The sequence below is a fragment of the Duganella rhizosphaerae genome (genome assembly GCF_040364205.1).
Classification (GTDB): domain Bacteria; phylum Pseudomonadota; class Gammaproteobacteria; order Burkholderiales; family Burkholderiaceae_D; genus Rugamonas; species Rugamonas rhizosphaerae.
Genome location: NZ_BPWK01000004.1, coordinates 57,042 through 167,954 on the forward strand (window position 1 = coordinate 57,042; position 110,913 = coordinate 167,954).

The 110,913-nt window shown below is 65.1% G+C and carries 105 protein-coding genes and 9 tRNA genes (2 of these 114 running past the window's edge); 50 read left to right on the top strand and 64 right to left on the bottom strand.

The window, feature by feature from the left end; translation table 11 throughout:
* The 4 genes from RUGAMON1_RS10070 to RUGAMON1_RS10085 form a co-directional block, all read right to left on the bottom strand.
* On the bottom strand, positions 1–855 hold the 5' portion of the coding sequence (locus RUGAMON1_RS10070; protein ID WP_445230384.1) for a TOMM precursor leader peptide-binding protein. The gene continues 129 nt to the left of window position 1, outside the view; only the first 855 of its 984 coding nucleotides appear in the window; the start codon lies at positions 853–855; its stop codon lies off the left edge, out of view.
* A gap of 92 nt (positions 856–947) precedes the next feature.
* Positions 948–1,085: a hypothetical protein gene (locus RUGAMON1_RS10075; RefSeq protein ID WP_158567992.1), complete on the bottom strand. Its 138-nt coding sequence runs from the start codon at positions 1,083–1,085 to the stop codon at positions 948–950.
* A gap of 156 nt (positions 1,086–1,241) precedes the next feature.
* Complete coding sequence (locus RUGAMON1_RS10080) at positions 1,242–2,120, bottom strand: class I SAM-dependent methyltransferase (protein WP_445230385.1); 879 nt, start codon at positions 2,118–2,120, stop codon at positions 1,242–1,244.
* Positions 2,117–3,265, bottom strand: coding sequence for an alpha-hydroxy acid oxidase (locus tag RUGAMON1_RS10085; protein WP_445230386.1), 1,149 nt, complete (start codon positions 3,263–3,265; stop codon positions 2,117–2,119). The genes RUGAMON1_RS10080 and RUGAMON1_RS10085 overlap by 4 nt, the downstream gene beginning before the upstream one ends.
* An 83-nt stretch (positions 3,266–3,348) precedes the next feature.
* Between RUGAMON1_RS10085 and RUGAMON1_RS10090 the strand changes: the two genes are divergently transcribed.
* Positions 3,349–3,549, top strand: coding sequence for an entry exclusion lipoprotein TrbK (locus RUGAMON1_RS10090; protein WP_445230387.1), 201 nt, complete (start codon positions 3,349–3,351; stop codon positions 3,547–3,549).
* Positions 3,550–3,597: 48 nt separating this feature from the next.
* On the opposite strand, the gene RUGAMON1_RS10095 is transcribed toward RUGAMON1_RS10090, so the two are convergent.
* From RUGAMON1_RS10095 to RUGAMON1_RS10115, 5 genes are all read right to left on the bottom strand, one after another.
* Positions 3,598–3,674: transfer RNA gene (locus tag RUGAMON1_RS10095), tRNA-Arg, on the bottom strand.
* Between the two features lie 70 nt (positions 3,675–3,744).
* Positions 3,745–3,996, bottom strand: a complete 252-nt coding sequence (locus RUGAMON1_RS10100) for a hypothetical protein (protein WP_445230388.1) — start codon at positions 3,994–3,996, stop codon at positions 3,745–3,747.
* Positions 3,997–4,138: 142 nt separating this feature from the next.
* Positions 4,139–4,215 (bottom strand) — tRNA-Arg (locus RUGAMON1_RS10105).
* 136 nt (positions 4,216–4,351) lie between these two features.
* Positions 4,352–4,428, bottom strand: a tRNA-Arg gene (locus RUGAMON1_RS10110).
* Between the two features lie 190 nt (positions 4,429–4,618).
* Positions 4,619–4,846: a hypothetical protein gene (locus RUGAMON1_RS10115; RefSeq protein ID WP_445230389.1), complete on the bottom strand. Its 228-nt coding sequence runs from the start codon at positions 4,844–4,846 to the stop codon at positions 4,619–4,621.
* A 317-nt stretch (positions 4,847–5,163) separates the two neighbouring features.
* On the opposite strand from RUGAMON1_RS10115, the gene RUGAMON1_RS10120 reads away from it, so the two are divergent.
* From RUGAMON1_RS10120 to RUGAMON1_RS10130, 3 genes are all read left to right on the top strand, one after another.
* Entirely contained in the window at positions 5,164–5,991 is an 828-nt protein-coding gene (locus RUGAMON1_RS10120; protein WP_445230390.1) for a response regulator, read from the top strand.
* Positions 5,992–6,125: 134 nt separating this feature from the next.
* Entirely contained in the window at positions 6,126–8,357 is a 2,232-nt protein-coding gene (locus RUGAMON1_RS10125; RefSeq protein ID WP_445230391.1) for a hybrid sensor histidine kinase/response regulator, read from the top strand.
* Between the two features lie 210 nt (positions 8,358–8,567).
* The gene (locus RUGAMON1_RS10130; RefSeq protein WP_445230392.1) at positions 8,568–9,542 is read left to right on the top strand and encodes a GGDEF domain-containing response regulator; all 975 of its coding nucleotides are present in this window, start codon (positions 8,568–8,570) and stop codon (positions 9,540–9,542) included.
* 29 nt (positions 9,543–9,571) lie between these two features.
* Here RUGAMON1_RS10130 and RUGAMON1_RS10135 read toward each other — a convergent pair whose 3' ends face one another.
* Positions 9,572–9,970, bottom strand: coding sequence for a hypothetical protein (locus RUGAMON1_RS10135; RefSeq protein ID WP_445230393.1), 399 nt, complete (start codon positions 9,968–9,970; stop codon positions 9,572–9,574).
* 228 nt (positions 9,971–10,198) lie between these two features.
* Between RUGAMON1_RS10135 and RUGAMON1_RS10140 the strand changes: the two genes are divergently transcribed.
* Positions 10,199–11,821 (top strand): response regulator, encoded by a 1,623-nt coding sequence (locus RUGAMON1_RS10140; RefSeq protein ID WP_445230394.1) that lies wholly within the window; start codon positions 10,199–10,201, stop codon positions 11,819–11,821.
* 75 nt (positions 11,822–11,896) lie between these two features.
* Positions 11,897–12,625 carry a sensor histidine kinase gene (locus RUGAMON1_RS10145; RefSeq protein ID WP_445230395.1) on the top strand — a complete coding sequence of 243 codons (729 nt, stop codon included), beginning with the start codon at positions 11,897–11,899 and terminating at the stop codon, positions 12,623–12,625.
* 15 nt (positions 12,626–12,640) lie between these two features.
* On the opposite strand, the gene RUGAMON1_RS10150 is transcribed toward RUGAMON1_RS10145, so the two are convergent.
* From RUGAMON1_RS10150 to RUGAMON1_RS10160, 3 genes are all read right to left on the bottom strand, one after another.
* On the bottom strand, positions 12,641–13,945 hold the full coding sequence (locus tag RUGAMON1_RS10150; protein ID WP_445230396.1) for an NAD(P)/FAD-dependent oxidoreductase: 1,305 nt from the start codon (positions 13,943–13,945) through the stop codon (positions 12,641–12,643).
* Between the two features lie 36 nt (positions 13,946–13,981).
* Positions 13,982–14,467, bottom strand: coding sequence for a hypothetical protein (locus RUGAMON1_RS10155; RefSeq protein WP_445230397.1), 486 nt, complete (start codon positions 14,465–14,467; stop codon positions 13,982–13,984).
* A 110-nt stretch (positions 14,468–14,577) separates the two neighbouring features.
* On the bottom strand, positions 14,578–15,333 hold the full coding sequence (locus tag RUGAMON1_RS10160; protein ID WP_445230398.1) for a transporter: 756 nt from the start codon (positions 15,331–15,333) through the stop codon (positions 14,578–14,580).
* Between the two features lie 107 nt (positions 15,334–15,440).
* On the opposite strand from RUGAMON1_RS10160, the gene RUGAMON1_RS10165 reads away from it, so the two are divergent.
* From RUGAMON1_RS10165 to RUGAMON1_RS10180, 4 genes are read left to right on the top strand one after another with little or no spacing between them, the layout of a single operon-like run.
* On the top strand, positions 15,441–15,875 hold the full coding sequence (locus RUGAMON1_RS10165) for a MarR family winged helix-turn-helix transcriptional regulator (protein ID WP_445230399.1): 435 nt from the start codon (positions 15,441–15,443) through the stop codon (positions 15,873–15,875).
* A complete protein-coding gene (locus tag RUGAMON1_RS10170) occupies positions 15,872–17,389 on the top strand; it encodes an MDR family MFS transporter (protein WP_445230400.1) in 1,518 nt (505 codons plus the stop codon). Before RUGAMON1_RS10165 ends, RUGAMON1_RS10170 begins: the two co-directional genes overlap by 4 nt.
* Before the next feature lie 23 nt (positions 17,390–17,412).
* Positions 17,413–18,840, top strand: a complete 1,428-nt coding sequence (locus RUGAMON1_RS10175; RefSeq protein ID WP_445230401.1) for an efflux transporter outer membrane subunit — start codon at positions 17,413–17,415, stop codon at positions 18,838–18,840.
* Between the two features lie 14 nt (positions 18,841–18,854).
* Entirely contained in the window at positions 18,855–20,003 is a 1,149-nt protein-coding gene (locus tag RUGAMON1_RS10180) for an HlyD family secretion protein (RefSeq protein ID WP_445230402.1), read from the top strand.
* A gap of 7 nt (positions 20,004–20,010) precedes the next feature.
* Here RUGAMON1_RS10180 and RUGAMON1_RS10185 read toward each other — a convergent pair whose 3' ends face one another.
* The 3 genes from RUGAMON1_RS10185 to RUGAMON1_RS10195 form a co-directional block, all read right to left on the bottom strand.
* Complete coding sequence (locus RUGAMON1_RS10185; RefSeq protein ID WP_445230403.1) at positions 20,011–21,570, bottom strand: hypothetical protein; 1,560 nt, start codon at positions 21,568–21,570, stop codon at positions 20,011–20,013.
* 79 nt (positions 21,571–21,649) lie between these two features.
* Positions 21,650–22,075, bottom strand: a complete 426-nt coding sequence (locus tag RUGAMON1_RS10190) for a CCDC90 family protein (protein ID WP_445230404.1) — start codon at positions 22,073–22,075, stop codon at positions 21,650–21,652.
* 54 nt (positions 22,076–22,129) lie between these two features.
* Entirely contained in the window at positions 22,130–22,627 is a 498-nt protein-coding gene (locus RUGAMON1_RS10195) for an Lrp/AsnC ligand binding domain-containing protein (RefSeq protein WP_026335331.1), read from the bottom strand.
* 101 nt (positions 22,628–22,728) lie between these two features.
* Here RUGAMON1_RS10195 and RUGAMON1_RS10200 point away from each other — a divergent pair, with 101 nt between their 5' ends.
* Together RUGAMON1_RS10200 and RUGAMON1_RS10205 are read left to right on the top strand one after the other, a co-directional pair.
* The gene (locus RUGAMON1_RS10200) at positions 22,729–24,012 is read left to right on the top strand and encodes a D-amino acid dehydrogenase (protein WP_445230405.1); all 1,284 of its coding nucleotides are present in this window, start codon (positions 22,729–22,731) and stop codon (positions 24,010–24,012) included.
* Positions 24,013–24,196: 184 nt separating this feature from the next.
* Entirely contained in the window at positions 24,197–25,036 is an 840-nt protein-coding gene (locus RUGAMON1_RS10205; protein WP_445230406.1) for an HDOD domain-containing protein, read from the top strand.
* Positions 25,037–25,043: 7 nt separating this feature from the next.
* On the opposite strand, the gene RUGAMON1_RS10210 is transcribed toward RUGAMON1_RS10205, so the two are convergent.
* Positions 25,044–25,619: a cysteine dioxygenase family protein gene (locus RUGAMON1_RS10210; protein ID WP_445230407.1), complete on the bottom strand. Its 576-nt coding sequence runs from the start codon at positions 25,617–25,619 to the stop codon at positions 25,044–25,046.
* 81 nt (positions 25,620–25,700) lie between these two features.
* On the opposite strand from RUGAMON1_RS10210, the gene RUGAMON1_RS10215 reads away from it, so the two are divergent.
* The 3 genes from RUGAMON1_RS10215 to RUGAMON1_RS10225 are packed head-to-tail and all read left to right on the top strand — an operon-like array spanning position 25,701 to position 28,217.
* Positions 25,701–26,726, top strand: a complete 1,026-nt coding sequence (locus RUGAMON1_RS10215; protein WP_445230408.1) for a transporter — start codon at positions 25,701–25,703, stop codon at positions 26,724–26,726.
* Positions 26,726–27,598 carry a gluzincin family metallopeptidase gene (locus RUGAMON1_RS10220; RefSeq protein WP_445230409.1) on the top strand — a complete coding sequence of 291 codons (873 nt, stop codon included), beginning with the start codon at positions 26,726–26,728 and terminating at the stop codon, positions 27,596–27,598. Before RUGAMON1_RS10215 ends, RUGAMON1_RS10220 begins: the two co-directional genes overlap by 1 nt.
* Complete coding sequence (locus tag RUGAMON1_RS10225; protein ID WP_445230410.1) at positions 27,576–28,217, top strand: Vat family streptogramin A O-acetyltransferase; 642 nt, start codon at positions 27,576–27,578, stop codon at positions 28,215–28,217. Before RUGAMON1_RS10220 ends, RUGAMON1_RS10225 begins: the two co-directional genes overlap by 23 nt.
* Here RUGAMON1_RS10225 and RUGAMON1_RS10230 read toward each other — a convergent pair.
* A complete protein-coding gene (locus tag RUGAMON1_RS10230; RefSeq protein ID WP_445230411.1) occupies positions 28,165–28,686 on the bottom strand; it encodes a hypothetical protein in 522 nt (173 codons plus the stop codon). The two genes, RUGAMON1_RS10225 and RUGAMON1_RS10230, sit on opposite strands and share 53 nt — an antisense overlap.
* An 81-nt stretch (positions 28,687–28,767) precedes the next feature.
* Here RUGAMON1_RS10230 and RUGAMON1_RS10235 point away from each other — a divergent pair, with 81 nt between their 5' ends.
* From RUGAMON1_RS10235 to RUGAMON1_RS10250, 4 genes are all read left to right on the top strand, one after another.
* The gene (locus RUGAMON1_RS10235; protein WP_445230412.1) at positions 28,768–28,986 is read left to right on the top strand and encodes a DUF6500 family protein; all 219 of its coding nucleotides are present in this window, start codon (positions 28,768–28,770) and stop codon (positions 28,984–28,986) included.
* Between the two features lie 3 nt (positions 28,987–28,989).
* Entirely contained in the window at positions 28,990–29,658 is a 669-nt protein-coding gene (locus RUGAMON1_RS10240; RefSeq protein WP_445230413.1) for a VOC family protein, read from the top strand.
* A 76-nt stretch (positions 29,659–29,734) separates the two neighbouring features.
* Positions 29,735–30,961, top strand: coding sequence for an MFS transporter (locus RUGAMON1_RS10245; protein ID WP_445230414.1), 1,227 nt, complete (start codon positions 29,735–29,737; stop codon positions 30,959–30,961).
* Positions 30,958–31,578 carry a helix-turn-helix transcriptional regulator gene (locus RUGAMON1_RS10250; protein ID WP_445230415.1) on the top strand — a complete coding sequence of 207 codons (621 nt, stop codon included), beginning with the start codon at positions 30,958–30,960 and terminating at the stop codon, positions 31,576–31,578. Before RUGAMON1_RS10245 ends, RUGAMON1_RS10250 begins: the two co-directional genes overlap by 4 nt.
* Here the strand turns inward: RUGAMON1_RS10250 and RUGAMON1_RS10255 are convergent.
* The 4 genes from RUGAMON1_RS10255 to RUGAMON1_RS10270 all read right to left on the bottom strand — a co-directional run bounded on the left by RUGAMON1_RS10255 (position 31,565) and on the right by RUGAMON1_RS10270 (position 37,206).
* Positions 31,565–34,228 (bottom strand): bifunctional diguanylate cyclase/phosphodiesterase, encoded by a 2,664-nt coding sequence (locus tag RUGAMON1_RS10255; protein WP_445230416.1) that lies wholly within the window; start codon positions 34,226–34,228, stop codon positions 31,565–31,567. The genes RUGAMON1_RS10250 and RUGAMON1_RS10255 overlap by 14 nt on opposite strands.
* Complete coding sequence (locus RUGAMON1_RS10260; protein ID WP_445230417.1) at positions 34,225–34,650, bottom strand: type 2 periplasmic-binding domain-containing protein; 426 nt, start codon at positions 34,648–34,650, stop codon at positions 34,225–34,227. Before RUGAMON1_RS10260 ends, RUGAMON1_RS10255 begins: the two co-directional genes overlap by 4 nt.
* A 10-nt stretch (positions 34,651–34,660) precedes the next feature.
* Positions 34,661–35,899, bottom strand: a complete 1,239-nt coding sequence (locus tag RUGAMON1_RS10265; RefSeq protein ID WP_445230418.1) for a porin — start codon at positions 35,897–35,899, stop codon at positions 34,661–34,663.
* Between the two features lie 389 nt (positions 35,900–36,288).
* On the bottom strand, positions 36,289–37,206 hold the full coding sequence (locus tag RUGAMON1_RS10270) for a LysR family transcriptional regulator (protein ID WP_445230419.1): 918 nt from the start codon (positions 37,204–37,206) through the stop codon (positions 36,289–36,291).
* 125 nt (positions 37,207–37,331) lie between these two features.
* Between RUGAMON1_RS10270 and RUGAMON1_RS10275 the strand changes: the two genes are divergently transcribed.
* Positions 37,332–38,336 carry a zinc-dependent alcohol dehydrogenase family protein gene (locus RUGAMON1_RS10275; protein WP_445230420.1) on the top strand — a complete coding sequence of 335 codons (1,005 nt, stop codon included), beginning with the start codon at positions 37,332–37,334 and terminating at the stop codon, positions 38,334–38,336.
* Positions 38,337–38,388: 52 nt separating this feature from the next.
* Here RUGAMON1_RS10275 and RUGAMON1_RS10280 read toward each other — a convergent pair whose 3' ends face one another.
* Entirely contained in the window at positions 38,389–39,498 is a 1,110-nt protein-coding gene (locus tag RUGAMON1_RS10280) for an alkene reductase (protein WP_445230421.1), read from the bottom strand.
* Positions 39,499–39,622: 124 nt separating this feature from the next.
* Between RUGAMON1_RS10280 and RUGAMON1_RS10285 the strand changes: the two genes are divergently transcribed.
* Positions 39,623–40,507 (top strand): LysR family transcriptional regulator, encoded by an 885-nt coding sequence (locus tag RUGAMON1_RS10285; protein WP_445230422.1) that lies wholly within the window; start codon positions 39,623–39,625, stop codon positions 40,505–40,507.
* A 40-nt stretch (positions 40,508–40,547) separates the two neighbouring features.
* On the opposite strand, the gene RUGAMON1_RS10290 is transcribed toward RUGAMON1_RS10285, so the two are convergent.
* Genes RUGAMON1_RS10290 through RUGAMON1_RS10315 form a run of 6 tightly spaced genes read right to left on the bottom strand, consistent with a single transcriptional unit; the run spans position 40,548 to position 46,541 of the window.
* Positions 40,548–42,437 carry a hybrid sensor histidine kinase/response regulator gene (locus tag RUGAMON1_RS10290; protein WP_445230423.1) on the bottom strand — a complete coding sequence of 630 codons (1,890 nt, stop codon included), beginning with the start codon at positions 42,435–42,437 and terminating at the stop codon, positions 40,548–40,550.
* A 14-nt stretch (positions 42,438–42,451) separates the two neighbouring features.
* Entirely contained in the window at positions 42,452–43,831 is a 1,380-nt protein-coding gene (locus tag RUGAMON1_RS10295; protein ID WP_445230424.1) for an ATP-binding protein, read from the bottom strand.
* A complete protein-coding gene (locus tag RUGAMON1_RS10300) occupies positions 43,828–44,850 on the bottom strand; it encodes a SpoIIE family protein phosphatase (RefSeq protein WP_445230425.1) in 1,023 nt (340 codons plus the stop codon). The genes RUGAMON1_RS10295 and RUGAMON1_RS10300 overlap by 4 nt, the downstream gene beginning before the upstream one ends.
* Entirely contained in the window at positions 44,838–45,314 is a 477-nt protein-coding gene (locus tag RUGAMON1_RS10305) for an anti-sigma regulatory factor (protein WP_445230426.1), read from the bottom strand. Before RUGAMON1_RS10305 ends, RUGAMON1_RS10300 begins: the two co-directional genes overlap by 13 nt.
* A complete protein-coding gene (locus RUGAMON1_RS10310; protein WP_008447609.1) occupies positions 45,311–45,670 on the bottom strand; it encodes an STAS domain-containing protein in 360 nt (119 codons plus the stop codon). Before RUGAMON1_RS10310 ends, RUGAMON1_RS10305 begins: the two co-directional genes overlap by 4 nt.
* Positions 45,671–45,677: 7 nt before the next feature.
* Positions 45,678–46,541, bottom strand: a complete 864-nt coding sequence (locus RUGAMON1_RS10315) for an STAS domain-containing protein (RefSeq protein WP_445230427.1) — start codon at positions 46,539–46,541, stop codon at positions 45,678–45,680.
* A 242-nt stretch (positions 46,542–46,783) separates the two neighbouring features.
* Here RUGAMON1_RS10315 and RUGAMON1_RS10320 point away from each other — a divergent pair, with 242 nt between their 5' ends.
* Both RUGAMON1_RS10320 and RUGAMON1_RS10325 read left to right on the top strand, forming a co-directional pair.
* A complete protein-coding gene (locus tag RUGAMON1_RS10320) occupies positions 46,784–51,184 on the top strand; it encodes an Lhr family helicase (RefSeq protein WP_445230428.1) in 4,401 nt (1,466 codons plus the stop codon).
* On the top strand, positions 51,181–52,593 hold the full coding sequence (locus RUGAMON1_RS10325) for an MFS transporter (protein WP_445230429.1): 1,413 nt from the start codon (positions 51,181–51,183) through the stop codon (positions 52,591–52,593). The genes RUGAMON1_RS10320 and RUGAMON1_RS10325 overlap by 4 nt, the downstream gene beginning before the upstream one ends.
* Before the next feature lie 16 nt (positions 52,594–52,609).
* On the opposite strand, the gene RUGAMON1_RS10330 is transcribed toward RUGAMON1_RS10325, so the two are convergent.
* On the bottom strand, positions 52,610–53,221 hold the full coding sequence (locus tag RUGAMON1_RS10330; RefSeq protein ID WP_445230430.1) for a LysE family translocator: 612 nt from the start codon (positions 53,219–53,221) through the stop codon (positions 52,610–52,612).
* A gap of 114 nt (positions 53,222–53,335) precedes the next feature.
* Here RUGAMON1_RS10330 and RUGAMON1_RS10335 point away from each other — a divergent pair, with 114 nt between their 5' ends.
* The gene (locus tag RUGAMON1_RS10335) at positions 53,336–54,226 is read left to right on the top strand and encodes a LysR family transcriptional regulator (RefSeq protein WP_445230431.1); all 891 of its coding nucleotides are present in this window, start codon (positions 53,336–53,338) and stop codon (positions 54,224–54,226) included.
* An 82-nt stretch (positions 54,227–54,308) separates the two neighbouring features.
* Positions 54,309–54,875 carry a carboxymuconolactone decarboxylase family protein gene (locus RUGAMON1_RS10340; RefSeq protein WP_445230432.1) on the top strand — a complete coding sequence of 189 codons (567 nt, stop codon included), beginning with the start codon at positions 54,309–54,311 and terminating at the stop codon, positions 54,873–54,875.
* 32 nt (positions 54,876–54,907) lie between these two features.
* Here the strand turns inward: RUGAMON1_RS10340 and RUGAMON1_RS10345 are convergent, their stop codons facing one another.
* Positions 54,908–55,855 (bottom strand): TolB family protein, encoded by a 948-nt coding sequence (locus tag RUGAMON1_RS10345; RefSeq protein ID WP_445230433.1) that lies wholly within the window; start codon positions 55,853–55,855, stop codon positions 54,908–54,910.
* Between the two features lie 159 nt (positions 55,856–56,014).
* Between RUGAMON1_RS10345 and RUGAMON1_RS10350 the strand changes: the two genes are divergently transcribed.
* Genes RUGAMON1_RS10350 through RUGAMON1_RS10360 form a run of 3 tightly spaced genes read left to right on the top strand, consistent with a single transcriptional unit; the run spans position 56,015 to position 57,423 of the window.
* Positions 56,015–56,227: a ParD-like family protein gene (locus tag RUGAMON1_RS10350; RefSeq protein WP_445230434.1), complete on the top strand. Its 213-nt coding sequence runs from the start codon at positions 56,015–56,017 to the stop codon at positions 56,225–56,227.
* Entirely contained in the window at positions 56,224–56,991 is a 768-nt protein-coding gene (gene map / locus RUGAMON1_RS10355; protein WP_445230435.1) for a type I methionyl aminopeptidase, read from the top strand. Before RUGAMON1_RS10350 ends, map begins: the two co-directional genes overlap by 4 nt.
* Positions 56,992–57,048: 57 nt before the next feature.
* On the top strand, positions 57,049–57,423 hold the full coding sequence (locus tag RUGAMON1_RS10360) for a GFA family protein (RefSeq protein WP_445230436.1): 375 nt from the start codon (positions 57,049–57,051) through the stop codon (positions 57,421–57,423).
* Positions 57,424–57,442: 19 nt separating this feature from the next.
* Here the strand turns inward: RUGAMON1_RS10360 and RUGAMON1_RS10365 are convergent, their stop codons facing one another.
* The 19 genes from RUGAMON1_RS10365 to cysS form a co-directional block, all read right to left on the bottom strand.
* Positions 57,443–58,267 carry an alpha/beta hydrolase family protein gene (locus RUGAMON1_RS10365; RefSeq protein WP_445230437.1) on the bottom strand — a complete coding sequence of 275 codons (825 nt, stop codon included), beginning with the start codon at positions 58,265–58,267 and terminating at the stop codon, positions 57,443–57,445.
* An 18-nt stretch (positions 58,268–58,285) separates the two neighbouring features.
* Positions 58,286–59,617 carry a sigma-54-dependent transcriptional regulator gene (locus tag RUGAMON1_RS10370; RefSeq protein ID WP_445230438.1) on the bottom strand — a complete coding sequence of 444 codons (1,332 nt, stop codon included), beginning with the start codon at positions 59,615–59,617 and terminating at the stop codon, positions 58,286–58,288.
* Positions 59,614–61,488, bottom strand: coding sequence for a sensor histidine kinase (locus RUGAMON1_RS10375; RefSeq protein WP_445230439.1), 1,875 nt, complete (start codon positions 61,486–61,488; stop codon positions 59,614–59,616). The genes RUGAMON1_RS10370 and RUGAMON1_RS10375 overlap by 4 nt, the downstream gene beginning before the upstream one ends.
* A gap of 38 nt (positions 61,489–61,526) precedes the next feature.
* Positions 61,527–62,519, bottom strand: a complete 993-nt coding sequence (locus tag RUGAMON1_RS10380; protein WP_445230440.1) for a porin — start codon at positions 62,517–62,519, stop codon at positions 61,527–61,529.
* Positions 62,520–62,543: 24 nt separating this feature from the next.
* Positions 62,544–63,815 (bottom strand): dicarboxylate/amino acid:cation symporter, encoded by a 1,272-nt coding sequence (locus RUGAMON1_RS10385; protein ID WP_445230441.1) that lies wholly within the window; start codon positions 63,813–63,815, stop codon positions 62,544–62,546.
* Positions 63,816–64,030: 215 nt separating this feature from the next.
* Positions 64,031–65,080 carry an AI-2E family transporter gene (locus tag RUGAMON1_RS10390; RefSeq protein ID WP_445230442.1) on the bottom strand — a complete coding sequence of 350 codons (1,050 nt, stop codon included), beginning with the start codon at positions 65,078–65,080 and terminating at the stop codon, positions 64,031–64,033.
* 84 nt (positions 65,081–65,164) lie between these two features.
* Positions 65,165–66,052, bottom strand: a complete 888-nt coding sequence (locus RUGAMON1_RS10395) for a sulfurtransferase (RefSeq protein ID WP_445230443.1) — start codon at positions 66,050–66,052, stop codon at positions 65,165–65,167.
* 92 nt (positions 66,053–66,144) lie between these two features.
* Positions 66,145–66,837, bottom strand: coding sequence for a MipA/OmpV family protein (locus RUGAMON1_RS10400; RefSeq protein ID WP_445230444.1), 693 nt, complete (start codon positions 66,835–66,837; stop codon positions 66,145–66,147).
* A complete protein-coding gene (locus RUGAMON1_RS10405; protein WP_445230445.1) occupies positions 66,834–68,069 on the bottom strand; it encodes a beta-ketoacyl-[acyl-carrier-protein] synthase family protein in 1,236 nt (411 codons plus the stop codon). Before RUGAMON1_RS10405 ends, RUGAMON1_RS10400 begins: the two co-directional genes overlap by 4 nt.
* Positions 68,066–68,311, bottom strand: coding sequence for a phosphopantetheine-binding protein (locus RUGAMON1_RS10410; protein ID WP_445230446.1), 246 nt, complete (start codon positions 68,309–68,311; stop codon positions 68,066–68,068). Before RUGAMON1_RS10410 ends, RUGAMON1_RS10405 begins: the two co-directional genes overlap by 4 nt.
* 25 nt (positions 68,312–68,336) lie before the next feature.
* Positions 68,337–69,167: an alpha/beta hydrolase gene (locus tag RUGAMON1_RS10415; RefSeq protein WP_445230447.1), complete on the bottom strand. Its 831-nt coding sequence runs from the start codon at positions 69,165–69,167 to the stop codon at positions 68,337–68,339.
* A 350-nt stretch (positions 69,168–69,517) separates the two neighbouring features.
* Entirely contained in the window at positions 69,518–70,252 is a 735-nt protein-coding gene (locus RUGAMON1_RS10420; RefSeq protein ID WP_445230448.1) for a substrate-binding periplasmic protein, read from the bottom strand.
* Between the two features lie 75 nt (positions 70,253–70,327).
* Positions 70,328–70,420 (bottom strand) — tRNA-Ser (locus RUGAMON1_RS10425).
* Between the two features lie 264 nt (positions 70,421–70,684).
* A tRNA-Ser gene (locus RUGAMON1_RS10430) sits at positions 70,685–70,777 on the bottom strand.
* A 113-nt stretch (positions 70,778–70,890) separates the two neighbouring features.
* Entirely contained in the window at positions 70,891–72,138 is a 1,248-nt protein-coding gene (locus RUGAMON1_RS10435) for an aspartate kinase (protein ID WP_445230449.1), read from the bottom strand.
* A gap of 143 nt (positions 72,139–72,281) precedes the next feature.
* The gene (gene tilS / locus RUGAMON1_RS10440) at positions 72,282–73,691 is read right to left on the bottom strand and encodes a tRNA lysidine(34) synthetase TilS (RefSeq protein ID WP_445230450.1); all 1,410 of its coding nucleotides are present in this window, start codon (positions 73,689–73,691) and stop codon (positions 72,282–72,284) included.
* Positions 73,692–73,820: 129 nt separating this feature from the next.
* On the bottom strand, positions 73,821–74,795 hold the full coding sequence (locus RUGAMON1_RS10445; protein ID WP_445230451.1) for an acetyl-CoA carboxylase carboxyltransferase subunit alpha: 975 nt from the start codon (positions 74,793–74,795) through the stop codon (positions 73,821–73,823).
* 64 nt (positions 74,796–74,859) lie between these two features.
* Positions 74,860–75,519 (bottom strand): DNA-3-methyladenine glycosylase family protein, encoded by a 660-nt coding sequence (locus RUGAMON1_RS10450; protein ID WP_445230452.1) that lies wholly within the window; start codon positions 75,517–75,519, stop codon positions 74,860–74,862.
* A complete protein-coding gene (gene cysS, locus RUGAMON1_RS10455; RefSeq protein ID WP_445230453.1) occupies positions 75,519–76,910 on the bottom strand; it encodes a cysteine--tRNA ligase in 1,392 nt (463 codons plus the stop codon). Before cysS ends, RUGAMON1_RS10450 begins: the two co-directional genes overlap by 1 nt.
* A 273-nt stretch (positions 76,911–77,183) precedes the next feature.
* Between cysS and RUGAMON1_RS10460 the strand changes: the two genes are divergently transcribed.
* From RUGAMON1_RS10460 to RUGAMON1_RS10470, 3 genes are read left to right on the top strand one after another with little or no spacing between them, the layout of a single operon-like run.
* Positions 77,184–77,804 carry a peptidylprolyl isomerase gene (locus tag RUGAMON1_RS10460; RefSeq protein ID WP_445230454.1) on the top strand — a complete coding sequence of 207 codons (621 nt, stop codon included), beginning with the start codon at positions 77,184–77,186 and terminating at the stop codon, positions 77,802–77,804.
* A 57-nt stretch (positions 77,805–77,861) separates the two neighbouring features.
* Positions 77,862–78,356 (top strand): peptidylprolyl isomerase, encoded by a 495-nt coding sequence (locus RUGAMON1_RS10465; RefSeq protein WP_445230455.1) that lies wholly within the window; start codon positions 77,862–77,864, stop codon positions 78,354–78,356.
* Positions 78,357–78,359: 3 nt separating this feature from the next.
* Positions 78,360–79,136, top strand: a complete 777-nt coding sequence (locus RUGAMON1_RS10470) for a UDP-2,3-diacylglucosamine diphosphatase (protein WP_445230456.1) — start codon at positions 78,360–78,362, stop codon at positions 79,134–79,136.
* Here RUGAMON1_RS10470 and RUGAMON1_RS10475 read toward each other — a convergent pair.
* Entirely contained in the window at positions 79,123–79,731 is a 609-nt protein-coding gene (locus tag RUGAMON1_RS10475; RefSeq protein WP_445230457.1) for a transglutaminase-like domain-containing protein, read from the bottom strand. The genes RUGAMON1_RS10470 and RUGAMON1_RS10475 overlap by 14 nt on opposite strands.
* Positions 79,732–79,809: 78 nt before the next feature.
* Between RUGAMON1_RS10475 and RUGAMON1_RS10480 the strand changes: the two genes are divergently transcribed.
* On the top strand, positions 79,810–80,589 hold the full coding sequence (locus tag RUGAMON1_RS10480; protein WP_445230458.1) for a substrate-binding periplasmic protein: 780 nt from the start codon (positions 79,810–79,812) through the stop codon (positions 80,587–80,589).
* A gap of 18 nt (positions 80,590–80,607) precedes the next feature.
* Here the strand turns inward: RUGAMON1_RS10480 and RUGAMON1_RS10485 are convergent, their stop codons facing one another.
* The 3 genes from RUGAMON1_RS10485 to RUGAMON1_RS10495 form a co-directional block, all read right to left on the bottom strand.
* On the bottom strand, positions 80,608–81,615 hold the full coding sequence (locus tag RUGAMON1_RS10485) for a dienelactone hydrolase family protein (RefSeq protein WP_445230459.1): 1,008 nt from the start codon (positions 81,613–81,615) through the stop codon (positions 80,608–80,610).
* A 70-nt stretch (positions 81,616–81,685) separates the two neighbouring features.
* Positions 81,686–82,438 (bottom strand): hypothetical protein, encoded by a 753-nt coding sequence (locus tag RUGAMON1_RS10490; RefSeq protein ID WP_445230460.1) that lies wholly within the window; start codon positions 82,436–82,438, stop codon positions 81,686–81,688.
* A 79-nt stretch (positions 82,439–82,517) separates the two neighbouring features.
* Positions 82,518–83,027 (bottom strand): DUF6622 family protein, encoded by a 510-nt coding sequence (locus RUGAMON1_RS10495; RefSeq protein WP_445230461.1) that lies wholly within the window; start codon positions 83,025–83,027, stop codon positions 82,518–82,520.
* Between the two features lie 248 nt (positions 83,028–83,275).
* On the opposite strand from RUGAMON1_RS10495, the gene RUGAMON1_RS10500 reads away from it, so the two are divergent.
* Together RUGAMON1_RS10500 and RUGAMON1_RS10505 are read left to right on the top strand one after the other, a co-directional pair.
* Positions 83,276–84,808 carry a DUF1800 domain-containing protein gene (locus tag RUGAMON1_RS10500; protein ID WP_445230462.1) on the top strand — a complete coding sequence of 511 codons (1,533 nt, stop codon included), beginning with the start codon at positions 83,276–83,278 and terminating at the stop codon, positions 84,806–84,808.
* A gap of 9 nt (positions 84,809–84,817) precedes the next feature.
* A complete protein-coding gene (locus RUGAMON1_RS10505; RefSeq protein WP_445230463.1) occupies positions 84,818–86,206 on the top strand; it encodes a DUF1501 domain-containing protein in 1,389 nt (462 codons plus the stop codon).
* A 3-nt stretch (positions 86,207–86,209) separates the two neighbouring features.
* Here the strand turns inward: RUGAMON1_RS10505 and RUGAMON1_RS10510 are convergent, their stop codons facing one another.
* Positions 86,210–86,782, bottom strand: coding sequence for a DUF1439 domain-containing protein (locus RUGAMON1_RS10510; RefSeq protein ID WP_445230464.1), 573 nt, complete (start codon positions 86,780–86,782; stop codon positions 86,210–86,212).
* A 33-nt stretch (positions 86,783–86,815) separates the two neighbouring features.
* On the opposite strand from RUGAMON1_RS10510, the gene RUGAMON1_RS10515 reads away from it, so the two are divergent.
* From RUGAMON1_RS10515 to RUGAMON1_RS10535, 5 genes are all read left to right on the top strand, one after another.
* Positions 86,816–87,523 (top strand): DUF72 domain-containing protein, encoded by a 708-nt coding sequence (locus RUGAMON1_RS10515; RefSeq protein ID WP_445230465.1) that lies wholly within the window; start codon positions 86,816–86,818, stop codon positions 87,521–87,523.
* A gap of 86 nt (positions 87,524–87,609) precedes the next feature.
* A complete protein-coding gene (locus RUGAMON1_RS10520) occupies positions 87,610–87,981 on the top strand; it encodes a GntR family transcriptional regulator (RefSeq protein ID WP_332856174.1) in 372 nt (123 codons plus the stop codon).
* A complete protein-coding gene (locus RUGAMON1_RS10525) occupies positions 87,978–88,835 on the top strand; it encodes an ABC transporter ATP-binding protein (RefSeq protein ID WP_445230466.1) in 858 nt (285 codons plus the stop codon). The genes RUGAMON1_RS10520 and RUGAMON1_RS10525 overlap by 4 nt, the downstream gene beginning before the upstream one ends.
* Positions 88,832–89,785: a hypothetical protein gene (locus RUGAMON1_RS10530; protein ID WP_445230467.1), complete on the top strand. Its 954-nt coding sequence runs from the start codon at positions 88,832–88,834 to the stop codon at positions 89,783–89,785. The genes RUGAMON1_RS10525 and RUGAMON1_RS10530 overlap by 4 nt, the downstream gene beginning before the upstream one ends.
* A gap of 2 nt (positions 89,786–89,787) precedes the next feature.
* Positions 89,788–90,525: a hypothetical protein gene (locus tag RUGAMON1_RS10535; RefSeq protein ID WP_445230468.1), complete on the top strand. Its 738-nt coding sequence runs from the start codon at positions 89,788–89,790 to the stop codon at positions 90,523–90,525.
* 96 nt (positions 90,526–90,621) lie between these two features.
* Here the strand turns inward: RUGAMON1_RS10535 and RUGAMON1_RS10540 are convergent, their stop codons facing one another.
* The 4 genes from RUGAMON1_RS10540 to rnr all read right to left on the bottom strand — a co-directional run bounded on the left by RUGAMON1_RS10540 (position 90,622) and on the right by rnr (position 95,453).
* The gene (locus tag RUGAMON1_RS10540; protein WP_445230469.1) at positions 90,622–91,299 is read right to left on the bottom strand and encodes a YceH family protein; all 678 of its coding nucleotides are present in this window, start codon (positions 91,297–91,299) and stop codon (positions 90,622–90,624) included.
* 11 nt (positions 91,300–91,310) lie between these two features.
* Complete coding sequence (gene cysE, locus RUGAMON1_RS10545; RefSeq protein ID WP_445230776.1) at positions 91,311–92,057, bottom strand: serine O-acetyltransferase; 747 nt, start codon at positions 92,055–92,057, stop codon at positions 91,311–91,313.
* A 135-nt stretch (positions 92,058–92,192) separates the two neighbouring features.
* Complete coding sequence (rlmB, locus tag RUGAMON1_RS10550) at positions 92,193–92,939, bottom strand: 23S rRNA (guanosine(2251)-2'-O)-methyltransferase RlmB (RefSeq protein WP_070359161.1); 747 nt, start codon at positions 92,937–92,939, stop codon at positions 92,193–92,195.
* Entirely contained in the window at positions 92,940–95,453 is a 2,514-nt protein-coding gene (gene rnr / locus RUGAMON1_RS10555; RefSeq protein ID WP_445230470.1) for a ribonuclease R, read from the bottom strand.
* Positions 95,454–95,796: 343 nt separating this feature from the next.
* On the opposite strand from rnr, the gene RUGAMON1_RS10560 reads away from it, so the two are divergent.
* A tRNA-Leu gene (locus RUGAMON1_RS10560) sits at positions 95,797–95,881 on the top strand.
* Between the two features lie 66 nt (positions 95,882–95,947).
* On the opposite strand, the gene RUGAMON1_RS10565 is transcribed toward RUGAMON1_RS10560, so the two are convergent.
* Positions 95,948–97,057, bottom strand: coding sequence for a serine hydrolase domain-containing protein (locus tag RUGAMON1_RS10565; protein ID WP_445230471.1), 1,110 nt, complete (start codon positions 97,055–97,057; stop codon positions 95,948–95,950).
* Between the two features lie 130 nt (positions 97,058–97,187).
* The gene (locus RUGAMON1_RS10570; protein ID WP_445230472.1) at positions 97,188–98,798 is read right to left on the bottom strand and encodes an ATP-binding protein; all 1,611 of its coding nucleotides are present in this window, start codon (positions 98,796–98,798) and stop codon (positions 97,188–97,190) included.
* Positions 98,799–99,005: 207 nt separating this feature from the next.
* Here RUGAMON1_RS10570 and RUGAMON1_RS10575 point away from each other — a divergent pair.
* The 3 genes from RUGAMON1_RS10575 (at position 99,006) to RUGAMON1_RS10585 (ending at position 99,591) form a co-directional block, all read left to right on the top strand.
* Positions 99,006–99,090 (top strand) — tRNA-Leu (locus RUGAMON1_RS10575).
* A 150-nt stretch (positions 99,091–99,240) separates the two neighbouring features.
* Positions 99,241–99,325: transfer RNA gene (locus RUGAMON1_RS10580), tRNA-Leu, on the top strand.
* A gap of 181 nt (positions 99,326–99,506) precedes the next feature.
* A tRNA-Leu gene (locus RUGAMON1_RS10585) sits at positions 99,507–99,591 on the top strand.
* 77 nt (positions 99,592–99,668) lie between these two features.
* Here RUGAMON1_RS10585 and RUGAMON1_RS10590 read toward each other — a convergent pair.
* Positions 99,669–100,517 (bottom strand): NmrA family NAD(P)-binding protein, encoded by an 849-nt coding sequence (locus RUGAMON1_RS10590; RefSeq protein WP_445230473.1) that lies wholly within the window; start codon positions 100,515–100,517, stop codon positions 99,669–99,671.
* 126 nt (positions 100,518–100,643) lie between these two features.
* Here RUGAMON1_RS10590 and RUGAMON1_RS10595 point away from each other — a divergent pair, with 126 nt between their 5' ends.
* The 7 genes from RUGAMON1_RS10595 to RUGAMON1_RS10625 all read left to right on the top strand — a co-directional run bounded on the left by RUGAMON1_RS10595 (position 100,644) and on the right by RUGAMON1_RS10625 (position 109,591).
* Positions 100,644–101,063, top strand: coding sequence for a winged helix-turn-helix transcriptional regulator (locus RUGAMON1_RS10595; RefSeq protein WP_445230474.1), 420 nt, complete (start codon positions 100,644–100,646; stop codon positions 101,061–101,063).
* Between the two features lie 81 nt (positions 101,064–101,144).
* A complete protein-coding gene (locus tag RUGAMON1_RS10600) occupies positions 101,145–103,343 on the top strand; it encodes an ATP-binding protein (protein WP_445230475.1) in 2,199 nt (732 codons plus the stop codon).
* 201 nt (positions 103,344–103,544) lie between these two features.
* Positions 103,545–104,666, top strand: coding sequence for a GGDEF domain-containing protein (locus RUGAMON1_RS10605; RefSeq protein ID WP_445230476.1), 1,122 nt, complete (start codon positions 103,545–103,547; stop codon positions 104,664–104,666).
* Between the two features lie 3 nt (positions 104,667–104,669).
* Positions 104,670–104,879 (top strand): hypothetical protein, encoded by a 210-nt coding sequence (locus tag RUGAMON1_RS10610; RefSeq protein ID WP_445230477.1) that lies wholly within the window; start codon positions 104,670–104,672, stop codon positions 104,877–104,879.
* A gap of 68 nt (positions 104,880–104,947) precedes the next feature.
* On the top strand, positions 104,948–105,511 hold the full coding sequence (locus RUGAMON1_RS10615; RefSeq protein ID WP_445230478.1) for a phasin family protein: 564 nt from the start codon (positions 104,948–104,950) through the stop codon (positions 105,509–105,511).
* 121 nt (positions 105,512–105,632) lie between these two features.
* Positions 105,633–107,273 (top strand): VRR-NUC domain-containing protein, encoded by a 1,641-nt coding sequence (locus tag RUGAMON1_RS10620; protein WP_445230479.1) that lies wholly within the window; start codon positions 105,633–105,635, stop codon positions 107,271–107,273.
* Positions 107,261–109,591 (top strand): helicase C-terminal domain-containing protein, encoded by a 2,331-nt coding sequence (locus RUGAMON1_RS10625; protein ID WP_445230480.1) that lies wholly within the window; start codon positions 107,261–107,263, stop codon positions 109,589–109,591. The genes RUGAMON1_RS10620 and RUGAMON1_RS10625 overlap by 13 nt, the downstream gene beginning before the upstream one ends.
* 263 nt (positions 109,592–109,854) lie before the next feature.
* Here RUGAMON1_RS10625 and RUGAMON1_RS10630 read toward each other — a convergent pair whose 3' ends face one another.
* Positions 109,855–110,616: a LytR/AlgR family response regulator transcription factor gene (locus RUGAMON1_RS10630; protein WP_445230481.1), complete on the bottom strand. Its 762-nt coding sequence runs from the start codon at positions 110,614–110,616 to the stop codon at positions 109,855–109,857.
* A 3-nt stretch (positions 110,617–110,619) separates the two neighbouring features.
* Positions 110,620–110,913, bottom strand: partial view of a sensor histidine kinase gene (locus RUGAMON1_RS10635; protein WP_445230482.1) — the end only. Its footprint extends 786 nt past the window's final position; the window shows 294 of its 1,080 coding nt (coding positions 787–1,080); its start codon lies off the right edge, out of view; it ends in the stop codon at positions 110,620–110,622.

The window sequence follows — 110,913 nt, forward strand, 5'->3', positions numbered from 1 at the left end:
ATCGATCTCGCTGAAGACGCTGTGGTGCAGATCGTCCAGCGTGCCGCTCAGGTATTGCAGCGCCAGGCGCGAAGCCTCGGCCACGCCAAACTGGATCGCCAGTTTGCTCGGCAGCGCGTGGTACAGGATGTTTTCCGGCTGGCTGCGCACATCGAATTCGGCGACGAATTTGCGTGTGCTGCGCACCCGGTGGAAATAGCATTCGTAGCAGGCGGTCGCTTTCGGCATCACCAGCGGGCCGCACTGCACCGTGCTCCAGTCTATGCCCAGGTACAGGCTGGCCAGGCCGCGTTCGACCGCCTTGGCGTTCATCGCGCGGAAGGCCGCGAAGTCCTCGAAATCGGAGCAGACCAGCAGCAGCGCGCGTTTGTCGCCGATGGCGTCGGCCGGCGGCAGCTCGCCATCGCGGCCGATGCGCTGCAGCGGCACGCTCATCTCGGCCAGCGCCTCGGCCAGGGCGTCGGCGCAGGCGCCCTCGCCGGCCAGCACCAGCAGCCAGTTGGCGCGGTCGTAGGCGGCCAACTGGTCGCGCGGGATCAGCGCGTCGAGTTCGCGGCGGTGCTGCAGATGCTGGTGGGTGGCGTCGCCGCCGGCGCGGGCGTCGTCGCGCACCAGCACCCGGGCGTTGACCAGCGCCGTGACGGCCGCCTCGACCGCCTCGGGCGGGAAGCTGTCGGCCATCGCCTCTGTCAGCGCGGCCAGTTGCACGCCCTGCGCGGCCTGGTCCAGGATGCTCTTGAGCATACCGACCTTGTCCTCGACCGTGAAGCGGCGCCCGACCACGGACATGGCTATCTTGTCCTCGCCCAGCGTGGTGATTTCCGCCAACGGCGATACGTAAAGTGACTCATTCATTGTGAAGACCTATCGTCAGAACATTCATCCAACCTCCGGAAAGGCGGGAAGGCGGCGCCACCGGCATCGCCATCCCGCCCGCCAGCTGGCAATTAGCAGCAGCAGGAGCAGGAGCAGGTGCAGCAAGAGACGCTGACGTCAGCCAGGGCGCCGCTCATGTCGTCGTGCAGATATTCCGATTCGGTCGAATCGGTAATCGAGATGAAGGTCGTGTCGATCAGGATTTCCATTTCTTTTTCCTCATGAAGTGAATGAAAGGCACACCCCTCATGCGTTTTGCGCATAAGAGGTCGCCGAAATCGAGATTAGCATGCGACGATTGCCGCACAGAAAGGAGTGACTTTAAATACAACAGTACTAGAATATTAACTCTAATTCAAGCAAATTCATTTGACACGCGCCCGCATCAGGCGCGTGCCGCCGCCCAGCCGCAGGCCGTCGTTGCGGCTTGCAAGATAGCGCAGGCGCAGCTGGTCGGCGCCGTGGTCGGAGACGTCGCCGAAGCCGAGCGCGCGCAGTTCGCAGGCCAGCACCTCGGGCGCGAAGAAGGAAATCCAGGGTTCGCCTTCGGCCTCGTACTTCTTGGCGCAGTAGGCCATGCCCATGCGCTCCATCGGGTTGAGCAGCTCGGGCACCACGCCGTAGTCGAACACGATGCCGCTGCCGGGCGGCAGGCCGGCGACAAAGGCCAGCGTGTCGAACACCGCGTCGTTGGTCAGGTACAGGGTCACGCCCAGCCAGGAAAAGAATACCGGCTGGTCCAGGCGGCAGCCGGCGGCGGTCAGCGCCTCGGCCAGGTCGTCGCGTTCGAAATCGACCGGCACGTAGCTCATCGACGCCGGCGCGGCGACGCCGGTCTGCTCCAGCAAGCCGCGCTTCCAGCGCTGGGTGGCGGGATGATCGACCTCGAACACGCGCAGGTCGGCCACCGGATTGCGGTAGGCGTAGGTATCGAGTCCGGCGCCCAGCAGCACGTACTGGCGCACGCCGTCGCGCAGCGCCTGCGCCAGTTCATCCTCGGCGAAGCGGCTGCGCACGGCCATCGCGGCGCGCAGCACGCGCACCACGCCGGTATCGAATTTCTCCGGCGCGGCGCGCACCGTCGCTTCGTGGTCAGGGCCGATGACGGACAAGGCCAGCGGATCGTCGAACACCAGCGGCGTATCGATCAACTGGTGGGCTGCGCGCAGCATGGCCACCATCAGCGCGCTGCGGCTGGCCACGCCCTGCTGCAACAAACCCTTGCCGCCGCTGGCCTGCATCATTTGAAGCTACCCGGCAGCAGGATGTTTTTATCGACCTTGGTGACGTCGCGCAGGCCGCAAAAAGCCATGGTCAGATCCAGCTCGTTGCGGATGATGTCCAGGCATTTGCTCACGCCCTCTTCGCCCATCGCCCCCAATCCATACAGGAAGGGCCGGCCGATGTAGACGCCTTTGGCGCCCAGCGCCAGCGCCTTGATCACGTCCTGGCCGGAGCGCACGCCGCCGTCCATGTGGATTTCGATCTGCTGGCCCACCGCGTCGACGATGGCCGGTAGCGCGCCGATCGACGACTGCGCGCCGTCCAGCTGGCGGCCGCCGTGGTTGGAGACGATCAGCGCATCGGCGCCGCTTTCCACCGCCAGCCGCGCATCTTCCGCGTCCATGATGCCCTTGATAATCAGCTTGCCGCCCCAGCGCTGCTTGATCCACTCGACGTCTTTCCACGACAGGCTCAGGTCGAACTGCTGGCTGGTCCACGCCGACAGCGACGACATGTCCGACACCGACGACGCGTGGCCGACGATGTTGCCGAAGCTGCGGCGCCTGGTGCCCAGCATGCCCAGCACCCAGCGCGGCTTGGTCGCCATGTCGATCATATTGGCGATGGTCAGCTTGGGCGGCGCCGACAGGCCGTTGCGCAAGTCCTTGTGGCGCTGGCCCAGCACCTGCAAGTCCAGCGTCAGCACCAACGCCGAGCAGCGCGCGGCCTTGGCGCGGTCGATCAGGCGGTTGATGAATTCGCGGTCCTTCATCACGTACAGCTGAAACCAGAACGGCTTGCTGGTGTTGGCGGCGATGTCTTCGATCGAGCAGATGCTCATGGTGGACAAGGTGAACGGCACGCCGAATTTTTCCGCGGCCCTGGCGGCGAGGATCTCGCCGTCGGCGTGCTGCATGCCGGTCAGGCCGGTCGGCGCCAGCGCCACCGGCATCGCCACTTCCTGGCCGACCATGGTGCTTTTCAGCGTGCGGTTTTCCAGGTTGACGGCCACGCGCTGACGGAATTTGATGGTCTGGAAATCGTCGACGTTGGCGCGATAGGTTGATTCGGTCCACGAACCGGCATCAGCGTAATCGTAGAACATGCGCGGCACGCGCTTCTGGGCCAAGACACGCAGGTCTTCGACGGTGGTGATGATGGTCATGCACGCTCCTCAGGGACGATGATCGAACAATCATCGCACGGAGGCCATGTATGATGGAAGGACTATCAAATAAGGAATGATTTTTGAAATCCAAAACCAACGTCCTCATCACGCTGGCCGCAGCCGCTTTGCTCGGCGTGTTCGGCTATCGCAGCTTCACCCGGCAGGTGCGGCCGGTGGCGGTCAGCGCCGCGACCTGCACGCCGGAATATATCCGCAGCGTCGGCGACGCGATGGAGCGCTCCATCCTCTCCGCCCAGTGCGATAAAAACGCGCGCAAATAAGAAAAAAGGCCTGAAGATCACTCTTCAGGCCCTTCGTCTTACGAATTTTGGTGCGGCTGGCAGGAATCGAACCCACGACCCCTTGGTTCGTAGCCAAGTACTCTATCCAGCTGAGCTACAGCCGCGAAAGACAACATTATAGCAGGGGAAACTCAAATCCAGAAGAGCCCCGGGCATTTTTTTACTGCGCGCTTTTCAGTGGCGCACGCGGGCATATTTCGCCTCGTATTCCTGGCAGCGGATTTCGTAGGTGCCATATTCCACCGCCATCAAGACCGCCGTTTCGCGGTCGGCAAAGCCGAGGATTTGCGGCCGCTTCAGCGGCGTGGTGTCGTCGACATGTTTGAGGATGCGGTATTCAGGCAGCCACTGCCCTTCCTGGTTGTAGGCGGAAGCTTCGATCTGGCTTTCCATGAAGGTGAAGCTGGTGGCGTGTGCGGTGGTCATTTTATTCTCCTGGCTGTTTGAGACAGGATAGCGACAATTGCCGGGCTACATCGTGCGCTGCCGTACATAGACGATAGCGAAAGGCAGGCGCAAAGAAAAAAGGCCTGAAGATCACTCTTCAGGCCTTTCGTCTTACGAATTTTGGTGCGGCTGGCAGGAATCGAACCCACGACCCCTTGGTTCGTAGCCAAGTACTCTATCCAGCTGAGCTACAGCCGCGAAAAACAAGAGTATAACAGCGTTTTCTTGTTTTGCGAAGAATTCCTTGAAGAAATTTTGCAATCCGTTTCAAGGTCTTACACTAATAGCAAAAGGGCCCGAAGATCGCTCTTCAGGCCCCTCTACTTACGAATTTTGGTGCGGCTGGCAGGAATCGAACCCACGACCCCTTGGTTCGTAGCCAAGTACTCTATCCAGCTGAGCTACAGCCGCTTAAGCAACATTATAAAGCATTAATTTCGTTTTGCAAAGTTCGATATTTTCTATCGTTTAGTTGGTCAGGCGTACGAAACACCGAATCAACCACTCCGCAAACTGCTTTGCTGCATCTCCTTCAACCGGCATGCCGTTCGAAAGAAGCAGCATTATAGGGACACTCCCCCGGCTTGTCCAGCCCTCTCTGTCAGGTGCCGAATTCGGCCGCCGCCTTGGCCGACCACAACGCTTCATTGTAGGACGCGTAGGGCACGCCGTAGCAATCGACCTGGCCGCCCTCGCCGACAAACTTGATCCACCAGCCCGCGGGGTCGGTGACGATGGCGATGTCACCCTGCCGGCATTTGTCCGCTATCTGTTCGTTTTGCTCCAATACAACAATGTTGATCTTTCTGTGCCGCACCACAGTCGCCATAGCGCCTCCAAATTGCGGCACTGCGCCGCTTCAACCGCCAGTGTATATGCAGCGCGCCCGAATGCGGCAAAAAACATGGCCATTTCGCTCACAAACCCAGGCTTTTCAACGCTTGCGGGCAGCTTCATTCATGCCAGTGATCTCGCTCATCATCAGAAAAAATTTGCTTTCGTTTGCGCATTGCAGCATCATTCACCTGTCTCCTCTATTCTCCTCCAAGGAAATAGATTTAGCCCGCTCCTGTAGCGGGCTTTTTTTTTAGTGTACGATGCGGTCAGCTTTGCCTTCCAAGACAAATACAGACAGGTTGCCCCAGCATGACACCACCCACCGCCGTCGCGCCGCCCTCCCCCGACTGGTCGCGCACCGCCCTAGGCGATCCGGCCGGCTGGCCGCTGCCGCTGCGGCTGACGGTCGACATCCTGCTCAACTCCCCCACGGCCATGCTGCTGATGTGGGGGCACGAACAAATCATGGTCTACAACGACGCCTACGCGGCGCTGATCGGCTTGTCGAGCCTGCGCGCGCCCGGCGGCGGCGTGCCGTCGATCCAGCCGGCCGCGTGGAGCTGGAACAGCGCCGCGGTGCGCCAGGCCTGGGCCGGCGACAGCGCCAGCTATCGCGGCGTCAGCCTGCCGGCGTGGCGCAACAACGGCGTCGCCCAGTTGCCATTGGATCTCTACTACACCCCGGTGCGCATCGACGCCGGCCAGGTCGGCGGCGTGCTGTGCGCGCTGACGCCGGCCCAGGCCGCGCCGCCGGCCGAGGTCGCGCGCCCGCTGCACCTGCTGGTGGTCGAGGACAATGCCGACGCCCGCTACCTGGTCTGCGAAACCCTGCGCGCGCTGGGCCACGAGGTGCACGCCGCCGCCACCGGCGAGGATGCCCTGCCCGAGCTGGCGCGCCAGTGCTTCGACGTCCTGTTCACCGACGTCAGCCTGCCCGGCATGTCCGGCGTCGAGCTGGCGCGCCAGGCGCTCAAGCAGGCGCCCGCGCTGCAATTGCTGTTCGCCTCCGGCTACGGCGACGAACTGACCCGTCACCTGGAATTCCCCGCCCAGTCGCTGCAAAAACCCTACGACATCGAACAGCTGCAAGCGGCGCTGGAGCAGATCGCCCAGCGCATGGCCGCCCGCCCGGCCTGAGCTGCTGCCAACCGTGCGGAGCCACCGGGGAAGATCGGGCTACAATGAAGTCACCGTAAACGTCGCGCGTTAGCCTGGCGAGCAGACGGCCGCCGTCCGGCGGCCACAGGCAGCGCGGCAGCCCGAAGCCCCACATGATTCTTCCTCACGAGCCCACCGACGCCGTAACGCCCGAGCCCCCGACGGACGACGCCGCGCTCCCTGCATCAAGCAACGCCCAGCAGGATTTGCTGAGCGCCCAGGAAGCGCTGCGCCAGAGCCAACTGGAGCTGCGCGCGCTGGCCAACTCCATGCCGCAGCTGGCCTGGATCGCCGAGCAGGACGGCACCAGGATCTGGTACAACCAGCCGTGGTACGCCTACACCGGCACCACCCCCGAACAAATGAGCGGCGACGGCTGGCGCCAGGTCTACGCGCCCGACTGCATCGCCCCCATGCTGGAGCGCTGGGAACACTCGCGCGCCACCGGCCTGCCGTATGAGCTGGAAGTGCCGATCCGCAGCGCCAACGGCGAATTCCGCTGGTTCCTGACGCGCGCCAACCCGGTGCACGACGCCGCCGGCCGCGTGCTGCGCTGGTTCGGCACCAGCACCGACGTCGACCAGGTCAAGCGGGTGCAGGAAGCGCTGCGCGACGAGACCGCCGTGCTGGAGCTGGTCAACCGCACCGGCAACGCGCTGGCCTCGACCCGCGACCTGCATCCGCTGCTGCAGGAAGTGACCGACGCCGCCACCAGCATCAGCGGCGCCCGCTTCGGCGCCTTCTTCTACCGCGGCGTCGACGGCCACGGCCGCGCGCGCGAGCTGCACATGGTGTCGAGCGGCGCCCCGGCCGACTGCGTCGACTTCGGCCGCCCCGGCGACGGCGCCCTGTCCAGCGCCGAACTGTGCACCTACGGCACGGTGCGCAGCAACGACTGGCCGGCCGACGCCCGCTACGGCCGCGACTCGCCCTGCCACCGGCTGCCGCCCGGCCAGCCGCCGGTGCGCAGCTACCTGGCGGTGCCGGTGGCGCTGCGCTCGGGCGTGGTGATCGGCTGCCTGTTCCTCGGCCACCCGGAACCGTTCATGTTCAGCGAGCGCACCGAGCGCATCATCGGCGGCATCGCCGCCCAGGCCGCCGTCGCGATCGACAACGCGCGCCTGTACGAAGCCTCGCAGCAGGCCGCCGAGGAGCGCAAGATCCTGCTCGACAGCGAACGCCAGGCGCGCGCCGACGCCGAGCGCACCAGCCAGATGAAGGATGAATTCCTGGCCACGCTGTCGCACGAGCTGCGCACGCCGCTGACGGCCATCCTCGGCTGGGCCCAGGTGCTGCGGCGCGGCAGCCGCGACCAGGCCGACCTGCACCGCGGCCTGCAAACCATCGAGCGCAACGCCCGCGTCCAGGCGCAGCTGATCGAGGACTTGCTCGACATGAGCAGCATCGCCTCCGGCAAGGTGCGGCTGGAGATGCTGTCGCTGTCGCCGGCGGCCATCGTCGCCGCCGCCATCGACACCGTGCGCCCGGCCGCCGAGGCCAAGCAGATCCGCATCGACAAGGACTTCGCGCCCGCGCCCGGCATGGTGGCCGGCGACGCCAACCGCCTGCAGCAAATCGTCTGGAACCTGCTGACCAACGCCCTCAAGTTCACGCCGGCCGGCGGCCGCATCCAGGTGGGCGTGCACCGCGAGGGCGACCAGATCGCCATCGCGGTGCGCGACAACGGCGTCGGCATCGCCCCCGCCTTCATCGGCCATGTCTTCGAGCGTTTCCGCCAGGCCGACGCCACCACCACCCGCAAGCACGGCGGCTTGGGGCTGGGGCTGGCGATCGTCAAGCACCTGGTGGAGCAGCACGGCGGCACGGTCAGCGCCGCCAGCGAGGGCGAAGGCCGCGGCGCCTGCTTCACCGTGCGTCTGCCGCGCCGCCAGGGCGGCAACGAGCCGCTGGGCGCCGGCGGCGAGGGCGCCCAGCGCCGCGCCGCCGCCCACGACCTGTCCGGCCTGCAGGTGCTGGTGGTCGACGACGAGGACGACGCCCGCGAACTGATCAAGCGCATCCTCAACGATTGCAACGCCGACGTGCTGACCGCCGCCACCGCCGGCGAGGCGCTGACGCTGCTGCAACACGCGCGGCCGGACCTGATGCTCAGCGACCTCGGCATGCCGGAGGTGGACGGCTACGGCCTGCTGGACCGGGTCCGGGCGCTGGGGCCGGCGCGCGGCGGCGACTTGCCGGCCATCGCGCTGACCGCCTTCGCCCGTTCCGAGGACCGCATCCGGGCGCTGTCGAGCGGCTTCCTGGCGCATATTTCCAAGCCCGTCGAGCCGAACGAACTGATCGCCAAGGTGGCGGCGATGGGGGCGGCCCATCGCCACGCCTGAGCGGCGACCTACTTGCAGACGCGGCAATGTCCTACAAGCAATCTGAAGTTCAGTTGATAAACTACAAAAGTTCTAAAAAGCAGGTACAATTAGTTTCCATGTGGAAATACACCGTGCAGATGTGCGCCGCAGCACAGATGCATGCGCTAAGATCGTGGGACTATCATTTTTCCGGCCAGAATGGCCAACTTGAGACAGACAGAGACCATTATGCCGAGCCGAGACGAAATCCTGAACGCCAAGATCCTGGTGGTGGATGACAGCGCCGACAACGTCGAATTGATGTTGGAGATCCTGCGCGAAGCTGGCTATACCGATGTCGCCTCCACCATGTTGCCGGAGCAGGTATGTCCGCTGCACCGCCAGCACTGCTACGACCTGATCCTGCTGGACCTGCAGATGCCGGGCCTGAACGGCTTCCAGGTCATGAAGGGCTTGAAGGAAATCGAGCAAGGCGGCTACCTGCCGGTGCTGGCGCTGACCGCCCAGCCCAGCTTCAAGATCGCCGCGCTGGAGGCGGGCGCGCGCGATTTCATCAGCAAACCGTTCGACCTGCTGGAAGTGCACAAGCGCATCCACAACATGCTGGAAGTGCGCCTGTTGTACAAGGAGCTGGCCCAGTACAGCCGCCAGCAGCAGGAACTGGCGCTGCACGATCCGCTGACCGGCCTGCCCAACCGCCGCCTGCTGGAAGACCGCATCGCCACCGTGCTGCAACACGCCACCCGCCAGCAAAACAAGGCGGCCGTGATGTACCTGGACCTGGACGGCTTCAAGGCCATCAACGACACCCACGGCCACGCGGCCGGCGACGAGATCCTGAAAATGGTGGCGCAGCGGCTGGTCGGCTGCGCCCGCAAGGAAGACACCGTGGCCCGCGTCGGCGGCGACGAGTTCGTCATCGTGATGGGCAATATCACGCAACTGGGCGACACCCAGGAGCCGGCCAGCAAACTGATCGAGGCGGTCTCCGAGCCCTACATCATCAACGGCCTGACCCTGCAGCTGTCGACCAGCATCGGCATCGGCATCTATCCGGACGACGCCGACCAGGTGGCCTCGGTGATCGCCGCGGCCGACAGCGCGCTGTACCAGGCCAAGCGCTCCGGCAAGAACCGCTGCTGCACCGCGCAAACCATGCGCGCGCCGGCGCCGCAGCACATCATGTCGCCGACCCCGGCCTGAACGGCCTTAACGGCCGAGGTCGGCCGGCCTTACACCGGGTGTGCGGCGTCCTCTTCCATCTTGCCGGCGTGCTGGTGATCGTCATGCGCGTCGACCTTCTCCGGCGCCACTTCGATGCGGGTGATGCCGGCGTCGACCGACACCGGATCGCTGGCCGGGAAGGTCATCTCCAGGCCGCCGTCCAGCAGGGTTTCCTTGGCCTGCTCTTCCGGCGTGGCCTGCTCGTGTTCGGCCAGCGTGGTGATCGCTGCGGCCCATTTGACAAACTCCAGGTTGGCCAGCTCGCGCACCGAGTGCACGTTGAACGCCTGCGCCAGCGCCTTGGCGTCCTTGGCGCTGATGCCGCGCAGCGCGCTGGTGGGGGCCTCGGCCAGCGCGCGGAAGCTCAGGCCCAGGTATTCTTTATCCACGATCGTGTCGATATTCATGATGCATCCTTTCGGTTGGAGGTAGACCCCCACTGTCCCAGTCCGGGCTGGCGTAGTCTGTACGGCATCGAACACTGTGGCCGGCGCCCCCTCCGCCGCGTTCGATTGCCCCGGCGTTTTTGACATTCATATATGCAATTGATATCATGATTTGGCGTGTATTTCCCGCTTCTCTGGCAGCTTCAAGGCCGCGAAGATTTCGCCGTTCCAGCAGTGTGCAGAGACCCCGTGCCTAAAACAGAAAAACCCAAAATCCTGGTTGTCAACGACGATGCCAACAGCCTGTTCGCGTTGACCAGCCTGCTCACCCAGTGGGCGGAACAGGAGTCCTACGAGGTACTGGCGGCACGCTCGGGCCAGGAGGCGCTGCGCCAGGTGCTGATGCACGACTTCGCCGTGATCCTGCTCGACGTCAACATGCCCGGCATGGACGGCTTTGAAACGGCCGAAGCGATCCACCAGCGCGCCCGCTCGGCCGACATCCCCATCATCTTCATCACCGCCTTCCTCGCGGACGAGCTCGACCGGCTGAAGGCTTACCAGCGCGGCGCGGTCGACTTCCTGTTCACGCCGGTGATCCCGCAAATCCTGTACGCCAAGATCTCGGTGTTTGTCGCGCTGGCCACCAAGAACGAGGAATTGAAGAAGCAGGCGCGCCAGCTGAGCCAGCGCACCACCGAGCTGACCGCCACCAACCTGCGGCTGACCTGCGAGATCGAGGAGCGCCAGTCGGCGGAGCGGCAAAACCACGCCAAGGACGAGTTCCTCGCCATGCTGGGCCACGAGCTGCGCAATCCACTGTCGGCCATCAGCAGCGCGGCGTCGCTGATCGGCCTGCCCGGCGTGTCGGCCGAGGGCGTGACGCGCGCCAAGAAGATCATCCAGCGCCAGAGCCAGCACCTGGGCCGCATCGTCGACGACCTGCTCGACCTGTCGCGCGCGATGTCGGGCAAGATCCTGCTCAACCGCGCGCCGCTGGACCTGGCCGCGCTGGTGGCCGCCTCGCTGGAAACCTACCGCGCCACCGGCCGCAGCGCCGACTACCAGCTGGTCAACGACCTCGACCAAGGCTGGGTCGACGGCGACGCCACCCGGCTCGAACAGATCACCAGCAACCTGATCGACAACGCCCTCAAGTACACCCCGGCCGGCGGCCGCATCGAAGTGCGCACCTGGACCGAGAACGACGACGTCGTGCTCAGCGTGCGCGACACCGGCGTCGGCATCGCCGCCGACCTGCTGCCGCATGTGTTCGACGTGTTCGTGCAGGGCTCGAGCACGCTGGACCGCTCGCAGGGCGGCCTGGGCATCGGCCTGTCGCTGGTGCGCCGGCTGGCCGACCTGCACGGCGGCGCCGTCGCCGCCGAGAGCAAGGGACCGGGCGGCGGCAGCACCTTCACGCTGCGCCTGCCCCGCATCGAGCACCAGCCGGTGGCGGCGCCCCCGCCGGCCGAGCCCGTCAGCGAGCGCGGCATGCCCAGCATCCTGCTGATCGAGGACAACGACGACGGCCGCGAAATGATGACCATGATGCTCAGCTGCTACGGCTATGAAGTGCACGCGGCGGCCGACGGCCACGAAGGCGTGGCGGCCGCCGCCAGCCGCCAGCCGGACGTGGCGCTGATCGACATCGGCCTGCCCGGCATCGACGGCTACGAGGTGGCGCGCCGCCTGCGCGCCGATCCGGCCACCCGCGACATCCGCCTGATCGCGCTGACCGGCTACGGCCTGGCCGAGGACCTGCGGCGCGTGCTGGACGCCGGCTTCGACCGCCACCTGGTCAAGCCGGTGGACATCGACCAGCTGACCGAAGTGATCGGCGGCTGCGTGCCGCTGGCCGTCAAACAGTGAGCATTAGCCAGAGTGCGCCACGACTTGCAAAGCTCGGGTATGATCGCCCCATAAAGTACGCCCTAAGAGAAAAACATGTCCGTCCCGGCACCACAACAACAGCAACAAGCGCCCGGCCAGCCAGACGCCCTGCGCAGCGCCGACCTGAGCGACCTGCTCGGCCACGTCCATACCTGCTGGGACAACGAGCGCCGCTCGCTGTCGCGCCAGCTGCACGACAGCCTCGGTTCGTCGCTGACGGCGCTGACCATGCACCTGGGCCTGCTGATGCAGAAGATGCCGCAGGAACCGGCGCTGCAAGACCGCGCCGCCCACATGAAGCAACTGCTGATGCAGATCGTCGAAACCAACCGCCAGATGCAGATCAAGCTGTGGAACGACAAGCTGGAATTCCTCGGCGTGCGGGTGGCGCTGGGCGAGGCGGTCGAGCAGTTCGGCCAGCAGCAACAGCTGACCGCGCGCTGCAGCCTGCCGGAGGAGGAATTGAACTGCCCGCGCAGCCACGGCATCGTGCTGCTGCACACGCTGGAGGAAGCGTTGCGCAACATCGTCGCCCATGCGCAGGCGTCCGAGGTGGACGTCATCGTCGACGACAATGAAGACGAAGTGATGTTGACCGTGAAGGACAACGGTGTCGGCCTGGACGGGCCGGTGACGGCGCTGCTGGGCCAGGTCGGCGGCAAGTTCGGCCTGCGCACCGCGCGCGAACGGGCCGCCTACCTGGGCGGCACGCTGACGCTGTCGAAAGGCGCCGAGCGCGGCGTGACGCTGACCATGGTCCTGCCCAAGCCGGCCGCCGCCTGAACTAGCCGGCGTTTCTCAATGCAGCTTGACCAGCGGCGTGCTGCGCTTGATCAGGAAGCGCGCCAGCGCCAGCACGGCGGTGCGCACCGTACCCAGCACGGCGCGGTGATGCATCAGGTGCAGGCTGACATACATCAGCCGCGCCACCAGGCCGTCGACAAACCAGCTTAAGCCCTTCAGCGATCCCATCAGGCTGCCCACCGACGTGCTCTGGCCGACCGACACCAGCGAACCATAATCGCGATACACATACGGCTGCCGCTGCGGCGCTTTGCCGCGCTGCTGGCGCATCAAGGTCTCGACCAGGTAGTCGGCCTGCTGGTGCGCGGCCTGCGCGCGCGGCGGCACCAGCCTGCCGTCCGGCCCGGCGCAGGCGGCGCAATCGCCCAATGCATACACGCCGGCGTGGCCTGGCACGGCCAGGCGGGCGTCGACTTCGATCTGCCCCGACTTGTTGGTCGGCAGGCCCAGCTGGCTGAGGATGTCCGGCGCCTTGATGCCGGCCGCCCACACCACCAGCTGCGCCGGATAGACCACGTCGCCGGCCGTCACGGCGTCGGCGGCGATGGCGGTCACGCGGGTGGCCGTCACGACCTTGATGGCGCGCTGATGCAACAGCGCCAGCGCGGCCGCCGATACTTTTTCCGGCAAGGGTGCGAGGATGCGCGGCGCGCCCTCGAGCAGCGTGATGCGCACGTCGCGCTCGGCGCGCAGCTGGCGGAAACCGTAGGCGGCATACACGCCGCTGGCCTCGCGCAGTTCGGCCGCCAGCTCGACGCCGGTGGCGCCGCCGCCGATGATGACGATGTCGACGCCGGCCTCGGGCCGGGTGCTTTTCTGCAGCTCGGCCTGGGTCAGCAGCTTGAGCAAGGTCAGGCGGAAGCGCTCGGCGTCTTCGGTGGCGTTCAGGGAGATGGTGTGTTCGGCGGCGCCGGGCACGCCGAAATAATTGGAGGTGCTGCCGATCGCCAGCACCAGCGATTCGTAGCCGACGTGGCGCTGCGGCAGCACTTCCTCGTGCCGGCCGTGGTCGTCGCTGTAGATGGCGCCGACGGTCAGCCGCCGTTGCCCGGCGTCGAGCGCCTGCATCGGTCCGTAGACAAAGGTGAAGCCGTTGTCGTGCGCCAGCATCTGGTAGGACAGGCCTTCCTGGTGCACGTCCAGCGTGCCGGCCGCCACCTCATGCAGCGACGGCTTCCAGATATGGAACAGGCGGCTGTCGACCAGCGTCACCGCCTGCGGACCCAGCTTGCGGCCCAGTTTGCAGGCGAGCTCCAGCCCGCCTGCCCCGCCACCTACGATCAAGATTTGACTCTGCAAACGTTTCTCCTGTGGGCGGCGGCTGGCGCCGCGTGATCAGTCCTTGTTGTGGCCTTTGCCGTGGCCATTGCCGTTGTCATGGCCGTGGCCCTTGCCATGGTCGTCATCGCGGCGGTCGTCCCGTCGGTCATCACGACGGTCATCGCGACGATCATCGCTGCGCTCTTCGTGGCGGCCGTCGCCATGACGGTCGCGGTAGCGCGGCACGTATTGATTCTGGTACCAGCCATCCTGCACGAAGTACACGCGCTGGCCGCAGGCGTTGTAGGCGCCGCAATGCTTGTCCCAATGCTTGGCATGGCCGGGCGGCACGCGCAGGTAGATCGGCGCGCTCTCCACGTAGCGTACCGGACGCTGGACGATCACCGGCTCACGATAGATTACCTGAGGTTGCGGATAATCGCCGATATCGATGCGGCCGTAAAAACCAGGCTGGCCGATGTTGATGGATACGCCGACGTCGCTGGCGAAGGCTGCGGAGGACAACGCCAGCAGGCTGGCGGCAAGGATCTTGGCTTTCATGATGGCCTTCTTTTCTTGTAATCGTGGCTGAGCGAACTTGCTCAATTGGAATGGTAACAAAGGCGGGCCCGACTATCCGTACGCTAGCGTACACAGAAAACCACAATGCCTCACCAAAGTTGCGCCAGCGGCAACACCACCCCGCTGAAGAAGGCCCAGTTCGGCGAGGCGCTGTTCAAGCCATGGGCGGCGCCGAAGTCCATGGTCAGCCGCTTGGTGGGGCTGTAGCTGAACGCCACCAGCACCTGCGCGGTACTGGCCGCCCCGCTGCGGCGGGTGCCGGACCATTCGCCGGTCACGCCCCACTGCTCGTTCACCGGAGTCGAGAACGAGGCCGACAAGCCGGTCTGCACCCGGCCCGTGCCGGCATCGTAGGCGCCCAGGCGGGTGGCGTTGAGGTTGGCGTCCATGTGGACGCTGCCCATGTCCCGGCTGTAGATGCCGTTCAGGCTGTAGTCGGCGCGGCCGCTGCCGATGCTGTCCCTGGCGGTGGGCGCTTTCGCGCCCAGCTCCAGGCCCAGCGCACTGCCCTCGTCCAGCACGAAGGCGCGCTTCAGCACGAACAAGGTATCGCCGATGCCGCGCGCGCGGCCGCCGCCGCCATCCGGCGCCGACACATAGGCTTCGCCGCCGAGCACCACACCCCACTGTTCGTTGAAGCCCAGCTTGAGCGCGTACGGCAGGCTGTTGCGGCGGCCGTCATCGGATTTGCTGCTCAAGCCGCCCAGCTCCAGCTCCAGCTGGCCGGCCGCCGGCAACTGCGCCGGACTGGAAACGGACGGGCGATAAGGCGTGATCGGCGGCCCGTCTTCGGCCAGACAAAACAGCGGCAACAGGCAGAGCGCGGCGGCGAGAGGCGTTTTCATAAGGTTCCTTGTTTGGCTATAACGCCAGCGTAGCACGTCGCTTGCCGAAGGGAAAACACCCGTGCTAGAATAATAGTTCGAGTCCTAACTATTAGTAGGTGAATGGTATGTCTTCTATCGAAGAGCGCTTCTCCGCCGCGCTGCACGGCACCGCCCGCGCCTGGCGCCTGGCCATCGACCGACGGCTCAAGCATTTGGGCATCAGCCAGGCCAGCTGGATGGCGATCGCCTACACCGCCAAGGAAACGGAACCGCCGTCGCAAACCCGGCTGGCTTCCCGTGTCGGCGTCGAAGACCCGACCATGGTCGCCACCATCGACCGCCTGGTCAAGGCCGGCTACATGCTGCGCACGCCGTCGGAGACCGACCGCCGCGTCAAGCTGGTCAGCCTGACCGAGGCCGGCAAGGAAATCTATCAAACCGTCTGGGCCGAAGCCTCGACCGTGCGGCTGGAACTGCTGGGCAGCGCCGATCCGGCGCTGCTGCGCGTCGTCACCGAGTTCCTGGAGACCATGCAGGCCGATCTCGAAACGCGCATATGAACCCGGCCGCAGGCGCAATCAACCGCCGCATGATCACCATCTCGATCATGCTGGCGACCATCATCCAGGCGCTGGACGGCACCATCGCCAACGTCGCGCTGCCGCACATGCAGGGCAGCCTGTCGGCCTCGCAGGACCAGATCACCTGGGTGCTGACTTCCTTCATCGTGGCCGCCGCCATCGCCACGCCGCTGACCGGCTGGCTGTGCGACCGCTTCGGCCAGAAGAACATCTTCCTGACGGCGGTGGCCGGCTTCACGGCGGCCTCGGTGCTGTGCGGGCTGTCAGGCTCGCTGGCCGAAATCGTCGCCGCGCGCCTGCTGCAAGGCGTGTTCGGCGCGGCGCTGGTGCCGCTGTCGCAGGCCACGCTGCTCGACATCAATCCGCGCGAAAAGCACGGCTCGGCCATGGCCGTGTGGGGCATGGGCGTGATGATCGGCCCCATCCTCGGCCCCACCCTGGGCGGCTGGCTGACCGACAGCTACAACTGGCGCTGGGTGTTCTTCATCAACGTGCCGGTCGGCGCACTGGCGTTCTACGGCATCTGGCGCTACATCCGCCCCGTGCCCGGCGCCCGCAAGATGACCTTCGACGCCTTCGGCTTCGCCACCCTCAGCCTGTCGATCGGCGCGCTGCAGATGCTGCTCGACCGCGGCGAACAGAATGACTGGTTCGCCGCCAAAGAGACCTGGGTGGAAGCCATCGTGCTGGCGCTCAGCTTCGCCTACTTCGTCGCGCACACCGCGCTGCGGCCGGCCGGCAAATCGTTCTTCGACTACCGGCTGCTGAAGAATGCGAACTACGTCAGCGGCCTGCTGTTCATCTTCATCGTCGGCCTGGTGCTGTACGCCTCGCGCGCGCTGACGCCGTCGATGCTGCAAAGCCTGATGGGCTATCCGGCCGCCGTCGCCGGCCTGGTGACGGCGCCGAGCGGCATCGGCACCATGGTCGCGATGATGGTGGTGGGCCGGCTGGTGGGCAAGTTCGACCTGCGCCTGCTGCTGGGACTGGGCTTCGCCATCACCGCCTTCTCGCTGTGGCAGATGACGGGCTACACATTGGTGCTGTCGCGCAGCGACATCGTCTGGCCGGGCGTGATCCAGGGCCTGGGCCTGGGGCTGGTGTTCGTGCCGCTGAGCGCCGCGACCTTCGCCACGCTGTCGCCGGAGATGCGCGCCGAGGGCACGGCCATCTACAGCCTGATACGCAATATCGGCAGCTCGATCGGCATCGCCATGGTGCAGACGCTGCTGGTGCGGAACACCCAGGCCATGCACGCCACGCTGGCCGAGAAGATCACCACCGTCAATCCGTCGCTGCTGGACAACCTGGCCACGCCGGAAGCGGCGGCCGCGCTGAACGGCGAGATCACCCGCCAGGCCTCGATGATCGCGTACGTGGACGACTTCTGGCTGATGATGATCCTGACCTTGTGCGTGATACCGCTGCTGCTGTTGATACGTCCGCCCGCCAGGCAGGCCGCGCCGGCGATCGACCACGCGGCCATGGAGTGATGATGAAACGATTGGAACCTCAAGTGAAAAAAACCGCCTTGCTACTGGCCGCCGCCCTGGCGCTGGCCGGCTGCGCCCACATCACGCCGGACCCGCATCCGCTGGCCAGGCGCGACATCGCCGGCGCCGAACTGTCGGCCGGCATCAAGCTGGCCCAGGAAGGCTGGCCGGACGCGCAATGGTGGACCGCCTACCACGACGAACAACTGAATGCGCTGATCAAGCAGGCGCTGGCCGCCGGCCCGACGCTGGAAGTGGCGGCGGCGCAGATCGGCAGCGCGCGTTCGGCGCTGTCGCGCAGCGCGGCCGACCTGGGGCTGGATGTCGACGGCTACGCCGGCGCCAACCGCCAGCGCTACTCCGGCACCGGCCTGTTCCCGGCGCCGATCGGCGGCGCCTGGTTCAGCGCAGAGACGCTGCGCCTCGACGCCCGCTACAACTTCGACTGGTGGGGCAAGAACCGCGCGCAGGTCGCCGCCGCCGTCGGTGAGTTGAACGCCGGCCGCGCCGTCTATGCCGAAGCGGAACGCGCACTGGCCGCCGCCATCGCGCAAAGCTACTTCCGTCTGCAAGGCGCGTGGGCGCGCCTGGCCAACACCGAACAGCTGGCGGCCGCGCAAGCGGCGCTGGTGCAGGACAAGGCCAAGCGCATCGCCGGCGGCCTGGCCGTCGGCGACGAGCAGCGCGCCGCCGAATCGGAGTTGAGCCTGATCCGCAAGCAGCAGGCGCAACTCAACGCCGACATCGGCCGCGAGCGCGAAGCCCTGCGCGCCCTGATCGGCGCCGACGGCGGCGCGCTGGCCGACCTCAAGCCGCAACCATTGGGCAACGCGGCGCACGCCCTGCCCGCCCGTCTCGGCATGGAACTGCTGGCGCGGCGCCCGGATCTGCAAGCCGCGCGCTGGAAGCTGGAAGCCTCGCTCAGCAAGATCGACGCGGCCAAGGCGGCCTTCTATCCCGACGTGAACCTGACCGGCTCCATCGGCCTGGACACGGTCAAGCTGGAGAACCTGCTGCAAGCGGCCAGCCGCACGCTCTACATCGGGCCGACGCTGACGCTGCCGCTGTTCGACAGCCGCCGCCTCGACGCGCAACTGGACAGCGCCCGCACCGGCCGCAACGAACGCATCGCCGAATACAACCAGGCGGTGATCGCCGCCGTGCGCGATGTGGCGCAGGACGGCGTGCAGCTGCAAGGCATCGAACAGCAGATCGTGCAGCAGTCGGCCGCCACCGGCGCGGCGCGCGCGCAACTGGCGTCGGCGCAGGCGCGGCTGGAACGCGGCCTTGCCGGCCGCGCCAGCGTGCTGTCCGCGCAACTGGCGCTGCTCAAACAGCAGGACGCCGACCTCTATCTGCAACAAGTCCAGCGACTGGCCGAAGTGGCTTTGACGAACGCGCTGGGCGGCGGCTATCGCGAAGAAGCGCCCACCGCCACCGCCTTCAAATAAAACGGGAACCCATCATGAGCACTGACACCACCAAACCCAACGACAAAAAGCGCAAGACCGTGCTGGCCGCGATCACGCTGCTGTTCATCGCCGCCGGCGTGGCCTACGCGGTTTACTACAAGGCCGTGCTGTCGAAGGAGCAGGAAACCGACAATGCCTACGTGGGCGGCAACCTGGTCAACCTGTCGTCGCAGGTGACCGGCAACGTCACCGAAATCCGCGCCGACGAAACGCAGATGGTGCAAGCCGGCGCCACCCTGATCAAGCTCGATACGGCCGATGCCGACATCGCGCTGAGCCAGGCCGACGCCCGCCTCGGCGCCGCCGTGCGCCAGCAACGCCAGCGTTACGCCGACGTCGCCCAGTACGACGCCACCGTCGCGCTGCGCAAGCTGCAATTGAAAACCGCCGAAGACGACCTGGCGCGCCGCAAGCCGCTGGCGGCCGATCACACGGTGTCGGGAGAGGAAGTCGACCACGCGCGCCAGGCGGTCGACAATGCGCGCGCCGCGATCGCGGTGGCGAGCCGGCAGGCCGAGGCCGCGCAGGCCGGCGTGGCCGGCGTGACGGTGGCCCGGCATCCGGCGGTGCAGGCGGCCAAGGCGGACTACGTGCAGGCCTGGCTGGCGGCGCGCCGCAACACCATCGTCGCGCCGGTGTCGGGTTACGTGGCCAAGCGCAGCGTGCAGATCGGCGCGCGCGCCGCGCCTGGCACCTCGCTGATGGCGATCGTGCCGCTCGACCAGCTGTGGGTCGACGCCAACTTCAAGGAATCGGAACTGCGCAATATCCGCGTCGGACAGAGCGCGAAGATCGAAGCCGACATGTATGGCGGCAAAGTGGAATTCCACGGCAAGGTGGTGGGACTGTCGGCCGGCACCGGCAGCGCGTTCTCGCTGCTGCCGGCGCAGAACGCCAGCGGCAACTGGATCAAGGTGGTGCAGCGGCTGCCGGTGCGCATCGCGCTGGATCCGAAGGAGCTGGCCGAGCATCCGCTGCGCATCGGCCTGTCGACCACGGTGACGGTGGACATCAGCAAGGCCGACGGTCCGGTGCTGGGCGCGGCGATGCCGCAAACGCCGGTCTACAGCACGCAGACGCTGGCGCAGCCGCTGCAGCAAGCCGCCACCGCCGCCGACGCCATCATCGCCCGCAACCTCTAAACCCGGGTTACTTGCACAGCTCGGCGTCGAGCTGGCGGATCGCCGCCTGGGCCTGGGTAATCACGCGGTCGGCGATGCGCTGGCGCATGCCGGGCACGCGGCCGGCCGCTTCGGCTTCCAGCAGCAAAGGCGTCAGCAGCTGCAGCGCGGAGTCGTGGAAGCCCTGGGCCACCAGGTCCAGCTGGGTGTTGAAGCTCAACTCGGCCGCTTGCAGCTGCTTGCGCAGTTCGGCCTCGAAGGCGGCGCGCTTGTCGCGGATCTCGGTGCGTTTGCGTTTGCCGCCGTCGCTGAACCATTTGAACGCGCCGGCCAGCAGCACCGCGCCGCCGACAAACGGCGCCGCCGGCGCCACCACCGGCAACACCACCGCCGCGCCGATCAGGTAAGCCGCCGTGCCGGTGCCGGCCGCCACCACCGCTCCGCTCATCAAGGTGACGTTGGCCGCCGTGTCGACGCTGTTGACGATGCGCGTGCCGACCCGCAGCCGCGGCATCAGCTTGGCCAGCGTCGAGTGGTGCTGACGCTGGAACACCGACGATTGATTCAGCCGCATCGCCTGCTGGAACAGCCGCAAGTCCTCCTGCAACAGGTGCAGCGACTGCTCCTTGCGGCGCACGATGCGGTCCAGCCGCCGCTCCATCTCCTGGCCGAACTGCTGGCGTCCCATGCTGGCCCACACATCGTCGTCTTTCCACTGATCGGTGTTGAGCCGGTCGGTGATCGCCAGTTCGATGGCGTTGCCGGCATCGTGCACGGCGTCGTCGATTTCCTCCAGCAGCAGGCGGCGTTCGTAGGCGATGCGCTGGTCCACCAGGGTCAGGCGTTGCAGCACCTGGTTTTTCAGCTCGTTGGCGGCGCTGACCAAGGTCGCGGCCATCGCCTCGCCCACCGACAGCATGCGCGCCTGTTCCAGGTAGACGCTGATGTCCTGCGCGATGGCGGCAGTGGTGCTGCCCACCAGTTCCCGCAGTTGAACATGATCGATGTCGCCGGACTGGAAATTGCGTGCGTGTTCGACCAGCACCGGTTGTCCCGCGTGGCGGCCGAAATCGGCCACGGCGTCGGCCAGCGAGCGGCCGCGCACCAGCCGGCGCGCCTGTTCGCCGAGGTTGGCGAGGATGCCGCGCTCTTCGGTCTGTGGCAGGCGGTTCAGGTCTTCGGGCGAGAGCCGGGCCGACAAGGCTTTGGCGAGGCGTTGCGCCAGCACGCGGGCGTCGGGGCCGTGCAGCGCCAGCAGCGGGATGGTCATGCTGAGGGCGTTTTCGCGCGCGGCCTGGTCGATGCCGGCGCTGCTGCGGCCGAGGGCGTTGAATGCCCAGTCGACGTCCACGCCCGATTCGATGGCGTTCAATACCAATGCGGTGAAGACGGCGGAGGATTTGCCGTCGCCGGCGATGTCGGTGACTGCCGCGAACTGCGCCAGCGTCAGGCTGCCTTCGTTGCCGGCGATGGCGCCCACGGCGCGCGCGTAGGCCGAGCTGAAACTCTGGTCGGTGGACATGTGCTCGTCCAGCGAGCGCACGCTGACCACATGGGTATCGCCGGGAGTACCGTGCTGATTGTTCACACTTGCTCCGCTTCGTTAAATAATGCTGTTATTGCATTTTAACTGAAGCGGCGCGATCACTACGTTAGCTGGCACACGGCTAAGCGCGGAAGTAGGTCAGCGCGGCGAATAGAATGGCAACCAGCGAGATATTGAGCGCCAGGGTCCAGCCCATCAGATCGGCCTTTATCTTAAGCATGTCGTTATGGAGATGGTTGCCCTGCTGCTTGATCGAACCATCCAGCCGCTGTACTTCCAGATCAATTTTTGCGCTCAACTGCAGATCGCGCCTTTCCGACTCGGCGGCCACTTCCCGGATCATTTGCTCCAGTTGGCCGCCATGGGCGTCCAATCGGCCACCTTGTGTGAGTATCGCCTCACGCAAATCATAGATATCGGCCTTGGTCGCACATTGCGTCAGCATCACTTCACGAAGCGCGAGCGCATGCGCCTCCGCTTGCTCAGCGGGTACACCGGCCGCTTCCAAACGCTTGGTATAACTGAGGGTGTCGAATGTACCGTTCATCTCCACATTGTGCGCCTCTGCCCGCGCCACGCAAGCAGCACACTTTGATTCGGCTCAACCCGGCACCACCTCGGTAGACAGGATCAACGTCTCCTTGATCTCCTCCATCACGACATAGCTTTTCGACTGCGCCGCCCCCGGCAAGCTGAGCAGCATGTCGCCCAGCAGCTTGCGGTACTCGGCCATTTCATGAATGCGCGCCTTGATCAGGTAATCGAAGTCGCCCGACACCAGATGGCATTCCTGCACCTCCGGTATGCGCAGCACCTCGCGCCGGAACTGCTCGAACACCGGCCCCGATTTCTGGTTCAGCGTGATCTCCACGAACACCAGCAACTTCGCCCCCAGCGCCGGCGGATCGATGCGCGCGTGGTAGCCGGTGATCACCCCGTCCCGTTCCATGCGCTTGACCCGCTCGATGGCCGGCGTGATCGACAGGCCGACCTGCTCGCTCAAGTCCTTCATCGAGATCCTCCCGTCCTCCTGCAGGATGCGCAATATCTTTCTGTCCAGTTTATCGAGGCTGCGGACCGATTCTTTTTGAATTCGCATGAAAATCCACTGAATATATGAAGTTATATAGTAACAAATACTAGCAATACAAGCATACCATAGCGGAATATCTGGTATGGCTAAATAATCGGGAGACTGTAATGCGGGTTGTGATCTTGGGTAGCGGTGTTATCGGCGTCACCAGCGCCTACTATCTGGCGCAAGCCGGCCACGACGTGACCGTGCTCGACCGTCAGCCCGGTCCCGCGCTGGAAACCAGCTTCGCCAACGCCGGCCAGATCTCCCCCGGCTACGCCTCCCCATGGGCCGCGCCCGGCATCCCGCTCAAAGCGATGAAATGGATGCTGCAACGCCACGCCCCGCTGTCGATCACCCCGGACGGCACGCTGTTCCAGCTGCAATGGATGTGGCAGATGCTACAAAACTGCAATGCCGAACGCTACGCCGTCAACAAGGAACGCATGGTGCGCCTGGCCGAATACAGCCGCGACTGCTTCAAAGCCCTGCGCGCCGCCACCGGCATCGAATACGAAGGCCGCCAGCAAGGCACGACCCAGCTGTTCCGCACCCAGAAGCAGTTGGACGACGCCGCCAAGGACATCCAGGTGCTGCAGGAAACCGGCGTGCCCTACGAGCTACTGAACCGCGAACAACTGGTCGCCGCCGAACCCGGCCTGGACCAGAACAAGCTGGTCGGCGGCCTGCGCCTGCCCAACGATGAAACCGGCGACTGCCAGCTGTTCACCACCCGCCTGACCGCGATGGCCGAGCAGCTGGGCGTCAAGTTCCGCTACGGCGTCGACATCAGCGGCCTGGTCACGGCCGGCGAAGAGATCAAAGGCGTGCAGTGCGGCGCCGAGCTGGTGACGGCCGACTCCTACGTGGTCGCGCTGGGCGCCTACTCGACCACGCTGCTGAAGGACCTGGTCAAGATCCCGGTCTATCCGATGAAGGGCTATTCGATCACCGTGCCGATCGTGAACGCCGCCTCCGCGCCGGTCTCGACCATTCTGGACGAAACCTACAAGATCGCCGTGACCCGCTTCGACGACCGCATCCGCGTCGGCGGCATGGCAGAGCTCGCCGGCTTCAACCTGGCGCTCAACCCGCGCCGCCGCGAAACGCTGGAAATGGTGGTCAACGACCTGTTCCCCGGCGCCGGCGACACCGCCGCCGCCAGCTTCTGGACCGGCCTGCGTCCGATGACGCCGGACGGCACGCCGGTGGTCGGCCGCACCGGCCTGCGCAACCTGTTCGTCAACACCGGCCACGGCACGCTGGGCTGGACCATGTCCTGCGGCTCGGCCCAGCTGCTGTCGGACCTGATCTCGGCCCGCCGCCCGGCCATCCTGTCGGACGACCTGTCGGTCAGCCGCTACAACCGCGAAGGCGCCCAGCGCCGTCCGCAATTCGCCAACGCCTGAACCTGATCTTCGCTTTACCCCGTGCGCGGCGCCTGTGACGTCGCCGCGCACGGCTCCCTCACCAGCCTCCCATCCCCGCCGAATGCCCCACAGTGTGGCATTGCCGCCTCCTCAAGGCCCCAGAAGCCACGCGCGAGCCAAGATGGCGTTGAGATTGGGGCCGCGCATGCGTATAATTTTGATCATGAATAAACTAGAAGCATTCGGCCATATCGCGGCGCTGGCCATCCGTGGTGAACTGGTTTTCCCGACCAGTGTCAATGCGGCGCTCCGCGTTCAACTTGCGCTCGACGATCCGGAATGCCCGGTCGACAAGGCCATCAGCCTGGTGCTGGCGGAGCCTATCCTGGCCGCACGCACCGTCGCCATCGCCAATTCCGCGATGTTCAACCGCTCCGGCGCGCCGGTGATCACCAACGTGCGCGGCGCCATCATGCGCATCGGCTACCAGAATCTGTTCGCGCTGGCGGCCGCCATGGTGGTGCGCCAGTTCGGCGCCAAGATCGCCGACCCCGAGCTGCGCTACAAGGCGGAAAAGCTGTGGGACCACACCATCGCCGTGGCGGCGCTGTCGCGCATCATCGCGCGCCAGGTCACCGGCGTGAACCCCGACACGGCGCTGTTCGCCGCCATCGTGCACGAAGTGGGCGGCTTCTACCTGCTGTCGCGCGCCGACGAATTCCCCGGCCTGCTGGAAGAAGATCCCGAGAACTGGCACTCGGCCAGCGAGGAAATCATCACCCGCGAAGTGATGCGCAAGCTGTGCATCCCGGAGCCGGTGGCCGAAGCCATCGAAGGTCTGCGCGACAGCTTCATGTCGATCCCGCCGGACACGCTGCTCGACACGCTGCTGCTGGCCAATCACCTGACGCCGGTGAAGTCGCCGTTGCAGGAAGCCCAGCGCGACCTGCCGCCGCACTCCGATTCGGCCATCGACCTGTTCATCGACGAGGAAAAGCTCGAATCCATGCTGGCCGAAGCCAAGATCGACGCCATCGAGATGAACAACGCGCTGCTGGTCTGAGTTTGCATCAACGATTGGCGTAGCCGGAGCGGAACGGCTTGCGGCTGCCGTCGGGCGCGTACACAAAGCGGTCGACGGCGCCGATATCCGCGCCATACACATGCACGCCGACCGACACCCGGTCGTCACAGGCGTTGCGCACTTCATGGATGTCGCCCAAGGTGGGCGACACCGCACTCACCTCTCCCGCCCGCAACAGCAAGGGCTCGCCGTCCATTACCAGCGCCCCGCTGTCGTCGTGGCGCCATGGCTGCGCCACCTCCGCGCCGCGCAGGATGCCGACCAGTCCCCACACCGTGTGATCGTGCAGCGGCGTGCGCTGTCGCGGCCCCCACACGAAGCTGGCGACCGAATAACGAGCAGCGGGATCGAGATACAGCAGGTACTGCCGGTAGAACTGCGGATGCGGCTGCGCCAGCGCATCGGGCAGCCAGTCGTCGTGCGCCAGCAAGGTGCGCAGCAGCGCCCCGCCCTGCGCGACGATGTCGGCTTCGGCCGCACCGCGCGCCAGCAGCGCGTCCATGCCATCGACAAAGCGCCGCAGCTGCGGCGGCAGATCCGGTTGTTGATACGCTGGCTGCATGCTCTCTCCGACCGAGGATATATCACCCCATCTTAGCGTAATTTGCTATCCTGATGCCCGCGACCATCACGGAGAATTTGAATGCAGAATGCGCCACTGTCCTACGGTTCCGACTCATCGGGTCTGGTCTGCGGCTACCTGTTCGGCCGCGCACCGGACTGCAAGGGCCTGCCGCTGGACGCCGACGCCGCATCCCTGTGGCTGGCCGAGCGCGAGCAGCATCCGCAGGAATTCATCTGGCTGCACTACAACCTGGCCAACACCGCCAGCGAAAAATGGCTGCACGAGCACACCGCGCTGCCGGAAGAATTCTACGAAAGCCTGCACGAAGGCCCGCGCTCGACCCGCATCGAAATGGCCGACAACATGCTGATCGCCGTGGTCAACGACGTGCTGCACGATTTTTCGTTCGAGCCGTCCGACATCTCCACGCTGTGGCTGAGCGTCGACCAGCAGATCGTCATCAGCGCGCGGCGCAAGCCGTTGAAGGCGGTCGACGGCCTGCGCAACGCGGTGCGCAACGGCGAGCCGATACGTTCGTCGGTGGAGCTGCTGATCCACCTGCTGCGCGACCAGGCCGACGCGCTGATCAAGATCGTCCGCAACGCCATCAGCACCGTCGACGAGATCGAGGACAATCTGCTGGCCGGCAAACTGAAGACCAAGCGCGCCAGCCTGGGCGCGCTGCGGCGCGTGCTGGTGCGCTTGCAGCGCCTGCTGGCGCCGGAACCGGCCGCGCTGTTCCGGCTGCTGCAACGGCCGCCGGCCTGGGTGGCCGAACTCGACGCCCAGGAACTGCGCGAGTCGACCGAGGAATTCTCGATGGTGCTGGCGGACATGGCCTCGCTGCAGGAGCGCATCAAGCTGATCCAGGAAGAGATTGCGGCGCTGGTCAACGAAGGCAATAACCACAGCCTGTTCGTGCTGACCATCGTCACGGTGCTGGCCCTGCCGATCAACATCATCGCCGGCCTGCTGGGCATGAACGTCGGCGGCATCCCGCTGGCGCAGGACCCGGAAGGCTTCTGGCTGGTGGTGGCGATCGTCGCCAGCTTCACGGTGATCGCCGGCTGGCTGGCCTTCCGCCGCCAGCGCGACGTGTCGTAATGACTAAATTAAATCGTTGGAAATTTATAATTCCAATAGGCTGCGTCATAGTCCTGCTTGTCCTGGGTGTTTTTTTAAATAAACCTCTATTTTTAAAGGCATTAATCGCAAAATACAAGTCGACGGACAACTTTATAACGCTGGCGGAAGATTCGCGGATACGATACGAAAAAAGCGCGAAGGGGAATGCACTGTCATTGAAGGAAATTCTGAGTGCCAGCCAGCGCAAGGTGGAAGTCACTCTGAATGCGCATTTTGCAAAACCGATAGAAACTTATGTTTGCGCGTCGCAGGACTCGTTCAATGACTATGTGTTTTTATCAAAAAACGTCAGGGGCGCTGTGTATTGGGGGAAATTATTTTTATCTCCAGGCGCTTTCGACCGTGGCGAAGAATCTCTCGCCGAGCTAACAACGCATGAGCTCACGCACTATCTTTTCAATACGCATCTGGGAGAAAAAACTCACATTGAGAATATTCCTATGTGGTTCAGAGAAGGAATTGCTGTTTTTGTCGCAGACGGCGGTCCGGACTACACCAAAGAAAAAGATGTGTCGGAATTAATGAGCAGCGCGGAAAAAGAAGCCTACTTGTCTGGTCGCGTTGACTTTTGGTTCGCAAGTAAAAATCCCGCTGATGCCGTCACAAGGAATGGGGTGGCGAACTGGCTTATCTACAGGATTGGCGCATCGTTTGTACATTATATGCACGATACCCAACCTGAAAAATTCGAAAAACTGATGCAGCTGCTGCTATCCGGAACTGAGTTTCCGCAAGCACTGGAAGTCTCATATGGGAAAAATATTGAGATCCTGCGGAAAGAGTTTTCTCAATATCTGAGGAGAGTGAATGAACGGACCATCCCCCAATAACCCGCATCCGATGGCGGGCTTCCCGCAAGTCTGCTACATCAAGAACACGGTCGACAATCCGAACATCGTCATCGGCGACTACACCTACTACGACGATCCCGACGACGCGGAAAACTTCGAGCGCAACGTGCTGTATCACTTCCCCTTCATCGGCGACAAGCTGGTGATCGGCAAATTCTGCGCACTGGCGCGCGGCGTCAAGTTCATCATGAACGGTGCCAACCACAAGCTGTCCGGCATCTCGACCTATCCGTTCCAGATCTTCGGCAACGGCTGGGAACAAGTGATGCCGGCGCCGGGCGAGCTGCCGTACAAGGGCGACACGGTGATCGGCAACGATGTGTGGATAGGTTACGACGTGCTGGTCATGCCCGGCGTGACCATCGGCGACGGCGCCATCGTTTCATCGCGCTCGGTGGTGACGAGCGACGTCGCGCCATACACGGTGGTCGGCGGCAATCCGGCCAGGCAGATCAAGGAGCGCTTCGCGCCCGAGGTGGCGGCGCGGTTGCAGGCGATCGCGTGGTGGGACTGGCCGGTCGAACATATCACCGCCAACCTGGCCTTTATCGTGGCCGGCGATGTCGAACTGCTGGCGCGACTACGACCGCATTCCTGAAGTTCCAGACGCGGGTCCCGCCGTAGGCCGCGAACAGCACGCCCATCGCCAGCGCGATCAGGTTGTCGCGGCGGTAGCTACCCCGCACGGTGGCCAGGCTGGAGACTTCCTTGCCGCCGACCGTCACGCCGTAGACCGTATAAAACCGTCCCGGCAAAAAACTTGGACTGCTGACCTGCCCTGGATGAAAGCGCACTTTGATCGGATAGGCCTCGGCATCGCGGATCGCCGCGCGCAGGCGCTGGTCCGAGTCGCCTTTGTCGAACAACACGAACTGGCGCTGCTCGCCATCCAGCGTGAAATACAGGCCGCCCTGCGCCGACTGCGACGCGGCCACACGGCCGCTCGCCGTCTCCAGCTGATCGGCATTGGGGAAATTGCGCTCCAGCGCGACAAACACCAGCATCAGGCCGATGCCGAGCAGCAGAAAAAAGTACGCGCCGCGCTGGCTGGCAAACCAATTCTTCATCGTGTGTCTGTGTAAGAGTGATGTCGCATCATAGCGCAACGATGTATAGTTAAGGTTCTTGCAACCAGAAAAATCGATAACGTGCGTATTCAACTGAGAGAAAAAATCATCCGCGTCTGCAACGACAAGATCGCGCAAAAGGGAGAGACCGTGGGCCTGTCGTTCTACGCCTTCTTCGCCAACAAGAACGACGACCCGGAGCTGCTGATGGAAGCGGCCGAATGGTGGATACGCACCCACCAACTCGATCACTTCGAGAAGGCCGTCAAGATCCGCAAGATGGTCGAACAGCAGCAATAAGCAATGGCCACCATGCAGATCGATCACCTGTTCATCCGCGCCCGCGTTGGCGCGCCGGAAGCGGCGCTGCTGCGGTCCTTCGGCCTGAGCGAAGGATCGGGCAACCGCCATCCGGGCCAAGGCACCGAGAACCGCCGCTTCTTTTTCCACAACGCCTTCCTCGAATTGCTGTGGATCGCCAACGACGATGAAGTGCGCAGCGCCCGGACCAGCCCCACCCTGCTGGCCGAACGCCTGGCCGACGCCAGCCCGGCCTGCCCGTTCGGCATATGCTGGCGGCCATCCAGCGACGATGTCGCCGCGCCTTTCCCGTGCTGGGGCTACACGCCGGCCTATCTGCCGCCGGGCATGCAGATCGGCATAGGTGCGGACGTGCCGGCATCGGAGCCGATGTGGTTCTTCCTGCCCAAAGGCGCTGCGCCGTCAGCCTATCCGGAAGCGCGCCGCCAGCCGCTGAACCATGCGGCCGGCGTGAACACGATCACTTCCGTCACGTTGACGCTGCCGCTGCCGCAGCAAGCGTTATCGGCTGCGACGAAAGCCAGCAGCACGAGCGCGCAACTGACACTGCTCGAAGGCGACGCCTACCTGATGGAGATCTGTTTCGACCACGGCGCGCAAGGCCGGACCCACGATTGCCGTCCCGGCCTGCCACTAGTGCTGCACTACTGAGTTAATAAACATTTTAGTTTACTTACTAGCGGAGGCCGCTTACAGTATCGGTACTCGCTACCTTTGATTGCCGACGATGAAAACACCTCTGCTGATAGGCGCCGCCTGCCTGCTGGCCCTGCTCTCGACGATAGGCGCGTCGCTGCCCTATCCCATCCTGCCGCCGCTGTTCGCCGCCGGCGTCAGCAACGGCTTGAACCAGTTCCTCGGCCTGCCGCCCAAACTGCTGTTCGGCCTGGCGCTGACCATCAATCCGCTCGGCCTGCTGATCGGCTCCGCGCTGCTCGGGCCGATGTCCGACCGCTACGGCCGACGCCCGGTGCTGCTGATCACCGCCGTCGGCGCCGCCATCGGCCACGCCGCCACGGCCTGCGCGCTGCTGCTGGAATCGTACCCGCTGTTCATCGTCGCCCGCTTCGTCACCGGTCTGCTGGAAGGCAACGGCTCGGTGGCGCGCGCCATGCTGGCCGACCGCCTCGACGGCGACCTGCGCCGCAAAGCCTTGTCGTGGCTGAACGGCGCGTTCTACATGGGCTGGCTGGCCGGTCCGCTGCTGGCCGGCATGACGCTGGTGTGGGGCATCACGGTGCCGTTCTGGATCGCCGTGGCGGCGCTGCTGCTGGTGGCGCTGCTGGTGGCCGTGGTGCTGCCGACCGAGGCGCCGTCGCTGGCGACCACCTCGTGGTGGCAGGTGGCGCGCGACCGCCACTCGCTCAACCTGCTGCGCGAACCGGACCTGCGCAACCTGTTCATCGTCACGCTGGCCTACACCTGCGGCGTGACGGCGTTCTACGAATTCTATCCACTGTGGCTGGTCGAAGTGCCCGGCTTCGGCGCGCGCGGCATCGCCTGGACCACCGCCGCCATGTGCGCGGTGATGACCACCACCACCATGTTCGCCGGCCGTCCGTTCAGGGGCGAACCGCTGCTGCGGGCGCGCCGCTTCGCGCTGGTCACGGCCTCGCTGATCGCGCTGCTCGCGGCCAGCAACGCGTGGATCGGCATCGCCGCCATCGTCCTGTACGGCATACCGCATTCGATCTACAACGCCATCGTCCCCAACTGGTGCGCCGAGCGCTTCGGCGCACACGGACAAGGCGCCGTCATGGGCCTGATCTCCACCACCTTCTGCCTGGCCAACATCATCATGGCCTTGATCGGCGCGGTGCTGACGCTGATCGACACGCGCCTGATCCTGGTGCTGGGCGCGGCGCTGACGGCGTGGTCGGCCTGGCGCATGCAGACCTGGCACGCCAGCATGGCGCGCAACGACCGCGACAAGCTCGAAGGGGCGCTGCCATGAACACCGCCGAACACACGCTGTTCCTGCTGAAGACGCGCGGCCCGCAAACCGCGCAGCAACTGGCCGGCCTGCTCAACCTGACCTCGATGGGCGCGCGCAAGCAGCTCGAATCGTGGCAGGAAAAAGGCATGGTGACGTATGAGGAAGTGGCCGACAAGCCTGGCCGGCCGTCGCGCCGCTGGCTGCTGACCGAGGCCGGCCACGCGCGCTTCCCCGACCGCCACGCCGACCTGACGCTGCAACTGATCGATCAGGTGCGCGGCCTGTTCGGCGAAGCCGGCCTCGATAAATTGATCGGCGCGCGCGAGGCGGCCAGCGAACAGCAGTATCGCCAGCATCTGCAGGCATCGAGCACGCTGCCGCAGCGGGTGGAAGCGCTGGTGCAGGCGCGCAGCGCCGAAGGCTATATGGCCGAAGTCGAAACCCGCGACGACGGCAGCATGCTGCTGATCGAGAACCACTGTCCGATCTGCGCGGCCGCGCGCCAGTGCCAGAAATTCTGCCGCTCGGAGCTGGATGTGTTCCAGCGCGTGCTGGGTCCCGAATGTTCGGTGGGCCGCGTCGAGCACATGCTCAACGGCGCCCGCCGCTGCGTCTACGTGATCAAGCCGCTGTAGGTTCCGGCAGCGCGACCACGGCACGCGGCGGCGTCTGCTCCAGCAGCAGTTGCCGCAGCTGCTCCGGCGGCAGCGGACGGCTGAACAGATAACCCTGCATCTCGTCGCAGCCGTTCCGGCGCAGGAAGGCTAGCTGCTGCTCGGTCTCCACGCCCTCGGCGATCACGCGCAGGCGCAGGCGGTGCGCCAGATCGATGATGGAGCTGGCGATGGCTTCGTCGCCCTCGCTCACGCCCAGGTCGCGCACAAACGATTTGTCGATTTTCAAGGTGCTGATCGGGAACGACTTCAGCGCCGACAGGCTTGAATAACCGGTGCCGAAATCGTCGATCGACAGCGACACGCCCATCGCCCGCACTTCCGCCATCTTGTCCACGGCCTGCTGCAGGTCGCGCATGATGACGCCTTCGGTCACTTCCAGCTCCAGCCATTCGGCCGCCAGGCCGCTGTCGGCCAGCGCCAGCGCCACCCGCTGCACCAGCCCCTGCTCCTCGAACTGGCGCGGCGAGACGTTGACGGCGACCCGCAGCGGCGGCAGGCCGGCGTCCTGCCAGGCGCGGTTCTGGCGGCAGGCGGTCTGCAACACCCACTCGCCCAGCGCGATGATCATGCCGCTCTCCTCGGCCAGCGGGATGAAGCGGTCCGGCCCGATGCAGCCCTGTTCCGGATGCTCCCAGCGCACCAGCGCCTCCACGCCGAAGATGCGGCCCGTATGCAGGTCGACCTTGGGCTGGTACACCAGACGGAACTGGCCGTCGTCCAATGCGCTGCGCAAGCCTTCCAGCAGCAACAGTTTCTCCTCGATGCAGGCGTTCATTTCGCGGGTGTAGAACTGGCAGTTGTTCTTGCCCAGGTCCTTGGCGCGGTACATGGCGGCGTCGGCGTGCATCAGCAGCGTTTCGGCGTCGGCGCCGTCGTTGGGGTAGACCGCCACGCCGATGCTGCAACTGACCTGGACTTCCTGTCCGCTCAGCGTGATCGACTTGAGCACCGCCTCGCGCACCCGCTCCAGCACCGGCGCGGCGCGCTCGCTGTGACGCGGCTCGTTCAGCACCAGCACGAATTCGTCGCCGCCGAAACGGCCGACCGAGTCGCCGGCGCGCAGGCAGGCGCTCATGCGCGCGGCCACCACCTTGAGCAGCTCGTCGCCGGCGTTGTGTCCCAGGCCGTCGTTGACCAGCTTGAAACCGTCAAGATCGATGAAGGCCACCAGCACCGCGCCGCCGTTGCGGCTGGCCTGGGCGATGGTCAGCTCGAGACGGCTGGCGATCAGGCTGCGGTTGGGCATCCCGGTCAGCGTATCGTGATGCGCCAGGTGCAGCATGCGCTCCTCGGCCAGTTTGCGTTCGCTGATGTCGCGCACGATGGCCACCAGCCCGCCCTCCACCGGCACCACCTGCTGATGCAGCCAGCGCGCCCGCAGTTGCGGGATATTGCTCTCCCATTCCTGTTCATGCACGCCGCCTACCTGCGTCACCTGCACCAGATGGTCGAACATGCCGTTGCTGCGCGCTTGGGGCATCAGGCCGCACAGCGTCATCAGCCGCAGTTTTTCCTTGCTGTAGCCGGTCATCTTCTCGGCCCGCGAGTTGGCGTCGACGAAGACGAAGTCGATGATCTCGCCACCGCTGTTGCGCACTTCGCGCAGGACGAAGAAAGCGTCCAGGCTGGCCGCCGATGCCGCCGCATAGGTCTCCTGCGCGCGCCGCATGCGGGCACGGTTGCGCGCCCCCTGCCAGGACCACAGCCACAGCAAGGCGGTGCTCAGTACCAGCGCCACGCTGGCGACCGACGCCTCCCAGGTTTTCTCGCGGCGCTGGCGCTCGAAGCCAGCCATCTGCTCACGCTCCGACAGGCCGACCACCACGTTCAGCGCGACGCCGTGCAGCTCGCGCATGCCGCTGTAGCGGCGCACGCCGTCCACGGTGCTGACCTGTTCCGCCGATTGTTCCATGTGCTGGCCGAAGGACAGCTTGTCGCCGATGCGCAGCGAGCGCACCACGCCGTCGCTGCCCACCAGGCCCAGCATGCCCTGCTCGCCGAGACGGCTGCGCTCATAGCTGCTGGTGAAGTAGGCGGGATCGGTTTCGACGATGACGATGCCGGCGAAGTTGCCCGTGTCGTCGTCCAGCCGGCGGGTGAAGTGCAAATGCCACTCGGTGTTGGCGGCGTCGCGCGTGGCCTGGCTGACGAAGGTGACGCCGCTGTCGCGCTCCTGATGGAATTTGAAGTAGTTTTGATCGGCCACCGAAATCGGCAACGCCTTGGGATTGCTGGCGACGGTCAGGCCGTTGCGGTCGACGATGCTGACCACGAACACCACGCCCGGCGGCAGCAAGCCTTCGCGGCCAAGTTCCGGCAACGCGCCCAGCGCGCCCTTGCGTTCGACCGCATATTTGAGCACGCGCAGCGTCTGGTCGATGCCATCCAGGCTGCGCGCCACCTGCGCCTCATAGGTGCCCATCAATTCGCGCAGCGAATCGGTGGCGGCTTCGCGCGCGTGCACGCGCTCGGCGTCGATCTCGTGGAAGGTCACCACCCAGATCGCCACCAGCAGCAGCAAGGCAAACAAGGGCAGCGAAACGTGTGTGTCCAGCCCGCGCCGCAGCCAGCGGTTGCGCAGGGTCTCGCTGCGGGTGCGCGCTGTCATCGCGTCACCAGCACGGCCTTGACGCTGGCATCGAGCGCCGCGCGGTCGATATAGCCTATCATCGACGGATTCTCGGCCACCATCTTGCGCACCGCGATGCTGCTGTCCAGCTCGCGCGGCGGCTGGCCGCGGCCGGTGAACACCATCTTGGTCCAGTAAGCCTTCATCAGCGCCGGCGACTTGGCCGCCACCTTGTTGTAGAACTCATCGCGCAGCGGGCTGCCGAGCGGCAGGTCCAGCGCCATGGCTTCGTCGCCGCCGGGGAAGCGGCCGGTCTGCGCCAGGAAGATGTCGGCCACCTGCTCGGGCCTTAGCACCGACAGCGGATTGCGGGCCGAGACGATGACGACCAGTTCGGCCGCGCCGGCGCCGGTGCATGCCAGCACCAGCAGCACCAGGGGTATCAAGCGAAGGATAGACATGGCATCCCCTTCAGAACACAAAGTCGACCGAAGCGCTGATCACGCCGATCGGGTGGCCGGACTGGAAGCCCTGCTGCACATTGATGAAGGTGCCGTTCGAGCCGCGCTGCGGCGTCAGGCGGTCGTACTGCAGCTTGAGCGCGTAGTTGGCGCGCAGGTCCCAGCGGACGCCGGCGGTGATGCTGCGCTGCTGCGGAATGGTGTCCAGCATCTGGTTCAAGCCTGCGTTCAGCTGGGCGCCAGCGCCGGCCAGTTGCGGCGGCAGGCCGCCCAGGTCCAGGCCTGCAATGCGGGTCGGCATATTGGAGCGCGACACGGCATAGGAGATGTATGGCGTCAGGTCGCCGAAGCGATAGCCGCCGCTGATGTAGGCGGCGGTCTTGTCGCCCAGGTAGGAGCGGGCGTTCATGCGCCCCACTTCGCCCATCAGGAACCAGGCGCCCGGATCGTAGCTGGCGCCCAGCGAGACCACGTCGGCCCGTTTGGCGTCGACATCGTAGCGCGCCACCAGCGCCGCGCCCTGCGGCCCGAACTGGCTCAAGCCGGCGAACAGTTCGCGCGCCAGCTTGAGCGTCAACTCGGTGCTCATCGCGCTGGCGCGCACGGTCAGCGCGCCGCTGGTTGTGGTGTTGGACAGGCCAGTCATCGCGCGCGCCGTGGCATGTTCCTGCGGCGTGACGGTGACATCGGTGTGGCCGAAGAAGACCTGGGTGACGTTGTTGATGCCGGCCGCGCTCCAGCGATAACTGGCGTCGACGCCATCGCTATTGCTGATCGGGATGGCGCCGTACACCTCGACCGGCGGCCGCACCCACGGCAAGGCATAGCCGGCCTTGCGATAGTCGCCGGCCAGGAACAGCGGCAGCGCGATGCGTCCCACCCGCAGGCTCAGGTCCGGCGTGGCCTGGTATTTGACGTTGGCCCATTCGACCATCGGCGCATAGCCGCTTTGCAGCGTGCGTTCGGACACCACCTGCAGCACCGCCGACCAGCGGCTGTCCAGGTTCAGGCCCAGTTGCATGCCCACGCGGCTGTCCACCGTGGCGCTCCATTCGTGGCTGGCGCCGGCGTTGCCGGGATTGAGGACGTTGGCGGTGAAGTCGGACTGGCTGTCGTTACTGTGCACAAAACCCAGCGTGCCATAGCCGCCGAAGGTCCAGCGCGGCGCGGCGGCGCCATCGTCGGCCTGCGCCGCGGCGCAAGCGAGCATCGTCAAAGTGAAAGCCAGCGGTGAAAAATCAACGGTCATTCGTGGTTCCTGTCTATCGTTACATACGGCGTGTTCTGCCAAGTGCACCGTGTTCAGGACGCGCGAAGACGCGGACGCCGTCCGCGAGCGCGGGCGGTCATGCTCAACAGGGTGGGAAGGTCGCGGCTAAGGCGCTTTGCGCCTGGCTAGGGAGCCGTTCCGAAGAACTGATTCGGATGTAAGTACTTTATACTGCCGTGTGGCAACTGTCGATGCATTAGAGTACAACACCAAAAAATCTATCGAAAAACCACGTATTTGGATAATTAAATACCAATAGAAGTAGCATTTAACTACCAAATATCTTGCATCGCCAACCACCTTGCGGATACGACCACGCGTGCTTCTTGCGAGTGGATATTGTCAAGAAAATAAAATCGGGCTACCAATCAAGCCGCTGGCGGGCAGGAAGCCGCGGCGCTCTTGAACAAGGCGTCGACAAAGTCGACGAACACCTTGATGCGGGCGGCGCGCTGGTGCCGCTGCGGATACAGCACCGACACATCCGGTCCAGGCGCCTGCCATTGCGCCAGCAGCGGCACCAGCGCGCCGCTGCGCAGCGGCTCGATCAGCGACACCGACAGATGCTGCACCACTCCCCCGCCGTTGATCGCCATCTCGATCAGCGACTCCACATGGTCCATCGCCACCGCGCCGCGCGGGGTGCTGGTGAAGGGCTGGCCGTCCTGCTGGAAGATCCACGGCCGCAGCTGGCGGGCCTTGGGATAGACGAAGTTCAGGCAGGGGATGTCGTTCAGGTCATCGGGATGCCGGGGCCGGCCGTGGCGCGCGACGAACTCCGGCGAGGCGCAGCAGATGTAGCGGTTCTTGAAAACGCTGCGCGCCACCAGGCCGGAATCGGGCAGCTCGCCGATGCGCAGCATCACGTCCACGCCCTCGTCCACCATGTCGATCAGGCGGTCGTTGGCGCTCAGGCGCACACTCAGCTCGGGATACGCCGCCAGGAAGCCGGGCAGCGCCGGCGCCACGAACTGGCGCGCCAGGATGCCCGGCATGTCGACCCGCAGGCTGCCGCGCGGCGCCTGGTGGGCGTCGTTCATGCTGCTTTCCAGCTCCTCCATTTCCTCCAGCAGCCGGCGCGCTTGCTCGACGCAGCGGCGGCCCTCGTCGGTCAGCGACATGCTGCGCGTGGTGCGGTTCAGCAGCTTGACGCCGAAATGGGTCTCCAGCACCCCGATCTGGTGGGTCACGGAGGATGTCGAAATCCCCAGCTTGGCCGCCGCCCGGCTGAAGCCTCCGGCATCGACGACGGCGCAAAAAACCTTGAGGGCATCCAGACGGTCCACGTTCTCTCCTTGTTCTGGCTTGATTATCCACGATTCCGGGATACTGAATGCGGCGCGGCCCACTTTTTCCCGCCCCCGCCCGGCCGCAGAATAGCTCCATCAACCCATCACCTAGGAGCAGCGCCATGAACACCATGCAAGCCGTCGTACTGAACGCTTTTGATGCCCCCTTGTCGGATCAGCGGATCGCCCGCCCTGTCGCCACTGCCGGCCAGGTGCTGGTGCGCGTGATCGCCAGCGGCGTCAATCCGCTCGACACCAAGATCGCCGCCGGCAAGGCCGACCACGCCCAGGTCCGGCTGCCCGCAGTGCTGGGCATCGACATCGCCGGCGTGGTCGATAGCGTCGGCGCCGACGTGCAAGGCTTTGCCGCCGGCGACCGCGTCTTCGGCATGACGGGCGGCATCGGCGAGGTGCAAGGCTCGCTGGCGCAGTACGCGGCGGTGGATGCCCGGCTGCTGGCGCACATGCCGCCGCAGTTGACGATGCGCGAAGCGGCCGCCCTGCCGCTGATCTTCATCACGGCATGGGAAGGCCTGGTCGACCGCGCGCGCGTCGGCGAGGGAATGAAAGTGCTGGTGCACGGCGGCGCCGGTGGCGTCGGCCACATGGCGGTGCAGCTGGCGGCGGCGCGCGGCGCGCTGGTGTACGCCACCGGCAGCGCCGAGCAGCGCGAGACCATCGAAAAAATGGGCGCGACCTTCATCGACTATCGAAGCACCAGCGTCGACCAATACGTCCGGCAGTACACCGACGGCGAGGGTTTCGACGTGGTCTACGACACGGTGGGCGGCGCCACGCTGGACGCCTCGTTCCGCGCAGCGCGCCAGTATGGCGGCCATGTGGTGAGCTGCCTGGGCTGGGGAACGCATGCGCTGGCGCCGCTGTCGTTCCGCGCCGCGACCTATTCCGGCGTGTTCACGCTGCTGCCGCTGTTGTCCGGCAAGGGCCGCGCGCATCACGGTGCGATCATGAAGGAAGCCGGCGCGCTGGTCGCCGCCGGCAAGTTGAAAGTGGCGCTGGACGCCGGCGTCTACACGCTGGATGCAGCCAGCGTCACCGCCGCCCACACCGCGCTGACCGAAGGTACGGCGCGCGGCAAGGTGGTGGTGCAGGTCGGCGAGGGTTAAGGCTTGAGCGTGTCGGCCTCGCCAAACGAGGCCGACGGCGCTAACCCGGAACTCAGGCCGCCAGCGCCTGCCCCTGGTAGAACGGATAGTCGGTGTAGCCTGCTTCCGAGCCGCCGAAGAAACTCGGACGGTCGTAGTCGTTCAGCGGCCAGCCGTTGCGGAAGCGCTCCGGCAGGTCCGGGTTGGCGATGAAGTGACGGCCGAAGGCGACCAAGTCGGCGTCGCCGGCGGCGAGGATGGCATCGGCCGATTCGCGGTCGAAGCCACCGGCGGCGATGATCGTACCGGCGTAGTGTTTTCGGATCAGTTGCGCGGCCAGCGGCGCCTGGCTGCGGGTCTCGTCCTCGATATTGCCGGCGATGCGGGGCTCGATCAGGTGCAGGTAGGCCAGCTTCAGTGTCGACAGCTGTTCCGCCACATAGGTGAACAAGCCTTCTGGATCGGTGTCCGACATGTCGCCCCAGCTGCCGCTCGGGCCGATGCGCACAGCCACCTTGTCGCTGCCCCATACCGAGATCACCGCCCTGGTGGCGTCGATCAGGAAGCGCGCGCGGTTTTCAAACGAGCCACCGTAGATGTCGGTGCGCTTGTTGCTGCCGTCTTGCAGGAACTGATCGAACAAGTAGCCGTTGGCGGCGTGCAGCTCGACGCCGTCGAAGCCCGCCTCGCGGCCACGAATGGCGGCCAGGCGGAAGCTGTCGACCAGGCCTTCGATTTCGGCGATCGTCAGTGCGCGATTGGGCGTGTTCGGCACCCAGCCTTCGGTGGTGTAGGCCACGCCGCCATGCGGGACTTCGGATGGGCCCACCGGTGTGCTGCCAGCCGGCTGCACATCCTTGTTCGACTGGCGGCCTGCGTGATACAGCTGGAGGAAGATCTTGCCGCCCTTGGCGTGCACGGCGTCGGTGACCAGCTTCCAGCCGGCGATCTGGCTGTCGTCGTACAGGCCGGGCGCGCCGAGGTAGCCGTTGCCGTTTTCAGCGGCGATGGTGGCCTCGCCGATCAGCAGGCTGCCCTGCGAGGCGCGCTGCGCATAGTATTCCGCCATCAACGGGCCAGGCCGGGCGCCGGCTTCGGCGCGCATGCGGGTCAGCGGCGCCAGTACCACGCGGTGGTTAAAAGTGTACGGACCGACTGCTACAGGGGACATCAGGTTTTTCATGATTGGCTCACTTGGTTAGGGATATAGCCAATGTAAGGGATGGCCATCAAAAGAAAAATAGCTTGCTATTCCAAAGATATCGGACAGATACTTCCGCAATAGCGTTTTCAACGAGAGTCACCCTATGGACAGCCTGAGCGGCATTTCGATGTTCGTCACCGTCGCCGAGATGCGCAGCTTCACCAAGGCCGGCGCGCAGTTCGGCATATCCTCGTCCGCCGTCGGCAAGAGCATCGCCCGCATGGAGCAGCGCCTGGCCGTGCGGCTGTTCCACCGCAGCACCCGCAGCATCACGCTGACCGCCGAGGGCACGCTGTTCCTGGAACGCTGCCGGCGCATCCTCAGCGAAGTGGAGGCGGCGGAAGCGGAGTTGTCGGAATTGTCCGGTACGCCCAGCGGCCGCCTGCGCGTCAGCACGCCGCAGCTCACCGGCCTGGTGATGCCGACGCTGACCGGCTTCATGCGCCGCTATCCCGACATCTCCCTGGAAATCGACCTGTCCGAGCGCATGGTCGACATCATCGAAGAAGGTTACGACGCCGTGATCCGCACCGGCGCCCATCACGATTCGCGCCTGGCCTCGCGCCGCATCGGCGCCTGCCCGCAGGTGGTGGTGGCCTCGCCCGCCTATCTGGCCAAGCACGGCACGCCTTCGCATCCGCGCGAACTGGCGCGGCACCACTGCCTGCTGCACAAGTTCCCCGCCAGCGGCCGCATCGAACGCTGGCCGTTCAAGCTGGAGGACGGCGAACCGGAACCGCAGCTGAACGAGCGCATGACATGCAGCACCATCGAAGCGATCACCTACGCGCTGCTGCAGGGCGAAGGCATCGCCTTCCTGCCCACCTTCATCGTCGAGGATGAATTGAAGGACGGCCGCCTGCAGATCATCCTGGCAGACTACATGGAGCAGACGGTGACGTTCACGATGCTGTGGCCGGCCAGCCGCTACGCCTCGCCCAAGCTGCGCGCGTTCATCGACTACGTCGTGCAGAACATGCGGATCTGACGGCGCGCGCCCGATATCGGCGGCCAATGGCCGGCGCTGGCTAGATCGCGCGCAGCACCCGTTCCAGGTCGTCGAAAGTAACCGGTTTGACCAGGTGGAAGTCGAAACCCGCCTCGGTGGTGTTCTCGCGGTCGCGCGCCGAGCCGAAGCCGGTATGGGCGATCAGCCGAGTCGTCGAGAACGCCGGTTCGGCGCGCAGCATGCGCGCCAGCGTGTGGCCGTCGATGTTCGGCAAGCCGATGTCGAGGATGATGGCGTCCGGCAGGTGGGCGCGCGCCAGTGTCATGGCGCCGCCGGCATCGTGCGCCAGATACACCTCGTGGCCCATCACCTTGAGCAGCTCGCCCATCACTTCGGCCGAATCGACGTTGTCGTCGACCAGCAGCAGCCGGCGCGCCGCCACCGGCGGATGCGACGCCGGCGCCGCCACGGCGGCGGCGGGTGTTGTCTCCAGCAGCGGCAGCTCCATGACGAAACTGCTGCCCTGGTTGATGCCGGCGCTGTCGGCGGCCACGCTGCCGCCGTGCATCCGCGCCAGCGTCGACACCAGCGACAGGCCGATGCCCAGCCCGTCGTGCGCGCGGTCGTGCGCCGACGCACCCTGCGCAAACATATTGAAGATGCGCGGCAGGTTGTAGCTGGTGATGCCGATGCCGTTGTCGCGCACCGCGATGCACACCGTCTGCCGCGCCGTCAGGCTCACTTCGAGCCGCACCTCGCCGCCGCTGTTGGTGAACTTGGCGGCGTTGTGCAGCAGGTTGCCGACCGCCTGCGACAGCCGCACCGGATCGCCGTTGAGCCAGATCTCCTGCGCCGGCAGATCCAGCAGCAGGCGGTGGCCGCGCGCCTCGATCAGCGGCCGCACCGCCTCCAGCGCCGGCTCCAGCACCGCGTGCAGTTCCACTTCCTGCAGGCGCAGCGTCAGTTTGCCCTCCGAGATGCGCGCCACGTCGAGCAGGTCGTCCACCAGCCGCGACAGATGCCCGACCTGGCGCACGATGATCTCGCGCGCCTTGCGGTGGACCTCGGTCTGGCCGGCGTCCGCCTCGCCCATCAGCGTGACGGCGTTGCGGATCGGGCTGAGCGGATTGCGCAGCTCGTGCGCCAGCGTGGCCAGGAAGTCGTTCTTGTTTTCGTCGGCCGAATGCAGCAGGCTTTCCATTTCCTTGCGGTGCGTGATGTCGCTGGTGATGCGGGCGATGCGGTACGGCGCGTCGCTGGCGTTACGCACCGGGAAGGCGCGGTCGCGCACCCAGCGCAGCACGCCGTCCGGCTGGCACAGCCGGTATTCCTGCTCGTAATGCTCACCGTTCCGCACCGCCTGCCAGTGCGCCTCGACGCCGGCGCGGTCGTCGGCGTGGATCGCGTTGATCCAGTCGTCCGGCTGTTGCTGCAGTTGCTCCGGCGGGCGGCCCCACATCGCTTCATAGGCTTTGCTGACGTACAGCAACTCGTTGCTGTACAGGCCGAACATCCAGAACACGTCCTCGATGTTGTCGGTCAGCTGGCGGAAGCGTTCCTCGCTGTTGCGCAGGTCGGCCTGGGTGCGTTGCAGGCGCAGCAGCGCGTTGACGTTGGCGATCAGCTCGTCGGCCTCGATCGGCGCGGCCAGGTAGTTGTCGGCGCCGCCCTCCAGGCCGCGGATCTTGTCGTCGCGCCCGGTCAGCGCGGCCGAGGTCTGCAGCACCAGCACGCCGGAGGTGGCCAGGTCGGCCTTGATCTGGCGGCACACTTCGATGCCGTTGATGTCGGGCAGCTTGACGTCGAGCAGCACCAGCGCCGGCGCCAGCCGCCTGGCCAGCAACAGCGCATCGGTGCCGTTGGCGGCCTCGGCCACCTGGAAGCCGGCCCCCTGCAGGATGCGTGTCTTGACATAGCGCGCGCCGTCGTTGTCGTCGACGTTCAGGATCAAAATATTGCTGTTGTTCATGGACTTGTCCTTCATCATAGGCGGTCGCGGCCATTGTCGCCGGCCTGGACCCGGCGCGGCAGGCGCAGCGAGAACGTCGAGCCGGCGCCGGCCACGCTGCGCACGTCGACCGTGCCGCCGAGCAGCGTGGCCAGCTTGCGGCACAGCGGCAGGCCCAGGCCGGTCCCCTTGGCGCGGCGCTGCAGCGGGTGCTCGATCTGGCTGAATTCTTCGAAAATGAGCTGCAGATGGTCGGCGCCGATGCCGATCCCGGTGTCGGTGACGGTGAACGTCACGTCGTCGGCGTCGTCACCGGCCCGCAGTTCGACCACGACCTGGCCCGCCTCGGTGAATTTGAGCGCGTTCGAAATGAAATTGCGCAGGATCTGCGCCACCTTGCCCTCGTCCGACAGCAATGGCAGCGGCTGCGCCGGCGCCACGAACACCAGTTCCACCACTGACGGATGGGGCGCCAGCGGCCGCAGCATGCCCTTCAGGGCGCTGAATAGATGGTCGACCTCGATCGGCGCGATGGTCAGCTCGACCTTGCCCGCCTCGATCTTGGCCAGGTCCAGCAGGTCGTTGACCAGCTCGGACAGGTCGCCGGCGGCGCTGGCGATGAAGCCGACCTGCCGCTCCTGTTCCACCGACAACTCGCCGTCCATGCGGTCCAGCAGCAGCTGGGCCAGCGCGCGGATCGAGCTGAGCGGCGTACGCAGCTCATGGCTGGTGTTGGACAGGAAGCGCGACTTCATCTCGTCGGCCTTGCGCAGTCGCTCGGCCTTTTCCTCGATCTCCGCATACAGCGCGACCACGCCGCGGTTGGTGTCCTCCAGCTCGCGCGTCAGCGCCAGCAAGTCGTCCTGGCGTTCGCGCAGCTCGGCCAGCGCCGCGCCCAGCTCGCGGTTCTGCTGCTGCATTTCCGCATAGGTGTTCTGCACCGGGCTGGCGGCCAGCGCCGCGCCCAGGCGGTCCAGGGCGGAGCCGTCGAGCCGCTGGCGCGGCGCCAGTTCCTTGTACATCACCACCAGCATGCCGGGCGCGGCGCCCGCCTGCGCGGCGCAGCCGTCCATCAGGCGCTGCGCGGTGACGATGGCGTTGTCGAACTGCTGCGCCGGCGATTCGGCCTCGACGCCGGACGGCAGCGCGACCGCGCGCAGCGCGCCGCCGTCGGCGCGTATCGTCACGCTGAGCCGCTGCGGCTGGGCCTGGAGATCGAGCGCGAACTGCGCGCGCCCGCCGGCCAGCCGGGCGTAGGCGCAGCGCGCCACTTCCGACACCGCCGTCGCCACCCGCACCTGGTCCTGCACGCCGAAACCGAGCAGCGCCGAAATCTGGCGCGCGCGCTGGCGCACCATGACCACGTCCGGCTCGCTGTCGATGCCCACCTGCAGAATCCGGGTCGGAACGCTCATGCGGCCTCCGGACAGCGCTGCACCAGCACGCAGGCGTCGTCGCGTGCGCGCGCACAATCGCGCAACAGCACCGCCGCGATCACCGACGGCGCGCAGCCGCCCAGGCCCGGATACTGGTCCAGGTCCCACTGCGTGTTGATGCCGTCGCTGGCCATGACGATCAGCGCGCCCGGCGCGCATGGCAGCGTAAATTCCTGCACCTTGCGCATATTGTGGCCGACGATGCCGTTGTGCGACACCAGCTGGCGCCGCGGCCCATGGCCGATGATGCAGGCGCTGATGTTGCCGACGCCGGCGAAATGCAGCAGCCCCGCCGCCGGATCGAGCAGCGCCACGGCCAGCGCCGCGCCGCGCGTCGGCCGCAGCGCCTGGTGGCAGACCGCGATCTGTTCGGCCGGCCGCAGGCTGGGCTGCTGCGCCATCGCCTGCACCGCCGCCGTGGCCGCCTTGGCCGCCTCCGGCCCGTGCCCGAGGCCGTCCACCATCAGCAAGGTCAGCGTATGGCGCTGGCGCGCCACGGCCCAGGCGTCGCCGCTGGCGGTTTCGCCCGCCAACGGCAGGCACAGCGCGCCGGACTGCAGCGGCGCGGCCGGCGCCGTGCCGTCCCACAAGCGCGCGAAGAACACCGCGCCCTTGCCGCGCGGCGCATACACGTCGAATTCGTCGGCCAGGCGCTTGAGCGCGCCCAGCCCGGTGCCGGCGGTGCCGGTGCTGGAGACGCCGTCGCGCAGCGCCTGGCCCAGGTTGGCGATGCCGGGCCCGCGGTCGTAGCCGAGCACCTCGATGCCGTTGGCGTCGCCGCTGTGCACCACCGACAGCGCCATGCGGCCCTCGCCGGCGTGCTTGAGCATGTTCGTGGCGATCTCGGTGATGACGATGGCCAGCTGGCCGGCGCGCGTGTCGTTAAACTCCAGTTGCTGCGCCAGCCGCTGCCCCAGCCTGCGGGCGGCGGCGATATCGCTGGTGTGGGTGATCGCCACCCAGTGCGGCTCTTCCAGCGAATTGATTATTTTTTCCATTTGGTGATCGCTACCGCCGTGCCCTCTCCGCTGCGTGAATCAATATCGAACTCGTCGACCAGGCGCTTGGCGCCGCCCAGACCCAGACCCAGCCCGCCGCCGCTGGTGTAGCCGTCGCGCAGCGCCAGGGCGATGTCGGCGATGCCGGGACCGTCGTCGGCAAACACCAGCCGCAGGCCGCGCCGCACGCCGTCCGACAGCGTCTGCGCCAGCACCATGCCGCCGCCGCCGTACTTGATGGTGTTGCGCGCCAGCTCGCTGGCGGCCGTCACCAGCTTGGTCTGCTCGACCAGGCTCAGCTTCAGATCCAGCGCCTGTTCGCGCACCACCCTGCGCACGCCGACCACATGCTCGTCGGTGTGCAGCGGCAGCGTGTTGCTGTGCTGTACCTGGCCGCCGTGGCCGCCGCCATCCAGCAACCGCGACGAAAACCGCACCGTTGCGGGTGTCCTCGCATTGTTCATCGCAGATAGCTCTTCCCGAGCAGCGTCATGCCTTTCTCGACGTTGAGCGCGGTCTTCACGCCGGGCAGCGTCAGGCCGAGCTCGACCAGCGTGATCGCCACCGCCGGCTGCATGCCGACCAACACGGTCTGGGCGTCCAGCACGCGCGCCATCGCCGCCGTGTTGCTGATCATGCGGCCGATGAAGGAGTCGACCAGGTCCAGCGCCGAGATGTCGATCAGCACGCCCTTGGCGTTGTCGCGCACGATGCGCTCGGTCAGGTCGTCCTGCAGCGTCATCGCCAGGCGGTCATGCATGTCGACCTGGATCGTCACCAGCAGCAGGTCGCCGATGCGTAGGATAGGGATGCGTTCCATAGGCGGCTCAGGCGGCGCTGCGGGTCACGCTGGCGCCGACGCGGGCCAGCGCCACCATGAAGGCGTCCGCCAGCGTCGCCTTGGTGACCACGTCCTCCAGGTTGACGCCCAGGTGGACGATGGTTTGCGCGATCTGCGGGCGGATGCCGCTGATGATGCAGTCGGCCCCCATCAGGCGGGCGGCGGCGATGGTTTTCATCAGGTGCTGGGCCACCAGCGTGTCCACGGTCGGCACACCGGTGATGTCGATGATGGCGATCGCGGCGCCGGTCTCGACGATCTTCTCCAGCAGGCTCTCCATCACCACCTGAGTGCGGGCGCTGTCGAGCGTGCCGATCAGCGGCAGCGCCAGGATGTCCTGCCACAGCTTGACCACCGGGGTCGACAGCTCCAGCAGTTCCTGCTGCTGGCGCACGATGATCTGGTCGCGGCTCTTCTGGAACACTTCCACCGTGAACAGGCCCAGCTTGTCGAGCAGCGTGCTCACGCTCCACAGCGCCTCGGCCAGCAGTTCCGGTTCGGCGCCCAGCGCCTGGCGCAGGCTGGTAAACACCGATTGCTTCAGGGAGAACACGAACATCGCCGTCTCGCTCGGGGTCGAACCCTGGCGGGCGCGCTGGACCGAGATCTCGGTCAACTGGTCGCGCACCTCGTCGAAGGCGCGGCCATCGATGCTGTCGAAGCCGCCGTTGAGCGTGGCGTTCGGCAGCAGCGCCAGAAACTGGCTGCAGTGACGGCGCAACTGTTCCTCGGAGGCGGCGTCGCTGCGGAAGGACAGGCCTTGCAGCTGCGTTATCCAGTCGGCCTGAATCTCGGCCTGGTGTTGCTGGATCAGCGTGCTGATGCGGCGGGCGTTATCGTTCGAGCTCATCAAATCCCCATTTTCAAAAAATAAAAGTTAAAACAATGCAAAATTGCTGCCCAGCATAGCAGTTGCAGCGGCTTTTCTTGTAGGCGCACTCCTATATGATGAAAATATATTTACTACAACTCACTTTATTTTCCGGACAACGGTCGATTCAACGTGGGCAAGCAATTAAATTCCTTAATAACAACGTTGGGCGTATCATTAGGCCGTTTGACTTTGGCCGCGCCACCCCCATCTCATAGCGTATGCATGCCCGACCTACAGCTCCACGCCATGCCTTCCATCCCGCCGTGGCGGCATGGTTCGCTGCCGCCTTCCCCCAAGCGACCGAGGCGCAACTGCGCGCCTGGCCGCTGATCCAGGGCGGCCGGCCGGTGCTGGTGGCCGCGCCGACCGGCTCCGGCAAGACGCTGACCGCCTTCCTGGCCGCCATCGACGCGCTGGTGGCCGAAAGCGCCAGCGGCCCGCTGCCAGACGAATTGCGGGTGCTGTACGTGTCGCCGCTGAAGGCGCTGTCCAACGATATCCGCCTCAATTTGCTGGCGCCGCTGGAAGGCATCAGCCGCGAGCTGGCCGCCATGGGGCTGGCCGACCACGGCATCCGCAGCGCCGTGCGCACCGGCGACACCACCCAGACCGAACGCAACGCCATGCGCCGCCGCGCACCGCACATCCTGGTGTCGACGCCGGAATCGCTGTACGTGCTGCTCGGTTCCGACAGCGGCCGCGCCATGCTGTCGACCGTGCGCACGGTGATCGTCGACGAGATCCACGCGGTGGCCGGCGGCAAGCGTGGCAGCCACCTGGCCCTGAGCCTGGAACGGCTCGATGCCTTGTGCGCCCGGCCGCCGGTGCGGGTCGGCCTGTCGGCCACGCAGAAGCCGCTGTCGCTGGTGGCGCAGTTCCTGGTCGGCGCCGGCGGCGATTGCGCGGTGGTCGATGTCGGCCACGTGCGCGCGCGCGACCTGGGCCTGGAACTGCCGCCGGTGCCGCTGGAGGCGGTCATGGCCAACGAGGTCTGGGAGCGGGTGTACGACCGCCTGGCCGAGCTGTCGGTGCTGCACAAGACCACGCTGGTGTTCGTCAACACGCGGCGCATGGCCGAGCGCATGGCGCGCCACCTGGGCGAACGGCTGGGCGCGGAACTGGTGGCGGCGCACCACGGCAGCCTGGCCAAGGAATACCGGCTCGACGCCGAACAGCGCCTCAAGCGCGGCGAGCTGCGCGTGCTGATCGCCACCGCCTCGCTGGAGCTGGGCATCGACATCGGCGACGTCGACCTGGTGTGCCAGATCGGCTCACCGAGGAATATCGCCGCGCTGCTGCAACGGGTCGGCCGCTCCGGCCACCAGGTGGGCGGCCTGCCCAAGGGCCGATTATTCCCCACCTCGCGCGATGACCTGATCGAATGCGCGGCGTTGCTGGACTGCGTGCGCCGCGATGAGCTGGACCTGCTGCATATTCCATCCGCGCCGCTGGACGTGCTGGCGCAGCAGATCGTCGCCGAAGTGGCCTGCCGCGAATGGCGCGAGGACGATTTGTTCGACATGGTGCGCCGCGCCTCGCCCTACGCGCAGCTGGAGCGCGGCAGCTACGACGCCGTGATCCGCATGCTGTCCGAGGGCTACACCGGCCGCAACGGCGTGCGCGGCGCCTACCTGCACCGCGACACGGTGGCCGGCGCGCTGCGCGGCCGGCGCGGCGGCAAGCTGACCGCCGTCACCTCCGGCGGCACCATACCGGACAACGCCGACTACACGGTGGTGCTGGAACCGCAGGGCCAGATGGTCGGCACGGTGCACGAGGACTTCGCCGTCGAAAGCATGGCCGGCGACGTCTTCCAGCTCGGGAATACGTCGTACCGCATCCAGCGCGTCGAAGCGGGCAAGGTGCGGGTGGAGGATGCGCACGGCGCCGCGCCCAACATCCCCTTCTGGCTGGGCGAGGCGCCAGGCCGCAGCGACGAGCTGTCGATGGGCGTGGCGCGCCTGCGCGGCGAGATCGAACGCCAACTGGCCCGCGCCCCGGACGGCGAGGCCGCCATCGAACGCGCCGTCGACTGGCTGTTCGAGCATCTCGGCCTGGCCGACGACGCCGCGCGCCAGATCGTCGAATACCTGGCCCGTTCGCGCGCCGCGCTGGGCGCCCTGCCCACCCGCGAGACGCTGGTGATGGAGCGCTTCTTCGACGAATCGGGCGGCATGCAGCTGGTGCTGCACTCGCCCTACGGCAGCCGCATCAACCGCGCCTGGGGACTGGCGCTGCGCAAGCGCTTCTGCCGCAGCTTCAACTTCGAATTGCAGGCCGCCGCCACCGAGGACGCCATCGTGCTGTCGCTGTCGACCGCGCACAGCTTCCCGCTGGACGAGGTGTGGCGCTACCTGCGCTCGGCCACCGCCGAGCACATACTGATCCAGGCGCTGCTCGACGCGCCGCTGTTCAACGTGCGGTGGCGCTGGAACGCCACCACCGCGCTGGCCCTGCCGCGCTACGCCGGCGGCCGCAAGGTGGCGCCGCAGCTGCAGCGCATGAAGAGCGACGACCTGCTGGCCTCGGTCTTCCCCGACCAGGCGGCGTGCCTGGAAAACATCGTCGGCGAGCGCGAGCTGCCCAGCCATCCGCTGGTCGACCAGACCTTGGACGACTGCCTGCACGAGGCCATGGACTGCGAAGGCTGGCTGGCCCTGCTGCGCCGCATGGAAGCTGGCGAAGTGACGCTGATCGCGCGCGACCTGCCCGCGCCCTCGCCGCTGGCGATGGAGATCCTCAACGCCCGTCCCTACGCCTTTCTCGACGACGCACCGCTGGAGGAGCGCCGCACGCAGGCCGTCATCAACCGGCGCTGGACCGATCCCGCCTCCACCGACGACCTGGGCGCGCTCGATGCCGGCGCCATCGCCAGCGTGGCGGAAGAAGCCTGGCCGAGCGTGCGCAATGCCGACGAGATGCACGAGGCCTTGATGTCGCTGGCCTGCATCACGCAGGCGGAAGCGTCTTCCAACGACGGCTGGACAGAATGGCTGGACGCGCTGGCCGCCGGCGGACGCGCCACGCGCCTGCGCGGCGACGCGACGGCGGCAGGCGGCATCGATTTCTGGGTAGCGCTGGAACGCCTGGCCTGCGTGCAGGCCGCCTATCCGCAGGCCCTGCCGGCGCCGCCACTGTCCGCGCCGCCCGCAGAGAGCGACAACGAATGGACCGCCGACACAGCGCTGGTCGAAATCCTGCGCGCGCGGCTGAGCGGCTTCGGCCCGCAGCCGGTGGCCGCCATCGCCGGCGCGCTGGGTCTCACGGCCAGCACCGCCACCATCGCCCTCACTCAGCTGGAAAGCGAAGGCTATGTGATGCGCGGCCGCTTCTCGCCCGGCGCAAAAACGGAAGAATGGTGCGAGCGGCATCTGCTGGCGCGCATCCACCGCTACACCATCAAGAGCCTGCGGCGCGAGATCGAACCGGTGGAGCGCCAGGACTTCATGCGCTTCCTGTTCGACTGGCAGCACCTGTCGCCGGACACGCAACTGCAAGGCGAGGAATCGCTGCCGCTGCTGCTGGCCCAGCTGGAAGGCTACGAAGCCGGCGCCGGCGCCTGGGAAAGCGATCTGCTGTCGCTGCGCATGCAGGACTATGAAAAATCCTGGCTCGATGACCTGTGCCGCAACGGCAAACTGGTATGGACACGCATCGGCGCACCGCCCAGCGCAGCAGGAGGACCGGTGCGCAACACGCCACTGGTGCTGCTGCCGCGCCGCCAGCTGGCGCTGTGGCATGCGCTGCCGGCGGTCGCCGCCGAGATCGAAATATCGCCGCGCGCCGCACGCGTGCTGGCCGCGCTGCGCCGCGACGGCGCCATGTTCTTCGACGAACTTGTGCAGGATGCGCGCCTGCTGCCGGTGGAGCTGGAAAACACGCTGGGAGAACTGGTGGCGACGGGATTGGTCAACGCCGACAGCTTCGCCGGCCTGCGCGCCATGCTGCTGCCCGCGAACAAGCGCGCCAGCAACGACAAGCGCCGCCACCGCGGCGCGGCGCCGTCCATGGAGGAAGCCGGACGCTGGGCGCTGGTGCGGCGCGGCGACGGCGTGACGATCCGTGAGCGCGTGAGCGAGATCGCCCAAGCCATCGCCGGCGGCGCCGTCAATGCCGACATCGCCGTCGCCCGCACCGCACCGCCAGCCCGCAAACCACGCACGGCACCCGAAACGCTGGAACACATCGCCATGACGCTGCTGCGCCGCTACGGCGTGATGTTCTGGCGGCTGCTGGAACGCGAAGCCGCATGGCTGCCGTCTTGGCGCGAGCTGCTGCCGGTCTACCACCGTCTCGAAGCGCGCGGCGAGATACGCGGCGGCCGCTTCATCGCCGGCCTGTCGGGCGAACAGTTCGCCCTGCCCGAAGCCATCCCGCTGCTGCGCGACGTGCGCCGCCGCAAGCACGACGGCGGCCTGGTATGCGTCTCCGGCATCGATCCGCTCAACCTGTGCGGCACGCTGCTGCCCGGCGACAAAGTGCCGGCGCTGGCCGGCAACCGCCTGCTGTTCCGCGACGGTCTGCCGGTGGCGACCATGGTGGCCGGTAAATTCAGCTATCTATACCAGCCGTCCGCCGGTGAGCGCGAAGCGCTGCACAGCGCGCTGGTGCACACATGAACACCAGCGCGCAGACGGGCTGCGACCAAGCCATCGCGCTGGCGGCCCCGCCCTGCCCGCAAACGCGGACCGTCGATCATCCGCGCATGGTGCTGGCCACCACCATCCTTGCCTCCAGCCTAGCTTTCATCGATGGGTCGGTAGTCAATGTCGGCCTGCCCGCCATCGGCCGCAGCCTGGGTACCGACGGCGCAGGACTGTCATGGGTCGTCAACGGCTACCTGCTGCTGCTCAGCGCCTTGCTGCTGCTGGGCGGCGCGGCCGGCGACCGTTTCGGCAAACGTCTGCTGCTGCTGATCGGCGTGGCCGTGTTCGCGCTGGCTTCGTTGCTGTGCGGCTTTGCGCCGTCGCTGCCGCTGCTGGTGGCGGGACGCATGCTGCAAGGCGTGGGCGCCGCGCTGCTGGTTCCCAACAGCCTGGCCATCCTCGGCACCCATTTTGAAGGCGAGGCGCGTGGTCGTGCGATCGGCATCTGGGCGGCGGTGGGCTCGGCGGCCGGCGCGCTCGGCCCCCTGCTGGGCGGCTGGTTGATCGACATCGACGGCTGGCGCGCCATTTTCTTCATCAACCTGCCGCTGGCCGCGGCCGCGCTATACCTCGGCCTGCGCTACCTGCGCGAAGAAAACGCTGCGGCGCCGGTAGCGCTGGACCTGCCCGGCGCCGCGCTGGCCAGCCTGGGGCTCGCCGGCCTGACGTGGGGTTTGACGGTGGCCTCCAGCGCCAAAAGCCTGGACTGGCAGCCCTTGCTCGCCATCGCCGGCGGCGTGCTGGCCTTGGTCCTGTTCCTGCGGGTCGAACGGCGCGCCGGCGATCGCGCCATGCTGCCGCTGTCGCTGTTCTCCTCGCATAGTTTCAGTGGCCTCAATCTGATGACCTTCCTGCTGTACGGCGCGCTGGGGGCCTTGCTGTTGCTGGTGCCGTTTGTGCTGATCGAATTCGACCACTATTCCGCCAGCATGGCCGGCGCCGCATTGCTGCCGCTGCCGGTGGTGATCGCACTGGCCTCGTCGACGATGGGCCGCATCGCCGGCAAGATCGGCGCGCGGCTGCCGCTGACGGTTGGGCCCATCGTTGTCGCTGCGGGTTTTCTGCTGTCCATGCGCATCGGCGGCGCCAGCTACTGGACCACAACGCTGCCGGCGATGCTGGTCATCGCCATCGGCATGGCGATCGCGGTGGCGCCGCTGACCACGGCCGTGCTGTCGTCGGTGGACGCGGGCCACAGCGGCGTCGCCTCCGGCTTCAACAGCGCGGTGGCGCGCGCGGGCGGCCTGTTCACCACCGCGCTGCTGGGCATGGTGCTCGGTTCGCACGGCGCGGCGTTGCTGGCATCCTTCCACATTGCGGCGCTGGCGTGCGCCGTGACTGCACTGGCCAGCGCCGCTTGCGCCTTTCTCATGGTGCGCTAGCATCCGCGCTAGGCGACTACCTGGACGTACTGGCCAGTCCTATGCTGAAAAGCATGAATGTGACCGCGCCTGCTCGGCTGATGATTTTGCCGCCACGCTCAGACGTCAGCCAGGCTTTGGCGCGGTGCGCAAAGACGCCATAGAGACAGTGGATAACAACGACCAGACTGCCATAGGTAAGAATCAACACCGAAAACTGGCTTGCATAGCTTGTTTGCGGGTCGATAAATTGTGGCAATACAGATAGAAAAAAGAAAATCGCCTTCGGGTTTGTCAATTGTAGAGAGAGTCCTTCGGCAAAGAAGCGGACAAAGCGGGCTTTGCCGCTATCAGGCGCCGTGAAGTGAATGGCGGGTGACCGCCATAGCCGTATGCCAAGGTAGAGCAGATAAGCCGCGCCAAGCAGTTTCATCGCTGTGAATGCGGTTGCGGATGTTGAAAGAAGAATTCCCAAGCCGGTCGCCGACAGGCCGGCAACGACCAATGCTCCCGCCGCGATACCGAGGATTCCGCCGAAGGTTCGCCTCAGGCCGTAGCGCAATGTATTCGTCAGCGTCATGACGACGCCGGGACCGGGGGCCAATACCGTGACGGTAGCCATCATCAGGAACAAGGGGTATAGCTTCAAAATTTCTCCTCCATGCATAGGAACGCCAAGATGGTGGAAGTATGCGAACGTTTCAGACTGACAGCCAAGCGAATTTTCTTTATTATGTGTTGAGTAAATCTCAACACCATCATCATGGCTATCCGTCCTCCTCTCAACGCGCTACATACCTTCTGCACCGTCGTCAGTCATGGCGGCATTCGCCAGGCTGCGCAGGCGCTGCACGTCACGCCGGGCGCGGTCAGCAAGCAAATCCAACTGCTGGAAGAGCATTTGAAAAACGTGCTTTTTGAGCGCCTGGCGGGCAGCTTGGCGACACCGACGCCAGCCGGCACGCGACTTTACGAACAGGTCGCCAATGAGATGAAAGTCATCAGCGAAGTGTTAGGTGGAAGAAATACTCCCGCAGGGCGCGCTACCGTCCTGGTCGATACCAGCGTGACGCTTGCCATGCACTGGCTGATTCCTCTGCTGCGGCGGTTCAATGAACGTCATCCCGGCATACAGGTTCAGGTGCGAACGACGGATGGCCCAATCAATCCCGCCGCGCCAGTTGATGTATTTATCCGCAGGGATGAGGCCGAGCTGCGTGGCTTGCCGCACCAGACCTTCATGGTTGAACAGTCGGTTCTCGTCTCTACTCCGGCATTCATGACCAGCCTGATGACGCCCGCATTGCAAGGCGTAGATTGGATGCGTAGCGTGCCTCGCATAGGCATGCGTTCCCGTGCTGATTTATGGCCCAAATGGAGCAAAACTCAGGGCATGGCGAAGACGCTGGAACCAACCATGGAATACGACAATACGGTGTTGTCGATCCAGGCCGCACTACAAGGTCTGGGCGCACTGGTGGTGCCGGAGGTCTTTGTGTCGGCAATGCTCGAGACGCGGGCACTCGTGTTGCTGCTCCCCGAGCGGATTGAATCGGGGAGCTATTCCTTTGCTGTGGGAACGCGGCAGGACTCCGTACATACGACTGCATTCACGGACTGGCTCACGGAGAGCGGACGCGCCGCTTGCGCCTGACGCACGGTGTGCTGGCGTACAGAGAATCCGGCGGTTCCCATCTACCCTTTCGGTTGACAGTTCAACCAACGAAGGAACCTCCATGCGCCTGCCTCTGATTGCCCCCAAAGACCTGACTCCCGAACAAAAATCCCTGTACGACAATATGCGCAAGGGCATCAGCAGCAACTTCAACGACTTCATCGCCGTGCGCGAAGATGGCGCCCTGATGGGACCATGGAACCCGTGGTTGCAAGAGCCGGGCATCGGCAAGGCGATCTGGGACCTGACGTTGGCGATGACCGCCAACGCCACGCTGCCCGACAACGCGCGGCAGATCGCCATCCTGGTGGTGGGCGCCAGCTACAACGCGGCCTACGAAATCTACGCCCACATCGCCGTCGCCGAGCGCGAAGGCATGTCGGCCGAACGCCTGGCCACGCTGGTGGCGGACGTCAAGCCCACAGACCTGAGCAAGGAAGAAAGCGTGGCCTACGATATGGCCTATGCGCTGAGCCGCGGCGGCACCTTGCCTGAGCCCTTGTACCGACTGGCCGTCAGCACTTTCGGCCAGCACGGCGCCAATGAGCTGATCTACCTGGTCGGCCTGTATGCGCTGGTGTCGGTCACGCTGAACGGCTTCAACGTGCCGGTGCCAGAACGCGAGTAGCAAGCAGAAGACTGCTGCCGGTCCGGCGCGGCTCAGCGATCACAAAGCGTCGAATGAGTTGCCGGCAAAAACCGGTCGAATGGCACTGCCCAGATATTGTATTTGCCGTTGTCCCACGAGGCGTCAGCCACGCCAGCGCGGCGCTCGCTTGAGAAAAACAGCGTTCGATGATCGCGGCTCAGGCGCGGCTCGGCGTCCGATCCCGCGCTGTTGATGTCTTCGCCGAGATTCATCGGCGCACTCCATTGCCCGCAATTGCGGTAAGCGATGAACAGGTCGATGCCTCGCGCGGGAGCTCGGCCGGACCCAAAAACTATGAACGATTCATCGGGCGCGACAGCCGGATCGACGTCGGTCGCTCCCCCGTTGCTAAACGAAAGCGCTTGCGGCGCCTCATAGCGCCCGGCATTGAATTGGGCGCGGAACAGCTGGAAGCGGCCGGTCTCGCGGGACGGGCGCATGAAGTAGAGGCTGCCATCGGCGACTATGCTGGGCGCGAACGTCGAGGCGCTGGCGTTGACATCGCCCTCCAAATGCACGGGTTCGCCGGACTCGGCGCCGTGCAGCGCGACCCGCCACAAATTGCCGCCCCCTTCGACGGCGACCTTGTTGTTGAACAGACCGTCAAGGGGCTTGCCCCCGTGTTCAAGCGGGCGGTTGGAGACGAAGATCAGGAAATCGCCCGCCGGCGAGATACTCGGCTCCATATCCCGCCAGCGTCCGGAAAACTGCGCCACCTGCGGCGTGGTCCAGCGGCCGTCAACCAGGTGAGCAACCAGAATCGTGGAACTCGTGCCGTCACTGCTGCTAAACCATACGGTCGAGCCATCAACGCTAAAGGCAGGCGCTGTCTCGTGCGCATCGCGCGAGATGACGCCCGGCGCGAACACGCCGGGCTTGACCGCAACGGCGGCGGCATTCGCGGCAGCGCCTGTTGCTCCGAACAAGACGAGCAGCGATAGGCAGATCAAGGTCTTCATCAAAGCCTTATTTGTAGTTGTCCGGAGTCAGCGGGTACTTTTTGCATTTTATAGTACAGCGTTTGCTTCGGCGTGATCGACCTGACTTCATTTAACCAATTGACCATCGTGCCGAAACGAATATATACTTCGTATACGTTTCGTATATAAGGATAGAAAATGGGCATTGTGAACATCGATGAGGACCTGCACGACCAGATCCGCAAAGCGAGTGCGGTGGTGTGCCGTTCCATCAACGCGCAGGCGGCCTTCTGGATCAAGATGGGTATGTTGAGCGAAATGAATCCCACGCTGACTTTCAACGAGATCATTGCGCGGGAGCTCAGGTCCGCCGGGGTCGAGACGCAGGTTGGCCGGAGTTTGGCGGCGTGACCAAACGCCCGGAGGAAATCGCACTGATGGCGGAATCGGGCAGGCTGCTGGCCAGCGTATTCGGCCGCCTGGAGCAGTTGGATCTGATCGGCATGTCCACCATGCAGGTCAACGACATGGTCGATCGCTTCATCGTCAACGAACTCAATGCGCGTCCGGCCAGCAAGGGCCAGTATGGGTATGCCTACGCGCTGAACTCCTCCCGCAACAGCGTGGTATGCCACGGTGTCCCGTCTCCGGGCGATATCTTGCAGAGCGGGGATATCGTGAACTTCGATATCACGCTGGAGAAGAACGGCTACCTTGCCGATTCCAGCAAAACCTATCTGGTCGGCGACGTGCCGCCACTGGCCAAGCGGCTGGTGCAAGTGACGTATGAAGCCATGTGGATGGGGATCAACGCCGTCCGTCCCGGCGCCAGGCTGGGGGATGTCGGCCATGCGATCCAGCGTCACGCCCGGCGCAGCGGCTATTCGGTCGTCAAGGAATACTGCGGGCACGGCATCGGCCGCGCAATGCACGAAGCTCCGCAAGTGCTCCATTGGGGAAAACCAAAAACCGGCCTGGTACTACAGGAAGGCATGGTGTTCACCATCGAGCCCATGCTTAACCAGGGCAGCCGCGCCGTGCATACCGAAGACGACGGCTGGACGGTCGTGACGACAGACGGAAAATTGTCCGCGCAGTTCGAACATACGGTGGCCGTGACACGCAACGGTGTAAAGGTCCTGACGCTGCGTCCGGAGGAAAGATCGTTGAACTGATCCAACCCGCCGGCATCTAAGGAAGATGGCACGGTTGCCCCGACAGAGGAGAACGATATGCCGATCACTGGAAGTTGTCACTGCGGGAAGATCGCTTTTCGTATCGACGGCGAAATTCCCGCCGCGCTCACTCGCTGCACATGCTCCTTCTGCGCCAAGCGCGGCGCATTACTGGCTTACTACCCGCCCGCCCAGTTTCACGCGACGTCCGCGTCCCTCGACGATGCCATTTATCGCTGGAACACGAAACTGGTAGCCCATCATTTTTGCGCCAACTGCGGATGTGCGACCTATTCCGACAGCCCTGCGTTTGAGCCGGACGGCAGCTGGGACAAGCAAACCCGTCGCATCGGCGTCAACGCGCGTCTTTTCGACAATTTCGATGCGGCCGCGGCTCACATCGAGGTTATCGATGGCAAGAACCTTTGGTAGCGTCATTGAACTGAACGCATCACATACAATTCTTGCCGATAAAATCAAACACATCAGGGAACCAGATGGCGCTGCCTCGATAGGCAAAGCTGTGGCCGTCGGCCGCAGACTTTCCAAACGCCGGATAGGTCTTGACGTCGCCCTGCTTCCCGGCTTTCTTCCGTTCCGATGACAGCACCTCGCTTGGGGCGAGATTAAAGTCGTTGGCCGCCTGAAAGAACAGCATCGGGCTATCGGCCAGTCGCGCCGCAGTCTTCATCGTCTGCTGAAGCTCCGGCGATTCATCCCAGCTCTCGGCGCCGCCGGAAGCCACTACCGCGGCGCAGTATGGCAACCTGGCGGCGCCAAGTACCGTTTCGACTCCGCCGAAAGAATTTCCGGCGACGGCAATCCGGTTTGGTTGAACAAACGTTTGCGTTTTAAGCCATGCGAACGCGGACAACTGGTCCGCCAACTGCTCGGTGCCAAGCAGCCTGGTCATCGTCACCGATGCTTCCTTGACCCCGCCGCGTTGTCGCGCCGCCTTGATTTCATCGATGATGTAGGCCCCTGCATTCGAACTCAGTCCCTGTCCCCGGCGATAGGGCATGAAGAAAACCCACCCCTTGCTCGCAAAAAGCGGCCCGATGATATTGCTCGCCTGGCTGTTGAGCATTCCGGGCGCGCTGCCATGATTGTATAAGACGACGGGGAAAGGACCATCCCCCTCCGGTTTGAATAGTTCGCCGCCGAGCTCGCGGCCATCGCTTTGAAAATGGACTATTTCGGGCATGGCTTTCAATGTGTCGGCCATTCCCGTTTTCACATAAAACAAAAGGACAAGCAGCGAAATTTTATAGTTCATTCAAATCGATCATGGAAGTTATTTGTAGTCGTCCGGCGTCAGCATGTACTTCTGCATTTTATAGTACAGCGTTTGCTTCGGCACGCCCAGCGCGGTGCTCACTTCGGTGACGCTGCCGCTGGCCCGGCGCAGCTCCTGTTCGATGACGGCGCGCTCGAAGCAACCCACCTGTTCCGCCAGCGGCAACGGCGCCATGCTGCGCGCCGACAGCAGGCCGTCGGCGCCGCTCGACAAGCCCAGCACGAAGCGCTCGGCGATGTTGCGCAGTTCGCGCACATTGCCCGGCCAGTCGTGCGCCATCAGCGCCTGCATCAACGGTCCCGGCACCGGCGGCGCGCTGCGCTTGTAGCGCGCCGCTGCGCCCAGCAGGAAGTGCTCGAACAACAGCGGAATGTCCTCGCGCCGCTCGCGCAGCGGCGGCAGGTTCAGCACGATCAGGTTCAGGCGGTAGTACAAATCGCTGCGGAACTTCTGCTGGTCCGACCACTCCTTCAAATCGACCTTGGCCGCCGCGATCACCCGCACGTCCACCGGCACCGGGCTGTTGGAACCGAGACGCTCCACATAGCGCTCCTGCAGCACGCGCAGCATCTTCACCTGCAGCGCCATCGGCAGGCTTTCGATCTCGTCGAGGAACAGCGAGCCGCCGTCCGCGTGCTCGATCTTGCCGATCTGGCGCTTGCCCGCGCCGGTGAAGGAGCCCGACTCGTGGCCGAACACTTCGCTCTCGAAGATGGTCTCCGGGATCGCGCCGCAATTGAGCGCGACGAAATTGCGCTGGTGGCGGCGGCTGAACTGGTGCAGGCAGCGCGCCACCATTTCCTTGCCGGTGCCGGTCTCACCGTAGATCAGCACATCGGCCGGTTCGTCGGCCAGGTCCAGGATCAGGCGGCGCAGGTCGCGCATCGCGGCCGAATCGCCCAGCAGCGTCGCTTCGATGCCCTCGCCGTGGGCGATGCGGTGGCGCAGCGCGGCCACCTCCAGCACCAGCCGCCGGGTCTCCATCGCGCGCTGCACCACGTCGGTCAGCTGCTCCGACGAATACGGCTTGGCGATGAAGTCGTAGGCGCCGTCGCGCATGGCGCCGACGGCCATGGTGATGTCGCCATGGCCGGTCACCAGCACCACCGGCAGCTGGGCGTCGATGGCCTTGACGGCGGCCATGAATTCCAGTCCGCTCATGCCGGGCAGGCGCACGTCGCTCACCACCACGCCGTCGAAGCCGGGGGTAATCAGGGACAGCGCCTGTTCGGCGGTGTGGAAGGCTTGCACCTCGATGCCCGCCAGGTCCAGCGCCTGCGCGCTGCCGGCGCGCACGGTGGCGTCGTCTTCGATCAATAATACTTTCATGTGGTCTCCGGCTCCGCAATGGGCAACTCAATGATAAACCTGGCGCCGCCCGTAGTCGTGGATTCGGCCAGCAACTGGCCGCCAAACTCGCGGATGATTTGCTCGGATATCGCCAAGCCCAGGCCAAGGCCCTGCCCTTGCGGTTTTGTTGTATAAAAAGGTTCGAATAAATGGCTGCGGACCGCTTCCGGGATGCCCGGCCCCGTATCCGCGACGGCGATCATGGCTTTCTTGAAACTGCTGGTGACGCTGACGGTCAGCTGGCGCACTTCACAGCCGGCCATGGCGTCGAGCGCGTTGCCGAACAAATTGACCAGCACCTGCTCCAGCCGGTTGCTGTCGCACAGCGCATGCACGTCCTGGCTCAGCATCGACATGCGGAAGTTGACCCGCTCCTGCTCCACCCGCCGCTCGACCAGGAACAGCGCGGCGGTGATCGCGGCCGCCACCGGCACCGGCTTGAGGCTGGCGTCGGCCTTGCGGGCGAACTGGCGCAGCTGCCCGGTCAGCAGGCCCATGCGGCCGACCAGTTGCGAGATGGTGGTCAGGTTGTCCTTGGCTTCATCGAGGCGGCCACGCTCGATCAGCACGCGGGCGTTGTCGGACATGGTGCGCAGCGCCGTCAGCGGCTGGTTCAGCTCATGCGTGATGCCGGCCGACATCTGGCCCAGCACCGCCATCTTGCCGGCCTGGACCAGCTCGCTCTGCGCCAGCCGCAGTTTTTGCTCGGCCTGGCGGCGCACGACGTTTTCCTCGCTCAGGTTGTGCGTCATCTGCTGCAGGCTGGCGGTGCGCTCGGCCACCATGGTCTCCAGGTGGTCGTAGGCGCGCTGCAAGTCCACCCGCGCGCGCTGGCGCTGCCGTCCCAGCCGGCGGCGCTGGCGCGCGTACAGCACCAGCATCAGCAGCAGCGCTTCCGACAGCCAGGTGAAGATGAAGGCGTTGCGGGCGCTGGCCTCGGCCGGCGCCAGGTCGGACAGGTAGACGAACTGCCACTTGCGCGGCGCCAGCGAACGGGTCTGGCTGAGCATGCGCGCATGTCCGGCCGGCGACGGCGTGGCGACGATGGCGGCGCCGTTGTCGAGCTTGCGCAGTTCGCGCATGCCCAATGGCAGCAAGGCGTGCGAGAAATACTGGCGCGACACTTGCAGCTCCTGCAGCACCTCCGGCGCCAGCGGCGCCAGCGTGCGGTACTTCCAGTCCTGCACCGAGCTGAGGAAGACGACCCCGTGCGCATCGGTCAGCATCACCTTGTCGGCGCCCTGCACCCAGCCGTTTTCCAGCGTCTCGATGTTGACCTTGACGGTGGCAACGCCCAGCATGCGGCCGTTGTGATAAATGCCGTGCGCGAAGAAATAGCCCGGCTCGCCGCGCGTGGTGCCGACGCCATAGAAACCGCCCGGCGTGCGCCGCAGCGCATCGCGCACGTAGGGACGGAAGGCGACGTTGTCGCCGACGAAGCTGTCCGGCTCGCGCCAGTTGCTGGACGCCTGGGTCAGGCCCTGCAGGTTGACGATGTAGATGGTGGTGGAGCGGGACAGGCGGTTGACCTGTTCCAGGTAGGCGTTGACCTCGGCGCGCACGGTTTCATCGCCCGGCCGCTGCAGCAGGGCGATGACGTCCTTGTTCAGTTCCAGCGTGCCGGGCAGGAAGTCGTATTTGGACAACAGGTTCTCCAGGCTGACGGCGTAGCTGTCGAGCCGCTGCGCACCGGCCAGGCGCAGCTTTTCGGTGGCGGCGTTTTCGGTCCAGCGCCAGGCCAGCACCGCCACCGCGAGGCAGCACAACAGCACCAGCACCCACGGCGCGACCCGGCGCAGCAGCCGGCGGCCCGGCCGTGGCGGCAAGTCGGTCTGCGCTGCTGCTGCCATAAACTCCCCTGTTGTTATCGTAGTTTCATCCGCTCACATTAAAACACATGGCGCACGCCGAGGTTGAATCCGGTTGTGCCGGTGCCGGTGTCGGTCGCCGTGCCGACATGGAAGTTGGCGCCGTTGCGGTTGATGATGCGGCCATATGCAGTGTACAGGTCGGTACGCACCGACAGCGGATGCAGATAGCCGATCGCCGCCTGGCGGGAACGCTGGTGCGCGGCCGAGTCGTCGCGGTGGTCGATGTAGGAGGCCAGGAACTTGCCCGCGCCCACCGCCACGCTCACGCCCAGCAGCGCATCCCGGCTGTCGTTGCCGAGCAGGTCCTGGTTGCGCGAGTAGGCCGCGTGGCCGGTCACGCCGTCGACGCGGTAGCGTCCGGCCAGCATGGTGTAGCGGGTGTGGGCGGTGGCCAGCGCGTTGTCGCGCTGATGATGCGCCAATACCAGGCTCAGCGGGCCGTTGTCGTAGCTGGCGGCGCCGCCGATGCTGCGGTTCCTGGCGCTGTCGCCGGCCGTCTCGCCGAAGCCATACATCACGTCGGCCGAGAAGCCCTTGTAGCGCGGCGTGATGTACTCGACCGAGTTGTCGACCCGGGTGCTCGGGAAGAACACGTTTTGCGCATTGCCCGCAAAGCCGGTGACGAAGGGATCGGCCACATCGCGCAGGGCCTTGTAGTACGGCATGTACTGGCGCCCCATGCTGACCGCGCCGGCCTTGCCGGACAGGCAGACATAAGCCTGGCGGCCGAACAGCAGGCCGCCCTGCCCGGCGGCGCCGGTGTCGATGGTAAAGCCGTTTTCCAGCACGAAGCCGGCGGCCATGCCGCCGCCCAGGTCTTCCTTGCCCTTGAAGCCGATGCGCGAGCCGGAGCCCACGCCGCTGCTGACGTTCTGCGTGTTGCCGGCGGCGCCGCCGCGCTCGAGCACCAGGCCGGCGTCAGCGACGCCGTACACGGTCACACTCGATTGCGCTTGCGCGACGGCCGACACCAAACCCAGCGCCAGCGCGCCGATGACATACTTTTGCATCTTTCAATCTCCTCTAATTATTCTTCAAGCCGCACGCATCGTGGCGACGACAGGTTGTTCCACTTCTTCTTCCAGAGCGCCTTCCCACTTGGCGACCACGGCGGTCGCGACGGCGTTGCCGACCGCGTTGGTGGCGGAGCGGCCCATGTCCAGGAACTGGTCGATGCCCATCAACAGCAGCAGGCCCGCTTCCGGAATATGGAACTGGTTCAGCGTGGCGGCGATCACCACCAGCGAGGCGCGCGGCACGCCGGCGATGCCTTTGGAGGTCACCATCAGCAACAACAGCATGGTGATCTGGGTGCCCAGCGACAGATCGATGCCGTAAGCCTGGGTGATGAACAGCACGGCGAAGGTGCAGTACATCATCGAGCCGTCCAGGTTGAAGGAATAGCCCATCGGCATGACGAAGCTGGAAATCTTGCGCTGTACGCCGAACTGGTCCAGCGCCACCAGCAGTTTTGGATAGGCCGCTTCCGAACTGGCGGTCGAGAACGCCAGCAGGAAAGGTTCGCGGATCAGCACCATCAGGCGGAACACGCGCTTGCCGATGAAGGCGAAGCCGCCCAGGATCAGCAGCGCCCACAGGCACACCAGGCCGAGGTAGAAGCCGCCCATGAATTTGGCGAAGGTGGCCAGGATGCCCAGGCCGTTGGTGGTGATGACCGAGGCCATCGCGGCGAACACGGCCAGCGGGGCCAGGTTCATGATGGCGCCGGTGATGCGCAACATCACCTGGGCCAGCTGGTCGATCACGGCGGTCAGCTTGGCGCCGGCCTCACCCATCGCGCTCAGCGCGCTGCCGAAGAAGATGGAGAACACCAGCACTTGCAGGATCTCGTTGTTGGCCATCGCCTCGATCGGCGACTTCGGCACCATGTGGCTGACGAAGTCCTTCAGCGTGAAGGCCGCGGTCTTCAGGCCGGTGGCGGCGTCGACCGGCGGCAGCGGCAGGCCCAGGTGGGAACCCAGCTGCATGAAGTTCGACAGCACCATGCCCAAGGTCAGCGAGACCAGCGAAGCGATCACGAACCAGCCCATGGCCTTGATGCCGACCCGGCCGGCCGCCTTGGCGTCGCCCATGTGTGCAATGCCGACCGCCAGCGTGGAGAACACCAGCAGCGAAATGATCATCTTGATCAGACGGAGAAACACGTCCGTGACGATCGAGATATGGCTGGCGATGTCGGCGCTGAGTGCCTTGTCAGGGAAGGTGTAGTGGCAGGCATAGCCGACCAGCACGCCGAGTACCATGGCGATCAGGATGTAGAGCGTTAACGGGCGTTTCTTTTTCACTTGGCTTCTCCAGTTTTTGTTGTCATCACCGCTCAGCGTGCGCCGGCGGGTGTGGGCTACATAGCAATGGCTGTGCCAGCCTTTGACAGACAAAAATTCGGAAGCAAGTCTTTGATTCTAAATATAATTCATTTTAGAAACATTTGACGGGACACTGGAAGCATCCCGAAATCCAAACACCGCGAGAGGGGCTTGTATGGAAAGTTGGACGACCTTCAGGCGACCAACTCGCTGTCGCCCCGACCGCGCAGGCGCAGAAACACCAGCCTGGCCGCCGCCATCACCGGCACCGACAGGAAGATGCCGACTACGCCACCCAGCTGCTCGCCCGCCAACAGGCCGACGATCACCATCAGCGGGCTGACCTCGACGCCTTCGCTCATCAGGTAGGGATTGAGCACATAGTCCTGGAACAGGCGGTAAGCGAGGATGAAACCGCACAGCCACAGCAGATGGTCGTAGCCGGTGAAGCCTGCCACCACCAGCGCCAGCGCGGCGGCGGCCAGCGGGCCGGCGAACGGAATGAATTCCAGCATGGCGGCCACGCCCGCCAGCAGCAACGCATACTGCACGCCCAGCAGCGAGAAGGCCACGCTGTAGCCGATGAAGGTGGCGATCGACAGGAACAGCACGGCGCGCACGTAGCGCGACAGCAGCAGGTCGAGGTCGGCGATGATGTGCGACCACAGCTGCCGTCGTGCCGGCGCCAGCCACGACAGCAAGGCCAGCCGCATCGCGGGCGCCTCCTTGATCAGCAAAAAGCTCAGGATGGGCACCAACACCAGATAGATCAGGTTGCCGGCGGCATGCAATACGCCGACGCTGAACTGCTTGGCCAGCGGCATGGCCTGGCCGCCGTGTTCCGCCATTTGGCCTTGCAGAAAGGCCAGGATGCGCGCACGCAGCGGCTCCATGAACGGCGGCAGCGGGATGTTGTCGACCAGCTTGCCGGACTTGATCAGCGCCGGCAGTTGCTCGCTCAGGCTGCTAGCCTGCTCTTCGATGCGGGTGCCCAGCAGCGTGCCGGCCACGACCACCAGTGCGGTCACCAGCAGGAAGACCATGCCGATCGACACCGTGCGCGGGATGCGCGGCGGCCGCACGCGCTCGGCCAGCTCGATCAATGGATACAGCAGATAACTGAAGAAGACCGCAAACACCACCACCAACAGCGTCGAGGATACCCGGTACACCGCAAACAGCAGCAGCGCCACCAACGCCACAGTCCACGCGACCTTGGCCGCGCGCACGTCAATTCCGAACATAATGCCCCCTTGTATTGAATCGGGGCAGTCTGGCAGAAGTCGTCCGGCGTTGCCGTGCGTTATCGAACCGATAGGAAAGTTTTGTTAGAGCCGGCTCCACTCGAGCCAGCCGCCGTCGTAGACGCAGATCTCGGGCCAGCCCATCAGCCAGGCATAGAAGAAAGCCATCGAGGCGCGCCAGCCGGTGCCGCAATAGAACACCGTCCGCGCCTGTCGGACGATGCCGTGTTCGGCCCACTGGGCGACGATGTCGGCCGCAGGTTTCAGGCTGCCGTCGGCGTGGTGGTAAGCGCTCATGCTGTTGACGTCGCCGTCGCCGCCCGCCCTGCCCCAGCGCGCGCCGGGAATGTCGCCGACGGCGATGTAGCTGTAGCCCGACTCCTTGCCCAGGAATTCGGCCTCGGTGCGGATGCTGGCCAGCACGTCGTGGCCGCGCGCCAACAGCGCCCGCACTTGCGGCGCGCCGCACAGGTACTCGGGATGGACGGGAAACGCGATGCCGAAGTCGGGCACGGCCGCGCAGGCCGGCGCAGGGCCGCGCGCGCACGGGTGGCCGCCGGCCAGCCAGCGCGCGTAGCCGCCGTCGAGCAGGCGCACGTCGGCCACGCCGGCGTACAGCAGCAGATGCGCCAGCCGCGCGGCGGCGAGGTTGTTGCGGCCGTAGAGGATGACGGTGGTGTCGTGGCGCACGCCGCGCGCCAGCAGCAACGCCAGCAGCGCCTGGTCGGAGACCTTGTTCCATAGAGGCTCCTGCTCGATCTCACTGGTATCGAGGTAGGCGGCGCCGGGAATATGGGCCTGCTCGAACAGCGCGCCGCCGCCGCAGCCGACGTCGAACAGGCGCCAGTCGGCCGACGGCGCCGCTTCCACCGTGGCGCCGGCCGTCAGCGCCGCCAGCCACGCCGGCGTGACGAGCTGGCGCCAGCGGACCAGGTCCGGGCGGAAGTCGGTGGCGATATCGGTGGCAATCATGGCGGAGCGGCGCTGCAAGTATGTAGGGGCCGCTATTTTACGTTATCGGCAAGCTGGTATCAGCCTTCGGGCGCGAGACGTTGCAGCCCGGCTCAATCGAAACGGTAGCTGACCGCCACCAGCCCGGAGTCGAGCGAACGGCGGCGCACGGCGGGATTGCCGCGGATGGAGTCGTCCAGCCAGGTGCGGCGCAGGTTGGCGACCAGGTACCAGTGTCCGTTCAGGTGCGCCTCCACCAGCAGCGCCGCGAACGGATTGCTGGCCGAGCGCGCCACGCCGTCGTAGTAGCGGACGTAGTTGGCCGAGCGGTACTCGATACCAGCTTGCGGGTAGAAGGCGAAGCGGCCATGCTCGATTTCCGCCGCATACATCAGGTCCAGCATCGTGCCATGCGATTTGCCCAGATCGCGATACAGATTGGCCATGAAGGCGCCGACCGGCGTCACCTGCAAGGTGCCCAGGCCCAGCGGTATCGACGAGCGCTGCTGCGTTTGCGGCGGCGCGCTGGCGCGGTAGCCGTCCTCCAGCACGCGCGTCAGCAGTTCGACACTGCCGTAGCCCGCCGGCGCCAGCTTGACGCCGAAGGTATCGATGCGCGCAAACGCGGGGCCGTAGTCGAAGTTGGCATACGGGACCGCGCTGCCGTTGCGCGATTGCGCCGGCACCGCAGTCGGCGCCACGCTGACGCCTACGCCGACATCGCCCACCAGATGCGGCTCCTGCGCCTGCGCGCCGCCGGCGCACAGCAGCGCCAGCAAGACCCATCGCCGGCCAGCAGCGCTCATCGGAACGCGCTGACGATCAGCGCGACGTTGCTGCCGCCGAAGGCGAACGAATTCGACATCGCCGCTTGCAGCGCCAGCCCGCGCCGGCATTCGCGCGGCACGAAGTCGAGATCGCATTCGGGATCGGGCTTATCCAGGAAAGCGGTCGGCGGCACCGCGCCGTGGCGCAAGGCCTGCGTGGTCAGCACGAATTCCAGCGCGCCGGCCGCGCCCAGCGTATGGCCGTGCATGGACTTGGTGGAGCTGACCAGCAGATCGCGCGCCGCCGCACCGAAGGCTTGCTTGATCGACGTCGCCTCGGCCACGTCGCCGGCCGGCGTGCCGGCGCCATGCGCGTTGATGTAGCCGATCGCCGATGGCGCCAGGCCGGACTGCTCCAGCGCCTGCCGCATCGCCCGTTCCTGGCCGTCGGCGTCGGGCTTGGTGATGTGGGTGGCGTCGTTGCTGGTGCCGTAGGCGACCAGCTCGGCCAGGATGGTGGCGCCGCGCGCCTGCGCCGACGCCAGCGATTCCAGCATGACGGCGGCGCCCGCCTCGCCCAGCACCAGGCCGCCACGACCGGCGGAGAACGGCCGGCACGAACGCTCGGGATGTTCGGCGTCGAGCGGCGCCAGCACGCGCAGCGCGTCCCAGGCGCTGACCACGCCGTAGCTCAGCAAGGCCTCGGAACCGCCGGCCAGCACGCGGTCGGCGTAGCCGTGGCGGATGTGGCGGTAAGCCTCGCCGATGGCCTGCGCCGACGATACGCAGGCGCTGCTGTAGTTGTTGACGCTGCCCTTGAAGCCGCAGCGCAGCGCGATCTGCGCGGCCGCCGCATTGGTCATGCCGGCCACGACCGACATCGGCCGCACGCGGGTCTTGCCGTCGACGAACAAGTCGACATAGCCGGATTCGACGGTGAGCGCGCCGCCCATGCCGCTGCCCCAGAACACGCCGCTGCGCTCGGGAGCGGCGGTGGCGTCCAGGCCGGACTGGGCCAGCGCCTCGCTGGCGGCGGCCCAGCCCAGCAGCGAGAAGCGATCGAAGACCGGCAATTCCGAGGTCTTGACCAGCTCGGGCAAGGGACCGCGGATCTGCGCGGCGGGCGTGCCCGGCCGCTGGCGCTCACCGGCCAGCTGCAACAGGCCGATGCCGCTGTGGCCGGCCAGGGCTTGCTCGAAATTATGGTCGGCGCCGACGCCCAGGGAGGAAATCGCCCCCAGGCCGGTGATCACCACGCGCTGCGAGGTCATGCGTTGGCGGCCTTGCCGGCCAGATAGGTATCGATCTGGTCGGCGATGTCCTGCACCACCACCAGCTTGGGACGCTCATCGCCCACCTCGATGCCGAACTCCTCTTCCAGATCAAAAATCAGTTCAATCACGGTCAGCGAATCGGCGCCCAGCGCTTCGAGTTCGGTTTGCGGCTGGATGGTCTCTTCGGCTACATCAAGGCTTTTGGCGAGCAGTTTGGCGACGGTTGGGAAGGAATTCATAAAAATAGTCTCGGTATGGTAGATGTTAAGCGCGGTTCAGCAGGGCGTCCTCGGACGGCAGGTGCTGGTTGAAAAACGCGATCGTTTCGTCGGCAACGAGTTCCTTCTCATTGTCGAGGGTGATGATGTGGTAGCTGTCGTGCAAGATGATCTTGCGGCGGCTCGGCGAGCTGATGCCGCGCTCGACCAGGTCGGCACTCTTGGTGCTGGCGACGTCGTCTTCCTCGGCGTGGATGATCAGCGCCGGCGCGACCACCTTGGACAGCTGGCTGCGCACCTGCTTGATCAGGCGGTGCGCCTGGAAGATGCCCTCGGCCGACAGGCGCGAAGCGCCGGCCGCCGACGAATCGCTGACCTTCATTTCGCGGGCGATCCAGCGGCGCAGGTTTTCGTTTTTCAGGCCGTAGGGGTAGCGCTCCTGGTAGGAGTACCAATGGCGCGCCGGCGTGTAGTACGCCAGCGGCAACAGGAAGCGGTATTTCGGGATGCTCCAGCCGTCGTAGGCCAAGGTGGTGGCCAGCAGGCCGAGGGAGGCGATCTGGTCGCCACGCTCGATCGCCAGGCGCAAGGCCAGCACCGCGCCGATGCACAGGCCCACCACCGATACGCTGGCATGGGTTTGCCTGAGCTGGTCGAACAGGCGCGACACTTCCTCGAACCAGCGCTCGCTGCGCGTGGTGCGATAGGAGTCGGCCTGGCCGGACGAATAGCCATAGCCCGGTATCAGCGGGATGACTACGGTGTAGCCTGCACGTTGCAGGCGCTTGCCCACATACTGCATTTCCAGCGGGTTGCCCAGCAGGCCGTGCAATGCCAGCACGGCATGCGGGCCGCCTGCCAATTCAATAGTCTTCATACTACCCTGTTCAAGAAAATCTTATTATTGTTGACCGCGGAACGGTCGACACTCGCTGTCGCCGCGAAGGTCAAAAATGGGTCCATCATACCCTCGTTTTGCACCGGAATTCCAGTAGCCACAGCGCCGCAATCCCGTCGACATGCAGATTTATTTGCCGAGGGAGGCAGCGTGCGTGCGATCAGGTCGGCGTGATCACAGATGCGCGGGCATTGATGCCGCGAACAGTGTCGAGGATGTACCGATCCAGCCAATGTGGTAGACGAATTTTATCCAGCCGCAGCTATCGGCAGGATGATCAGTTCATTACGGATTGGAAAGGTAGCCGGCGGTTGCCGGCCGCGCCGCCGTCAATCGACGTCCAGCCCGTACTTCCGGGCGATGCGCGCCAGCTCGCCGCTGCCGCGCAGCTTCTGCAGCTCGCTGTTGAAGCCCGCCAGGACGGCCGGATCGAGGTGTTTGGCAAAGGCGATGCGGAACTCCAGCTTGTCGGCCACCAGCACCGGCACGGTCCTGATCTCCAGCTCCGCCGCGGTGATTTCCAGCATCGCCTTCGGACCGAAGATCAGCGCCTTGTCGCCGTAGCGGCCGGCGTGCAGCTTTTGCACGATGGTGGCGATGTCGGTTTCAGCCACCACCCGCATCTTGCTCAGCCGGACGGCCTTGTCTTCCAGCATGCGCAAGGTGGTCGAGCCGCGCACCGAGGCCACCGTATAGCCGTCCAGTTCGCGTTCGCTGTGCACCGGACCCGTGCCGGGATTGCCCAGAAAGGCTACATGGGACACGATGATGCCGTCGGTGAAGTTCAGGTAGGAGGAGCGCTCGTCGTTGAGCAACAGGCTCAGCACCGCGTCGGCGCGGCCGGTACGGCTTTCCGTCAGCGCCCTGAGCAGGGGCATGCCGGTAAACGAGCATTGATGGCCGAGCCGCGCGCACACCGTTTGGGCAATCTCGACCATCGCCCCGGTGTAGATTCCCGCCACAGTGGCATTGAAGGCCGGCGATTCCTGTCCGACAAATTTCAGCTCCCTGCCCTGCGCGGCCAGACTCAGCACCAACGTCAGCAGAATGATGATTCTCGGCATGGCCATCCCCCGGTAGCACTTCAGTATAACCGGTCGGAAATGAAAAAAACCCGCCGCAGCGGGTTTTAAAAATACTGGCGGAGACGGTGGGATTCGAACCCACGATACAGGTATAAGCCGTATGCATCCTTAGCAGGGATGTGCCTTCGGCCACTCGGCCACGTCTCCTAGTCGATCGCTCAACTTTGTCTTCTCTACGATGTTGCTATGGAGTAGGTGGTCGGTATCGTATAGATCGTTTCACCTTTGGTCAAGGGATGCATCTCGGTGACGCATGCGTCGCGCGCCCTCGGCGCGCGGGGCTGGCGCCTTGCGCCAGCAATTGGGCGATTCGGAGGGGATTTGCGCTTGCAAGCGCAAATCCTTCGAACCCCACCGTTCCGTCCAGACTAATAAAAAAGCCTCCCGCAGGGGAGGCTTTTTTATTAGTTCTGGCGGAGACGGTGGGATTCGAACCCACGATACAGGTATAAGCCGTATGCATCCTTAGCAGGGATGTGCCTTCGGCCACTCGGCCACGTCTCCTAGTCGATTACTCAACTATGTCTTTTCTACCAAACTGCGCTAGAGCAGACGACCGTCATAGTATAGAGCGAGACCAGATTGGTCAAGGCTAGCTGACGATATTTTTGAAAATTTTATGCCTTCTCCAACTCGAACACCTTGTGCAGCGCGCGCACGGCCAGTTCCATGTATTTTTCGTCGATCAGCACGGAAATTTTGATTTCCGAGGTCGAGATCATCATGATGTTGATGCCCTCTTCCGACAGCGTGCGGAACATCTGCGACGCCACGCCCACGTGCGAGCGCATGCCGACGCCGACCACCGAGATCTTCGACACCTTGGCGTCGCCGGTGACGCTGGCCGCGCCCAGCTCTTCCTTGGTGCCGTTCAGCACGTCGATGGCGCGCTGGTAGTCGTTGCGCGACACGGTGAAGGTGAAGTCCGTCTTGCCGTCGACCGACTGATTCTGGATGATCATGTCGACTTCGATGTTGGCATCGGCCACCGGGCCCAGGATGTGGTACGCCACGCCTGGACGGTCGGGCACGCCCAGCACGGTGATTTTGGCCTCATCGCGGTTAAACGCGATACCGGAGATGACTGCTTGTTCCATGTGTGTATCTTCCTCAAACGAAATCAGGGTGCCCGAGTTGGCTTCTACTTCCAGGTCCAGCATCGGGTCGGTCAGCGACGACAGAACGCGGGTCGGCACACGATAGTTGCCGGCAAATTCCACCGAGCGGGTTTGCAGCACTTTCGAGCCCAGCGACGCCAGTTCCAGCATTTCTTCAAACGTGATCGCCTTGAGCCGGCGCGCTTCCGACACCACGCGCGGATCGGTCGTGTACACGCCGTCTACGTCGGTGAAGATCAGGCATTCGTCAGCCTTCATCGCGGCGGCGATCGCCACGGCGGAAGTGTCCGAACCGCCGCGGCCGAGCGTCGAGATGTTGCCGCCGTCGTCCACCCCCTGGAAGCCGGTGATGATGACGATCTTGCCGTCGTCCAGGTCGCGGTTGACTTTTTCATTGTCGATCGACTGGATGCGGGCCTTGGTGAAAGCGGAATCGGTTTTAATCGCGACTTGCCAGCCGGCGTAGGAAACAGCCTTCTTTCCAATGGCCAGCAGCGCCATCGACAGCAGGCCGACCGACACTTGCTCGCCGGTGGAGGCGATCATGTCCAGTTCACGCGGGTCGGGCTGGGCCTGGATTTCCTTGGCCAGCGCGATCAGGCGATTGGTCTCGCCGGACATGGCCGATGGGACGACGACGATGCGGTGCCCGGCGTCATGCCACTTGGCGACACGCCGCGCCACGTTCTTGATACGGTCCGTCGAACCCATCGACGTACCGCCATATTTGTGCACGATTAAAGCCATAACAGAGAGTTTTCCGCTCAAATAAAGGTAAATGGAACCCTTAACTCTACATGCCGCACTGCAAAATAACAAGTCAAAAAACTCATAAAGTCATACCGTATAGACATATCTACATACAAAATTCGGCAGATAGGGGCTATTGTCTATACAGCCTGCCAACGCAGGCGCCAGCGTGAAACGCCCTCACCCACCAGGTGGTTGCAATCCATGCCGACCCCGGCTGCGAACAGCACCTGCCTGCCGGTGCTGACCACCGGCAGGCGCGAGCGCTCCCAGGCCGGGATGTTCAGCGCCTGGTAATGATACTTGAGTCCGCGCGTCGGCCGGTTGTGGGCCGGCTTGAGGCGCTCGCCGCCCTTGCGGAATTCGATCAGCAAGGGCTGGCCGCGCAGCCAATCGGCATCCAGTCCGCCTTCGCCCTCGCCTACCGGCTCGAAGTGCAGCACGCCGCCGTAGGCCGGGAAGGCCATTTCGGTTTCGCCGTTCCAGCGGAACGAGGCGCCCGGCGTTTTGTCGAACTCGTCTTCGCGCGTGCCTTCCAGGTCTTCCAGCTTCGGCGTGATGTGCAGGCGGTCGCGATGACGTCTTACGTGACAATCGGGGTGGGTGACCAGCGGTTGCGCGCCGTCGCGCGCTTCCAGCAGTTGCGCCAGCATTTCGGACAGCCAGGCCGCGCTCGGCATGCGAAGGTTGCGGGTGGCGAACCAGTGGCGCAGCATGTTGTAGCTGCGGTCCAGGCTCAGCAGGCGCAGCTTGGCGATATCAATGCAGTCGTCGACCAGGCACAGGGCCAGGTCCTGCTCCGCCAGCTCGGTCAGCAGGCGCTGGGCCGACTGCGCGTGCTGGGCGCTGCGCGCAAAGCGTTCCTGGAAGCCGGGGAAGGCCTCGTCCAGCGCCGGCATCACCTTGTGGCGCAGCGCGTTGCGGGCGAAGCGCGGGTCGTCGTTGGATTCGTCGTTGATGTAGGCGATGCCATGCCCGGCCACATAGGCGGCCAGTTGCTTGCGCGAGGCCGGCAGCAGCGGGCGCGCCATCACCAGGTCGGGATTGGCCAGCAGTTCGGGCGCGGCGTTGGCGGCGTCCATGCCGGACAGGCCGGCGGGACCGGAGCCGCGCAGCAGTTGCAGCAACACGGTCTCGGCCTGGTCGTCGAGGTGGTGCGCGGTCAGCAGCAGCTTGACGTCGTGCGCGGCGCACAGCGCGCCCAGCGCGGCGTAGCGCACCTTGCGGGCGGCCGCTTCGGTGCCGCTCTTCTGCTGGTTCGCCAGTTGCACGCGGCGCGCTTCGAAGGTGACACCCAGCGCGGCGCAGGCTTGCTCGCAATGCGCCAGCCAGGCGTCGGCGTTGGCGCTGATGCCGTGGTGGATGTGGAAGGCGTACAAGGCCACGCCATGCGCTTGCGCGTAGGCATGCGCCAGATGGAGCAGCGCCGACGAGTCGAGGCCGCCGCTGAGGGCTACCGCCATGCGCGGCGCGCTTGCCTGCTGCGCCAGCGCGGCGGCGACGGCTTGTTCGAAGGTTGAGGACACGGTCGGGATCTGTTGCTTCTTCAATGTGGACTCCAAATGCGAACCGGGGGCAGCGCGTGCGCGTGCCCCCGGTTGTTGTGTATGGATTCCCGCTTTCGCGGGAACGACGCGCTAACGTCATTCCCGCGCAGGCGGGAATCCATGCCGAGTATGTTATTCCTGCGGCGTGGTTTCTTTGAACTTACCGTAGCTCATCAGCTTCTCGTGACGGGCTTCCAGCAGGTCCTTGGTCTTCATGCCGTGGAACTGGCGCAGCGAATCAGCCAGCGCGCGCTTCAGCAGCGTGGCCATCTGTTTCGGATCGCGATGCGCGCCGCCCAGCGGCTCGGTCACGATCTTGTCGATCAGGCCCATGGCCTTCAGGCGGTGCGCGGTCAGGCCCAGCGCTTCGGCCGCATCGGAGGCGCGCTCGGAGGTCTTCCACAGGATCGAGGCGCAGCCTTCCGGCGAGATCACCGAGTAGGTCGCGTATTGCAGCATCAGCACCGCGTCGCCCACCGCGATCGCCAGCGCGCCGCCGGAGCCGCCTTCGCCGATGATGGTGGCGATCAGCGGCACTTTCAGTTCCGCCATCACATACAGGTTGTGGCCGATCGCTTCCGACTGGCCGCGCTCTTCCGCGTCGATGCCCGGGAACGCGCCCGGCGTGTCGACGAAGGTGAAGATCGGGATGCCGAACTTCTCAGCCAGCTTCATCAGGCGCATGGCCTTGCGATAGCCTTCCGGCTTCGGCATGCCGAAGTTGCGCAGCGCGCGTTCCTTGGTGTCGCGGCCCTTTTGATGGCCGATGACCATGCAGGCCTGGCCGTTGAAGCGCGCCAGGCCGCCGACCACGGACAGGTCGTCCGCATAGCTGCGGTCGCCGTGCAGTTCGTGGAAGTCGGTGAAGATTTCGTTCACGTAGTCCATGGTGTATGGACGCTGCGGATGGCGCGCGATCTGCGCAACCTGCCAGGGGGTCAGCTTGGCGTAGATGTCTTTGGTCAGTTGCTGGCTCTTTTTGGCCAGACGGTCGATCTCCTCAGAGATGTCGACAGCCGAATCGTCCTGGACGAAACGCAGCTCTTCGATTTTGCCATCGAGTTCGGCGATCGGTTGCTCAAAGTTGAGGAAAGTCGTTTTGGTCATTGTACCTCCGTGATTATTCTCAGCCGTGCGGACACAAAAACGCCTCGCACAGCGATTAGAGCATCTATTCTACAGCAACCGGGTCCAGGCTACGCCATAAGTACCAGGTCGCCACCGTGCGCCATGGCTCCCAGTTGGCCGAAACCTCGCGCGCATCGCTACGGGACACAGGTTCGCCGGAAAAATAGTTCTGGCTGATGCCCTGGATCAAACCGGGGTCATCAAGCGGTAAAACGTTCGGCCGGAGCAGATTAAATATCAAAAACATCTCGGCTGTCCAGCGGCCGATGCCGCGGATCTGCACCAGTTCGGCGATGACGGCTTCGTCGTCCATCTGGTCCCACTGGCTGGTGTGGACGCGCTTGTTCTTGAAGTGGTCGGCCAGGTCGAGGATGTATTCGGTCTTGCGCTTGGACAGGCCGCAGCCCGCCAATTGCTCGGCGCCGGCCTTGATGATCTGCGCCGGCGTGCATTTCGGGCTGACCAGCAGCAGCTTCTTCCAGGCGGTGTCGGCCGCCTTGGTGGTCACTTGCTGGCCGACGATGGAGCGCGCCAAGGTGGTGAACGGGTCGTCGTGGCCGACCAGGTGCAGGTCGCCAAATTGCGGGATCAGCTTTTTCATGATGCGGTCCCGCTTCATGAGCTCGATCTTGGCCTGTTCCCAGTACGGCGGCACGGCCGATACCGGGCCGCCTGCGCCCTCGTTATCCTTGGCGGTGACCATTATGCGCGGCGCCAGTTCGTGGTGCCGTCAGGCTTGTCTTCGAGGATGACGCCGGCCGCCAGCAAATCGGCGCGGATCTTGTCCGATTCGGCGAAGTTGCGCGCCTTTTTGGCTTCGATGCGTTTGGCGATCTGTTCCGCGATGGCGGCGTCGCCGGAGGCGTCGGCCTCGCCGACCGCGGCTTGGCGGAACTCCTGCGGCGTGCGGGCCAGCAGGCCGATGACGCCGGCCAGGGCCTTGAGCTGGCGCGCCACGGCGGGCGATTTCGATTTGTTCAGCTCGCTCACCAGGTCGAACAGCACGGCCAAGGCGACCGGCGTGTTGAAGTCGTCGTCCATCGCTTCGGCGAAGCGCACCGCGTGCGCCTCTTTCCAGTCCAGCGCCAGGCCGTCGCCTTCCACGCCGTCCAGCGCGGTGTAAAGGCGGGTCAGCGCGACGCGGGCGTCGTCCAGGTGCATGTCCGAGTAGTTCAGCGGGCTGCGGTAGTGGGCGCGCAGGATGAAGAAGCGCACCACTTCGGCGTCGTACTTCTTCAGCACGTCGCGGATGGTGAAGAAATTGCCCAGCGATTTGGACATCTTCTCGTTATCCACGCGCACGAAGCCGTTGTGCACCCAGTAGTTGACCATCGTATGGCCGAACGCGCCTTCGGACTGCGCGATCTCGTTTTCGTGGTGCGGGAACTGCAGGTCCGCGCCGCCGCCGTGGATGTCGAAATGTTCGCCCAGCAGTGCCGAGCACATCGCGGAGCACTCGATGTGCCAGCCCGGACGGCCCTTGCCCCACTTGGAATCCCACTTAACCTCGTCCGGCTCGGATTCCTTGGACGCCTTCCACAGCACGAAGTCCAGCGGATCGCGCTTGCCGGTGTTGACGTCGACGCGCTCGCCGGCGCGCAGGTCGTCCAGCGACTTGCCGGACAGCTTGCCGTAGTTGGGGAAGTTGCGCACCGCGTAGTTGACGTCGCCGTCCGCGCCCTGGTAGGCCAGGTCCTTGGATTCCAGCGTCTCGATCAGCGCCAGCATCTGCGGCACGTATTCGGTGGCGCGCGGCACCAGCGTGGCCGGCAGGATGCCCAGCGCGCCGGTGTCTTCGTCCATGTATTTAGTGAAGCGGGTGGTCAGCTGCGAGATGGTCTCGCCGTTCTCGACCGCGCGCTTGATGATCTTGTCGTCGATGTCGGTGATGTTGCGGGCGTAGGTGACCTCGTAGCCGGAGGCCAGCAGCCAGCGGTACATGACGTCGAACGCCATCATCATGCGGGCGTGGCCGATGTGGCAGTAGTCGTAGATGGTCATGCCGCACACGTACATGCGGACTTTGCCTGCCTCGATGGGAACGAATGTCTGCTTGTCACGCGCCAGCGTGTTGTAAATCTTTAAATTGCTCATCGGGCTCTTGCGGTTTCTTTGCTTGTTCTTTGTATAGCGCGTGCCGCGGTCCCGGGCAATACGAGGACCGGGCGCGGCGCGGTAGGCGCGCACCTGGGTTTCATCGCATCACGTTTGGGGACCGGCTGACACTCGGTAGTTATTCTTTCCACCTTCTAAGGGGTAGAATGGACAAGTATAGCATTGATAAAAACAGCATAGACCCAATCTGCTTTAGGATTTTTGGCTAGCCGGCCAGTTCAACCCGGATAAAACCACTACGAGGAAGTAACAATGCACCAAACTCAGCCATCGCTGTTCACCAAACTGATGACCATGTTTGCCGGCGTCGCCCTGTCGGGCGCGGCCCTGGCCGCCGCGCCAGCCGCCAACAACCCCACGCCGCAAGTCGAAATCAAGACCTCGATGGGCGACATCGTGGTCGAACTGAACCACGAGAAGGCACCCAAGTCGGTCGACAATTTCCTGACCTATGTGAAGACCGGCTTCTACAAGGGCACCATCTTCCACCGTGTGATCGACGGCTTCATGATCCAGGGCGGCGGCTTCGACGAAAAGCTCAAGCAGAAGAAAACCAATGCGCCGGTGCCGATCGAATCGCAGAACGGCCTGACCAACAACAACTACACGCTGGCCATGGCCCGCACCGGCGATCCCAACTCCGCCACCTCGCAGTTCTTCATCAACGTGGCCGATAACGACGCCCTGAACTACCCCGGCCGCGACGGTTTCGGCTACACGGTGTTCGGCAAAGTCATCAAGGGTCAGGAAGTGGTCGACAAGATCAAGGGCGTGCTGGTCGACGACAAGGGTTCGTTCCAAAACATCCCCGTGATCCCGGTCGTGATCAAGTCGGCGACGATTTTGAAGACCCCGATCCAGCCAAAACTGTAAAATAGCGGCCGCGTCGTATTTCGCACCACATTTTCACCACTACATCAGGATAACAACATGACCAACGTAATCATCACCACCAACATGGGCAATATGACCGTCGAACTGAACGACGAGAAAGCGCCTAAATCGGTCGCCAACTTCCTGGCCTACATGGAAGCCGGCCACTACAGCAACACCATCTTCCACCGCGTGATCGACGGTTTCATGATCCAGGGCGGCGGTTTCGAGCCAGGCATGAAGCAGAAGCCGGCCGACACCACCGTGGAAAACGAAGCCAAGAACGGCCTGAAGAACGACACCTACACGCTGGCCATGGCCCGCACCTCGGCGCCGCATTCGGCATCGGCCCAGTTCTTCATCAACGTGAAGAACAACTCCTTCCTGGACTACCCAGGCCAGGACGGCTGGGGCTACGCCGTGTTCGGTAAAGTCATCGAAGGCACCGACGTGGTCGACGCCATGAAAAAAGTCAAGACCACCCGCAGCGGCATGTTCGCCGACGTGCCGGCCGAAGACATCATCATCGAGAAGATCGAACTGGCTGCTTAATTAATGAGCGATGCCAACATGCGCGCCGACCAGGTCGGCGCGCTGTTTATCTCCGATCTGCATTTGCAGCCCGCGCATCCCGCCACCAGCGTAGCGTTTTTCGACTTCCTGGAGCGGCATGCGCGGCGCGCGCAACAGTTGTACCTGCTTGGCGACCTGTTTGAATACTGGGCCGGCGACGACGACATCAACGATCCCTATCACCAGCAAATCATTGCCGCGCTGCGCAGCGTGAGCGATGCGGGCGTGGCCGTCTACTGGATCGCCGGCAACCGCGATTTCCTCGTCGGCGCGCAGTTCGCCGCGGCTGCGGGCCTGACCCTGCTGCCGGAAACCTGGGTCACCGAGATCGCCGGCCAGCGCCTGGTGGTGCTGCACGGCGACGCCCAGTGCACCGAGGACGTCAAGTACATGGAGTTCCGCGCCATGGTGCGCCAGCCCGCTTGGCAGCAGCAGTTCGTGGCGATGCCGCTGGCGCAGCGCAAGGCCATCATCGCCGGCATGCGCGAGAACAGCCGCAAGGACCAGGGCAATAAATCCTACGAGATCATGGACGTGACGCCGCAAGCGATCCACGACGTCTTTGCCGCCACCGGCGCCGACGTCATGATCCACGGCCACACCCACCGCCCGGCGCTGCACCTCGTCGACGGCAAGCGCCGCTACGTGCTGCCGGACTGGGAGCCGGACGCCCAACCGCCGCGCGGCGGCTGGATCGCCATCGACCGCCATGGCGCCATCACGCGCCACGCGCTGGACGGCGCCGTCATTCCAGCGTAATCGCCACCCCGTCGACCGGCGGCGCGGCGTCGATCGGCGTCACGCAATACGCCGAGATCGACGGCAGTTCGCGCATGCGCCGCACCAGCTCCGGCCACGGTTGCGCCCACACCTGCGGATACAGCTGCTCGCCCGGCGTCACCACCGGGAAGGCCAGGTTCTCGACGCCCGGCGTGAATTCACAATGCACGGTGGCCTTGTTGCCGCGCGCATCGCAGCGATACCAGCCGCCCTCTTCCAGCCACACCGCCACCAGGCCATGCGTGCAGAACGGCGAGCCGGCGTCGCGCAGCGTCAAACGCTGGTAGCAGAAGCCGGACGGGATGCCGTTGGCGCGCAGCAGCGCCACCAGCAGATGGCTTTTCGCGGTGCACAGGCCGGTGCCCAGCGCCAGCGCCTCGGAAGCGTTGCAGCTGAGCTCTTCGCGCTTGTAATCGATGCTGTGCTCAATCTGGTCGCGCACCCAGTCGAAGCAGCGCTGCGCCGTGGCGCGCGGCGTGCCGGCCCGGAGCGAGCGGGCCTGGGCCTCCACTGCGGGGTGGTGAAAATCGACGACATCGCTGGCGGCGACGAATGCGGGCAACATGGCGTTCATGGGTCTCCTTTTTATCAAACGAACAAGATTCTCCCACAGTTCTGGCGGCGGCGCAGCGGATGGCCCTATAATCGATTCATGACGATACGCACCTGTTTCTTTCGCAGCAGCCTACTGGCCGCCACAGCGTTGCTGAGCAGCAGCGGCTGGTGTGCTCCCCAGATGCTGACCGTGGCCTGGCGCGACAAGCCGCCCTACCACTACATCGAGCAAGGCCAACCCCAAGGCTTTCTGCTGGAGCGCGTGAAGAACATTTTCAATATCGCCGGCATCCCTGTGCAGTTCGTCAACGAACCGCAAAAGAGGATCTGGGCCAACCTGACGCACGGCGCCACCAATTACTGCTCGATCAGCTGGTACCGCCTGCCCGAGCGCGAGGCGGTGGCGCAGTTCAGCGCAGCCATCCATGAAGACTTGCCGCACACCGTGCTGATTGCGCAGGATTACGTGCGGCGGGTCACCGCGCATCCGACGCTGACATCCTTGCTGAACGACTCCAGCCTGACGCTGGGCGTGGTCGAAGGCGTGTCCTATGGGCCGGTGCTGGACCAGATGATCAAGGCCGGCAAAATCCACGTCATGAGCCGCACGGTGGAGACCACGCTGATGATGCGCATGCTGGCGGTGGGTCGCGCCTCGTTCATGTTTGTCGATCGCGAGGACTTGAACTATTTCCGTCCGAAGGAAAAGTTATTGCAGTCGACGGTGCAGTATGATTTTCCCGACATGCCGCCGGGGATGAAGCGCCACATCGCCTGCAGCAAGGACGTGGCGCCGGAGACCATGGCCAAGCTCAACCAGGCCATCGCCGCGACCGGCGGCGCCTACAACGCCGGCCACAGCGTCAAGCCGAAGTAGTCCGCCGCCGGCGCCCGGCTATTGCGCGCCGAAGAATACCTGCTGCACGAAGGCCAACACGTCGCTGCGCGCTTGCGCTGCCGCCGCGGCGTTGCGGCCGACATGCACGCCGTACCTGGTACATTGCTTGTAGAAGGCGGGCAGCGCCGCCGGAGCGATGGTGCCGCCGGTCAGTTCCGAGTAGATGGTCCAGTTTTCGATGTCCCACTGCAGCACGCCGCAGGGGATGGTGGTCGGCGCGTTGGGCAGGAACTTGAGCGCATACGTGGCGTCAAACGAATGGTGGGCACCTTCGTATTGGATGGTGCGGATATCGGCGCCGGCCCCTTCGTACAAAGACGCCAGCCGTTCGCACGGCGCCGCGCCCGTGTAGTCATCAGCGCTCCCCACCAGGCTCAGTAGCGGCGCGCCGGTCAGTTGGCGCGACCAGTAGACCTGGTTGCAGCCGCTGTACAGCGGAATATGCAGCGCAAATTTCACGTCGGACTTGATCACCGCGTGCCGCAGCGGTTCAACCGCGCTGCGGAACGCGACGTCGCCACCGCGCGAAAATCCCATGACGCCGATGCGTTCGGGGTCGATGCGCCGGTCTTCCGCCAGCAATTGCAACGCCTGCAAGCCATCCGTCAGATTGGCGGCGGGCGACAACAGCGTCTGATCGTACACCGTGCTGCTGATGCCGCGCGGTTCAAAGCTGCTGACGACAAAGGTGGCCACGCCTATGCTGTTCAGCGCGGCGACCCACATTTTCGTATTGGCTTCGATGCCGGCGCTGCCATGCATGATCACCATAGCGGGCACCGGTCTTTTTTTAGGCGGCAAAGTCAGCTCGCCCCACACCGTTTGCGGCGCCCAATGCTGCCGCTGCTCCCGCGCCAGATCGTACATGGTCGGCGGCGTATAGCTGTCGAAGTAGATCCGGGTGGTATGCGGACGGGCGCCGTTCGGATCTTGCGCGTGCGCCAACGGCATCGTCGCGGGGGCGACCACCATCATCAGCGCTGCCAGGAATGCGTGTATTTTCATGTGCAAGCTCATTGTCGTTGAGTTGCACATGATTTTATGACATCCTGATTGGGTTGTCTTTTCTTTATCGTCAGCGCTTGACGGCGGCCATCGCCGCGTTCAGGCGGCGTATCAATTCCTGGTTCATATCGCGCGTGTGGCGGGTCCAGCGCTCCATCGTGCGTTGCAGCTCGGCGTGCAGCTGGCTGGCGCGCGCCGTGTCGCCGGCGCCGGCCGCCCAGATCGCGAACTCGGCCTGCACGGCAAAGCTGTTGTAGCGGCCCAGCGCAAACTCGAACTCCGCCTTCGCCTCGTCCTGGCGGCCGGCCGCGGCCAGCGCCTGAGCCAGCAGCAGCGCTACCTGCTCGCCGCGGAAATTGGCGTCGGCGGCGCGGATGGTTTGCAGATGCGTCACGGCGGCGGCGGCGCGGCCGCAGACCAAGGTGGCGCGCGCGGCGCCGTAGCGGATTTCCAGGTCGCCCGAGAATGGTCCCTGCAGGCAGGCCTCGTAGGTGGCGGCCGCCTCGTCGGCGGCGCCGGCCTCCATCTGCGCGCTGGCCAGGCGCATCTGGTTCTGCGCGGTGGGGGTGTAGGCGTAGGCGTCGCGCGCCTCGCGCAACTCCCGGCCCGGATCGAGCGAGCGGGCCGCCGCCGTCACCACCTTGCGGGCGCCGTGGTTCAGTTTTGAATCCGGCAGATAGATCGCGATGAAGTACACGATGCTGCCCAGTCCGGGAAACATAAACAGGATCATCAGCCAATACATCTGCTGCCCGCTGCGGATCACGTGCACGGCGAAGAACAGCGCCACCAGCACGTGCAATCCAATTCCAAATATCGTCATGAAGCCAGCTCCAACTTTTCGTCAATGTCGCGAATTGTAGAAGCTCTTGCCCTGCACTACAAGGAAACTTGCAAATCCATTAAGCAACGGCTATCTCGGGTTGGCGCATCCAGGCGGCCACGTAGCGCAGCAGGCGGCCGATGAGCACACCGTTGAACAGGCCGAACAACACGGTGACGGCGGTGGCGAACACCAGGTTTTGCCGCATGTCGGGATGCATCGCCGTCAACACCGCGACCACGTATTTGGTGACGAAGATGGCGATCATCAGCATCAGCAACGCCCAGCTGCCGCGCTGCTGCACGGTGCCGGCGGCGCGGTTGACCGCGATGACGGCGCCGCTGCCGAGTTTCCACGTGAGCGCCGCGCCGGCCGCCACGCCCAGCGCCCAGACACCCCAGACAGCGGCGCCCAGCGCGCCATGTTCGTTCATGCTGGACAACGACAGGCACAACATCACCGCCGGGATGATGAACAGTCTGCGCAAGCCGATCTCGCGGTCGCGGCTGGCCAGCACGCCGCGATACAGCATGAAGGCCAGCAAGGCCCAAACGTAGGTAGGAGTGTGGCTGACAATTTGCTGAATCATGATCTGCTCCGCAGGGTTGGTTAAGGTGAGGCCACTATGCCTGCCGGCCCGGCGGCGCACGGCGCGATGCGACGAAATGCGGCAAAACGGCGCGAAATGCCGGCACGCGGCGCAAAGCGCCGGCATCCGGAGGGGCGAAGCGTTGCAGCGTAATGCTTCGTTACAAATAATCGGTGGCGATGCAAGCGAACTCGGCATAAATTACTACACAGCAATGTCTGAGCCGTTTCTTCGTGGAGATTCCAGTCATGACCCCAACACCGACCGCGGCCGCCGCCGCCCGCTTCCTGGCGCAAGCCTCGATGGGAGCCAACCGCGCCGAGATCGCCAGGGTGCAGACGCTGGGCTACGCCGGCTGGATCGACGCCCAACTGGCCGCGCCGCGCTCCGGCGCCCGCTGGGACTGGCTGATGGCCAAGGGCTACAACGATATCGCCAACCGCAATTCGGAAAACGGCTTCGACGCCTGCGCCTGGCGCAAGCTGATCGCGGCGCCGGACACGCTGCGCCAGCGCGTCACGCTGGCCCTGTCGGAAATCTGCGTGGTGGCGATCGACGGCCTGGTCGGCGCGGGCTGGCGCGCGTTCTCGGCGGCGGCCTACCTTGACCTGCTGGAAGACTACGCTTTCGGCAACTACCGCGCGCTGCTGGGTGCGATCTCGACCAGCGCGCCCATGGGCCAGTACCTGACCTTCCGTGGCAACGTCAAGCAAAACCCCAGCACCGGCGCCCTGCCCGACGAAAACTATGCGCGCGAGCTGATGCAACTGTTCAGCATCGGCCTGGTGCAGTTGAACCTGGACGGCACGCCCAGGCTGAACAACGGCGCGCCCAAGGAAACCTACGGCCTGAGCGACATCACCGGCCTGGCCCGCGTGTTCACCGGCTGGGACTTCGACATGGCCGGCACGAGCAACGCCACGCCCGACTTCCTGCGCCGGCCGATGGCGCAGGTGGCCAAGCGGCATGAAACCGGCGCCTCCAGCTTCCTCGGCGGCACGGTGGCGGCCGGCCTGTCCGGCGCCGACGCGCTCAAGGCGGCGCTGGACATCATCTATGCCCACGACAACGTGGCGCCCTTCATCAGCCGCCAGCTGATCCAGAAGCTGGTGACCAGCAATCCGTCGCCGGCCTACGTGGCGCGCGTGGCCGCCGTGTTCAACAGCGACGGCCACGGCGTCAAGGGCAACCTGGCTGCGGTGGTCAAGGCGCTGCTGCTCGATCCCGAAGCGCGCGCCGACAGCTACATCGGCGCCGGCTACGGCAAGCTGCGCGAACCGGTGCTGCGCTTCATCGGCTGGGCGCGCGCCTACAACGCCGCCTCCGCCTCGGACGCCTGGGCCATCGGCAACACCAGCGATGCGTCCAGCCGCCTGGGCCAGAGTCCGCTGCGCTCGCCGTCGGTGTTCAACTTCTACCGGCCCGGCTATGTGCCGCCCAACAGCGCGGTGTCCAAGGCCGGGCTGGTGGCGCCGGAATTCCAGCTGACCAATGAAACCTCGGTGGTCGGCTACGTCAACTATATGCAGCGCGCGGTCAAGGGTGTCGGCGACGTGCTGCCGGACTACAGCACCCTGCTGCCGCTGGCGGCCAACGGCCAGCAGCTGGTTGACGAAATCAACCTGGTGCTGGCGGCGGGCCAGCTGAGCAGCGCCAGCGTCGGCCTGATACGCGGCGCCATCGACACCATGTCCGCCAAGACCGAGGCCGCGCTGCACAACCGCATCTACGCCGCGCTGACCTTGGTCATGGCCGCGCCGGAATATCTGGTCCAACTCTAGGGAGCCGCCATGACCACCAACTCTTCCCGCCGCGCCTTCCTGCAGCGCGCCTCGATGCTGGCCATGAGCGGCGTGGCCGCGCCGCTGGCCGTCAACCTGGCGGCGATGGCCGAAGCCTCGGCCGCCAGCGCCAGCGACTACAAAGCCATCGTCTGCGTGTTCCTGTACGGCGGCAACGACTACGCCAACACCCTGGTGCCGTACGACGCCGCCAGCTACAACGCCTACTACGCGCTGCGCTCCAACCTGGCCTACCAGCACAGCGCTTTGTCGGGGACGGTGCTCAACACGGGCGCGCCGCCGGTCGACGTCAACGGCGTCGCCCACCAGTACGCGCTGGCGCCGGAACTGGCGCCGCTGCTGCCGATCTTCGACGCCGGCAAGATGGGTGTGTTGCTCAACGTCGGCACGCTGGTGCAGCCGACCAGCAAGCAGCAATTTCTGGCCAAGGCCGTGCCGCTGCCGTCCAAGCTGTTCTCGCACAACGACCAGCAATCGGAATGGCAATCGTCGATGCCGGAGGGCGCGACCTCCGGCTGGGGCGGCCGGCTGGGCGACCTGTTCGAGGCGGGCAACGGCAACGCCACCTTCACCTGCGTCAACGTCTCCGGCAATGCGGTATTCCTGTCCGGGAAAGAAGCGGTGCAGTACCAGGTGTCGACCAAGGGCTCGGTGCCGTTCAACGCCTTGCAGAGTCCGATGTTCGGCTCGGCCAGTTGCAGCAGCGCCTTGCGCACGCTGATCACGCAGCAGCACGCGCATGTGATGCAGTCCGACTACGCACGCGTGACGCAGCGCGCCATCTCCGCCAACGACGTGCTGACCTCGGCGCTGGCGGGCGCGCCGGCCATCAACACGCCCTTCCCCGCCAATAACAACCTGGGCGACCAGCTGAAGATGGTGGCGCGCATGATCTCCAGCGCCTCGGCGCTGGGCGCCAAGCGGCAGGTGTTCTTTGTGTCGATGGGTGGTTTCGACACGCACGACGGCCTGGTCAAAGTGCATCCGGGCCTGCTGAAAAGCGTGGCCGAGGCGATGGCGGCCTTCTACCAGAGCACGGTGGAACTGGGCGTGGCCAACCAGGTGACGGCGTTCACCGCGTCCGACTTCGGCCGCACGCTGAGCGGCAACAACGACGGTTCGGATCACGGCTGGGGCAGCATGCACTTCATGCTGGGCGGCGCCGTCAAGGGCGGCCGCTACTACGGCAAGGCGCCGGTGGTGGCCAGCGGCGGCCCGGACGACGTCGGCCAGGGCCGCCTGCTGCCGACCACGTCGATCGAGCAATATGCGGCCACGCTGGGCAGCTGGCTGGGGGTGTCGAACAGCGAGCTGCTGTCCATGCTGCCCAACCTGGCCAACTACAACGCCAGCGCGCGCAACCTCGGCTTTGTGTGAGTCTTACTGGGCTGGTTGCAGGTTGGCGACCAGCGCGCCGGGCTTGGTGCTGATTCCGGTCAGCACGAACTGCACGCCGGCGTAGCGCAAGTCTTCCGGCCGGAAAGTGTGTACCGGTACATCCTTGAGCGTGCTCTCGCCCAGCAGATTGGCGATGCTGGCGATCTGGTTCTGCTTGCCCTCATCCATGCCGTCGACCACGAAGCGGTCCACATGCGCATCGGCGATGTAGATGACGTTGCGCACATTATCCACCTGCAAGCGGCCCGACACTGCCATGCTGCCGTGCCACGACTGGCGCGCCAGCAGCGGCGACACGTTCACCTCCAGCGTCAGCGCCACGCGGTCGTTCTCGGCCAGGATGGCCAGTTGCGGATGGCTCAGCTCGACCTCGAACACACCCAGCACGCGGTGGCGCACCGGGAATTTGCGGTCCAGGTTTTGCTGCATGCGCGCCTGCGGCAACTCCACCTGGCGCGGGCCGATCAATGAGGAACAGGCGACCAGCGCAGTGGCCACCACGGCCGCCAGCATGAGCGGCGCGGCAATTCGGGCGTAACGTTTAAGATTAATCATGTCTACTTTCTGAAATAGCGGATCGCCCACATTATGACCCACACACGAATCGGCTGCGCTAGCTGGAGTATCGATCGTGCGTCGTCGCCGGATTTTGCCGCCGAGGGCAGCCACCTGCAACGCTACGCCAGGGTCTTGAACGCGGTGGAAATCAATTCCTCGTTCTACCGGCCGCACCAGGCCTCCACCTACGCGCGCTGGGCCGCCGACGTGCCGGACGATTTCCGCTTCTCGGTCAAGCTGCCGCGCAGCATCACCCACGACCACCGGCTCAAGGATGTGAACGAGCTGCTGGCGCGCTTTGCCGGCGAAGCGGGCGCGCTCGGCGCCAAGCTGGGCTGCGTGCTGGTGCAACTGCCGCCCAGCCTGGCGCTCGATGCGGCGCTGGCCGACGCGCTGTTCGACCGCCTCGCCACGCTGCTCCACTGCGGCATCGCCTGCGAAGCCCGCCACCCCAGCTGGTTTGCCGACGCCGCCACCACCGTGCTGCGCGCCCACCGCGTCACCAGGGTGATCGCCGATCCGCCCGCCGGCCAGCCCGGCCCCCACGTGCCGACCAGCGACACCGTCTACGCGCGGCTGCACGGCAGCCCGCGCATGTATTACTCGTCGTACACGGACGAATACCTGGACAGCGTCGCGGCCCATCTGGCCGACAAGGATGGCTGGGTCATCTTCGACAACACCGCCAGCGGCGCCGCCCTGCCCAATGCGCTGACGCTGATGAAAAAAACCACATGAAACGCTAACCGCTTGCTTTTTTTGATTCTAGTGTTATAGTTCGCTACAACACCACTCCATCAACACACATCAAGGGGACCACATGTATGTCCACGATAGGCTGGAATGACAATGCGCCGATTTATCGGCAGCTCAAGGAGAAGGTCATCGGCATGATGCTCGACGGCCTGCTCAAGCCCGGCGACGCCCTGCCCTCGGTCAGGCAGGTGGCCGCCGACTATCAACTCAATCCGATCACCGTATCGCGCGCCTACCAGGAACTGGTGGACGAAACGCTCGTAGAAAAAAGAAGGGGAGTAGGTATGTACGTCACTGACGGCGCCCGCGACAAATTGCTGGCCACTGAACGCGAGCGCTTCCTGCGCGAAGAATGGCCGCTGATGCTGGAACGCATCCGCCGCCTCGGCCTGGAACTCGACACCCTGCTCAAGCCCATCGCCACCGGAGGTGCGTCATGAGCGCCATCATCACCGCAGCCAATCTCAGCAAGAAATACGGCAAGCAAGCCGCGCTGAACGGCGCCAGCTTCACGGTCGAGGCAGGCCGAATTGTCGGCCTGATCGGCCCCAACGGTTCCGGCAAGACCACCACCCTCAAGGCCATCCTGGGCCTGACCCAGTTTGACGGTGAGTTGTCGGTGCTGGGCATGGACCCGCGCAGCCAGCGCGAGGAGCTGATGAACGACGTCTGCTTCATCGCCGACGTCGCCATCCTGCCGAAGTGGCTGAAGGTCAAGGACGCGATCGCCTTTGTCGAAGGCGTGCACCCGCGCTTCGACCGCAGCAAGGCCGAGAAATACCTGGCCAACACCAAGCTGACGCCGGACATGAAGGTCAAGGCCATGTCCAAGGGCATGGTGGTGCAGCTGCACCTGGCGCTGGTGATGGCGATCGACGCCAAGCTCTTGGTGCTGGACGAACCGACGCTGGGCCTGGACATCCTGTACCGCAAGCAGTTCTACCAGAACCTGCTGGAAGACTACTTCGACGAGAACAAGACCATCCTGATCACCACCCACCAGATCGAGGAAGTCGAGCACATCCTGACCGACCTGATGTTCATCCAGGATGGCCGGATCTCGCTGGCGGCGTCGATGGACGAGGTGGGCGAGCGCTTCACCGAGGTGATGGTCGAGCCGCAATTCGTGGCGGCCGCCAACGCGCTGCAGCCGATGAGCCAGCGCACCGTGTTCGGCAAGCCCATCATGCTGTTCGATGGCGTGCCGCGCCTGCAACTGTCGACCTTCGGGGAATTGCGCACGCCCAGCGTTGCCGACCTGTTTGTCGCGTCGATGAAAGGAACCTACGCATGAAAACGATGAAATGGCTGATCAAGCGCGAGATGTGGGAACACAAGGGCATGCTGTTCTGGGCCCCCCTCGTCATCGCCGGACTGATCGCGACACTGGCGCTGGCCGGCATCTTCCTGGGCCACAACGCCAACTTTAGCGACGATGGCCAGACCATGTCGATCGGCACCGTCACCGTCGAAGGCACGATGCGCGCGCGCATCGTCGAAACGGCGTCGCAGGCCTACATGCTGTCGGCGCTGCCGATCATGATGGTGCTGAGCTTCCTGGTGTTCTTCTACTGCCTGGGCGCGTTGAACGACGAGCGCCGCGACCGCAGCCTGCTGTTCTGGAAATCGCTGCCGGTGTCGGACCTGACCACCGTGCTGTCCAAGGTCGCGCTGGCCCTGGTGGTGGCGCCGCTGATCACGATGGCGATCGGCACCGTGCTGTCGCTGGTGATCCTGCTGGCCGGCTGCGTCGCCATGCTGGTGCACGGCACCAACCTGTTCGGCGCGCTGCTGATGGCGCCGGACCTCTACCTGACGCCGCTGCGCCTGGTGGGACTGCTGCCGGTCTACATCCTCTGGGCCCTGCCGACGGTGGGCTGGCTGCTGATGGTGTCGAGCATGGCGCGCTCCAAGGTGTTCCTGTGGGCCGTGGGTACGCCGCTGGTGGTGTCGCTGCTGCTGGTGTGGACCGAGAAGGCGCTGCACTTCGGCTTCAACGCCGGCTGGTTCGTCACCCGCATCGTTGACCGCATCCTGCTGGGCGTGATTCCGGGTTCGTGGATCATCTTCGAAGCCGACAGCGTGGCGCTGCACCATGAAGCCAACAAACTGGCGCTGCCGGACACCATCTTCAACGCCTCGTGGGGCACGCTCGGTGGCGTCAGTGTATGGATCGGCGCCGTGGCCGGCGTGGCCATGATCGCCGCCGCCGTCTGGATGCGCCGCCGCCGCGAGGAAGGTTGAGCATGGCGGGCAAACACTTCGTGACCGCCGCGCTGCTGGCGGCCGCCGTGGCGGCGCTGCCGGCCACGGCGGCCGAAACGGAGGCCGGGTCGGACCAGATGGTGGTCATCAACGGCACCCGCAGCCCGGAAATGCAGCCTTACCGCTACATGCTGTCCGGCCTGGACGCCTTCGACAGCCAGCACGCGCTGGCGCCGAACGCGCAGCAACTGCGCTTCCGCCTGCACGCCAAAAGGAAGGCGCCCGCGGGCGCCATGGACAACGTGGTGGTGCGCCTTTCCGGCAACGAGACCGACATCGCCGTGCCATTGGCGGCGGACCACAGCTTCACCCTGCCGCGCAACCGGGCGGCGGAAGACGACAACGCCGATGTGGTGCTGAACCAGAAGAAGAGCTACTACGGCTGGATGCCGGACGTGCGCAGCGCCGGCGTGCCGGCGGACATGCGGCGCCTCGGCGATATCCAGCTGGAGTGCCGGGTGCTGATGGCGATCGCGAAGAACTACATACCGTTCCTGATACGCGCGACGATCAACACCATCACGCTGACGACGGACTGGTGCTCGTTCAAGGACTTCAACATGAGCGTGCGCAGCGACCGCGTGATCGCCGGCGCCACGCTGGTCGACGGCGCCCACAGGCTGGAGCTCAAGGTCGACGAGGATGGAAAAATGTACTCCGTGCCGCTCGGCGACAAGAGCTACTCCAACGACGCCCTGATCGAGTTCAGGTACGAATAAGCATGGGGGTCAGATCTGACATTCGGACACGGCCTCAGCTGTAGTAGATGCTACAGCTGAGGCCGTGTCCGAATGTCAGATCTGACCCCCGCTTTGTTATTCGAACTGCTTGCGGAACTCGGCAAACTGCGCGCTCAGGTCTTCGACCTGCTGGCGCAGTTGCTGGACTTCCTGCTCCAGCGCGGCGACGCGACCGCCCTGCCCGGCCACGCTGACCGAACCGCCCATGCTGGCGGCGGTCTCTTCCCTCGCCAGCGCCTCTTCGCCACCGAGCAACTGGCCGTAGCGCGGCTCCTTGGTGCCGGGCGCCAGCGCCAGCTTGGCCACCAGCGGCGGATATTTGTCGATCAAAAATTGCAGCGCCTGCTCGACATCGGCCACCGATTTGAAGTCATGCAGGCGGCCGGTGCGGGTGCGGATTTCGCCGGCGGTCTGCAGGCCGCGCAGCATCAGGATGCTCAGCACGGCCAGTTTGTCCTGCTCCAGCGACCACTTGATGCGCATGCGGTGCTCGTACTTGGTCACGCGCGCGCCCGCCTGCGTGATGCCGTTGACATACTTGCGCTGCATCAGCCGTTGCAGCACCTCGGCCACCGTCTCTTCCGACAACGCCATCACCGGATCGCGGCTCGACAACTGGTTGCAGCCGTTGACCAGCGCATTCAACGACATTGGATAATTATCCGGCGTCAGCGCTTCCTTCTCGGCCAGCACGGCCAGCACGCGGATTTCAAACGGGTCCAGCACTTCAACGCCATCGGGCGACGATTCCATAAGCAGCTTCCTTATTCGACGAGCTTGTTGAGTTGGTCGGAATTCAATTTATCACATTCGGGCACGCCCTGACAGTGCAAGCCCGCCGCCTTCATGGTGGCGAGGATGCGCTCGATCTGTTCTTCCTGTTTCACCGCGTGGTTGATCAGGCCGTGCAAGGCCTTCGACAGCGGATCGTCGCCGTTCGGCGTGACGCCGTAGGCGCTGAACAGGTGGGCGGTGGCGCTGGTCGCCGAGGCCGCTTCCTTCTGCACGATGTGGGCCGGATTGCCGACCGCCGTGGCGCCCGGCGGCACCGGCTTGAGCAGCACGGCGTTGGAGCCGACCTTGGCGTACTCGCCCACCGTGAAGCCGCCCAGCACCTTGGCGCCGGCGCCGACGATGACACCGCGCGCCAGCGTCGGATGGCGTTTGGCGCCGGTGTGCAGCGAGGTGCCGCCCAGGGTCACGCCCTGGTAGATGGTGCAGTCGTCGCCCACTTCGGCGGTCTCGCCGATCACCACGCCGAAGCCGTGGTCGATGAAGACGCGGCGGCCGATGGTGGCGCCCGGATGGATCTCGATGCCGGTGACGATGCGGGCCAGGTAGGAAATGAAACGGCCCAGCCATTTCATCTTGCGCGTCCAGCACCAGTGCGCCCAGCGGTGCATGACGATGGCCTGCAAACCGGGGTAGCAGGTCAGCACCTCCCAGGCGTTGCGGGCCGCAGGATCGCGTTCGATGATGCTGTTAATGTCTTGGCGCAGGCGATGGAACATGGGTGTACGGGATTGCAACGGAAACGCTCATGGTAGCGTATTCGGTCGTGGGTTGCTGGGAAGCGGCTTGCTGGGAGGGGAGTCAGGGCTAGACCCCGGCAGCCCTCGTAACAGGCCGCCGGGTGATCGTATCGCTTAAATGTCTTTGGCGATACGCTGGCGGCGTGCCTCGTACAGACAGACGCCGGATGCGACGGAAACGTTCAGGCTTTCAACCGAACCGAACATCGGGATGCTGACCAGCATGTCGCAGGTCTCGCGGGTCAGGCGGCGCATGCCCTCGCCTTCCGAACCCATGACCAGCGCGGTCGGGCCGGTGAAGTCGGCTTCGTACAAGCCTTTTTCGCCGTCGTCGGAGGTGCCGATCAGCCAGATATCGCGGTCCTTCAAGTCGCGCAGGGTGCGCGCCAGGTTGGTGACGGTGATGTAAGGCACGGTCTCGGCCGCGCCGGACGCGACCTTGGCGGCGGTGGCGTTCAAGCCCACTGCACGGTCCTTCGGCACGATCACAGCGTGTGCGCCGACGCCGTCGGCCACGCGCAGGCAGGCGCCCAGGTTGTGCGGATCGGTGATGCCGTCCAGGACCAGCAGCAGCGGCGGGCCTTCGATGGCGTCCAGCAGTTCATCCAGGTTGCGCGCCAGCGCCAGCTGCGACGCGAAGGCGATCACGCCCTGGTGGCGGCGGGTGCCGACGATCTTGTCCAGACGGGCCGAATCAACCGGCATCACGCGCACGCCGGCAGCCTTGGCGTTGGCGACCAGATCCTTCATGCGGCGGTCGTCGCGCCCGATGTCGACAAAAATCTCTTCCACGGAACTCGCTTCATGACGCAAACGCGAGGTCACGGCGTGGAAACCAAAAATCATTTTATTCTTACTCATTTATCGCTTCTTTTTACTTTTTGAGACAGTCTTCGCTGCTCGGGGTGCTACCGGAGCAGCCGCCCCGGCATTAGTCTTGCGGCCGCCGCGCGCGTTGGCGGCAGGCTTGGCGGCAGCTTTGGCCGCGGCCGGTTTGGCGGCGGCTGGTTTGCCGGCGCCGGTCCTGTCGGACTGGCCCTTGGCGACAGCCTTCTGCGGCTGCGCTTTCGGCACGGCCGGACCGGGCTTGATGTTGGTCTTGCGGTCCTTCGATTGCGTATCGGACTTGTCGGCGCGTGGCGGCGGCGCATCGGCCCCGGCCAGGCGCAGATCGATCTTGCGCGCCTCCAGGTCCACCCGCACCACCTGCACGCTGACGCGATCGGTCAGCTGGAACTTCTTGCCGGTGCGTTCGCCGCGCAATTCGTGGCGGGCGTCGTCGTACTGGAAGTAATCGGCGCCGAGGTCGGTGATGTGCACCAGGCCTTCAACGAACAGCTGGTCCAGCTGCACGAAGATGCCGAAGGTGGTCACGCCGGTGATGATGCCGGTGAATTCCTCGCCCAGCTTGTCCTGCATGAAGTAGCACTTGAGCCAGGCTTCGACATCGCGCGACGCTTCGTCGGCGCGGCGTTCGTTGGCCGAGCAGTGCACGCCCAGCGCGTCCCACACGGTCAGGTCGACGGCTTTCTTTTCTTTGCCTTCGGCCTTGTCCTTGGCCTGCTGCTTGCGGGTGGCGTTCGAGACGTTGGTGTTCAGCACGCTGGTGCTGGCCACTTTCGGTTCGTACTTCTTACCCAGCAGGATGGCCTTGATGGCGCGGTGCGTCAGCAAGTCCGGATAGCGGCGGATCGGACTGGTGAAGTGGGCATAGGCCTCGTACGCCAGGCCGAAGTGGCCGATGTTATCCGGGCTGTAGACCGCCTGCTGCATCGAACGCAGCAGCATGGTTTGCAGCAGCGAGGCGTCCGGGCGCTCCTTGACCTGCTTCATCAGCACGGCGTAGTCGCCGGCGGCAGGCTTGTCGCCGCCGTTCAGCGTCAGGCCGACCTGCTTGAGGAAGGTGCGTACCTGCTTGAGCTTTTCAGCGGTCGGGCTGGCGTGGATGCGGTAGGTGCCGGGATGCTTGTGGCGGATCAGCAGGTCGGCCGCGCAGACGTTGGCGGTCAACATGCATTCTTCGATCAGCTTGTGCGCGTCGTTGCGGGTGCGCGGGATGATCTTCTCGATCTTGCCGGACGGGTTGCAGACGATGTAGGTCTCGGTGGTTTCGAAGTCGATCGCGCCGCGTTCGGTGCGCGCCTTCAGCAGTGCATGGTACACCTCGTACAGGTTCAGCAGATGCGGCACGATGCCCGGACGGCGCGCGGCTTCCGGCCCCTTGGTGTTGCCGAGGATGTCGGCCACTTCGGTGTAGGTCAGGCGCGCGGCCGAGTGGATCACGGCCGGATAGAACTGGTAAGCCTTGATCTCGCCCTTGGCGGTGACGACGGCGTCGCACACCAAGGTCAGACGGTCGACCGCCGGGTTCAGCGAGCACAGGCCGTTGGACAGCTTCTCCGGCAGCATAGGAATCACGCGGCGCGGGAAGTAGACCGAGGTGCTGCGCTCCAGCGCGTCGGCGTCGAGCGCATCGTTCGGCTTGACGTAGTGGCTGACGTCGGCAATCGCGACGATCAGGCGGTAGGCGTTGGCGCGGCCGATCTTGACCGGCTCGCAGTAGACCGCATCGTCGAAGTCGCGCGCGTCTTCACCGTCGATGGTGACCATCGGGATGTCGCGCAGGTCGACGCGGTCGGCCAGGTCGGCGTCGCGCACCTGGTCCGGCAGCTTGTTGGCCTGCTTGAGCGCGGCGTCCGAGAACACATGCGGCACGCCGAACTTGCGCACGGCGATTTCGATTTCCATGCCGGGGTCGTCCAGCGAGCCCAGGATTTCAACGATCTTGCCGACCGGCTGCTTGAAGCGCATCGGCTGCTCGGTCAGTTCGACGCTGACTACCTGGCCCGACTTGGCCTTGCCGATCGAGCCTTCGATCAGAACGTCCTGGGCGATGCGCTGGTCTTCCGGCGCGACGATCCAGGCGCCGTTCTCGTTCAGCAGGCGGCCGATGATGTGGGTGTTGGCGCGGCTGACCACCTCGACGATGGTGCCTTCCGGACGGCCGCGGCGATCGACGCCGATGACCTTGGCCAACACGCGGTCGCCATGCAGCACTTTCTGCATTTCTTTTTCAGGCAGGAACAGGTCTTCGCCCGGCTCGTCCGGGATCACGAAGCCGAAGCCATCTTTATGGCTGGCGACGCGGCCGGCGATGAAGCCGGTTTCGGTGGCCAGCGAGAAGTGGCCGCTGTCGTCGGAGACGATCTGGCCGTCGCGCTGCATGGCGTTCAGGCGGCGCGACAACACGGCCTGGGCCTCGGTCGCGACCTTCAGCGACTTCGACAGTGCGCGCAGATCGAGCGGCGCCTTGGCGCTGCGGAAGATGCCGAGAATTTCCTCCCGGCTGGGAATGGTATGGGTAGATTGGTTCAAAAGTATTTCTGTAGTTATTATTGACAGTGTTCAGAGGAAATCCGGCCTGGCAAAATCGTTAGGTGCATATATATGACACGACGACAGGCATAGTGTACTTGGAAACGCCCTGATTGACTAATTTGCGGCCGGCTTTGCGAATTCAGGCGGATTTTTTATGTTGGGGCATTTGACATCCCGCAAAATTCCTCTATAATCTTGGTCTCTCGCAGCGACAATGTTGAAAAACGGCGGCAAAGTGAGAAAATGCTAGACAGGGTTGATGTGCAGTAAGGAGCGAAAGCTCATCTGGCGCAAAACTCTCCCCGTCGTTATAATAGCAGAGTTGTTGAGAAGCATCAGTGCCCACGTGGCGGAATTGGTAGACGCGCATGGTTCAGGTCCATGTGCCGCAAGGTGTGGGGGTTCGAGTCCCTCCGTGGGCACCACAAAATTCCGCAAAAAAGCCGCAACGCCCTTAAAACAGGTCTGCGGCTTTTTTCATTCCTGCGCGCCTACAGCTTGGACAGGAAGCGGCCGATCAGATTGAATATCCGCTCCTCGTTGTCGCTACCCTGCTGGATGGGCAGATCCCACAGCGCGGCGGTGGCGATGGTCATGCGCAAGTCCGGCACCAACATGGCCAACTGCCCGCCAAAACCGTAGGCCGTGATTATCTGATGGCCGCCCAACATGCCGCGCCACCACAAATAGCCATAGCCGACATCGCTCATATCCCCTATCGGGCCGATATGGACGTGATTGACAAAGCTCTCGTTCAGCCAGGCGGCCGGCACCACGGACTTGCCCTGCCACATGCCGCCATCGAGCGCCATCCACGCCAGCTTCATCATGTCCCGCGCCCGCAGCTGTAAGCCGAACGAGCCAAGTATCGTGCCGGTCGCATCGCGCTGCCAGGCCACCTGACGGATGCCGAGCGGCGCAAACAGATTGCGCGTGGCGACCGCCAGCGTATCCTCGCCATAAGCATCCGCAACGATGGGCGACACCAGATGCGAGACCGCGCTGTTGTAGTTCCAGTACGGTCCGTTCGGCCCCAGCGCCGCCACCGGCAGGCCCAGCGCCAGACTGGTCAGGTCGGGAGCATGCAAGAGTTCCTGCATATGGACGTCCTCATCCCACTCCAGTCCGCTGCGCATGCGCAGCACCTGGGCCAGCGTGACACCGCCTGCCACCGAGCCCCGCACCTTGGCCATTTCCCTTGGCAGCAATTCACCCAGCGTAGCCGTGGCGCCGCGTATCTTGCCGTCACGGATGGCCTGCCCGGCCAGCAGGCTGCTGACGGTCTTGGTGGCCGAGCGGATATGGCGCAGGTCGGAGGACTTGCCGTCGGCGTAGTAGCGCTCGCCGATCAGGGTGCCGTTGCGCACCACCAGCAAGCTGCGCATCTCCGGGATCTGCGCGCCCTCGGACAACAGGCTTTGCATCGCGGCGGCCGCCACACCCTCGCTTTCCGGCGTCGCCGTGCGCCAGTCGTCGTCGATGATCGTCGATCCGACCACGTTTTCCGGCCCGGCGCCATTGCCGGAATTGCCGCCGCCTCCGCAGGCGTTCAGCAAGGGAACGCCCAGGCCCAGCATCATCACATCGCGTCGCGTAACCATATCTGCCCATCACAAAAAAAAGTGGGACCGCCGCGTGTGCAACATGCGGCGAGTCGATGGGGACGATGCTATGCCAGAGGTGTGGCGAACAGAGAGTGCCGAAAGTCATGCATGCCGGACCAGGGCGGACTTATTCCGGCGCCGTACTCCACTCCAGCTTGAGATGCGTGCCGATCTCGCGCAGCAGCTCCCGCTCGTCGACCGGCTTGCTGAGGAAGGCGTTGGCGCCCACCTGGCGTGAGCGCTCCTCCTCTTCCGGGGTCGAACTGGCGGAAATGATCAGCACCGGCATGGTGCCGGTGCGGGCGTCGGCACGCAGGCGACGCGTGGTTTCAATGCCGTCCATGCCCGGCATGACCATGTCCAGCAACACCAGGTCCGGCACGCCGGACTGCGCCTGCAGCAAGCCGTCGGCGCCGTTGTCGGCCTCGAGCATGCGGAAGTCCAGCGCGCCCAGCAAATCGCGCAGCAAGGCGCGGTTGGTGGCGACATCGTCCACCACCAGGATGGTCTTGCGTGGCCCCAGGTAGCCGGTGGCGTTGTGGCCGTCGCTGCTGATGGCCGCTGGCGCCGCCACCACCGGCATCGCCACATCGAACCAGAAGCGGCTACCCGTCCCCAGCTTGCTCTCCACTTTCAGCTCGCCGCCCATCAGCCGCACCAGCTGGCCGCTGATCGCCAGGCCCAGCCCGGTGCCGCCGGCGCGACGCGAGGCGTCGCCCACTTGTTCGAACGGACGGAAGATGGCGTCGATATGATCGGGCGCGATGCCGATGCCGTCGTCGTGCACCTCGAAACGCAGCGCGGCGACATCGGCCGCGGCGCCGGGCCGGGCGGGCAGCGGCAGCACGCGCAAGCGTACCGTGCCGCGGTCGGTGAACTTGACGGCGTTGCCCAGCAAATTCAGCAGCACCTGGCGCAGGCGCGTTTCGTCGACGCTGATCGCCTCCGGCAAGCCGGCCGCCAGCTCCAGCTCGAAGTTCAGCTGCTTCTGCTCGGCGCGCACGCGCACGCGCATGATGTCGGCCACCACCGTCAACAGATCGGCCAGCACCACCGGCTTGGGATGGAAGTCCATCTTGCCCGCCTCCACCCGCGACAGGTCGAGCACGTCGTTAATCAGCGCCAGCAGATGCTGGCCGCCTTGCTGGATCGTGCCGACGCCGCTCTTCTGCGTCGGCGTCAAAGCCTTGTCGCGCTTGAGGATCTGGGTGTAGCCGAGGATGGCATTGAGCGGGGTGCGCAATTCGTGGCTCATCGCCGCCAGGAAGGCGCTCTTGGCGCGGTTGGCCACTTCGGCGCGCTCCATGGCGATGCGCAGCTCGGCATTGGCGCGCTGCAGTTCGGCGTTGACCGCCTCCAGCTGCGCCGGACTGGGAATGCGCAGCGCCACCGGCACCAGCCGCACCAGCACGATGGCCGTCACCACCGAGGCGGCGGCGGTGATCGTCTTCAATATCACCGACAGCCAGTAGTCGGGATGCCAGATCACCCAGATGTCGGCCACGTGGGTGCTGCCGCAGGCCAGGATGAAAACGCCGAAGGCGATGAACATCCAGTCGAACGGCAAGTCGCGGCGCTTGCGGATAAAGTACAGCAGCGTGATCGGAATGGTCAGGTAGGCCAGCGCGATCAACGCGTCGGAGATCACACTCAGCCACAGGATCGACGGCGTCCAGAGAAAACAGTGCCCGTGCGGCATGAAGCCCTGGCTACCGAACCAGCTACTCATCGTATCCATCGCCCAACTCCTTTGCCTCAGTGACGGGGCCAGCATGCAGGAGCTTACGAAAGTGTGAGCAAACAAGCAAGCAGCAAATCACGCGTGTGGTCCGGTGCAATCTTTATCAAAAATCAGCATTTCGCTCTTGACGGCGCCGTGCCGCTCCCCTATGATTCTGGCCTCTGTTGCAGCATACGCAGCAGAGAGCAGCAAAGCAGTAACAGTGCCCACGTGGCGGAATTGGTAGACGCGCATGGTTCAGGTCCATGTGCCGCAAGGTGTGGGGGTTCGAGTCCCTCCGTGGGCACCACAAAATTCCGCGAAAAAGCCGCAATGCCCCTAAAAAGGTCTGCGGCTTTTTTTCATTTCAGCGTCGTTTCACGATGCCCTTGACGGCGGCGGCGCCATGCGGCATGATGCTGCCTCTGTTGCAGAACACGCAGCAGAGAGCAGTAACAGTGCCCACGTGGCGGAATTGGTAGACGCGCATGGTTCAGGTCCATGTGCCGCAAGGTGTGGGGGTTCGAGTCCCTCCGTGGGCACCAACAAATTCCGCAAAAAAGCCTCCATCGAGCTGAAAAGCAGATGGGGGCTTTTTTCATTGCCCCTCGCCCTCCCTTGCTGAAATTATTTCATAAAAGCACGAAAACTCTATTGACGAGGTGCCAGCCCTCCTTTAAGATTCGGGCCTCTGTTGCAGAACACGCAGCAGATAGCAGTAACAGTGCCCACGTGGCGGAATTGGTAGACGCGCATGGTTCAGGTCCATGTGCCGCAAGGTGTGGGGGTTCGAGTCCCTCCGTGGGCACCAAAAATTCCGCAAAAAAGCCTCCCATCAGGCAGAACGCGCTCAAGATCGCGCTCTGTCCAGATGGGAGACTTTTTTCATTACAGCGCCGCTTTGACGGCGTCCGCCAAGGTGATGGTCGGGCGGCCGATCAGCTTGCCCAGCGTGCCGCTGCGATCATCCAGCGCACCCTTCGCGGCCTGCGCATCCGAATCGGAAATTAACTCAGCCAGCGCCGCCGGCAGGCCTACACCCACCAGCATTTCGCGATACTCCTGCTGCGGCAGATTGTGGAAAGGGATGTGCTTGCCCGACTGGCGCGACACTTCGGCCGCCAGCTCGCCCAGCGTGAAACCGTGGTCCCCCGCCAGCTCATACACTTGCTCGACCGCCTGCGTGCTGGTCAGCACCGCTGCCGCCGCGTCGGCGTAATCGGCACGGGCGGCCGCTGCGATCCGCCCTTCCCCGGCGCCGCCGGCCAGCGCGCCATGCGCCAGCGCCCCGCCCAGGCCGCCCGTGTAGTTTTCCACGTACCAGCCGTTGCGCAGCAAGCTGTACGGCAAGCCGGAAGCGCGCACCGCCGCCTCGGTCTCGCGGTGCTCGGCCGCCAGCGCCAGCGGCGAGGTGTCCGCATGCAGCACGCTGGTGTAGGCCAGCAAGCCGGCCTTGGCGCGCACGGCGGCGTCGATGACGTTGCGGTGCTGCTGGCCGCGCTGACCCAGTTCGCTCGATGAAATCAGCAGCACCTTGCTCGCGCCCTGGAAGGCGGCGTCCAGCGAGGCCGGATCGGTGTAGTCGGCGCGCCGCACCTGCACGCCTTGCGCGGCCAGGTCGGACGCCTTGGCGACATCGCGCACGGCGGCGACGATCTGCGCGGCAGGGACGGTTTTCAGCAGGCGGGCGATCACCAGGCGGCCCAGTTGGCCACTTGCACCAGTAACGATAATCATATTGTTTTCCTTCGAATAGGCTGCCGCGGGGAGGTTTCCGCGCGGTTGGGTCTATAATAGGACCTATACTTACGAATTGTAAGTACGTACAATTTGGTAAGTACCCCTAACCAGAGAAGGAAGCATATGAAGCCAAGCCAATCCAGCCGGTCCCTGCGCAAGGCGCTGGCCGGCAACCTGGGCAACCCGCGCGCCCACGTGCTGGCGGCTGAATGTCCGTCGCGCGCCGTGCTGGGCCACATCACCAGCCGCTGGGGCGTACTGGTGCTGGTGGTGCTGCTGGACGGCACCCACCGCTTTAGCCAGCTGCGCCGGGAGATCGGCGGCGTCAGCGAGAAGATGCTGGCGCAGACGCTCGACGCGCTGGCCACCGACGGCATGGTGCTGCGGGTGGCGCATCAGGTGGTGCCGCCGCATGTGGAATACAGCCTCACGCCGCTGGGGCGCCAGGCCGCCGAGCGGCTGGAAGTGCTGGTCGACTGGATCGAAGACAATTTCCCGCTGATCCGGCAGGCCCAGGAAGAGGCGGCGCTGGAGCCGGCCTGAGCCCGCAGAAAGGCTTGACCCGGCCCGCCCATCCTGTGACACTGGCTGCTATCACGTACTGCGGAGCGGATACCCTTACCCATGATGCAGCCGTCACTCCCCCACCAGCCCAACATCGTGTTGATAGCCACCAACACGAACTACGATCTCGCCCTGCTCCGTATCATGCTGGCCCACCACGGCCTGGGGGTCGAGCTGGTACGGCGCGGCGACGAGGCGCTGGCGCTGGCCGCAGGCGGCCAGGTCGCACTGGCGCTGCTCGACGTGGCCTTGGCCGGCAGCGCGCGGCTGGAACTGTGCCAGCGCATGCGCGCCGCCTGCGGCGACAAGCTGCCGGTGTTCCTGCTGTCCGGCAGTCCCAGCCCCGACGAGCGCGAGCGCGCCAGCGAAGCCGGCGTCAACGCCTACCTGCCGCTGTCGCTGCCCACCGAAGACATCGCCGAGCGCGTGCTGCTGGAGTTGAAGGCGATCGCGCCAGCCCCGCCGGCGGCCGATATGCCGACCATGGCGACGCTGGAAGTGAACTACCATCACATGCTGTCCGGCTCGCCGGACGCCATCCTGCTGATGCAGCGCGGCAGCAACCGCGTGCTGGACGTCAACCGCCAGACCCGCATCCTGTTCGGCAGCACCGAAACCGAGCTGGTGCAAACCACCCTGCCCGCGCTGTGCCCGGCGCAGCAGCCCGACGGCCGCAGCTCGGCCGCGGCCTTCGACGCCTACGTCGACCAGGTGATGGCGGGCGGGGTCCAGATATTCGAGCTGACGGTGCTGCACAGTTCCGGCCGCGAGATCCCGTGCGAGCTGCGCATGGTGCCGCTGAACACGCCCGAACACCGCCTGATGCATGTGCGCATCGTCGACATCAGCAGCCGCAAGCTGGCCGAGCAGCTGCGTGACGGCAAGAACCAGGTGCTGGAAATGATCGCGCGCGGCGCGCCGCTGGCCGACACGCTCGAACGCCTGACCCTGTTGATCGAATCGCAGGCGCCGCCGGTGCTGTGCACGGTCATGCTGGTGGCGCCGGACGGCGTCACGCTGCTGAGCGCCGCCGGCCCCAGCATGCCGGCCGACTACCTGGCGGCCATCCACGGCCTGCCGTCCGGCCCGGTGGCGGGCTCCTGCGGCACCGCCGTGCACCGCAAGGAGACGGTGGTGGTCAGCGACACCTACCACGATCCGCTGTGGGCGCCGTACCAGGAGATCGCCGTCCAGTACGGCCTGCGCGCCTGCTGGGCCATGCCCATCCTGCTCGACCCCGGCACGGTGCTGGGCAGCTTCGCCATGTACTACCGCGAGCCGCGCAGCCCGACCGAGGATGACCGCCGCCTGATCAAGGCCGCCAGCCACCTGGCCGGCATCGCCATCGCCAGCACCCGGCGCGAGGCCGAACTGGTGCGTCACCGCGAACACCTGGAAGAACTGGTGCAGGCCCGCACCGCCGAGCTGGTGCGGGCAAAAGAGGAAGCCGAGCACGTCAACGAGGAACTGACCACGGCGCTGGGCAACCTCAGCCTGACGCAGGAAGAACTGGTGCGGCGCGACAAGCTGGCGGCGCTGGGCGCGCTGGTGGCCGGCGTGGCCCACGAGCTGAACACGCCGATCGGCAACTGCCTGACCATGGCCGGCAGCATGAGCGAACGCACGGCCGAGCTGCGGCGCGACCTGGAGGGCGGGCTGCGGCGCTCGGTGCTGGAAGTCTATCTGCAACAGGCGGCCGACGCCGACGCCGTGGTGCTGCGCAACCTGAACCGCGCTGCCGCGCTGGTGGCCGGTTTCCGCCGCATCGCGGTCGACAGCGCCAGTTCGCAGCGCAGCCGCTTCGTGCTGGGCGACCTGGTGGCCCAGTTGCTGCAATCGTCCCAGCCCGCGCTCCGGCAGCATGGACTGGTGCTGGTCGAGGAGGTCGAGCACTGGCTGGAGCTCGACAGCTATCCCGGCCCGCTGGTCCAGGCGCTGGAAAACCTGATCGACAACAGCATCACGCATGGCTTCAACGGCCGCAGCCACGGCACCATCACGATCCGGGCGCAGGACATCGGCAACGGCCAAATCGCCATTTCGGTCGGCGATGACGGCGACGGCATCCCGAGCGCCAATCTGCCGCGCATCTACGATCCCTTCTTCACCACCCGGCTCGGCGCCGGCGGTTCCGGCCTGGGTTTGTACATCACGCACAACATCGTCACCGGCGTGCTGGGCGGGCATATCGACGTCGTCAGCCAGCTCGGCGCCGGCACCACCTTCACCATGCGCCTGCCAAGGGTAGCCCCGCTTTGAAAAGGCGTTTCAAATGACCGTGGCGTCGTTGCGGCTCCTAGCCACGCCCATTTGAAACACCTTCTGCGCCGGACTCAACAATTTTCCTTCGCGCAATTATTGCAGCCGTATAATAGGTTGTATCAGACCGGCAAACAGCCGGCGCCTAGCGGAGAGACCAGTCCTGTGCACCCACGTCCTGCCCAGCCTGCGAAAATGGAAATGGCGACCCTGCGTTGCGAATTCAGCGACGCCACGGTCGAACGAGCATTCCTGCGCCATCACCTGACCATGACGCAGGCGCAGCTGCGCGTGACGTTTGTCTTTTGCTCCCTGTTCTACCTGTGCTTTGCCGCCACCGACGTCATCTGGCTGGGCTACAGCCTGCGCACCGCGGTGCTGGCCAGCGCGCGCCTGCTGGTGGCCGCCACCGCGCTGGGCAGCCTGGTACTGCTGCGGCGCCGGCCCGACTCCATCCCCATTACGCGCGGCGTGGCCAGCATGGTCGAGATGGCCGGCGCGGCCGGCTTCCTGCTGATCGCCGCGCTGCGCCCAAGCGAGTTTTCGCTGCACGCGATCTCGATGTCCATCGTCGTCATCGTGATCTACATCTACATTCCGAACCGCCTGCTGTACGCGGCCGCGATCGCCGCGCCGGCCACGCTGGGCTTCATCGTGCTGGCCCAGCAGCTGGGCGACCTGCGCCGGGTCGAGCTGGCGACCATGGCGGCGCTGCTGGTGCTGACCAATGTGTTCGGCTACGTGGCCGCGCGCCGCTACCAGTTGCTGTTGCGCGACGAATACAGCGCGCAGACGGTGCTGAAGAACCTGTCGGTGCGCGATCCGCTGACCGGCTGCTACAACCGGCGCCACCTGCACGAGCAATTGCTGGAGACGGAAATCTCGCGCGCCCAGCGCTACCGGCTGAGCCTGACGGTCATCATGAGCGACCTGGACCACTTCAAGGCGGTCAACGACACCTACGGCCACAACGGCGGCGACGCCGTGCTGCAACGCTTCGGCGCCCTGCTGCAATCGATGACGCGCGACAGCGTCGACAGCGTGGTGCGCTACGGCGGCGAGGAATTCCTGCTGATCCTGCCGGAGACCGACCTGGCCGGCGGCGTCCTGCTGGCCGAGCGCCTGCGCCACGCGCTGGCCGACACGCCGGTCGCCTACGAAGGCCAGCAGATCCACATCACCGCCAGCTTCGGCGTGGCCAGCGTCGACTTCGCGACCTCCACCCACGAAGCCCACCTCAACATGATCGCCTCCGCCGACGAATTGCTGTACGCTGCCAAAAACGGCGGCCGCAACCGCGTCTGCTCGCGACAACTGGTATAAAACATGATCTACATCAAACGATACGCGCTGGCCGCCGTCATGCTGGCCCTGTGCAGCGGCAGTCTCAACGCCGGTCCGGCGCCGTGGTACAAGTGGCGCAGCAAGATCGACAACTACCTCAGCTGCTCGCAGACGCCGCTGGGGCCGGGCTGGGAAAAGGACTCCGGCCCCTATAAAGATAGCCGTTGCGAAAAGTTGGTTCTTGCTAAATAATGGGGTCGCAATAACAGGGGGAACCCCGGGGCATTACTGGCTACATTTCATCATCTTGAGGAGACTGTATGTTTACAAATCCCGAACAATTTGCCAACGCCACCAAAGCACTGTTTGAATTTCAGCTCGAAACCTTCAACAGCCTGACCAGCAAAGCCGTGCAAGGCGTCGAGCAAGTCGTCGCCCTGAACATGGCCACCGCCAAAAACCAGCTGGAAGACGGCCTCGCCGCCGGCAAGGAAATCAGCCAAACCACCGATCCCAAGGCCGCCATGTCGCTGGCCGCCGCCAAGATGCAACCGGGCGTGGCCGGCGCCGCCGCCTACAACCAGCAACTGGGCAGCATCATCGCCGAGATCCGCGAAGAATTCACCCGCGCCGCCGACGCCCACATGACCGAAGCCAAGAGCACGCTCAGCGCGCTGATCTACGACGTCACCAAGAACGTGCGTCCCGGGTCCGAGAACGCGGTGGAGATCGTCAAGACCGCGATCGACAACGCCTTCAGCGGCTACGAGCAGGTGACCAAGGCCACCAAGCAGGCGGTCGAAGCGGTGGAAACGCAAATCGCCAAGGCCAGCGCGCTGGTCGATCAAAACACCGTCAAACCGGCCAAGGCCGCGAAAAAGTAAGCAGGTTCAACTCCCCGCACCAGCCAGGCCCGCGCGCCTGGCTTTTTATTTTGCTGGGCGCGCGCCGCTAAATGCGATACGCTGTACATAAACACAGTTATCGCAACAGCTCACTCCGGCAATGATCAAAGTCCTAGAAAATCCCTTGTACTACCTGGACAACTTCCAGCAGGTACTGGCGTGGATAGGCGGGCGCTACGACGACTTGCTGACCGCCGAGGAACGCAGCTTCCTCGCCGCCTTCCCCACCCTGCCGCAAGCCTCGCGCGCGCTGTTCGTGCGCATGGTGATGCGCAAGGGGACGGTGTTTCGCGCCAGCAAACTGGCCTATGCGGAGATCGGCAGCACGCATGAAGCCGCCCGTCCGCTGGCGGCCCTGGGCCTGATCGAGGAAGACCCCGCGCTGGACCTGAACCAGCTGTTCGAGCTGCTGCAAAAGCCCGAGATCGGCCATATCTTCCAGCTGCCCCCGCACCTGCGCCAGCTGCGCAAGGCCGAGCAGCTGGAAGCGCTGCGCGCGCAGCATGAAGGCCAGCACCGCTACTCCAGCTGGCACCAGGGCTCGGGCGACCACTGCTACCGCAACCTGACGCAGGAACTGTGCGACCGCCTGCGGCTTATCTTCTTCGGCAACTACCACCAGGACTGGACCGAGTTCGTGCTGTCCGACCTCGGCATCTACCAGTACGAAAAGGTCGACTTTTCGCCGGCCGCGCGCGGCTTCCGCAGCCGCCGCGACATCGACGACTTCCTCGCGCTGCACCGCTGCCACGAGCGCTTCATCGAAGGCGAACCACCTGCCGACGTGATCGGCGACCTGCCGCCCTGCCCGGCCGACAACGAATGGCTGCGCAGCCGCCGCGACAAGCTGATCTTCCAGATCGCCCAGCACCTCGAGAAGCAGGCCGACTGGCCGGCCGCGCACGCGCTGTACGCCGGCTGCAACTACCCCGGCGCCCGCGCGCGCGCCGTGCGCGTGCTGGAAAAAGACGAGCAGCCGCGCGCCGCCTTCGAGCTGCTGCAAACCGCGCTGCAAGCGCCGGAAAGCGAGGCCGAACGCCAGCAGCTGCTGCGCATGCAGCCGCGCCTGGCGCGCGAGCTGGGCCACGCCAAGCCGGCGCCGCACGCGCCCGCGCAAGCGCTGCGCATCGACCTCAGCCTGCCGCCGCCGCCGGAACCGAGCTACGTCGAGTTCGTCGTGCGCGACCACCTGGCGCGCGACGACGCCCCGGTCTACTACGTCGAGAACGCGCTGATCAATTCGCTGTTCGGCCTGCTGTGCTGGGACGCCGTGTTCAGCCCGATACCGGGCGCCTTCTTCCATCCCTACCACCGCGGCCCGGCCGACCTGCACAGCGCCGACTTCCAGCGCCGCCGCGCGCAGCAGTTCGCCGCCGCGCTGGCGCAGCTCGACAGCGGCCAGTACCGCGCCACGATACGCGCCAACTTCGCCGCCAAGGCCGGCATCCAGTCGCCCTTCCTGTACTGGGAGGCGCTGGACCCGGCGCTGCTCGACCTGGCGCTGGACTGCATCCCGGCGTTGCACCTGAAGCGCGCCTTCGAGCGCATCCTGGCCGACATCAAGGCCAACCGCAGCGGCTTCCCCGACCTGATCCAGTTCTGGCCGGCCGAGCGCCGCTACAACATGATCGAAGTCAAAGGCCCGGGCGACCGCCTGCAGGACAACCAGCTGCGCTGGATCGATTACTGCGCCACGCACGACATGCCGATCTCGGTCTGCTACCTGCAATGGGCGGCATGAGCGCACCCAGCTACACGATCGCCGTGCGCGCGCTGTGCGAGTTCACCGCCAAGACCGGCGACCTCGACCTGCGCTTCACGCCCTCGCCGACGGCGCAGGAAGGCATCGCCGGGCACGCCGTCGTGACGGCGCGGCGCGACGACGATTACCAGACCGAAGTCGCGCTGGCCGGCGGTTTCGGCCCGCTGCGCGTGCGCGGCCGCGCCGACGGCTACGACAGCCGCGCCCGGCGTCTCGAGGAAATCAAGACCTATCGCGGCGACCTGAAGAAGATGCCGGACAACCAGCGCCAGCTGCACTGGGCGCAGGTCAAGATCTACGGCCACCTGTTGTGCGCCGACCAGGGACTGGACCGGATCACACTGGCGCTGGTCTACTTCGACATCGGCAGCCAGAAGGAAACCGTGCTGCAGGAAGAGCACACGGCCGCCAGCCTGCGCATCTACTTCGAACAGCAATGCACACTGTTCCTGCAATGGGCGCAACAGGAAATGGCGCACCGCGCCGAACGCGACCTGCAACTGAAGGCGATGCGCTTTCCGCATGCGGACTTCCGCCCCGGCCAGCGCCAGCTGGCCGAAGCGATGTACAAGGCCAGCAAGCGCGGCGTGTGCCTGCTGGCGCAGGCGCCGACCGGCATCGGCAAGACCGTCGGCACCCTGTTCCCCATGCTCAAGGCGAGCGCCGAGCACGGCGTCGACAAGCTGTTCTTCCTGGCCGCGAAAACCTCGGGCCGGCAGATGGCGCTGGACGCGGTCGACGTGATCCGCACAGGCGCGCCGCTGCTGCCCTTGCGCACGCTGGAGATGGCGTCCAAGGCCAGCGCCTGCGTCAACCCGGACAAGGCCTGCCACGGCGATTCCTGCCCGCTGGCCCAGGGTTTCTACGACCGCCTGCCGGCCGCGCGCCAGGCCGCGCTCGACATCATGCTGCCGCCGGCATCCGCCGACGCCGCCCCCACCCTGCTCGCGCTGGACCGCGACACGCTGCGCGCGGTCGCGCTGGCGCACCAGGTCTGCCCCTACTACCTGAGCAGCGAGATGGCGCGCTGGTGCGACATCGTCATCGGCGACTACAACTACTACTTCGACCTCAGCGCCATGCTGCACAGCCTGACGCTGCTGAACGACTGGAAGGTCAACGTGCTGGTGGACGAGGCCCACAACATGGTCTCTCGCGCGCGCAAGATGTATTCGGCCGACATGGAACATGCTTCGCTGCGCCTGCTGCGCAAGCTGGTCCCCGAAGAACTGAAGAAGCCGCTGGACCGCGTGCACCGCCAGTGGAACCAGCTGGAAAAAGACCAGTCGGCCGAATACCAGTCCTACGCCGCGCTGCCGGAAAAATTCATGGGCGCGCTGCAAACGGCGGCCACCGCCATCTCCGACTACATGGCCGACCATCCCGCGTATGTCGATGCGGATTTGCAGGCCTTTTATTTCAACGCGCTGCTGTTCACGCGGCTGGCCGAAAGCTTCGGCGACCACGCGCTGTTCGATATCGAGAAGTCGGAAGGCGCGCGCGCCAGTCATGCCAATTCCGTGCTCTGCCTGCGCAACATCGTGCCGGCGCCCTTCCTCAAGCCGCGCTTCGAGAGCACCCACAGCACGGCGCTGTTCTCGGCCACGCTCAGCCCGTGGAACTACTTCGGCGACATGCTGGGCATGCCGGAGAGCACGGCCTGGGTCGACGTCGAATCGCCGTTCGTGGCCGAGCAGCTGTCGGTGCAGGTGGCCGCGCACATCTCCACGCGCTACCAGCACCGCCAGCAATCGCTGCGTCCGATCGCCGAGCTGATGGGCGAGCAGTACCGCCGCCAGCCGGGCAACTACCTGGCCTTCTTCAGCAGCTTCGACTACATGGACAAGGCCGCCAGCGCGTTCGCCGAACGCTATCCCGACGTCCCGGTGTGGCGCCAGTCGCGCCGCATGGACGAGGCGGAACGGGCGCAGTTCCTGGGCCGCTTCACGCTCGACAGCGAGGGCATCGGCTTCGCCGTGCTGGGCGGCTCCTTCGGCGAGGGCGTCGACTTGCCGGGCGCGCGCCTGATCGGCGCCTTTGTCGCCACGCTGGGCCTGCCGCAGATCAACCCGGTCAACGAGCAGATCCGGCTGCGCATGGACGCCATCTTCGGCGCCGGCTACGACTACACCTACACCTTCCCCGGCATGCAGAAGGTGGTGCAGGCGGCCGGCCGCGTGATCCGCACGCAAGCGGACCGCGGCACCGTGTACCTGATCGACGACCGCTTCGGCCGGCCCGAAATACAACAGCTGATGCCTGCATGGTGGCGTGTCGAAACGGCCGCCAGCCCGTGACTACATCGTTGCTAGCAAGACGATAGCGATATGCAATCAACGGGCGGCGGCAGGTCTGCTATATTTTGCTCACATGAGACCCAGGGAAAATACGCGCCTGTCGAGCGCGATTCAACAAGCCGTCGTCATCGACGCCACGATGGGGGCGGTCCATGCCTGGGCCTATCTCAGCGCGCTCGAAATCCCCAATCACACCATCTTGCGGGTACTCTCCAGCCCCCGCAAACGGCGCGTTTCCGACCCGCTGCCGGAGGTGCAACTGGCTACTGAATGACCGCGCGGATCTTCTGGTAGCCGCTGCGGCTGACCGGCACCTTGGCGCCATCCTTGAGGATGGCGACATAACTGTCCTTGGTGGCCTGCTCGATGCGGTCGACCCAGGCGATGTTGACGATCCACGAGCGGTGGATGCGCAGGAACTGCTGCGCATCCAGCTGCTCTTCCAGTTCCGCCATGCGCTGGTTCTTCAGGTAGGACTTGCCCTCCGAGCGTATCTGCACGTAGTCGTCCTGCGCCTCGATGACCTCGATCTTGTCGCTGTTGATGACGTGGACCTTGGCGCCGTCGCGTATCAGCACGCGGCCCAGCGGCTTGTTGCGGCCGGCCGCCTCGCGCACCATGCTCGCCAGCGCGGTATCGCCCTCGCTCTTGCCCTCGCTCTTGCCCACGCCTTTATCCAGATTGGCGCGCGCATGCGCCAGCGCCTGGTCGAAGCGCTGCTGGCTGAAAGGCTTGAGCAGGTAATCGAGCGCGTGGAACTCGAAGGCCTTGATCGCATACTGGTCGAAGGCGGTGGCGAAGATGTAGTGCGTTTTCGCGCCTGCCAGTTCGGCCACTTCGAAGCCGTCCAGCTTGGGCATCTGGATGTCCAGGAACACCAGGTCGGGCGCCAGCTCGGTGATCGCCTTGACCGCCTCGAAACCGTTGGCGCATTCGGCCACCACCTCCACATCCGGATGCTCGGCCAGGTACTCGCGCACCACGCCGCGCGCCAGCATTTCATCGTCGACGATAATCACACGCATGCTCTACTCTCCCTCTTCGCCTGTTTGCGCGGGCATCGCGATGTCCACGCCAAAGCTGTTGTCGATACGTCCCCAGTGGATGCTGGCTTCGTGCTTGTAGGCGCCGGACAGGCGCTGGCGCACATTGCTCAAGCCGATGCCGTGGCCGTCGCTGCGGATCGCCGCCATGTCCGGGTCGACCGGATTGTCGACGCGGATGTGCAGCATCGAGCCGGCACGGCGCGCCGTCACCCTTATCGTGCCGCCATCGGGCATATTGCAGATGCCGTGCTTGACGGCGTTCTCCACCAGCGGCTG

Excerpts from the sequence above, each read along its gene's own strand:
- RUGAMON1_RS10345 (WP_445230433.1), bottom strand. The coding sequence starts at position 55,855 with ATGAAGACCTTGATCTGCCTATCGCTGCTCGTCTTGTTCGGAGCAACA.
- cysE (WP_445230776.1), bottom strand. The coding sequence starts at position 92,057 with ATGTTCCATCGCCTGCGCCAAGACATTAACAGCATCATCGAACGCGAT.
- RUGAMON1_RS10625 (WP_445230480.1), top strand. The coding sequence starts at position 107,261 with ATGGGCGGCATGAGCGCACCCAGCTACACGATCGCCGTGCGCGCGCTG.
- RUGAMON1_RS10205 (WP_445230406.1), top strand. The coding sequence starts at position 24,197 with ATGAATAAACTAGAAGCATTCGGCCATATCGCGGCGCTGGCCATCCGT.
- RUGAMON1_RS10630 (WP_445230481.1), bottom strand. The coding sequence starts at position 110,616 with ATGCGTGTGATTATCGTCGACGATGAAATGCTGGCGCGCGGCGTGGTG.
- RUGAMON1_RS10375 (WP_445230439.1), bottom strand. The coding sequence starts at position 61,488 with ATGGCAGCAGCAGCGCAGACCGACTTGCCGCCACGGCCGGGCCGCCGG.
- RUGAMON1_RS10535 (WP_445230468.1), top strand. The coding sequence starts at position 89,788 with ATGGCGGGCAAACACTTCGTGACCGCCGCGCTGCTGGCGGCCGCCGTG.
- RUGAMON1_RS10435 (WP_445230449.1), bottom strand. The coding sequence starts at position 72,138 with ATGGCTTTAATCGTGCACAAATATGGCGGTACGTCGATGGGTTCGACG.
- RUGAMON1_RS10420 (WP_445230448.1), bottom strand. The coding sequence starts at position 70,252 with ATGCCGAGAATCATCATTCTGCTGACGTTGGTGCTGAGTCTGGCCGCG.
- RUGAMON1_RS10250 (WP_445230415.1), top strand. The coding sequence starts at position 30,958 with ATGAACACCGCCGAACACACGCTGTTCCTGCTGAAGACGCGCGGCCCG.
- RUGAMON1_RS10255 (WP_445230416.1), bottom strand. The coding sequence starts at position 34,228 with ATGACAGCGCGCACCCGCAGCGAGACCCTGCGCAACCGCTGGCTGCGG.
- RUGAMON1_RS10415 (WP_445230447.1), bottom strand. The coding sequence starts at position 69,167 with ATGAAGACTATTGAATTGGCAGGCGGCCCGCATGCCGTGCTGGCATTG.
- RUGAMON1_RS10265 (WP_445230418.1), bottom strand. The coding sequence starts at position 35,899 with ATGACCGTTGATTTTTCACCGCTGGCTTTCACTTTGACGATGCTCGCT.
- RUGAMON1_RS10590 (WP_445230473.1), bottom strand. The coding sequence starts at position 100,517 with ATGATTATCGTTACTGGTGCAAGTGGCCAACTGGGCCGCCTGGTGATC.
- RUGAMON1_RS10540 (WP_445230469.1), bottom strand. The coding sequence starts at position 91,299 with ATGGAATCGTCGCCCGATGGCGTTGAAGTGCTGGACCCGTTTGAAATC.
- RUGAMON1_RS10470 (WP_445230456.1), top strand. The coding sequence starts at position 78,360 with ATGAGCGATGCCAACATGCGCGCCGACCAGGTCGGCGCGCTGTTTATC.
- RUGAMON1_RS10405 (WP_445230445.1), bottom strand. The coding sequence starts at position 68,069 with ATGACCTCGCAGCGCGTGGTGATCACCGGCCTGGGGGCGATTTCCTCC.
- RUGAMON1_RS10510 (WP_445230464.1), bottom strand. The coding sequence starts at position 86,782 with ATGATTAATCTTAAACGTTACGCCCGAATTGCCGCGCCGCTCATGCTG.
- RUGAMON1_RS10290 (WP_445230423.1), bottom strand. The coding sequence starts at position 42,437 with ATGAACAACAGCAATATTTTGATCCTGAACGTCGACGACAACGACGGC.
- rlmB (WP_070359161.1), bottom strand. The coding sequence starts at position 92,939 with ATGAGTAAGAATAAAATGATTTTTGGTTTCCACGCCGTGACCTCGCGT.
- RUGAMON1_RS10325 (WP_445230429.1), top strand. The coding sequence starts at position 51,181 with ATGAACACCAGCGCGCAGACGGGCTGCGACCAAGCCATCGCGCTGGCG.
- RUGAMON1_RS10125 (WP_445230391.1), top strand. The coding sequence starts at position 6,126 with ATGATTCTTCCTCACGAGCCCACCGACGCCGTAACGCCCGAGCCCCCG.
- RUGAMON1_RS10605 (WP_445230476.1), top strand. The coding sequence starts at position 103,545 with ATGGCGACCCTGCGTTGCGAATTCAGCGACGCCACGGTCGAACGAGCA.
- RUGAMON1_RS10315 (WP_445230427.1), bottom strand. The coding sequence starts at position 46,541 with ATGAGCTCGAACGATAACGCCCGCCGCATCAGCACGCTGATCCAGCAA.
- RUGAMON1_RS10080 (WP_445230385.1), bottom strand. The coding sequence starts at position 2,120 with ATGATGCAGGCCAGCGGCGGCAAGGGTTTGTTGCAGCAGGGCGTGGCC.
- RUGAMON1_RS10365 (WP_445230437.1), bottom strand. The coding sequence starts at position 58,267 with ATGAACTATAAAATTTCGCTGCTTGTCCTTTTGTTTTATGTGAAAACG.
- RUGAMON1_RS10495 (WP_445230461.1), bottom strand. The coding sequence starts at position 83,027 with ATGATTCAGCAAATTGTCAGCCACACTCCTACCTACGTTTGGGCCTTG.
- RUGAMON1_RS10460 (WP_445230454.1), top strand. The coding sequence starts at position 77,184 with ATGCACCAAACTCAGCCATCGCTGTTCACCAAACTGATGACCATGTTT.
- RUGAMON1_RS10320 (WP_445230428.1), top strand. The coding sequence starts at position 46,784 with ATGCATGCCCGACCTACAGCTCCACGCCATGCCTTCCATCCCGCCGTG.
- RUGAMON1_RS10480 (WP_445230458.1), top strand. The coding sequence starts at position 79,810 with ATGACGATACGCACCTGTTTCTTTCGCAGCAGCCTACTGGCCGCCACA.
- RUGAMON1_RS10410 (WP_445230446.1), bottom strand. The coding sequence starts at position 68,311 with ATGAATTCCTTCCCAACCGTCGCCAAACTGCTCGCCAAAAGCCTTGAT.
- RUGAMON1_RS10525 (WP_445230466.1), top strand. The coding sequence starts at position 87,978 with ATGAGCGCCATCATCACCGCAGCCAATCTCAGCAAGAAATACGGCAAG.
- RUGAMON1_RS10490 (WP_445230460.1), bottom strand. The coding sequence starts at position 82,438 with ATGACGATATTTGGAATTGGATTGCACGTGCTGGTGGCGCTGTTCTTC.
- RUGAMON1_RS10275 (WP_445230420.1), top strand. The coding sequence starts at position 37,332 with ATGAACACCATGCAAGCCGTCGTACTGAACGCTTTTGATGCCCCCTTG.
- RUGAMON1_RS10465 (WP_445230455.1), top strand. The coding sequence starts at position 77,862 with ATGACCAACGTAATCATCACCACCAACATGGGCAATATGACCGTCGAA.
- RUGAMON1_RS10145 (WP_445230395.1), top strand. The coding sequence starts at position 11,897 with ATGTCCGTCCCGGCACCACAACAACAGCAACAAGCGCCCGGCCAGCCA.
- RUGAMON1_RS10600 (WP_445230475.1), top strand. The coding sequence starts at position 101,145 with ATGATGCAGCCGTCACTCCCCCACCAGCCCAACATCGTGTTGATAGCC.
- RUGAMON1_RS10380 (WP_445230440.1), bottom strand. The coding sequence starts at position 62,519 with ATGCAAAAGTATGTCATCGGCGCGCTGGCGCTGGGTTTGGTGTCGGCC.
- RUGAMON1_RS10450 (WP_445230452.1), bottom strand. The coding sequence starts at position 75,519 with ATGGTCACCGCCAAGGATAACGAGGGCGCAGGCGGCCCGGTATCGGCC.
- RUGAMON1_RS10360 (WP_445230436.1), top strand. The coding sequence starts at position 57,049 with ATGCCGATCACTGGAAGTTGTCACTGCGGGAAGATCGCTTTTCGTATC.
- RUGAMON1_RS10215 (WP_445230408.1), top strand. The coding sequence starts at position 25,701 with ATGCAGAATGCGCCACTGTCCTACGGTTCCGACTCATCGGGTCTGGTC.
- RUGAMON1_RS10245 (WP_445230414.1), top strand. The coding sequence starts at position 29,735 with ATGAAAACACCTCTGCTGATAGGCGCCGCCTGCCTGCTGGCCCTGCTC.
- RUGAMON1_RS10305 (WP_445230426.1), bottom strand. The coding sequence starts at position 45,314 with ATGAACAATGCGAGGACACCCGCAACGGTGCGGTTTTCGTCGCGGTTG.
- RUGAMON1_RS10230 (WP_445230411.1), bottom strand. The coding sequence starts at position 28,686 with ATGAAGAATTGGTTTGCCAGCCAGCGCGGCGCGTACTTTTTTCTGCTG.
- RUGAMON1_RS10505 (WP_445230463.1), top strand. The coding sequence starts at position 84,818 with ATGACCACCAACTCTTCCCGCCGCGCCTTCCTGCAGCGCGCCTCGATG.
- RUGAMON1_RS10160 (WP_445230398.1), bottom strand. The coding sequence starts at position 15,333 with ATGAAAACGCCTCTCGCCGCCGCGCTCTGCCTGTTGCCGCTGTTTTGT.
- RUGAMON1_RS10295 (WP_445230424.1), bottom strand. The coding sequence starts at position 43,831 with ATGAGCGTTCCGACCCGGATTCTGCAGGTGGGCATCGACAGCGAGCCG.
- RUGAMON1_RS10225 (WP_445230410.1), top strand. The coding sequence starts at position 27,576 with ATGAACGGACCATCCCCCAATAACCCGCATCCGATGGCGGGCTTCCCG.
- RUGAMON1_RS10340 (WP_445230432.1), top strand. The coding sequence starts at position 54,309 with ATGCGCCTGCCTCTGATTGCCCCCAAAGACCTGACTCCCGAACAAAAA.
- RUGAMON1_RS10210 (WP_445230407.1), bottom strand. The coding sequence starts at position 25,619 with ATGCAGCCAGCGTATCAACAACCGGATCTGCCGCCGCAGCTGCGGCGC.
- RUGAMON1_RS10300 (WP_445230425.1), bottom strand. The coding sequence starts at position 44,850 with ATGGAAAAAATAATCAATTCGCTGGAAGAGCCGCACTGGGTGGCGATC.
- RUGAMON1_RS10195 (WP_026335331.1), bottom strand. The coding sequence starts at position 22,627 with ATGCGAATTCAAAAAGAATCGGTCCGCAGCCTCGATAAACTGGACAGA.
- RUGAMON1_RS10445 (WP_445230451.1), bottom strand. The coding sequence starts at position 74,795 with ATGACCAAAACGACTTTCCTCAACTTTGAGCAACCGATCGCCGAACTC.
- RUGAMON1_RS10615 (WP_445230478.1), top strand. The coding sequence starts at position 104,948 with ATGTTTACAAATCCCGAACAATTTGCCAACGCCACCAAAGCACTGTTT.
- RUGAMON1_RS10565 (WP_445230471.1), bottom strand. The coding sequence starts at position 97,057 with ATGGTTACGCGACGCGATGTGATGATGCTGGGCCTGGGCGTTCCCTTG.
- cysS (WP_445230453.1), bottom strand. The coding sequence starts at position 76,910 with ATGAGCAATTTAAAGATTTACAACACGCTGGCGCGTGACAAGCAGACA.
- RUGAMON1_RS10400 (WP_445230444.1), bottom strand. The coding sequence starts at position 66,837 with ATGAGCGCTGCTGGCCGGCGATGGGTCTTGCTGGCGCTGCTGTGCGCC.
- RUGAMON1_RS10310 (WP_008447609.1), bottom strand. The coding sequence starts at position 45,670 with ATGGAACGCATCCCTATCCTACGCATCGGCGACCTGCTGCTGGTGACG.
- RUGAMON1_RS10610 (WP_445230477.1), top strand. The coding sequence starts at position 104,670 with ATGATCTACATCAAACGATACGCGCTGGCCGCCGTCATGCTGGCCCTG.
- RUGAMON1_RS10570 (WP_445230472.1), bottom strand. The coding sequence starts at position 98,798 with ATGGATACGATGAGTAGCTGGTTCGGTAGCCAGGGCTTCATGCCGCAC.
- RUGAMON1_RS10190 (WP_445230404.1), bottom strand. The coding sequence starts at position 22,075 with ATGAACGGTACATTCGACACCCTCAGTTATACCAAGCGTTTGGAAGCG.
- RUGAMON1_RS10180 (WP_445230402.1), top strand. The coding sequence starts at position 18,855 with ATGAGCACTGACACCACCAAACCCAACGACAAAAAGCGCAAGACCGTG.
- RUGAMON1_RS10395 (WP_445230443.1), bottom strand. The coding sequence starts at position 66,052 with ATGATTGCCACCGATATCGCCACCGACTTCCGCCCGGACCTGGTCCGC.
- RUGAMON1_RS10200 (WP_445230405.1), top strand. The coding sequence starts at position 22,729 with ATGCGGGTTGTGATCTTGGGTAGCGGTGTTATCGGCGTCACCAGCGCC.
- RUGAMON1_RS10390 (WP_445230442.1), bottom strand. The coding sequence starts at position 65,080 with ATGTTCGGAATTGACGTGCGCGCGGCCAAGGTCGCGTGGACTGTGGCG.
- RUGAMON1_RS10620 (WP_445230479.1), top strand. The coding sequence starts at position 105,633 with ATGATCAAAGTCCTAGAAAATCCCTTGTACTACCTGGACAACTTCCAG.
- RUGAMON1_RS10165 (WP_445230399.1), top strand. The coding sequence starts at position 15,441 with ATGTCTTCTATCGAAGAGCGCTTCTCCGCCGCGCTGCACGGCACCGCC.
- RUGAMON1_RS10220 (WP_445230409.1), top strand. The coding sequence starts at position 26,726 with ATGACTAAATTAAATCGTTGGAAATTTATAATTCCAATAGGCTGCGTC.
- RUGAMON1_RS10085 (WP_445230386.1), bottom strand. The coding sequence starts at position 3,265 with ATGACCATCATCACCACCGTCGAAGACCTGCGTGTCTTGGCCCAGAAG.
- RUGAMON1_RS10135 (WP_445230393.1), bottom strand. The coding sequence starts at position 9,970 with ATGAATATCGACACGATCGTGGATAAAGAATACCTGGGCCTGAGCTTC.
- RUGAMON1_RS10240 (WP_445230413.1), top strand. The coding sequence starts at position 28,990 with ATGGCCACCATGCAGATCGATCACCTGTTCATCCGCGCCCGCGTTGGC.
- RUGAMON1_RS10285 (WP_445230422.1), top strand. The coding sequence starts at position 39,623 with ATGGACAGCCTGAGCGGCATTTCGATGTTCGTCACCGTCGCCGAGATG.
- RUGAMON1_RS10115 (WP_445230389.1), bottom strand. The coding sequence starts at position 4,846 with ATGGCGACTGTGGTGCGGCACAGAAAGATCAACATTGTTGTATTGGAG.
- RUGAMON1_RS10520 (WP_332856174.1), top strand. The coding sequence starts at position 87,610 with ATGTCCACGATAGGCTGGAATGACAATGCGCCGATTTATCGGCAGCTC.
- RUGAMON1_RS10260 (WP_445230417.1), bottom strand. The coding sequence starts at position 34,650 with ATGTCTATCCTTCGCTTGATACCCCTGGTGCTGCTGGTGCTGGCATGC.
- RUGAMON1_RS10350 (WP_445230434.1), top strand. The coding sequence starts at position 56,015 with ATGGGCATTGTGAACATCGATGAGGACCTGCACGACCAGATCCGCAAA.
- RUGAMON1_RS10120 (WP_445230390.1), top strand. The coding sequence starts at position 5,164 with ATGACACCACCCACCGCCGTCGCGCCGCCCTCCCCCGACTGGTCGCGC.
- RUGAMON1_RS10075 (WP_158567992.1), bottom strand. The coding sequence starts at position 1,085 with ATGGAAATCCTGATCGACACGACCTTCATCTCGATTACCGATTCGACC.
- RUGAMON1_RS10595 (WP_445230474.1), top strand. The coding sequence starts at position 100,644 with ATGAAGCCAAGCCAATCCAGCCGGTCCCTGCGCAAGGCGCTGGCCGGC.
- RUGAMON1_RS10515 (WP_445230465.1), top strand. The coding sequence starts at position 86,816 with ATGACCCACACACGAATCGGCTGCGCTAGCTGGAGTATCGATCGTGCG.
- RUGAMON1_RS10130 (WP_445230392.1), top strand. The coding sequence starts at position 8,568 with ATGCCGAGCCGAGACGAAATCCTGAACGCCAAGATCCTGGTGGTGGAT.
- RUGAMON1_RS10335 (WP_445230431.1), top strand. The coding sequence starts at position 53,336 with ATGGCTATCCGTCCTCCTCTCAACGCGCTACATACCTTCTGCACCGTC.
- RUGAMON1_RS10530 (WP_445230467.1), top strand. The coding sequence starts at position 88,832 with ATGAAAACGATGAAATGGCTGATCAAGCGCGAGATGTGGGAACACAAG.
- RUGAMON1_RS10280 (WP_445230421.1), bottom strand. The coding sequence starts at position 39,498 with ATGAAAAACCTGATGTCCCCTGTAGCAGTCGGTCCGTACACTTTTAAC.
- RUGAMON1_RS10485 (WP_445230459.1), bottom strand. The coding sequence starts at position 81,615 with ATGAAAATACACGCATTCCTGGCAGCGCTGATGATGGTGGTCGCCCCC.
- RUGAMON1_RS10170 (WP_445230400.1), top strand. The coding sequence starts at position 15,872 with ATGAACCCGGCCGCAGGCGCAATCAACCGCCGCATGATCACCATCTCG.
- RUGAMON1_RS10100 (WP_445230388.1), bottom strand. The coding sequence starts at position 3,996 with ATGACCACCGCACACGCCACCAGCTTCACCTTCATGGAAAGCCAGATC.
- RUGAMON1_RS10475 (WP_445230457.1), bottom strand. The coding sequence starts at position 79,731 with ATGAACGCCATGTTGCCCGCATTCGTCGCCGCCAGCGATGTCGTCGAT.
- RUGAMON1_RS10370 (WP_445230438.1), bottom strand. The coding sequence starts at position 59,617 with ATGAAAGTATTATTGATCGAAGACGACGCCACCGTGCGCGCCGGCAGC.
- RUGAMON1_RS10155 (WP_445230397.1), bottom strand. The coding sequence starts at position 14,467 with ATGAAAGCCAAGATCCTTGCCGCCAGCCTGCTGGCGTTGTCCTCCGCA.
- RUGAMON1_RS10500 (WP_445230462.1), top strand. The coding sequence starts at position 83,276 with ATGACCCCAACACCGACCGCGGCCGCCGCCGCCCGCTTCCTGGCGCAA.